The sequence below is a fragment of the Tsuneonella deserti genome, assembly GCF_014644315.1.
Taxonomy (GTDB): domain Bacteria; phylum Pseudomonadota; class Alphaproteobacteria; order Sphingomonadales; family Sphingomonadaceae; genus Tsuneonella; species Tsuneonella deserti.
The window spans coordinates 1,233,878-1,345,936 of sequence record NZ_BMKL01000001.1; the positions used below are offsets into that span (position 1 = coordinate 1,233,878).

At 64.7% G+C, this 112,059-nt stretch carries 111 protein-coding genes, 1 tRNA gene and 1 pseudogene (2 of these 113 only partly in view); 57 read left to right on the forward strand and 56 right to left on the reverse strand.

From position 1 onward, the window contains the following. The 3 genes from IEW58_RS05810 to IEW58_RS05820 all read right to left on the reverse strand — a co-directional run. Window positions 1-265: the start of an XrtA/PEP-CTERM system exopolysaccharide export protein gene (locus tag IEW58_RS05810; protein WP_188644259.1), read on the reverse strand. Its footprint begins 380 nt before the window's first position; only the first 265 of its 645 coding nucleotides appear in the window; the start codon lies at window positions 263-265; its stop codon lies beyond the left edge, outside the window. A gap of 173 nt (window positions 266-438) precedes the next feature. After that, on the reverse strand, window positions 439-1,668 hold the full coding sequence (locus tag IEW58_RS05815; RefSeq protein WP_188644260.1) for a pyridoxal-dependent decarboxylase, exosortase A system-associated: 1,230 nt from the start codon (window positions 1,666-1,668) through the stop codon (window positions 439-441). After that, window positions 1,665-3,179: an acyl-CoA ligase (AMP-forming), exosortase A system-associated gene (locus IEW58_RS05820; protein WP_188644261.1), complete on the reverse strand. Its 1,515-nt coding sequence runs from the start codon at window positions 3,177-3,179 to the stop codon at window positions 1,665-1,667. The genes IEW58_RS05815 and IEW58_RS05820 overlap by 4 nt, the downstream gene beginning before the upstream one ends. 27 nt (window positions 3,180-3,206) lie before the next feature. On the opposite strand from IEW58_RS05820, the gene IEW58_RS05825 reads away from it, so the two are divergent. The 4 genes from IEW58_RS05825 to IEW58_RS05840 are packed head-to-tail and all read left to right on the forward strand — an operon-like array spanning window position 3,207 to window position 5,954. Next, the gene (locus IEW58_RS05825) at window positions 3,207-4,175 is read left to right on the forward strand and encodes a GNAT family N-acetyltransferase (protein ID WP_229658454.1); all 969 of its coding nucleotides are present in this window, start codon (window positions 3,207-3,209) and stop codon (window positions 4,173-4,175) included. Window positions 4,176-4,210: 35 nt separating this feature from the next. Continuing rightward, a complete protein-coding gene (locus IEW58_RS05830; RefSeq protein ID WP_188644263.1) occupies window positions 4,211-4,501 on the forward strand; it encodes an acyl carrier protein in 291 nt (96 codons plus the stop codon). Next, window positions 4,498-5,184, forward strand: a complete 687-nt coding sequence (locus IEW58_RS05835) for a hypothetical protein (RefSeq protein ID WP_229658455.1) — start codon at window positions 4,498-4,500, stop codon at window positions 5,182-5,184. Before IEW58_RS05830 ends, IEW58_RS05835 begins: the two co-directional genes overlap by 4 nt. Beyond that, a complete protein-coding gene (locus tag IEW58_RS05840) occupies window positions 5,181-5,954 on the forward strand; it encodes a hydrolase 1, exosortase A system-associated (protein ID WP_188644264.1) in 774 nt (257 codons plus the stop codon). The genes IEW58_RS05835 and IEW58_RS05840 overlap by 4 nt, the downstream gene beginning before the upstream one ends. On the opposite strand, the gene IEW58_RS13995 is transcribed toward IEW58_RS05840, so the two are convergent. Beyond that, on the reverse strand, window positions 5,951-6,601 hold the full coding sequence (locus IEW58_RS13995; protein WP_308419256.1) for a class I SAM-dependent RNA methyltransferase: 651 nt from the start codon (window positions 6,599-6,601) through the stop codon (window positions 5,951-5,953). The two genes, IEW58_RS05840 and IEW58_RS13995, sit on opposite strands and share 4 nt — an antisense overlap. 75 nt (window positions 6,602-6,676) lie before the next feature. Between IEW58_RS13995 and IEW58_RS14000 the strand changes: the two genes are divergently transcribed. Continuing rightward, window positions 6,677-7,174, forward strand: coding sequence for a hypothetical protein (locus tag IEW58_RS14000; RefSeq protein WP_308419257.1), 498 nt, complete (start codon window positions 6,677-6,679; stop codon window positions 7,172-7,174). Here the strand turns inward: IEW58_RS14000 and IEW58_RS05850 are convergent. From IEW58_RS05850 to IEW58_RS05875, 6 genes are all read right to left on the reverse strand, one after another. Beyond that, the gene (locus IEW58_RS05850; RefSeq protein WP_188644266.1) at window positions 7,138-8,529 is read right to left on the reverse strand and encodes an NAD(P)H-hydrate epimerase; all 1,392 of its coding nucleotides are present in this window, start codon (window positions 8,527-8,529) and stop codon (window positions 7,138-7,140) included. The genes IEW58_RS14000 and IEW58_RS05850 overlap by 37 nt on opposite strands. After that, on the reverse strand, window positions 8,516-8,872 hold the full coding sequence (locus tag IEW58_RS05855; protein WP_188644267.1) for a hypothetical protein: 357 nt from the start codon (window positions 8,870-8,872) through the stop codon (window positions 8,516-8,518). Before IEW58_RS05855 ends, IEW58_RS05850 begins: the two co-directional genes overlap by 14 nt. Then, a complete protein-coding gene (gene ilvD, locus IEW58_RS05860; protein ID WP_188644268.1) occupies window positions 8,872-10,719 on the reverse strand; it encodes a dihydroxy-acid dehydratase in 1,848 nt (615 codons plus the stop codon). Before ilvD ends, IEW58_RS05855 begins: the two co-directional genes overlap by 1 nt. A 67-nt stretch (window positions 10,720-10,786) precedes the next feature. Further along, window positions 10,787-11,512, reverse strand: coding sequence for an N-formylglutamate amidohydrolase (locus IEW58_RS05865; RefSeq protein WP_188644269.1), 726 nt, complete (start codon window positions 11,510-11,512; stop codon window positions 10,787-10,789). Further along, window positions 11,509-12,318, reverse strand: coding sequence for a 4-(cytidine 5'-diphospho)-2-C-methyl-D-erythritol kinase (locus IEW58_RS05870; protein ID WP_229658457.1), 810 nt, complete (start codon window positions 12,316-12,318; stop codon window positions 11,509-11,511). Before IEW58_RS05870 ends, IEW58_RS05865 begins: the two co-directional genes overlap by 4 nt. An 8-nt stretch (window positions 12,319-12,326) precedes the next feature. After that, a complete protein-coding gene (locus IEW58_RS05875; protein WP_188644270.1) occupies window positions 12,327-13,973 on the reverse strand; it encodes an electron transfer flavoprotein-ubiquinone oxidoreductase in 1,647 nt (548 codons plus the stop codon). Between the two features lie 328 nt (window positions 13,974-14,301). Here IEW58_RS05875 and IEW58_RS05880 point away from each other — a divergent pair, with 328 nt between their 5' ends. The 5 genes from IEW58_RS05880 (at window position 14,302) to IEW58_RS05900 (ending at window position 19,284) form a co-directional block, all read left to right on the forward strand. Next, window positions 14,302-14,796 carry a uracil-DNA glycosylase family protein gene (locus IEW58_RS05880; RefSeq protein WP_188644271.1) on the forward strand — a complete coding sequence of 165 codons (495 nt, stop codon included), beginning with the start codon at window positions 14,302-14,304 and terminating at the stop codon, window positions 14,794-14,796. 7 nt (window positions 14,797-14,803) lie between these two features. Continuing rightward, window positions 14,804-16,573, forward strand: a complete 1,770-nt coding sequence (locus IEW58_RS05885; protein ID WP_188644272.1) for a lytic transglycosylase domain-containing protein — start codon at window positions 14,804-14,806, stop codon at window positions 16,571-16,573. A 65-nt stretch (window positions 16,574-16,638) separates the two neighbouring features. Beyond that, the gene (locus IEW58_RS05890) at window positions 16,639-17,724 is read left to right on the forward strand and encodes a PA0069 family radical SAM protein (protein ID WP_188644273.1); all 1,086 of its coding nucleotides are present in this window, start codon (window positions 16,639-16,641) and stop codon (window positions 17,722-17,724) included. A gap of 126 nt (window positions 17,725-17,850) precedes the next feature. Continuing rightward, entirely contained in the window at window positions 17,851-18,924 is a 1,074-nt protein-coding gene (locus IEW58_RS05895; protein ID WP_188644274.1) for a PAS domain-containing protein, read from the forward strand. 15 nt (window positions 18,925-18,939) lie between these two features. Beyond that, window positions 18,940-19,284 (forward strand): response regulator, encoded by a 345-nt coding sequence (locus IEW58_RS05900; protein WP_188644275.1) that lies wholly within the window; start codon window positions 18,940-18,942, stop codon window positions 19,282-19,284. A 37-nt stretch (window positions 19,285-19,321) separates the two neighbouring features. On the opposite strand, the gene IEW58_RS05905 is transcribed toward IEW58_RS05900, so the two are convergent. From IEW58_RS05905 to IEW58_RS14005, 5 genes and pseudogenes are all read right to left on the reverse strand, one after another. Continuing rightward, the gene (locus IEW58_RS05905; RefSeq protein ID WP_188644276.1) at window positions 19,322-21,127 is read right to left on the reverse strand and encodes an acyl-CoA dehydrogenase C-terminal domain-containing protein; all 1,806 of its coding nucleotides are present in this window, start codon (window positions 21,125-21,127) and stop codon (window positions 19,322-19,324) included. Between the two features lie 13 nt (window positions 21,128-21,140). Then, the gene (locus IEW58_RS05910) at window positions 21,141-21,584 is read right to left on the reverse strand and encodes a MerR family transcriptional regulator (RefSeq protein WP_188644277.1); all 444 of its coding nucleotides are present in this window, start codon (window positions 21,582-21,584) and stop codon (window positions 21,141-21,143) included. Window positions 21,585-21,616: 32 nt separating this feature from the next. Then, entirely contained in the window at window positions 21,617-21,976 is a 360-nt protein-coding gene (gene hisI / locus IEW58_RS05915; RefSeq protein WP_188644278.1) for a phosphoribosyl-AMP cyclohydrolase, read from the reverse strand. Window positions 21,977-22,281: 305 nt separating this feature from the next. Beyond that, a complete protein-coding gene (locus IEW58_RS05920) occupies window positions 22,282-22,860 on the reverse strand; it encodes a ComF family protein (protein ID WP_308419276.1) in 579 nt (192 codons plus the stop codon). A 9-nt stretch (window positions 22,861-22,869) separates the two neighbouring features. Next, window positions 22,870-23,079 (reverse strand): annotated as a pseudogene (locus IEW58_RS14005) (double zinc ribbon domain-containing protein); the annotation flags it as partial. A gap of 47 nt (window positions 23,080-23,126) precedes the next feature. On the opposite strand from IEW58_RS14005, the gene IEW58_RS05925 reads away from it, so the two are divergent. Beyond that, window positions 23,127-23,885: a methyltransferase domain-containing protein gene (locus IEW58_RS05925; protein WP_188644280.1), complete on the forward strand. Its 759-nt coding sequence runs from the start codon at window positions 23,127-23,129 to the stop codon at window positions 23,883-23,885. Here IEW58_RS05925 and ppdK read toward each other — a convergent pair. The 3 genes from ppdK to IEW58_RS05940 all read right to left on the reverse strand — a co-directional run bounded on the left by ppdK (window position 23,882) and on the right by IEW58_RS05940 (window position 29,767). Then, on the reverse strand, window positions 23,882-26,545 hold the full coding sequence (gene ppdK, locus IEW58_RS05930; RefSeq protein WP_373284720.1) for a pyruvate, phosphate dikinase: 2,664 nt from the start codon (window positions 26,543-26,545) through the stop codon (window positions 23,882-23,884). The genes IEW58_RS05925 and ppdK overlap by 4 nt on opposite strands. Before the next feature lie 121 nt (window positions 26,546-26,666). Next, entirely contained in the window at window positions 26,667-28,889 is a 2,223-nt protein-coding gene (glyS, locus tag IEW58_RS05935; RefSeq protein ID WP_229658460.1) for a glycine--tRNA ligase subunit beta, read from the reverse strand. Next, on the reverse strand, window positions 28,856-29,767 hold the full coding sequence (locus IEW58_RS05940) for a glycine--tRNA ligase subunit alpha (protein ID WP_188644281.1): 912 nt from the start codon (window positions 29,765-29,767) through the stop codon (window positions 28,856-28,858). The genes glyS and IEW58_RS05940 overlap by 34 nt, the downstream gene beginning before the upstream one ends. A 179-nt stretch (window positions 29,768-29,946) precedes the next feature. Here IEW58_RS05940 and IEW58_RS05945 point away from each other — a divergent pair, with 179 nt between their 5' ends. From IEW58_RS05945 to pth, 6 genes are all read left to right on the forward strand, one after another. Next, complete coding sequence (locus tag IEW58_RS05945) at window positions 29,947-30,309, forward strand: hypothetical protein (RefSeq protein WP_229658461.1); 363 nt, start codon at window positions 29,947-29,949, stop codon at window positions 30,307-30,309. Continuing rightward, the gene (locus IEW58_RS05950; RefSeq protein ID WP_188644283.1) at window positions 30,306-30,503 is read left to right on the forward strand and encodes a helix-turn-helix transcriptional regulator; all 198 of its coding nucleotides are present in this window, start codon (window positions 30,306-30,308) and stop codon (window positions 30,501-30,503) included. The genes IEW58_RS05945 and IEW58_RS05950 overlap by 4 nt, the downstream gene beginning before the upstream one ends. Window positions 30,504-30,732: 229 nt before the next feature. After that, window positions 30,733-31,515, forward strand: a complete 783-nt coding sequence (locus tag IEW58_RS05955) for a TraB/GumN family protein (RefSeq protein ID WP_229658462.1) — start codon at window positions 30,733-30,735, stop codon at window positions 31,513-31,515. Window positions 31,516-31,544: 29 nt separating this feature from the next. Continuing rightward, a complete protein-coding gene (locus tag IEW58_RS05960) occupies window positions 31,545-32,387 on the forward strand; it encodes a TraB/GumN family protein (RefSeq protein WP_229658463.1) in 843 nt (280 codons plus the stop codon). Window positions 32,388-32,493: 106 nt separating this feature from the next. Beyond that, window positions 32,494-33,132, forward strand: coding sequence for a 50S ribosomal protein L25/general stress protein Ctc (locus tag IEW58_RS05965; RefSeq protein WP_188644285.1), 639 nt, complete (start codon window positions 32,494-32,496; stop codon window positions 33,130-33,132). Between the two features lie 92 nt (window positions 33,133-33,224). Beyond that, window positions 33,225-33,794, forward strand: coding sequence for an aminoacyl-tRNA hydrolase (gene pth / locus IEW58_RS05970; RefSeq protein ID WP_188644286.1), 570 nt, complete (start codon window positions 33,225-33,227; stop codon window positions 33,792-33,794). Between the two features lie 4 nt (window positions 33,795-33,798). On the opposite strand, the gene IEW58_RS05975 is transcribed toward pth, so the two are convergent. Further along, window positions 33,799-34,026, reverse strand: coding sequence for a hypothetical protein (locus IEW58_RS05975; RefSeq protein WP_188644287.1), 228 nt, complete (start codon window positions 34,024-34,026; stop codon window positions 33,799-33,801). 3 nt (window positions 34,027-34,029) lie between these two features. Beyond that, window positions 34,030-35,079, reverse strand: a complete 1,050-nt coding sequence (locus IEW58_RS05980; protein ID WP_188644288.1) for a magnesium transporter — start codon at window positions 35,077-35,079, stop codon at window positions 34,030-34,032. Between the two features lie 576 nt (window positions 35,080-35,655). Between IEW58_RS05980 and ychF the strand changes: the two genes are divergently transcribed. From ychF to IEW58_RS05995, 3 genes are all read left to right on the forward strand, one after another. Beyond that, window positions 35,656-36,756 (forward strand): redox-regulated ATPase YchF, encoded by a 1,101-nt coding sequence (gene ychF, locus IEW58_RS05985; RefSeq protein WP_188644289.1) that lies wholly within the window; start codon window positions 35,656-35,658, stop codon window positions 36,754-36,756. A 37-nt stretch (window positions 36,757-36,793) separates the two neighbouring features. Continuing rightward, window positions 36,794-37,591 (forward strand): DUF1206 domain-containing protein, encoded by a 798-nt coding sequence (locus tag IEW58_RS05990; RefSeq protein ID WP_188644290.1) that lies wholly within the window; start codon window positions 36,794-36,796, stop codon window positions 37,589-37,591. Between the two features lie 81 nt (window positions 37,592-37,672). Beyond that, the gene (locus IEW58_RS05995) at window positions 37,673-38,137 is read left to right on the forward strand and encodes a MaoC family dehydratase (protein WP_188644291.1); all 465 of its coding nucleotides are present in this window, start codon (window positions 37,673-37,675) and stop codon (window positions 38,135-38,137) included. 7 nt (window positions 38,138-38,144) lie between these two features. Here the strand turns inward: IEW58_RS05995 and IEW58_RS06000 are convergent, their stop codons facing one another. Then, a complete protein-coding gene (locus IEW58_RS06000) occupies window positions 38,145-38,660 on the reverse strand; it encodes a hypothetical protein (RefSeq protein WP_188644292.1) in 516 nt (171 codons plus the stop codon). A 175-nt stretch (window positions 38,661-38,835) separates the two neighbouring features. Between IEW58_RS06000 and IEW58_RS06005 the strand changes: the two genes are divergently transcribed. Together IEW58_RS06005 and IEW58_RS14010 are read left to right on the forward strand one after the other, a co-directional pair. Next, window positions 38,836-39,189 (forward strand): hypothetical protein, encoded by a 354-nt coding sequence (locus IEW58_RS06005; protein WP_188644293.1) that lies wholly within the window; start codon window positions 38,836-38,838, stop codon window positions 39,187-39,189. Next, the gene (locus tag IEW58_RS14010; protein WP_308419258.1) at window positions 39,186-39,407 is read left to right on the forward strand and encodes a GDCCVxC domain-containing (seleno)protein; all 222 of its coding nucleotides are present in this window, start codon (window positions 39,186-39,188) and stop codon (window positions 39,405-39,407) included. The genes IEW58_RS06005 and IEW58_RS14010 overlap by 4 nt, the downstream gene beginning before the upstream one ends. Window positions 39,408-39,429: 22 nt before the next feature. Here IEW58_RS14010 and mutL read toward each other — a convergent pair whose 3' ends face one another. Beyond that, on the reverse strand, window positions 39,430-41,217 hold the full coding sequence (mutL, locus tag IEW58_RS06010) for a DNA mismatch repair endonuclease MutL (protein ID WP_188644294.1): 1,788 nt from the start codon (window positions 41,215-41,217) through the stop codon (window positions 39,430-39,432). A 192-nt stretch (window positions 41,218-41,409) separates the two neighbouring features. On the opposite strand from mutL, the gene IEW58_RS06015 reads away from it, so the two are divergent. From IEW58_RS06015 to IEW58_RS06050, 8 genes are all read left to right on the forward strand, one after another. Next, on the forward strand, window positions 41,410-42,453 hold the full coding sequence (locus tag IEW58_RS06015; protein WP_188644295.1) for a rod shape-determining protein: 1,044 nt from the start codon (window positions 41,410-41,412) through the stop codon (window positions 42,451-42,453). 13 nt (window positions 42,454-42,466) lie between these two features. Continuing rightward, the gene (mreC, locus tag IEW58_RS06020; RefSeq protein ID WP_188644296.1) at window positions 42,467-43,357 is read left to right on the forward strand and encodes a rod shape-determining protein MreC; all 891 of its coding nucleotides are present in this window, start codon (window positions 42,467-42,469) and stop codon (window positions 43,355-43,357) included. After that, window positions 43,354-43,911 (forward strand): rod shape-determining protein MreD, encoded by a 558-nt coding sequence (gene mreD / locus IEW58_RS06025; RefSeq protein WP_188644297.1) that lies wholly within the window; start codon window positions 43,354-43,356, stop codon window positions 43,909-43,911. Before mreC ends, mreD begins: the two co-directional genes overlap by 4 nt. Further along, a complete protein-coding gene (gene mrdA, locus IEW58_RS06030; protein WP_188644298.1) occupies window positions 43,908-45,986 on the forward strand; it encodes a penicillin-binding protein 2 in 2,079 nt (692 codons plus the stop codon). Before mreD ends, mrdA begins: the two co-directional genes overlap by 4 nt. Further along, window positions 45,983-47,098, forward strand: coding sequence for a rod shape-determining protein RodA (rodA, locus tag IEW58_RS06035; protein WP_188644299.1), 1,116 nt, complete (start codon window positions 45,983-45,985; stop codon window positions 47,096-47,098). The genes mrdA and rodA overlap by 4 nt, the downstream gene beginning before the upstream one ends. Window positions 47,099-47,204: 106 nt before the next feature. Further along, a tRNA-Lys gene (locus tag IEW58_RS06040) sits at window positions 47,205-47,280 on the forward strand. Window positions 47,281-47,505: 225 nt separating this feature from the next. Next, window positions 47,506-48,183, forward strand: coding sequence for an iron-sulfur cluster repair di-iron protein (gene ric, locus IEW58_RS06045; protein WP_188644300.1), 678 nt, complete (start codon window positions 47,506-47,508; stop codon window positions 48,181-48,183). Window positions 48,184-48,269: 86 nt separating this feature from the next. Next, entirely contained in the window at window positions 48,270-48,890 is a 621-nt protein-coding gene (locus IEW58_RS06050; RefSeq protein WP_188644301.1) for a NifU family protein, read from the forward strand. On the opposite strand, the gene IEW58_RS06055 is transcribed toward IEW58_RS06050, so the two are convergent. From IEW58_RS06055 to IEW58_RS06080, 6 genes are all read right to left on the reverse strand, one after another. After that, window positions 48,887-49,780, reverse strand: coding sequence for an NAD(P)H-hydrate dehydratase (locus IEW58_RS06055; protein ID WP_188644302.1), 894 nt, complete (start codon window positions 49,778-49,780; stop codon window positions 48,887-48,889). The two genes, IEW58_RS06050 and IEW58_RS06055, sit on opposite strands and share 4 nt — an antisense overlap. Continuing rightward, window positions 49,780-50,532, reverse strand: a complete 753-nt coding sequence (locus IEW58_RS06060) for a histidine phosphatase family protein (protein WP_188644303.1) — start codon at window positions 50,530-50,532, stop codon at window positions 49,780-49,782. The genes IEW58_RS06055 and IEW58_RS06060 overlap by 1 nt, the downstream gene beginning before the upstream one ends. Before the next feature lie 22 nt (window positions 50,533-50,554). After that, window positions 50,555-50,716: a hypothetical protein gene (locus IEW58_RS06065; protein WP_188644304.1), complete on the reverse strand. Its 162-nt coding sequence runs from the start codon at window positions 50,714-50,716 to the stop codon at window positions 50,555-50,557. Between the two features lie 81 nt (window positions 50,717-50,797). Next, a complete protein-coding gene (lpdA, locus tag IEW58_RS06070; protein WP_188644305.1) occupies window positions 50,798-52,213 on the reverse strand; it encodes a dihydrolipoyl dehydrogenase in 1,416 nt (471 codons plus the stop codon). A gap of 164 nt (window positions 52,214-52,377) precedes the next feature. Further along, window positions 52,378-52,734, reverse strand: a complete 357-nt coding sequence (locus IEW58_RS06075; protein ID WP_188645691.1) for an acyl-CoA thioesterase — start codon at window positions 52,732-52,734, stop codon at window positions 52,378-52,380. Window positions 52,735-52,780: 46 nt separating this feature from the next. Further along, window positions 52,781-54,082, reverse strand: a complete 1,302-nt coding sequence (locus tag IEW58_RS06080; RefSeq protein ID WP_188644306.1) for a pyruvate dehydrogenase complex dihydrolipoamide acetyltransferase — start codon at window positions 54,080-54,082, stop codon at window positions 52,781-52,783. A gap of 123 nt (window positions 54,083-54,205) precedes the next feature. On the opposite strand from IEW58_RS06080, the gene IEW58_RS06085 reads away from it, so the two are divergent. Then, on the forward strand, window positions 54,206-54,658 hold the full coding sequence (locus IEW58_RS06085) for a universal stress protein (protein ID WP_188644307.1): 453 nt from the start codon (window positions 54,206-54,208) through the stop codon (window positions 54,656-54,658). On the opposite strand, the gene IEW58_RS06090 is transcribed toward IEW58_RS06085, so the two are convergent. The 9 genes from IEW58_RS06090 to radA all read right to left on the reverse strand — a co-directional run bounded on the left by IEW58_RS06090 (window position 54,655) and on the right by radA (window position 65,725). Continuing rightward, window positions 54,655-56,946, reverse strand: a complete 2,292-nt coding sequence (locus tag IEW58_RS06090) for a ribonuclease R family protein (RefSeq protein WP_188644308.1) — start codon at window positions 56,944-56,946, stop codon at window positions 54,655-54,657. The two genes, IEW58_RS06085 and IEW58_RS06090, sit on opposite strands and share 4 nt — an antisense overlap. A 22-nt stretch (window positions 56,947-56,968) precedes the next feature. After that, a complete protein-coding gene (locus tag IEW58_RS06095) occupies window positions 56,969-58,309 on the reverse strand; it encodes a M28 family peptidase (RefSeq protein WP_188644309.1) in 1,341 nt (446 codons plus the stop codon). Between the two features lie 53 nt (window positions 58,310-58,362). Further along, the gene (proS, locus tag IEW58_RS06100) at window positions 58,363-59,904 is read right to left on the reverse strand and encodes a proline--tRNA ligase (RefSeq protein ID WP_188644310.1); all 1,542 of its coding nucleotides are present in this window, start codon (window positions 59,902-59,904) and stop codon (window positions 58,363-58,365) included. A 56-nt stretch (window positions 59,905-59,960) separates the two neighbouring features. After that, window positions 59,961-60,527, reverse strand: coding sequence for a polyhydroxyalkanoate synthesis repressor PhaR (phaR, locus tag IEW58_RS06105; protein WP_188644311.1), 567 nt, complete (start codon window positions 60,525-60,527; stop codon window positions 59,961-59,963). An 88-nt stretch (window positions 60,528-60,615) separates the two neighbouring features. Continuing rightward, the gene (locus IEW58_RS06110) at window positions 60,616-61,659 is read right to left on the reverse strand and encodes an alanine racemase (protein WP_188644312.1); all 1,044 of its coding nucleotides are present in this window, start codon (window positions 61,657-61,659) and stop codon (window positions 60,616-60,618) included. After that, window positions 61,656-63,311, reverse strand: coding sequence for an MFS transporter (locus IEW58_RS06115; RefSeq protein ID WP_188644313.1), 1,656 nt, complete (start codon window positions 63,309-63,311; stop codon window positions 61,656-61,658). Before IEW58_RS06115 ends, IEW58_RS06110 begins: the two co-directional genes overlap by 4 nt. 53 nt (window positions 63,312-63,364) lie before the next feature. Next, window positions 63,365-63,607 (reverse strand): hypothetical protein, encoded by a 243-nt coding sequence (locus IEW58_RS13815; protein ID WP_229658465.1) that lies wholly within the window; start codon window positions 63,605-63,607, stop codon window positions 63,365-63,367. A gap of 200 nt (window positions 63,608-63,807) precedes the next feature. Continuing rightward, a complete protein-coding gene (locus IEW58_RS06125) occupies window positions 63,808-64,341 on the reverse strand; it encodes a CvpA family protein (RefSeq protein WP_188644315.1) in 534 nt (177 codons plus the stop codon). A 16-nt stretch (window positions 64,342-64,357) separates the two neighbouring features. Beyond that, window positions 64,358-65,725 carry a DNA repair protein RadA gene (gene radA, locus IEW58_RS06130; RefSeq protein ID WP_188644316.1) on the reverse strand — a complete coding sequence of 456 codons (1,368 nt, stop codon included), beginning with the start codon at window positions 65,723-65,725 and terminating at the stop codon, window positions 64,358-64,360. A 72-nt stretch (window positions 65,726-65,797) separates the two neighbouring features. Between radA and IEW58_RS06135 the strand changes: the two genes are divergently transcribed. Next, on the forward strand, window positions 65,798-68,116 hold the full coding sequence (locus IEW58_RS06135) for a patatin-like protein (protein WP_188644317.1): 2,319 nt from the start codon (window positions 65,798-65,800) through the stop codon (window positions 68,114-68,116). A 3-nt stretch (window positions 68,117-68,119) separates the two neighbouring features. Here IEW58_RS06135 and dnaJ read toward each other — a convergent pair whose 3' ends face one another. Both dnaJ and dnaK read right to left on the reverse strand, forming a co-directional pair. After that, window positions 68,120-69,235, reverse strand: coding sequence for a molecular chaperone DnaJ (gene dnaJ, locus IEW58_RS06140; protein WP_188644318.1), 1,116 nt, complete (start codon window positions 69,233-69,235; stop codon window positions 68,120-68,122). 76 nt (window positions 69,236-69,311) lie between these two features. Beyond that, window positions 69,312-71,243 (reverse strand): molecular chaperone DnaK, encoded by a 1,932-nt coding sequence (dnaK, locus tag IEW58_RS06145; RefSeq protein WP_188644319.1) that lies wholly within the window; start codon window positions 71,241-71,243, stop codon window positions 69,312-69,314. 172 nt (window positions 71,244-71,415) lie between these two features. On the opposite strand from dnaK, the gene IEW58_RS06150 reads away from it, so the two are divergent. From IEW58_RS06150 to IEW58_RS06170, 5 genes are all read left to right on the forward strand, one after another. Continuing rightward, window positions 71,416-71,895 (forward strand): copper chaperone PCu(A)C, encoded by a 480-nt coding sequence (locus IEW58_RS06150; RefSeq protein ID WP_188644320.1) that lies wholly within the window; start codon window positions 71,416-71,418, stop codon window positions 71,893-71,895. 62 nt (window positions 71,896-71,957) lie between these two features. Continuing rightward, window positions 71,958-72,428 (forward strand): vgr related protein, encoded by a 471-nt coding sequence (locus IEW58_RS06155; RefSeq protein ID WP_188645692.1) that lies wholly within the window; start codon window positions 71,958-71,960, stop codon window positions 72,426-72,428. Between the two features lie 88 nt (window positions 72,429-72,516). Then, window positions 72,517-73,677, forward strand: coding sequence for a PrnB family protein (locus IEW58_RS06160; protein ID WP_188644321.1), 1,161 nt, complete (start codon window positions 72,517-72,519; stop codon window positions 73,675-73,677). A 38-nt stretch (window positions 73,678-73,715) separates the two neighbouring features. Beyond that, on the forward strand, window positions 73,716-74,183 hold the full coding sequence (locus IEW58_RS06165; protein WP_188644322.1) for a hypothetical protein: 468 nt from the start codon (window positions 73,716-73,718) through the stop codon (window positions 74,181-74,183). A gap of 41 nt (window positions 74,184-74,224) precedes the next feature. Continuing rightward, on the forward strand, window positions 74,225-75,187 hold the full coding sequence (locus tag IEW58_RS06170; RefSeq protein WP_188644323.1) for a cation diffusion facilitator family transporter: 963 nt from the start codon (window positions 74,225-74,227) through the stop codon (window positions 75,185-75,187). A 7-nt stretch (window positions 75,188-75,194) separates the two neighbouring features. Here the strand turns inward: IEW58_RS06170 and IEW58_RS06175 are convergent, their stop codons facing one another. Beyond that, window positions 75,195-75,779: a nucleotide exchange factor GrpE gene (locus tag IEW58_RS06175; protein ID WP_188644324.1), complete on the reverse strand. Its 585-nt coding sequence runs from the start codon at window positions 75,777-75,779 to the stop codon at window positions 75,195-75,197. A 13-nt stretch (window positions 75,780-75,792) separates the two neighbouring features. Continuing rightward, window positions 75,793-76,854, reverse strand: a complete 1,062-nt coding sequence (hrcA, locus tag IEW58_RS06180; protein ID WP_188644325.1) for a heat-inducible transcriptional repressor HrcA — start codon at window positions 76,852-76,854, stop codon at window positions 75,793-75,795. A 97-nt stretch (window positions 76,855-76,951) separates the two neighbouring features. Between hrcA and rph the strand changes: the two genes are divergently transcribed. The 4 genes from rph to IEW58_RS06200 are packed head-to-tail and all read left to right on the forward strand — an operon-like array spanning window position 76,952 to window position 80,385. Then, entirely contained in the window at window positions 76,952-77,668 is a 717-nt protein-coding gene (rph, locus tag IEW58_RS06185; protein WP_188644326.1) for a ribonuclease PH, read from the forward strand. Next, on the forward strand, window positions 77,665-78,291 hold the full coding sequence (gene rdgB, locus IEW58_RS06190) for an RdgB/HAM1 family non-canonical purine NTP pyrophosphatase (protein WP_188644327.1): 627 nt from the start codon (window positions 77,665-77,667) through the stop codon (window positions 78,289-78,291). The genes rph and rdgB overlap by 4 nt, the downstream gene beginning before the upstream one ends. A 55-nt stretch (window positions 78,292-78,346) precedes the next feature. Continuing rightward, entirely contained in the window at window positions 78,347-79,498 is a 1,152-nt protein-coding gene (gene hemW / locus IEW58_RS06195) for a radical SAM family heme chaperone HemW (RefSeq protein ID WP_188644328.1), read from the forward strand. Then, window positions 79,495-80,385, forward strand: a complete 891-nt coding sequence (locus IEW58_RS06200) for a tyrosine recombinase XerC (RefSeq protein WP_188644329.1) — start codon at window positions 79,495-79,497, stop codon at window positions 80,383-80,385. The genes hemW and IEW58_RS06200 overlap by 4 nt, the downstream gene beginning before the upstream one ends. Here the strand turns inward: IEW58_RS06200 and IEW58_RS06205 are convergent. From IEW58_RS06205 to rsmI, 4 genes are read right to left on the reverse strand one after another with little or no spacing between them, the layout of a single operon-like run. Then, window positions 80,382-80,987 carry a DedA family protein gene (locus tag IEW58_RS06205; protein ID WP_188644330.1) on the reverse strand — a complete coding sequence of 202 codons (606 nt, stop codon included), beginning with the start codon at window positions 80,985-80,987 and terminating at the stop codon, window positions 80,382-80,384. The two genes, IEW58_RS06200 and IEW58_RS06205, sit on opposite strands and share 4 nt — an antisense overlap. Window positions 80,988-81,018: 31 nt before the next feature. After that, window positions 81,019-81,972, reverse strand: a complete 954-nt coding sequence (gshB, locus tag IEW58_RS06210; protein ID WP_188644331.1) for a glutathione synthase — start codon at window positions 81,970-81,972, stop codon at window positions 81,019-81,021. A 10-nt stretch (window positions 81,973-81,982) separates the two neighbouring features. Further along, window positions 81,983-82,333, reverse strand: coding sequence for a YraN family protein (locus IEW58_RS06215; protein ID WP_188644332.1), 351 nt, complete (start codon window positions 82,331-82,333; stop codon window positions 81,983-81,985). Beyond that, window positions 82,330-83,187 (reverse strand): 16S rRNA (cytidine(1402)-2'-O)-methyltransferase, encoded by an 858-nt coding sequence (gene rsmI / locus IEW58_RS06220; protein ID WP_373284723.1) that lies wholly within the window; start codon window positions 83,185-83,187, stop codon window positions 82,330-82,332. The genes IEW58_RS06215 and rsmI overlap by 4 nt, the downstream gene beginning before the upstream one ends. Before the next feature lie 39 nt (window positions 83,188-83,226). Here rsmI and IEW58_RS06225 point away from each other — a divergent pair, with 39 nt between their 5' ends. The 8 genes from IEW58_RS06225 (at window position 83,227) to IEW58_RS06260 (ending at window position 91,495) form a co-directional block, all read left to right on the forward strand. After that, window positions 83,227-84,399 carry a penicillin-binding protein activator gene (locus IEW58_RS06225; protein ID WP_188644334.1) on the forward strand — a complete coding sequence of 391 codons (1,173 nt, stop codon included), beginning with the start codon at window positions 83,227-83,229 and terminating at the stop codon, window positions 84,397-84,399. A 71-nt stretch (window positions 84,400-84,470) separates the two neighbouring features. Further along, the gene (gene parE / locus IEW58_RS06230) at window positions 84,471-86,447 is read left to right on the forward strand and encodes a DNA topoisomerase IV subunit B (protein WP_188644335.1); all 1,977 of its coding nucleotides are present in this window, start codon (window positions 84,471-84,473) and stop codon (window positions 86,445-86,447) included. Beyond that, a complete protein-coding gene (locus IEW58_RS06235) occupies window positions 86,440-87,945 on the forward strand; it encodes a sensor histidine kinase (RefSeq protein ID WP_188644336.1) in 1,506 nt (501 codons plus the stop codon). The genes parE and IEW58_RS06235 overlap by 8 nt, the downstream gene beginning before the upstream one ends. Beyond that, window positions 87,942-88,379 (forward strand): response regulator, encoded by a 438-nt coding sequence (locus IEW58_RS06240; protein ID WP_188644337.1) that lies wholly within the window; start codon window positions 87,942-87,944, stop codon window positions 88,377-88,379. Before IEW58_RS06235 ends, IEW58_RS06240 begins: the two co-directional genes overlap by 4 nt. A 17-nt stretch (window positions 88,380-88,396) precedes the next feature. Then, entirely contained in the window at window positions 88,397-89,419 is a 1,023-nt protein-coding gene (locus tag IEW58_RS06245; RefSeq protein ID WP_268237122.1) for a response regulator, read from the forward strand. 122 nt (window positions 89,420-89,541) lie between these two features. Beyond that, window positions 89,542-90,393 carry an AAA family ATPase gene (locus IEW58_RS06250; RefSeq protein ID WP_188644338.1) on the forward strand — a complete coding sequence of 284 codons (852 nt, stop codon included), beginning with the start codon at window positions 89,542-89,544 and terminating at the stop codon, window positions 90,391-90,393. Window positions 90,394-90,446: 53 nt separating this feature from the next. Continuing rightward, a complete protein-coding gene (locus IEW58_RS06255) occupies window positions 90,447-91,103 on the forward strand; it encodes a hypothetical protein (RefSeq protein WP_188644339.1) in 657 nt (218 codons plus the stop codon). Between the two features lie 98 nt (window positions 91,104-91,201). Then, window positions 91,202-91,495 carry a PilZ domain-containing protein gene (locus tag IEW58_RS06260; protein ID WP_188644340.1) on the forward strand — a complete coding sequence of 98 codons (294 nt, stop codon included), beginning with the start codon at window positions 91,202-91,204 and terminating at the stop codon, window positions 91,493-91,495. A gap of 12 nt (window positions 91,496-91,507) precedes the next feature. Here IEW58_RS06260 and IEW58_RS06265 read toward each other — a convergent pair whose 3' ends face one another. Next, window positions 91,508-92,905, reverse strand: coding sequence for a methyl-accepting chemotaxis protein (locus IEW58_RS06265; RefSeq protein ID WP_188644341.1), 1,398 nt, complete (start codon window positions 92,903-92,905; stop codon window positions 91,508-91,510). 135 nt (window positions 92,906-93,040) lie between these two features. Here IEW58_RS06265 and IEW58_RS06270 point away from each other — a divergent pair, with 135 nt between their 5' ends. The 3 genes from IEW58_RS06270 to IEW58_RS06280 are packed head-to-tail and all read left to right on the forward strand — an operon-like array spanning window position 93,041 to window position 95,453. Beyond that, on the forward strand, window positions 93,041-94,222 hold the full coding sequence (locus IEW58_RS06270) for a vWA domain-containing protein (RefSeq protein ID WP_188644342.1): 1,182 nt from the start codon (window positions 93,041-93,043) through the stop codon (window positions 94,220-94,222). Between the two features lie 28 nt (window positions 94,223-94,250). Beyond that, window positions 94,251-94,598: a hypothetical protein gene (locus IEW58_RS06275; protein WP_188644343.1), complete on the forward strand. Its 348-nt coding sequence runs from the start codon at window positions 94,251-94,253 to the stop codon at window positions 94,596-94,598. 51 nt (window positions 94,599-94,649) lie between these two features. Beyond that, window positions 94,650-95,453, forward strand: a complete 804-nt coding sequence (locus IEW58_RS06280; protein ID WP_188644344.1) for a lipid II flippase Amj family protein — start codon at window positions 94,650-94,652, stop codon at window positions 95,451-95,453. 4 nt (window positions 95,454-95,457) lie between these two features. Here the strand turns inward: IEW58_RS06280 and IEW58_RS06285 are convergent, their stop codons facing one another. From IEW58_RS06285 to IEW58_RS06295, 3 genes are all read right to left on the reverse strand, one after another. Continuing rightward, a complete protein-coding gene (locus IEW58_RS06285; RefSeq protein WP_188644345.1) occupies window positions 95,458-96,741 on the reverse strand; it encodes a spinster family MFS transporter in 1,284 nt (427 codons plus the stop codon). Window positions 96,742-96,835: 94 nt separating this feature from the next. Then, the gene (locus IEW58_RS06290) at window positions 96,836-98,035 is read right to left on the reverse strand and encodes an exo-beta-N-acetylmuramidase NamZ family protein (RefSeq protein ID WP_188644346.1); all 1,200 of its coding nucleotides are present in this window, start codon (window positions 98,033-98,035) and stop codon (window positions 96,836-96,838) included. Then, a complete protein-coding gene (locus IEW58_RS06295; RefSeq protein ID WP_308419259.1) occupies window positions 98,032-98,559 on the reverse strand; it encodes a DOMON-like domain-containing protein in 528 nt (175 codons plus the stop codon). The genes IEW58_RS06290 and IEW58_RS06295 overlap by 4 nt, the downstream gene beginning before the upstream one ends. A 47-nt stretch (window positions 98,560-98,606) precedes the next feature. Here IEW58_RS06295 and tyrS point away from each other — a divergent pair, with 47 nt between their 5' ends. The 4 genes from tyrS to cysK all read left to right on the forward strand — a co-directional run bounded on the left by tyrS (window position 98,607) and on the right by cysK (window position 102,501). Beyond that, the gene (gene tyrS, locus IEW58_RS06300) at window positions 98,607-99,815 is read left to right on the forward strand and encodes a tyrosine--tRNA ligase (protein ID WP_188644348.1); all 1,209 of its coding nucleotides are present in this window, start codon (window positions 98,607-98,609) and stop codon (window positions 99,813-99,815) included. Window positions 99,816-99,897: 82 nt separating this feature from the next. Next, a complete protein-coding gene (locus tag IEW58_RS06305) occupies window positions 99,898-100,236 on the forward strand; it encodes a PilZ domain-containing protein (protein ID WP_188644349.1) in 339 nt (112 codons plus the stop codon). Between the two features lie 62 nt (window positions 100,237-100,298). After that, the gene (locus IEW58_RS06310) at window positions 100,299-101,564 is read left to right on the forward strand and encodes an MFS transporter (protein ID WP_188644350.1); all 1,266 of its coding nucleotides are present in this window, start codon (window positions 100,299-100,301) and stop codon (window positions 101,562-101,564) included. 16 nt (window positions 101,565-101,580) lie between these two features. Then, window positions 101,581-102,501 (forward strand): cysteine synthase A, encoded by a 921-nt coding sequence (gene cysK / locus IEW58_RS06315; RefSeq protein WP_188644351.1) that lies wholly within the window; start codon window positions 101,581-101,583, stop codon window positions 102,499-102,501. Between the two features lie 9 nt (window positions 102,502-102,510). On the opposite strand, the gene IEW58_RS06320 is transcribed toward cysK, so the two are convergent. The 7 genes from IEW58_RS06320 to IEW58_RS06350 form a co-directional block, all read right to left on the reverse strand. After that, window positions 102,511-102,939: a DUF1330 domain-containing protein gene (locus tag IEW58_RS06320; RefSeq protein ID WP_229658466.1), complete on the reverse strand. Its 429-nt coding sequence runs from the start codon at window positions 102,937-102,939 to the stop codon at window positions 102,511-102,513. Beyond that, window positions 102,936-103,160, reverse strand: coding sequence for a hypothetical protein (locus IEW58_RS06325; RefSeq protein ID WP_188644352.1), 225 nt, complete (start codon window positions 103,158-103,160; stop codon window positions 102,936-102,938). The genes IEW58_RS06320 and IEW58_RS06325 overlap by 4 nt, the downstream gene beginning before the upstream one ends. Then, window positions 103,157-104,776 carry a long-chain fatty acid--CoA ligase gene (locus IEW58_RS06330; protein WP_188644353.1) on the reverse strand — a complete coding sequence of 540 codons (1,620 nt, stop codon included), beginning with the start codon at window positions 104,774-104,776 and terminating at the stop codon, window positions 103,157-103,159. The genes IEW58_RS06325 and IEW58_RS06330 overlap by 4 nt, the downstream gene beginning before the upstream one ends. Before the next feature lie 40 nt (window positions 104,777-104,816). After that, complete coding sequence (gene dnaE / locus IEW58_RS06335; protein WP_188644354.1) at window positions 104,817-108,287, reverse strand: DNA polymerase III subunit alpha; 3,471 nt, start codon at window positions 108,285-108,287, stop codon at window positions 104,817-104,819. A gap of 75 nt (window positions 108,288-108,362) precedes the next feature. Beyond that, the gene (locus tag IEW58_RS06340; RefSeq protein ID WP_188644355.1) at window positions 108,363-108,842 is read right to left on the reverse strand and encodes a glutathione peroxidase; all 480 of its coding nucleotides are present in this window, start codon (window positions 108,840-108,842) and stop codon (window positions 108,363-108,365) included. Beyond that, the gene (locus IEW58_RS06345) at window positions 108,839-109,519 is read right to left on the reverse strand and encodes an ABC transporter ATP-binding protein (RefSeq protein ID WP_188644356.1); all 681 of its coding nucleotides are present in this window, start codon (window positions 109,517-109,519) and stop codon (window positions 108,839-108,841) included. The genes IEW58_RS06340 and IEW58_RS06345 overlap by 4 nt, the downstream gene beginning before the upstream one ends. Continuing rightward, complete coding sequence (locus IEW58_RS06350; RefSeq protein WP_188644357.1) at window positions 109,512-110,753, reverse strand: lipoprotein-releasing ABC transporter permease subunit; 1,242 nt, start codon at window positions 110,751-110,753, stop codon at window positions 109,512-109,514. The genes IEW58_RS06345 and IEW58_RS06350 overlap by 8 nt, the downstream gene beginning before the upstream one ends. 147 nt (window positions 110,754-110,900) lie before the next feature. Between IEW58_RS06350 and purF the strand changes: the two genes are divergently transcribed. After that, window positions 110,901-112,059, forward strand: partial view of an amidophosphoribosyltransferase gene (gene purF, locus IEW58_RS06355; RefSeq protein ID WP_188644358.1) — the 5' portion only. It continues 314 nt past the right edge of the window; only the first 1,159 of its 1,473 coding nucleotides appear in the window; the start codon lies at window positions 110,901-110,903; its stop codon lies off the right edge, out of view.

Genomic DNA, 112,059 nt, shown 5'->3' on the forward strand with positions numbered 1-112,059 from the left:
CCGCGGGCATGTCGTTGACGAGCGGCGTGGTAATGCGTCCGTCCGGCCGCACCTGGATCTTTTCCGCGCTCAGTTCGGGATTGCGCCAGACATTGACGGTCAGTTCGTCGAGCGGACCAATCACGTAGTCTTCGCCGGGCCCCTCCTGCATCGCCACGAAGGACGCGGGCGGCAATTGGCTGCCGCTGGAAGTGGCACAGCTGCTCAGCGCCAGCGCCGCTACAGCCAAGCTGGCGAAAAGATGGGCGGGACGGGAAAAGTGCATCGATGGATCCTTGCCTCAAGGCGGGCCCATCCGATGATGACCGCCGGGAGCGACCCGGCGCACCGAACAGGCGCGTATACGGGTCCGCTCTCGCCGAAATTGGTGAAGATACTGTTAGGCTTGAAGCGCCTTGACCCGACCGGTCCCGTGGCGGGACAGCGTTAGGAGAAACGTTAAACCAGCAACTCGCGCGCCGGCCCTTGTCCCAGAAACATCGCCGGAGAGGCGCTTGCGCCATAGGCTCCCGCACAGAACACGGCCACGAGGTCATTCACGTCCGCCCTTGGCAGGAATGCCTTGTCCGCAAGCCGATCGAGAGGGGTGCAAAGGCAGCCCACCACGTTTACCTCTTCCGCTGGCTCGGCAGCAAAACGCGAAGCGATGGCAACCGGATAATTCCGCCGGACGACCGTGCCGAAATTGCCCGATGCGGCGAGTTGGTGATGCAGCCCCCCGTCTGTGATGATGTAGGTCTCGCCATGGCTTACCTTCCGGTCGATCACCGTGCACAGATACACGCCGGCCTCGCCGACGAGATAGCGGCCCAGCTCGATGCATAGCTGCGTGTCGGAGAGAGTGTCCGGAAGCCGGCTGAATCGCTCGGCGAGCCGCTCCCCCACAAGTCTGAGGTTCAGGGCTTGGTCTCCGGCGAAATACGGGATGCCCAGTCCTCCTCCCATGTTGAGCTTGGGCAACGGACCGGCACCGATCTCTCGCGTCAGGCGGTCCGCCAGGTCGAGTACGTTGCCCTGTGTCTCTGCAATGGCCTCGGCGTCGAGTGCCTGGCTGCCAGTGAAGATGTGCAGTCCCCGCCATTCGGCACCGGAGGCGATAATCTCCTTGGCAAGCGGAGCAACGCGCTCGGCATCGAGTCCGAAGGGTTTGGCGCCGCCGCCCATTTTCATGCCGGAGCCGCGCAATTCGAAGTCGGGGTTCACCCGAACGGCGAGGCGCGGCGTAGCCGAGAAACGATTTCCAATGGCAAGCGCGCGTCGGGCTTCGTTCTCGCTCTCGCAGTTCAATGTCACGCCCGCGGCGATCGCCGCTTCCAGCTCGGGATCGCGCTTGCCGGGGCCGGCGAAGCTGACGAGGGTCGGGTCGATGCCTGCTTCCGCGACCATCGCCAGTTCGCCGCCCGAAGCGATGTCAAACCCATCGACCAGGCCCGCCATATGCTGCAGCACCGGCTGCCACGGGTTTGCCTTGACCGCGTAATGGATCGCCAGGCGGTGCGGCAGGGACTCTCGCAATTCCGCCATGCGGTCGTCGAGATGCTTGCGCGAATAGACGAACAGCGGAGTGCCGCCGGCCTCGGCCACCAGTTCGCTGGCGGTTCGTCCACCGATGGCCAGTTCACCATCGACGGTGTCATATCCGGCTGGAATTGGACCGAGAGGCTTCACGCGGCGAAATCCTGCGCAATCGCGTTCCGGTCGAGTTTGCCGTTCGGATTGCGCGGGATGATCTCGTAGCTGCGGATCAGTCGTGGGTGCATGAAGTTCGGCAGCGTCGCGGTCAGAGCCTTCCTGAGGTTTTGTTCGTCGAAGTTGCGCCCGGCCCGCACGGCCAGGCACACCGCCTGTCCGAGCTTGGCGTCGGGAACCCCGACGGCGACCGCCTCCAATACCAGCCCTGTGGCGGTGGCTGCGTCCTCGATCTCCTGCGGGCTGATGCGGTTGCCGGCGCTCTTGATCATCGCATCTCGCCGGCCGACGAAGTAAAGCAGGCCATCAACATCACGGCGTACCCTGTCCCCGGACCATACCGCTGTCCCGCCGTAACTGGATCCGCGCGGTGCGGGTCGGAAGCGCTCAGCCGTGCGCTGCGCATCCTGCCAATATCCTTGCGCGACAAGCGGGCCGGCGTGGACAAGTTCGCCCTCCTCGCCATCCGCAGCGAGTTCGCCGTCGTCCGCAACCACCAGGATCTCAGCTAAGGGTATCGCCTTGCCCATCGAAGTCGGATGACTGTCGACCAGTGCTGGATCGAGGTAGGTTGAGCGAAACGCCTCGGTCAGTCCGTACATCGGAAACAGGCGCGCGGCGGGGAAGATGCGGCGCAGGTCACGCACGAGAGGTTCGGTCAGTGCACCCCCGCTGTTGGTCAACCGGCGCATCGTTCGGGTGGCTTCCTCCGGCCAGTCGACCTCGGACAACTGCAGCCATAGCGGAGGAACGGCGGCGAGCGTCGTGACACCGTGGCGGGCACAGGCCTTCACGACGTCGCGCGGAACCAGGAAATCGAGAGGCACGACCGCTCCGCCCGCATACCACGTGGAGAGCAACTGGTTCTGCCCGTAATCGAAGCTGAGTGGCAATACGGACAGAGTTACATCGTCGGGACCCATATCCAGGTAATGCGCCACGCTTACCGCACCTAGCCACATGTTTGCGTGGCTGAGCATTACGCCCTTGGGTTTGCCGGTAGAGCCGCTGGTGTAGAGGATCGCCGCAAGTGCCTGCGGGTCGTTTGCCGACGGGCCCATTGGATCGCAGGCGAGAGCAGCATCCCAAAGGTCCTCCTCGGCGACAAGTTGCGCGCCCGAGGGGACGTCGCCTGCCTCCAGTGTCGCCAGCCTCGCGCGGTTTCCAATCAGCAGGACAGACCCGCTGTCACCCAGAATGTGGGCTGCCTGCGCCCGCTTGAGCAGCGGGTTGACAGGAACATGGACCACGCCTGCCCGCGCGCAGGCAAGCGGCAGGAGGCAGGTCGCCTCACCCTTGGCTGCCCAGCTTGCCACGCGGTCGCCCTTGGCGGTCCGCCCGGCCAGCCACGCTGCAAGCCGGCCGACACGGTTCCTTAAATCATCGTGGTTAAGCGGTCCGGAGCGCAGGATCAGCGCCGTCGCCCGTCCCTCGCCGCGTTCGGCGAGATGATCGAGCGGTCGAGGCCGGGAATCGAGCGCAAGAGGCATGGGTACTCCGAAGGGACAAGAAGCGCGTTGATCGCCTCCAGCTATCACCACACGGTTAACGTCTTGCAAGCTGCGGCTCACTCGGCGCGAGGTCCGTTCGATCGACCTGAATGGTTCGATCTGCTTGCACGCAGCGAGGCGCCGCCGCTGTTCGCACTGACGAGCGACGGCGAAAACGCGGTTGCCCTGCCCCTTGCGCGCGCCAACGGTCGCCTGGAAGCGCTGCAGAACTGGTATACCTTTTCCTGGCGTCCGATCGGGAGCGATTGTCCAGCCTTGCTGGAAGCAGCGGCCAGGGACCTGCGCAATCACAGCCACCGGGTCACGATGTGGCCCGTGCCCGGCGAAGACAAGTCCGCCGACCGGGTGACCGCGGCCTTTCGCGAAGCAGGCTGGTCGGTTCACTGCGAGGAGTGCGATCACAATCACGTCCTGGAGGTGGACGGACGAAGCTTTGCGCAGTATTGGCAAGAGCGCCCGGGTCCGATGCGCACCACCTTGAAGCGAAAGGCCAAGAAGGTCTCGGTTACCATCCTTGACCGGTTCGATGCTGCCTCCTGGGAGGCATACGAGGCTATCTACAACGAAAGCTGGAAGCCGACCGAAGGCGCGCCCAACCTGCTGCGCCGTTTTGCGGAGGCCGAGGGCGCCGCAGGAAGGATTCGGCTCGGCATCGCCCGGGCCGAAGACGTACCGGTCGCCGCGCAGTTCTGGACCGTCGAGAATGGGACCGCCTACATCCACAAGCTGGCACACCGGGAGAGCGCCAAGCCATTGTCCGCGGGAGCGACCCTTAGCGCGGCGATGTTCAGGCAGGTCATCGACGAGGACAAGGTCCAGTGGATCGATTTCGGGACCGGGAACGATCCGTACAAGCGCGATTGGATGGAGATCGACCGGCCCCGCTATCGGATCGATTGCCTCGATCCGGCGCAACCTCGCGCATGGCCGGCGCTCGCCAAGCGCGCGCTTGCGCCGTTCCTGCCCGCCCGCTAGGTGGCGGCGCGCCTTTTCGCGTCAGGTATTCCAAGATGGTTGATCATCACCACATCGCAGCAAGCCGCGGCGAAATCGACACGCAGCTTCGCGGCATTCTCGCAGATGTACTGGGCCTCGAGCCTGGGCGTGTCGCAGAGTTCGTCAACGAGACCGGCTTGTTCGGCCAATTGCCTGAACTCGATTCCATGGCAGTAGCGGGCCTTCTCACCGAGATGGAAGACCGGCTCGGCATCATCATCGAGGACGACGATGTCGATGGCGAAATGCTGGAAACCTACGGCGGCCTGCTCGCTTTCGCCGAGGCAAAAGCCGCTTCGGCGTGATCCCTTTCCAGCTCATCGACTGGCCGTGCCCCGCCAATTCCGGCGAGCCGCACGAGGAAATGGCGCTCGTCTTCGACCAGGGGCGGCAGCACCGGCTTCTCGTCTTGCCCGCGTGGTTCGATGAAGCGAACAAGCTGCGCCGCCAGACCGTCGAAATAATGCGCCGCCTCAATCTAGCCGGCGTCGACAGCATGCTGCCAGACTTGCCCGGTATGAACGAGAGCGAGTTGCCGATCGAACTGCAGACGCTCGAATCCTGGCGCACAGCGGCGGCCGCCGCAGCAGGACACTTCGGCGCCAGTCATGTGCTTGCGATACGCGCCGGGGCTATGGTGGCTCCCAAGGAACTGGCGGGGTGGAGCTACGCACCGATCGAAGGCAAGCGTGTGCTTCGCTCCCTGCTGCGCGCGCGGGCCATTGCCTCGCGCGAAGCCGGTATATCCGAGCGCGGGGACGAGATGCTGGCAACGGCACGCCGCGATGGCATCGAACTGGCGGGCTGGTGGATCGGCCCGGGGATGTTCAAGGCGCTCGAAACAGCCACTCACGCGGCTTCGCTCGCGATGATTGAACAGGCGGACATAGGTGGTGCCGGTCTATGGCTGAGGGCGGAGCCTGACGAAGATCCTGAACAGGCGGACAAGCTGGCATCCATCCTGGCGATGGGCATAACCGGAGCGTGAGCCGCCTTCATCTGACGTTCGAGTGCGCTGGCGCCACACTCGCGGGGACCCTGGACACCGCGCCGGGCACCAGCGGTCTTCTCCTGGTCACGGGGGGCAATGAAATCCGCTCGGGTGCCTTTTCGGGTCAGGCGGCACTGGCCGCACGCCTTGCAGCCCACGGTTACCCGGTTTTCCGGTTCGATCGCCGAGGGGTTGGCGACAGCGGAGGCGAGAACAAGGGTTTCAGAAAGAGTCGCAAGGATATCGAAAGTGCCCTTGCCGCCTTTCGGGTCATCGCGCCTCGGGTCGAGCGCGTCGTCGCCTTCGGCAACTGCGACGCGGCCAGCGCGTTGATGCTGGCGGGGGGTGCCGGTTGCGATGCCCTCGTCCTGTCAAACCCCTGGACGATCGAGGGCGACGACAAAACGCCGCCACCGGCCGCAGTACGTGCCCGGTACGCGGAGAAACTTAGGAACCCGCGCGAGGTCGCGCGGCTGCTTACCGGCGGGGTGGACCTGGGCAAGCTGGCCCGTGGCCTGATCCACGCCGGTCGCAGAAGTGCGCCGCCCGCCAATCTTGCCGGGGAAATTGCGGCCGGGCTTGCGGCCTTCGACGGGCCGGTCCGCATTATCCTGGCGGGCGCTGACCGCACCGCGCAAGTCTTCCAGTCAAACTGGGACGCAAACGATCCGCGGGTTGTCCAGTGCAAAGACGCCGGTCATGCATGGGCCGAGCCCCAGGCCCGAGAGTTCCTCGATCGTCACCTTATCGAGATGCTTCGCCGCTAGCGCAGGAACAGGCTCGCGAGTTCGACATGAGTTGACCAGCGGAACTGTCCCACTGGCCGCAGCTCCGCCAAGCGGAAGCCCCCATCCACAAGGGTTCTTGCGTCCTTGGCCCAGCTTGCCGGGTTGCAGCTGATGTAAACCACTCGGTCGACGGCACTGCGAGCCAGATGTGCAACCTGTTCGCGTGCCCCGGCGCGGGGCGGGTCGAGAAGAACCCCGTCGAAACGAGAAAGCTCTTCGGGCTGCAGAGGGTTGCGAAACAGGTCGCGGTGGTGGCTCTCAAGGGACGGGAGTGACCGCGCCGCGGCGAGACGGCAGACCAGGTGCGCATCGCGCGACGCCTCATATGCGGCGACCTTCCCAGCCAGCGAGAATGCGAAAGTGCCGAGGCCCGCGAACAGGTCGGCCACGATCTCCGACGCAGCGAGCCACTCGCGCGCAGCTGCCACCAGCGCAGCCTCTCCGTCCAGGGTCGCCTGAAGAAACGCGCCCGGAGGCAGCGATACCGCCACGCCGCCCAAAGTGACGGTGACGGGCTCCGGCTCCCAAACTGTCTCGCTCCCATACCCAAGGTCCACCGTGACCCGCGCGAGAGAGTGCGCCTGTGCGAACTCCAGGACCGCCTCGGTCGCTTCGAGGCCGTCCATAGCGAAATTTCGCAAACCGCAATCGATCCCCTGGTCGCCCTGAGTGAGCTCGATGTCGACGGCCCACCTGCCCGATTGGCTTCGCAGCAGGCGCCGAAGGGGTGCGAGCAGGCTGAACAACTCGGGCGTGATGACATGACATTCCGCCAGATCGACAATTCGATGCGAACCACTTTGCCGGAAGCCCAGCGCCACTTTCCCGCTCTGCATCGCTGCGTGCAACGTCGCGCGTCTGCGGGATCGCGGCGGCGACAGGTGCGCGCGCGCAAGCTCCGCGGGCTGTATGCCTTGTCCTTGGGCGGCGTGAAGAACGCGATCGCGCACGAAATCCGCAAGCGTGTCTTCGTCGAGATGCTGCAACTGGCAGCTGCCGCAATGGCCGAAATGACGGCACGGAGGCACGGCGTGGTGCGGTCCCGGCTCAAGGCTGCCATCCGCGCGGAGGACATCTCCCGGCGCGGCGAAGCTGACATGCCGACCGCTTTCGGTGACGCCGTCACCCTTGGCGGCGACCCGCAAAACTTGTTCACTATCCATTACAAGAATCGTCGGTATCCCGCAGAAACAGCATGACAAAGATCGTCCGCGGTCAATGCCGGGCCAGCAACACGCGCAGCCTCCGCATGGAGCCAGACCGCCTCCCCCGCGGCAGTGAATGCATCGCTGCCCGCGGCCATCCTGCTCGCCGCCATGCCTGCCAGCACATCGCCGGAGCCGGCGACCGACAGCCAGCTAGGACCCGGCGGGAAGAATGCAAGCTTTCCTGTGCGATCGACCGCGACGGTGTCGGCCCCCTTCGCCAGGACCGTCACGCCGGTAGCTTCCGCGACTGCAGAGGCGCGCGACACCTTGTCGGACTCGTCGACAGCGAAGGTCTCGCTTAACGCCGCCAACTCGCCTTCATGCGGAGTGAACAGCAGAAGCGAGGTGTCGATCCCTTCGAGCAGGTCGTCATCGATGATGTGAAGCGCGTCGGCGTCGATCACGGTGAGCACCCTGCGTTCGAGCACTGTCGCCAGGCGATCCCGGGCGGTAGCATCGCGGCCAAGGCCCGGCCCGACAAGAAAAGCCGACCAGCGCTTGTCGTTCACGACCTCGTCAAGAGGGGAGTTGTCGATGACGAGGCCGGCCGGCGCTCCTGCGGGAATGTCTTGGGACAAGAGCTTCACATATCCCGCGCCGGAGCGCATCGCCGCTTGAGCCGCGAGCAGCGCCGCGCCAGGCATCGATCCGGAGACCACCCCCACGAGCCCCCTGCTGTATTTGTGAGCGTCCATTGACGGGGCGGTCAACGTTGGGCGCGAAAAGACCGACCCCGCGTGGCAGGAGGTCGCGATTCCGATATCCACCACCCGACGCTCGCCCATGAAGGCCATGGCGGGCATGAGGAAGTGCGACGGCTTCCACGCTCCCAGCGCCAGAGTCGCGTCAAAGCGCGGTACGGCCCCAAGCACGGCCCCGTTGTCAGTGGCGATCCCGCTGGGCAAATCTATCGCTACGCATTGGTCGTGGGTTGCTGCGAGCGTGTTCAGCAGCGACGCGTGTTCGGTGGAGAGCGGCCGCGTCAAGCCCGAGCCGAAGAGGCAATCGACGAATACGCCGCCATGCGCGTTACGATCGGTACTCTCGCCTTGCCAACGGTTCCTTGCGGAAATGGCCGCATCTGTTGTCGGCAGTTCGGGCGCCACGAGGTTCACGGCGAGCCCCCGCCGGCGCAACGTCTCCGCAATCACGTAGCCGTCACCGCCATTGTTTCCCGGTCCGCAAAGGATCGTCACCGAGCGGCCGGCGGCTATCCGCCATATCCAGTCGGCGGCACCCTTGCCGGCGCGCTGCATCAGAACGTCGACCGACGTTCCGCCCTCGATGAGGGCAAGCTCGGCCTGGCGCATCTGCGCAGCCGTCAGAACTTGCTCAGGGGAGCGCATCGAGATCCGCCGGGAAGCGATACCGATCGACGCCTACCGCCACCTCCATGACCGGCGGCTCGCCGCTGAGCGCACTCACAGCTTCATCGGCGCCGTCGATTGCGATCATGCCTTTGCGATCCTTGGCGATCCTGAATCGCCTGAACGCGCCGCCCGGGTGTCGAACCACGAATTCAGGTCCCTCTTCTCCGGACACTCTCTCGACCAGACAGTCGGGCGCGAAACGACTGCCCTCGCCCTGTGCACATTCGATCCGCCTTGCATCCTCCCCCGCCTGCGGCTGTGCTTCGCCCGAAGAGCATGAGGCCAGATAAAGCGCCACCGGCAGCACGAGCCAGCGCATCAGTTCCGGCTCAGCCCGCGAAGGTCGCGCACCGCTCCGCGGGCCGCGCTGGTCGTCATTGCGGCATAAGCCTGCAGCGCGGTAGAAACCACACGTCGACGGGGTTTGGCCGGACGAAATCCGCGTTCCGAAATGGCCGCGCTTCTGCGCGCGAGCTCCTCTGCGGGGACGGCAAGGTTTATCGTACGCCTAGGTATGTCGATCTCAATGCGGTCGCCATCTTGGACGAGCGCGATTACGCCCCCTTCAGCCGCTTCCGGGCTGACGTGGCCGATCGACAGGCCCGAAGTGCCGCCCGAAAAGCGTCCGTCCGTAATCAGCGCGCAGTCTGCTCCGAGACCCTTCGATTTGAGGTAGCTCGTGGGGTAGAGCATTTCCTGCATGCCCGGACCTCCGCGGGGCCCTTCGTACCGGATCACAACGACATCGCCGGCAGCTACCTGGTCGGTGAGGATCGCAGCGACCGCCGCATCCTGGCTTTCGAACACCCTGGCCGGGCCTGCAAAGGTCAGGATATGTTCGTCGACTCCGGCAGTCTTTACGATGCACCCGTCCTTTGCGAGGTTGCCAAAGAGGACCGCCAGACCGCCATCCTGGCTGAAAGCGTGGTCCCGGGAACGGATCACTCCTTCCCTGCGGTCGGTATCCAGCGCGTCCCAGCGCCTGCTTTGGCTGAAGGCAGTCTGCGTGGGCACACCGCCCGGCGCGGCGCGGTAGAAATCCTGTATCGCCGGGTTGTTGGTAAGCCTCACGTCCCAATCGGCGAGCGCATCGCCAAGCGTCGGACTGTGAACGGTCGGCAAGGCTGTATGGAGCAGCCCCGCGCGATCGAGCTCGCCGAGGATGCCCATGATGCCCCCGGCGCGGTGGACATCCTCCATGTGGACATCGCTTTTGGCCGGCGCCACCTTGCACAGGCAGGGAACGTTCCGGCTGAGCCGGTCGATATCCGCCATCGTGAAATCCACTCCGGCCTCGTGTGCGGCGGCGAGCAGGTGAAGCACGGTGTTCGTTGAACCACCCATCGCGATGTCGAGGCTCATTGCATTCTCGAACGCTTCGAAGCTCGCGATGCTTCGTGGCAAGGCGCTTTCGTCCCCCTCGCGGTAATACCGCTCGCAGAGAGCCACCGCGAGGCGGCCAGCCCGTTCGAACAGGCCCTGACGGTCGGAATGGGTCGCGAGGACCGAGCCGTTCCCCGGTAGCGAAAGGCCGAGCGCCTCAGTCAGACAGTTCATCGAATTGGCGGTGAACATCCCCGAACACGAGCCGCACGTGGGGCATGCCGCGCGTTCGATATCGGCCACTTCCTCGTCCGTGTAGCTCTCGTCGCCTGCGGCCACCATTGCGTCGACGAGGTCGAGGGCGACCTCCCTTCCCTTCAGGATTACCTTGCCGGCTTCCATCGGCCCGCCCGAGACGAACACTGCGGGAATGTTGATCCGCAGAGCCGCCATCAACATCCCTGGCGTGATCTTGTCGCAATTGGAGATGCATACCATTGCGTCTGCGCAATGCGCGTTGACCATGAACTCGACGCTGTCGGCGATCAATTCGCGACTGGGCAGAGAGTAAAGCATGCCATCATGCCCCATCGCTATGCCATCATCGACCGCTATCGTGTTGAATTCCTTGGCCACCCCGCCGGCTGCCTCGATCTCGCGCGCGACAAGTTGCCCGAGGTCCTTGAGATGAACATGTCCGGGTACGAACTGTGTGAAGGAATTCACCACGGCGATGATGGGCTTGCCGAAATCGGCGTCCTTCATGCCGGTGGCACGCCACAGCCCGCGTGCGCCCGCCATGTTGCGGCCGTGGGTTGATGTGCGGGAGCGAAGTTCGGGCATCGATGCAGTCCTTGGCCTATAGCACCAGCACTAAGGCAAGAGCGTCGACGCGCGAAGGCGGTTTTGCTTAGGCCGCCTCAAGGAGCGATGCCACCTGCCGGGCCACTTGGGCAATCATCTTCGCCCAGATTGCTTGACCGTTCCCCTCGGCGATGAGGTCCTGCCGCACCTCGATTGCCAGGTAAGGTCGACCTCGCGCTTCGGCGTGGCGGTTCATCGTCGCGTTGAGCTGGCGGCCCGAATAAGGCTCGTTATCGCCAACCATGAGACCGTATTGCTCAAACAATCGGATGCCATGAAGTGCGGCGCGATCATCCTGATTGTAGAGGATCCCGACTTGCCATGGGCGGGACGCCGGCGCGCTGCGAAGTGACGGCGTGAAGCTGTGAAGTGAAACGATCAGCGCAGGCTCGGCGTCATCGAGCCAGCTAGCAAGGGCGCCATGATAGGGCCGGTGGAACCGCTGGAGGCGCTTCTCCCGGTCGATCCCGATGTTTCCGGGGATCACATGGCCATCGCTCGTTTCGGGAATGACGGCCGGATTGTCCTCTTCGCGGTGCAGGTCGCACACGAGCCGGCTTATCGTGGCGAGGTGCGCGGGGATGCCCGGCTCGGCGGCCAGACGCTCGGCGACCGCCTCGACCCCGATATCGACGGCAATGTGCTCCCGAAGGAGTGCTGGATCGATACCCAGGTCAATGTCGGCGGGAACGTGATTTGAGGCGTGGTCGGCAACCAGTACGATCCCGCCCCTCCGCATATTGCCGATGTGACGCCATGACTGCTCGCTCATGGGCGCAGTTTGCCGCTGAGTTGCCACCAGTCCGGGTGCTCCGCGGCAATCTTCCGTGCCGCGGCCTCGCGTGCCTCCTCGGTCGCGTACAGGGCAAAGCAGGTCGCTCCGGATCCGGACATTCGCGTCAACATCGCGTCAGTTGCGTTCAGTGACGCAAGCAATTGCCCGATCTGCGGGACGATGGTGATTGCGGATGGCTGGAGATCATTGCGTCCGGCTCGCAGGATGGCGGAGGCCGGACCATCCGGCAGAGGTCCGCGATCGATACCGTCCCATCCAGCGAATACCGGTCCCGTAGCGAGCGGGATGCGGGGGTTCACGAGAAGCACAGGAGTCGCGGCCAAATCATTGTTAATAGGCGTTAATTCGGTCCCCGTCGCGCTCCCCACACACATGTAGCTTTCGACACAGGCGGGCACGTCCGCACCGAGCTTTGCGGCGCGGGTGCGCCAATCATCGGGCAGCCCGTGAAGTTGATCGACGATCCGGAAGACCGCACCGGCGTCGGCCGATCCGCCGCCAAGTCCGGCGGCGACGGGCAAGTTCTTTTCGAGCGTCAATCGCAAGCCTTCCGACCGTGAAAGATGCCCGAGAGCCTTCGTGACGAGATTATTAAAAGGATCAGTCAGTTGTGACGCGAACTCACCAACGATTGTCAGCTGATCGCTCGGCGCTGGAGTGGCTTCGAGTACGTCACCGACATCGACGAAGGCAAACAGGGTCTCGATGTCGTGATAGCCATCCTCGCGCCGACGGCGGACGTGCAGCGCGAGATTGATCTTGGCGTAAGCGATTTCGCGCAAGGCGCGGATCACATGTTCGGGTAGTTTGGACCGCCACCGCCTTCGGGAGCAACCCAGGTGATGTTCTGGTTCGGATCCTTGATGTCGCATGTCTTGCAGTGGACGCAATTCTGCGAATTGATCTGGTATTTCGGTTCCCCGGTCGTCTCGTCGACCAGCCATTCATAGACGCCCGCCGGGCAGTAGAACTGCGATGGGCCACCGTAGACGCCCAGCTCGCTCCGCTTCTGCAGATCCATGTCTTTTACGACCAGGTGCACCGGCTGATTTTCGGCATGGTTGGTATAGCTGTACGCGACACTGGTAAGCCGGTCGAAGCTGATCACGCCATCTGGCTTCGGATAAACGATCTTCGGAAACAGGTCAGCGCGCCCGGTCAGTTCATAGTCGGGCTCATGCTTCATCGCAGGGATGATCGGCATCTTGAGATAGCGAAGCCACATGTCGAGGCCGGCCACGATCGTGCCGAAGTCCCCGCCGAACTTGGCGACGGCCGGCTGTGCGTTCTGCACCAGCTTGAGCTCATCGGCGATCCAGCTCGACCGTACGGCTGCGTCATAGTCCATGAGGGCGGTCTTTTCCTCGCCGCGGCCGATCGCGGCGGCCGCTGCCTCGGCAGCTAGCATGCCGCTTTTCATGGCGGTGTGGCTGCCCTTGATGCGAGGGACGTTCACGAAGCCCGCCGCGCAGCCAATCAGCGCACCGCCCGGAAAAGCCAGCCTGGGTACGCTTTGCCAGCCGCCCTCGTTGATGGCGCGAGCGCCATAGGCGACGCGCTTCCCGCCTTCGAGGTATTCGCGGATCGCGGGATGCTGCTTCCAGCGCTGGAATTCCTGGAACGGGCTGACCCAGGGATTGCGGTAATCGAGCGCCGTGACGAAGCCGAGCGCGACTTGGCCATTGGCCTGGTGGTAAAGGAAGCCACCGCCCCAGCTTTCGCTTTCCGAAAGCGGCCAGCCCTGCGTGTGTATGACACGGCCCGGAACGTGCTTGTCCGGCGCAATGTCCCATATTTCCTTGATGCCGAGGCCATAAACCTGGGGCTGGCAATCAGCCTCGAGATCGAACCTCGCCTTCATTCGCTTGGTCAGGTGGCCGCGCGCCCCTTCGGCGAACAGCGTGTACTTGGCGTGGATCTCCATGCCGGGCTGGTAATCACCCTTGTGCGAACCGTCGGCCGCGACACCCATGTCCTGGGTTATGACACCCGCCACGGCGCCGTCCTCGCCGACGATCACCTCGGCGGCGGGGAAGCCCGGAAACACCATCACGCCGAGCCCCTCGGCCTGCTCCCCGAGCCACCGGCACATATTGCCCAGCGAGCCCGTGTAGCAGCCGTCATTCGACATGAACGGGGGCATCATCAGGTGCGGCAGGCTGGTCTTGCCCGACTTGCTGAGTACCCAGTGCCAATTGTCGGTGACGGGGACTTCAGCCATCGGACAGCTCTCGCGCCAATCGGGCAGCAGCTCATCGAGCGCCTTCGGATCGACCACGGCGCCCGAGAGGATGTGCGCGCCAATCTCGCTGCCCTTTTCAAGAACAACGACTTCCAGTTCGGAGTTCAGCTGCTTCAGCCTGATCGCGGCCGCGAGGCCGGCAGGGCCGCCACCGACGATCAGCACGTCGCACGGCATCGATTCTCGTTCGCTCATCGCTCGGCAGGCTCCGGTTTCATTCGCCGAAACGCTTGATTGCAGCGACGTGGCAGGTCAAGACCTGAGCTTCTCCGCAATGCCCCGCCAAGCCCCCTCCCCGCTCGAAAGCGATATCGCCGCGGCGCTCCAATGGTGGCGTGAAGCAGGCGTCGATTCGGACTTCGCCGACGAACCGCGGGCGTGGCTGCAACCGGCGGAGGCATCGCCGCCTGTACCAACAGCCTCCAAACCGCTCCCTCCGGTTCCACCCCCAGCCCCAGCTCGCAAACTTGGCGGAGCGCACGAAACCTGGCCCGGCGAACTGCCTGCCTTCCGCCAATGGTGGTTGAGCGAACCGAGCCTCGATCAAGGAGGGCTGTCGCCGCGCGTCGCGCCTCGGGGCGAAGCGGGGGCCGATCTGATGGTGCTTGTAGCGATGCCCGAAGAACAGGATCGGGACGGGTTGCTCTCCGGACCGCATGGGCGTCTTCTCGCCGGTTTCCTGCGGGCGGCCGGATTGCCCGGGAATCGAGTCTACCTCGCAAGCGCCCTGGCGCGCCATACGCTGCTGCCGGATTGGAACGAGTTGGCGTCCGAGGGACTTGCCAAACTGATCTCGCATCACGTCGGCCTCGCGATGCCGAAACGGCTTCTGATCTTCGGACGCAACATCCTGCCGCTTTGCGGGCACGATCCGGCGCAACCTCCTGCCGCGTTAACGTTTTTCAACCATGATGGAGGCAGGGTTGATGCGCTTGCTGAAGCGGGTCTTGAACGGCTGCTGGGCAATCCGCAGTTGCGCGCCGGCTTTTGGAAGCGCTGGCTGAACTGGACGGGGTAAAGGATCGATGATCGCGGCACGGCGGCTCACAATCGCATTGGCGACGGCGGGAGCGATCGCATGCGTCGCGCCCACGCCTGCGATGGCCAGCAGTTCCGCAGCGGAATACTTCCGCGCGCGCGCTACCTCGAGCAACGTCCCCGAGCTTCTGAGCAAATCCGACCGCGAATGGTACAAGTCACTCTTTGCGGCCATCGACACGCAGGATTGGGCACGGGTCGATGCGATGTTCGCCGAGAAGCCCGAGGGGCCACTCCATCAGATCGCCCGCGCAGAGTACTTTTTGCACCCCGCAAGCCCGAAGATTGAGCTGCCCGCGATCGAAAGCTGGCTCGCGCAGGGTACGAGCCTGCCGCAGGCCACCCAGATCGCAGCCCTCGGCCTGAAGCGCGGACTGGCGTCCATGCCGATCCTGCCCGCCGAGCAGCAGCTTGTCCCCCAGGGCTACGCTCCGCGCAGGGTGCTACCCGGCAGCGTCAACGACGGTACGATGCCGGCGACCGTCAAGGACGCGATCCTCGAACGTATCAAGGCGGACGACCCTCAGGGCGCCCGGGTACTGCTGGATGGGGTGGATGCCAGCTTGTCTGGCGAAGCGCGCGCCGAGTGGCGTCAGCGCGTCGCTTGGAGCTACTATATCGAAAACCAGGACGCTGCCGCGCTCGCGATGGCCAACACGGTCCGCGACGGGGGTTCGGGCGCGTGGGTAGGAGAAGGCGATTGGGCGGCCGGCCTCGCAGCCTGGCGGTTGGGAGACTGCGCACAGGCAGCAGAGGGTTTTTCGCGTGCTGCACGCTCCGCGCAGAACCTGGAGCTGATAGCAGGTGCCTACTACTGGTCGAGTCGCGCTTTGGTCCGGTGCCGCCAGCCTGAAAAGGCGGCCGAACAGCTGCGCGGCGCGGCCCGGCTCGACGAGACGCTCTACGGGATGCTCGCCCGCGAAGCGCTGGGCCAGGAGCTGCCTGCCGGTCACCGCTCGGCGGATTTTGACCTTGCCGATTGGCAACGCCTGCGTGACGCGCCCAACGTCCGGACCGCCGTCGCCCTTGCAGAGATTGGCCGCGATGGGCTCGCGGACGAAGTTCTCCGTCATGAAGCCAAGATCGGCCCGGCTAACGAATACGATGCGTTGAGTCGTCTCGCCCGCGACCTCGGGCTGCCGTCGACCCAGCTTTGGATGGCTGCCAACGCCCCGAAGGGCGCTCACGCTGAGCCCACCCTGCGCTATCCCGCTCCGCGCTGGCAACCGGCGACGGGTTGGAAAGTGGATCCCGCGCTTGCGTTCGCCCACACGCTCCAGGAGTCGCGCTTCCAGGTGAACGCCGTCAGCCCTGCGCAAGCCAAAGGCCTGATGCAGATCACCCCGATCACGGTGCGTCAGCATGCGCCTCGGCTGAACATGAGCGCAAGCTACGTCAACCTTGCAGACCCGGCCACCAACCTCGCCTTTGGTCAGGAGAATCTCGAAATGCTTCGAGACAGCGCGGCGACCGGCGGTTTGCTGCCGAAGATCATGGCGGCCTACAATGCGGGCCTTTCTCCTGTGACGCGGTGGAATTCCGAAGTGCGCGATCAGGGCGATCCGCTGCTCTACATGGAAAGCATCCCGTATTGGGAAACACGCGGCTACGTGGCGATCGTCATGCGGAATTACTGGATGTATGAGCGTCAGGCAGGTGGCGCGAGCGATAGCCGGAAGGCGCTCGCGCAAGGCATGTGGCCAACGTTCCCCGAGCTGGCCGGCGGCGGCGCGGTTCGACTGACAAGGGCTGACTGAACGCTCGATCAGCGCCTTGGTTATAGCACTGGCGCGGTGCGCTTGTTCTATATATGTTCTGGCACATGGAACGGCGCCCCGAATCCGAAGTCAGCGGCAGAGGAGCACAATCGGGTGCAGTTCCACAGCGCTTCGGACTTGCTGCGCGTGAAGTCGATCGGGACTGGCGCCATCATATGGAGTCGCTCGACGGGCCGCCGGTAAAGTTGCGGACGACGGTCATCGAAGAGCGCCCACGCTCAATCCTCACATTCAACACCTCGCCCGATATTGGCTTCGATCGCTCAATCAACGCGTACCGGGGGTGCGAGCACGGCTGCATATATTGCTTCGCACGGCCGACTCATGCCTATCACGATCTGTCGCCGGGACTTGACTTCGAAACCCGGCTGTTCGCGAAGCCTGAGGCCGCGCGCCTCTTGCGAGAGACGCTCGCCAAACCCGCGTACCGGCCTCGTCCGATCGCCATGGGCACCAACACCGATCCATACCAGCCGATCGAGCGGCGCTATCGGATCACCCGGCAAATCCTGGAAGTGTGTCTCGATACGCGCCATCCGGTGACGATAACCACGAAGTCGGATCGCGTATGCGATGACATGGATCTGCTTGTAGAACTTGCTGCGCTGGACCTGGTGGCGGTGGGCATCTCGGTCACGACATTGGATGCAGGTCTGTCGGCGAAGCTGGAGCCTCGCGCGGCGTCGCCGGCCAAGCGGCTTGCCGCGCTTGGCAAGTTGGTGGAGGCGGGTGTGCCGGCCCACTGCGCCGTCGCGCCCGTCATTCCTGCGATCACCGATAGCTTCATGGAAGAAATCGTAGCCCAGGCAGCCGGCTTGGGGGTACGCTCGGTGGGCTGGATACCGCTGCGATTGCCGAATGAAGTGGCGCCCCTGTTTCGCGAATGGTTGTCTGTTCACTTTCCCGAACGCGGCGACAAGGTGATGTCGATAGTCCGCTCGATCCGCGGAGGGCGCGACAACGATCCGCGCTTTTTCACACGCATGAAACCGAGCGGAGTGTGGGCCGATCTTTTCAGGGCGCGATTTCGCGTCGCGGCGGCACGGGCGGGAATCGGGAAGCAGCGCTTCGCGCTTGATTCCTCACGCTTTCGTCCGCCGACAGCCAACGGCCAACTGAGATTGCTCTAAATTTTTCTTGCTTCGCCGGGCACTGAATGGGTTTCTGAGCATTAAGTGTCTTAAGCGACCTGGTATGGCATTGCCGCGCCGTTGCGTCGGATCATACAAAGCACTGCCGCGAGGTCGATAATCCCAATGAAGGACGATAAGAGGATCGCGCAGGATCCGATCGACTTCGGCCATCCCCAATCCAGGCAAAAGTCCGCCAAGCCCTACGAAAGCTTCGAGGGAGCGTCCGGCCTTCTGTTCGAACAGGCGATGGCGCAGACGCGGATGGCGGTGTGCCTTACCGATCCGAACCAGCCCGACGACCCAATCGTCTTCTGCAACGATGCCTTCGAACGCTTGACCGGCTATACCGCCGCCGAAATTATTGGTCGCAACTGCCGCTTTCTTCAGGGCGCCCAGTCCGATCCACGCCAGGTCGCCAAGATGCGACGCGCGATCGAGCAGGAAGATGTCGCGATCTTTGAAATCCTCAATTACCGAAAAGACGGGACGCCGTTCTGGAATGCGCTCCATCTCGGACCGATCTACGATAGCGATGGGCGTCTCAAGTACTTCTTCGGCAGCCAGTGGGACGTGACTGATATTCATCTTGCGCGCGCGGAAGAGCGCCACGCCAAGGAAATGGCGCGGGAGGTGTCACACCGCCTGAAAAACGTCTTCGCCGTGATTGCCGGGATCGTGAACATTACTGGCCGGTCGATGCAGGCAAAACAGGTTTCAAAGAAGATCAACGAACGGATTCATGCCCTCGGGCGCTCGTACGAGCCCACGCTCGACGAAGCATTCCTCGGCACGACCGAGGTGGGTCAGTCGATCCGCGCCGTGCTGAGGCCGTACGATCCCGAGGGCGACCGGATCATCTGTGAGGGTGAGCATGTGCGTAGCGAGCCGAACGCGATCTCCGCAGTCGGCCTCACACTTCACGAACTCGCCGCCAACGCATCGAAGTATGGCGCACTGTCGAACGAAACCGGCACGATCGACGTCACGTGGAAGCACGTGTCTGACAAACACGGCCGCCAAGCGTTGGTGGTCAGTTGGAAAGAACGCGGCGGGCCTCCGATTTCCGGTGAACCGGAGATGACGGGTACCGGATTTAACATCAGCAGTGCCCTATTGAGTCACTCTCGCGGGGTCATCGAACCGGTTTGGGAGGCCGACGGACTGCGGGTCGAAATCTCCCTCCCCCTTTCGCATTAGCCAGGAAGACAAAACATGAAACGCTTCCTGGTACTCGAGGACGAGCCACTGATCGCGATGGATCTCAAGCATGCGTTCGAGGACGTTGGAGCGAGCGCGGTGATGGCAGCCACGAGCGAGCAGGCGATGGAAGCCATCGACGAGAACCGGTTCTCAGGAGCGATCCTGGACGTCAATCTTGGGCGCGGAGAGACTTGCGCGCGCGCTGCGGGCAGGCTGAAGAAACTCGGTATCCCGTTCGTCCTTCACACAGGGGACCTGGACCGCTCTGGAGAGTTCCTGCGTGATCTGGAAGCGCCGGTGCTTGCAAAGCCGCAAGCCGCGGATGACGTGGTGAGCTACCTGATGGGATTACTTTAGCCCGAACTCGCGCACGTCTTCCGCTGCATCACTTCGCTCAAACCGCGGTGGCGAAGGCATCTTCCTCGAGCGCCATCACGGCCTCGGCGCCAGTCTCGATTTTCCGGCGCAGCGAGCCCGCGTCGGGCACGAAACGATCCATGAAATATCGCGCAGTGGTGAGCTTGGCCTGATAAAATGTGTCATCCCCGTCGCCGGCTGACAGTGCCGACGAGGCCACCTTGGCCATCCTGAGCCACATCAGACCCAGCGAAACGATCCCCATGATGTGCATGTAGTGGTGCGCGCCGGCGCCCAGATTGTTGGGATTGGCCATGGCGTTCTGCATGAACCACATCGTCGCCGCTTTCTGTTCGCCAAGGGCACGGTCGAGTGCATCGGCCAGGGGAGCAAGTGGGTCCTGCGCCCGGGCGGAAGCGATCTCTTCGTCACAAAGGGCGAAGAAGCGCTGAATACCCGCCCCGCCCTTCATGGCCAGCTTGCGGCCGCACAAGTCCATCGCCTGGATGCCGTTCGTGCCTTCGTAGATCATCGCGATACGGCTATCGCGCACGAACTGCTCCATCCCCCATTCCGCGATGTAGCCGTGTCCGCCGAACACCTGCTGCATATTGACGGCGACATCGAAGCCCTTGTCGGTGCCGTAACCCTTCAAGACGGGCGTCAGCAGGCCGAGCAACATGTCAGCCTCCTCCCGTTCCTCGGGAGTCGCGGCCTTGTGCGAGAGGTCGACCAGCAAAGCTGCCCAGAGGTAGAGAGCACGCATGCCTTCGGTGTAGGCCTTGGCGTCCATCAGCATCCGGCGAACGTCCGGGTGCACCAAGATCGGATCGGCCTTCGCGGATGGGTCGGCCGGTCCGGTGAGCGCCCGACCCTGCCGCCGGTCGCGCGCGTAGGCGACGGCGTTCTGGTAGGCGATCTCGGCCTGCGCGAGCCCCTGGATGCCTACGCCGAGGCGGGCGGCGTTCATCATGATGAACATGGCGGAGAGTCCCTTCATCTCCTCGCCAACCAGCCAGCCCTTTGCGCCATCGTAATTCATCACGCAGGTGGCGTTGCCGTGAATACCCATCTTGTGTTCGAGCGAGCCACACTGAACCGCGTTGCGTTCGCCGAGCGATCCGTCGGGATTGACGAGGATCTTCGGCACAATGAACAGGCTGATGCCCTTGCTGCTGTCCGGCGCACCCGGGGTTTTTGCCAGGACGAGATGGACGATGTTGTCGGTCAGGTCGTGCTCGCCCGCCGAAATGAAGATCTTGGTCCCCGTGACGGCGTAGCTGCCGTCAGCCTGCGGTTCGGCGCGCGTGCGGATCAGCCCCAGGTCGGTTCCGCACTGGGGCTCGGTCAGGTTCATGGTGCCGAGCCACTCGCTGGCGATCATCCTCGGAGCATAAAGTGCCTTCTGCTCGTCGCTTCCGGTTGCCAGGATCGCGCTCACCGCACCGTTCGTCAGCCCGGGATACATGCCGAAGGAATGGTTGGCGGTGGAGACGAATTCCTCGAGCACGAAACCGAGCACGTGCGGCATTCCCTGGCCGCCGAACTCCGTCGGCTGAGACAGCGTGCTCCAACCTGCCTCGACGTACTGGTCGAACGCAGCCTTGAAGCCGGTCGGCGTGGTCACCGAGCCATCGGGGTGGCGCGTGCAGCCCTCGCGATCTCCCACCTGGTTCAGCGGATGAAGAACTTCGGATGCGAAGCGTCCACACCCGTCGATAACGGAATCGATCAGATCTGGAGTTGCACTCTCGAACCCGGGCAAGTTGCCATAGCCAGGCAGGTCGAGGACTTCCTTGACGATGAACTTCGCGTCGCGCGTGGGGGCGGTGTAACTGGGCATCGGTCAGTCCTTGTTAGCCTTCGTCTGCGACGCGTTCGACGTGGGCGATGAATGCGGTGAGCTCGGCAATGGCGGAATCGATATCGGCCCGTTGCCGCTTGAGCTGTGCCACGTGCGTGCGGCACTTCTCGATCGTGACGCGGCGCTGCTCAACGCGGCCGTCGCCCAGATCGTAGAGGTCGATCATCTCGCGTATTTCGCCAAGGCTGAACCCAACGTTCTTGGCGCGCATGATCCAGGCAAGGCGGGCACGGTCGCGCTTAGAGTAGATGCGGGCCAGTCCAACGCGGCGCGGCGCGATCAGCCCTTCGTCCTCATAAAACCGCAAGGCGCGTGCGGTGCAGCCGAATTCTTCCGTCAGGTCGGAGATGGAGAACTGTTCGCGTTCCAGGTGGTCGGGGCGATCGATGTGAGCACTGTGACCGGAAGATTGAGGTGTGCGCACTGGCTCGTCCATTGCCCGCCAATAGTCGTTGGTTTACGTTTCCGTCAAGTTGTGACGGAACGGAGAGCATCGTTATCGAGTTCTCTGAAGAAGCACGAGACGGCTCCGGTGTGGCAAGTGGGACCGTCCGGGCGGCATTCCAGCACCAGCGCATCCTGGTCACAATCGACGAGAATCTTCTCGACGTGGAGCACGTGACCGGAGCTCTCGCCCTTCTTCCAAAGCCGACCGCGAGAGCGCGAGCGGAAGTGTGCGAAGCCTGTTCTCCGCGTTTCCGCGAGCGCCTCGGCATCCATGAAGGCGACCATCAGGACAGCCCGCGTTGTCACGTCCACGACTACCGCGCTGAGAAGCCCCTGGCCGTCGAACTTCGGAGCGAAGAGGTCATCACTCTGCACGTTCATCACTTCCCAGACTTACGTCCTTCAAGAGCGGCCTTGTTGCAGGATAACCACAGATCTCGGGCAAAAACAGTGACCTTACAAGTTGGTGCTTTGTCGAACAGATGTTCAATGAGACACCTGTAGGGCAGTCCGAGGGGGTTGCGAACTGGAATTCCGGTGCCGACAGAGCGCCAGGTTCAGGGACGACCGATACCAGTCGCAGGCGCGATCGGGTCGGCAGACGATTGAGGGATCGGATCCAGGTGGCCGAAGGGGGAGGCCACCGCAGCCTGAGGAGCAATCCACGGCGGATCCAGCGTATTTCGTCACGGCACGCCCGGGGTTAACGCCCCGGGCGTTTCGTTTAGGGCTTTATCACCCTCCGCTTCATCGAGCACGCGGGCGAAGCAGGCAATGATGACTTTGGCGGCGCCGGCTGCCTTCAGCGCCTTCACGCAAGCCTCTGTCGTGGCCCCGCTGGTCAGCACGTCGTCTACCAGGATTATCTGCGCGGCCTTTATCTCGCCGAGGAGCCGCGGCCCCACTTCGAGTGCCCCCGCCAGTGCGCGAGCGCGCGCGGTGCGTCCCAGCCCGCCCAGCATTGGCGTTCGCTTGCGCCGGACCAGGCCGTCCACGACGAGCCTGGCGCCGCTGCGGCGAGCTACCTCCCTCGCCAGGAGCGCGGCCTGGTTGAAGCCGCGGGACCAGAGCCGCCATCGATGGAGGGGGACCGGCACCGCCAGCCATTCGCCCTCGAGCGCGGGAAGCCGAGCAACAATCAGCCGGGCCAGCATCGGCGCCATCGCGATCCGGCCGCCGTGCTTGAAGGCTAACACCAGCTTGCGCGAGCCCTCGCCATAGAGCGTGCCGGCGGCGATGCCGTCGTGACGGGGAGGATGACCCATGCAAGGTGCGCAGATTGCTCCGCCCTGCACTGCGAATTCTTCAAACGGGCGCTGGCACAAGCGACAGGATGGATCGCCCGGGATGCGTAGCTCGCTCCAGCAGGGACCGCACAGGCCACCCTGCGCGCCGATCGCCGAACCACAAAGCGGACATCGCGGAGGATAGACGAGGTCCACGAGGGGCGCGAGGCTGGCCTTCAGAGTTGTGGCGAACGTCATCTAGATGCCACTTGCAACGCGGCGCGGGATGGTGCGTTGCTCGACCAATGGCCCAGCCCGCTCCCCCGCTCATTTTCAGTTCTTCCCGGAAGGCCGCTCGTGCGGCGCGGGCCATGGCCCTCGGGCAACGCAAGGGTGCGGCGGACTGGCTGGCGGCGGCACTGATCGACGACGCTTTCGATCGGATCGAGTTCATGCGAGTGCAACCGGGCCGCGCGCTGGTTCTCGGCAGTGGCGCGGGAGAACTCGGACGATTGCTCGAGCGCAAGGAATTCACGGTAACGGTCCTCGCACCCGATGAAATCGATCTCGAGCAGCCCATTCCGTCGGACGGATTCGCCCTCATCGCGAGCCTCGCGGCGCTCGATACCGTCAACGACCTGCCCGGGGCGCTTATCCATCATCACGCAGCGCTGGCGCCCGGGGGCGTGATGCTGGCGAGCCTGGTGGGCGCCGGGAGTCTTCCGCGCCTGCGTTCGGCGCTTCTTGCGGCCGATGGAGAGCGGCCGGCTGCGCGGCTTCACCCAGCAGTCGATGCCCGGTCGGGCGCGGGCCTGCTTCAGCGCACAGGTTTCGCCCGTCAGGTTGCTGACGCCTGGACGCTCCGGTTGCGCTACCGCTCGTTCGACACGCTCATCACAGACCTGCGCGATCAGGGGCTCACCAGCGTGCTGGCAGACGCGCCGCCGCCTCTCACGCGCGAAGGCCTCGACCGAGCGCGATCCGACTTCCTCGCGCAGGCCGACGAGACTGGAAAGGTCGTCGAGACGATCGAGGTGCTGACCCTGACGGGCTGGCACGGCTAGTCCCTGAGCACCGCCTGCGCCGCAGCGAGGCGGGCGATTGGAACGCGATAAGGACTGGCGCTGACGTAATCGAGGCCGACCTTCTCGCAGAAGGCGATCGAGGCCGGATCACCGCCGTGTTCTCCGCAAATGCCCAGCTTGATGTCAGGCCGCGCGTTGCGGCCGCGCTCCGCTGCGATGCGGACGAGCTCGCCCACTCCATCGACGTCGAGACTGACGAAAGGGTCGCGCGCGAAAATTCCACGCTCGACGTAGCTACCGAGGAACCGGCCCGCATCGTCACGACTGAGTCCCAGGGTCGTCTGCGTAAGGTCGTTGGTGCCGAACGAGAAGAAGCGGGCTTCGGCCGCGATATCGCCTGCCATCAGGGCCGCGCGCGGCAATTCGATCATCGTGCCCACGAGATAGTCGATCGTCCGCCCCTTCGCGGCAAAGACCTCGGCGGCGACGCGGTCGATCAGGGCACGCAGGATTTCCAGCTCGCGCCTGGTGGCGACCAGCGGAACCATCACTTCGGGCACGGGGGCGGCGCCGCTCTCTTCCGCGACCTCGCAAGCCGCTTCGAATATCGCGCGGGCCTGCATCTCGTAGATTTCGGGGTATGTGATGCCGAGACGGCACCCGCGGTGGCCCAGCATCGGGTTGAATTCGTGCAGCTCGGCCGCGCGGCGCTTCAGGTGGTCGACGCCGAACCCGGTCGCATCGGCAAGTTCTTCGAAATCCGAGTCTTCCTGCGGCAGGAATTCGTGCAGCGGCGGGTCCAGCAGGCGAATGGTGCACGGCAGGCCTGCCATGACCTCGAAGATCTTTGCGAAGTCGCCGCGCTGTTCGGGCAGCAGGAGGTCGAGCGCCTTGCGCCGGCCGGCCTCGTCCTCCGCCAGGATCATCTGGCGCACCGCGCTGATCCGGTTGGCATCGAAGAACATGTGCTCGGTGCGGCACAAGCCGATTCCCTCCGCCCCGAACTGGCGAGCCATCGTGCAGTCGGCGGGGGTCTCCGCGTTCGCGCGAACCCTCATGCGGCGGTGACGGTCGGCCCATTCCATCAGTGTTCCGAAATCGCCTGCGAGGACGGGCTCGATCGTCTGGACCTCCCCGGCCATGACCTGTCCCGTTCCGCCATCCAGCGTCAGGGTATCGCCTTCGGCCAGCTCGCGTCCCCCGATCCGCAAAGTGCGCGACTTGAGATCGATCGACACGCCGGCAGCGCCCGATACGCAGCACCGGCCCATCCCGCGCGCGACCACGGCAGCGTGACTGGTCATGCCGCCGCGAGCGGTGAGAATGCCTTGGGCAGCGTGCATCCCGTGGATATCCTCGGGGCTGGTTTCAACCCGCACCAGAATGACTCTCTCGCCCCGCCCGGCCCACGTCTCCGCGGTATCGGCGTCGAGCACGATCTTGCCTGAAGCCGCACCGGGCGAGGCGGGGAGCCCCGTGGTCAGCACGTCGCGCGGTGCATCCGGGTCGAGCGTGGGATGAAGCAACTGGTCGAGCGCCATCGGATCGACGCGAAGGATTGCCGTCTTCTCGTCGATCAGCCCTTCTCCCGCCATATCGACCGCCATCTTGAGGGCGGCCTTGGCGGTGCGCTTGCCGGTGCGGGTCTGGAGCATCCAGAGCTTGCCGCGTTCCACGGTAAACTCGATGTCCTGCATGTCCTTGTAATGCAGCTCGAGCAGGTCGAACACGCGGGCAAGCTCGCCGTACGCCTCGGGCATCGCCTCTTCCATGCTGAGCGGCTTGGCACCCGCCGCCTCGCGGGCCTTTTTCGTCAGGTACTGCGGGGTGCGAATGCCGGCGACGACGTCTTCGCCCTGGGCGTTGATCAGCCATTCGCCATAGTAGGCGCGCTCGCCGGTGGCGGGGTCGCGGGTAAAGGCAACTCCGGTGGCGCTGGTATCGCCCATGTTGCCGAACACCATCGCCTGGACGTTGACCGCGGTGCCCCAGTCGCCCGGGATGTCGTTCAAGCGGCGGTAGACCTTGGCCCGGTCGCTGTCCCAACTGTCGAACACCGCACGGATGGCGCCCCAGAGCTGCTCGTTCACGTCTTGCGGGAATGGCTTGCCAAGCTGCTCCTCCACGATGACGCGATACTGCCCCACCAGCGTCTGCCAGTCTTCAGCGCCCATCTCGGTATCGGCGTAAAAGCCCTTGTCTTCCTTGGCGATTTCGAGCGCTTCCTCGAATGCGCCATGGTCGAGGCCGAGGACGACGTCCGAGTACATATGGATGAACCGGCGATAGCTGTCCCAGGCGAAACGGGCATCGCCGCTTGCCGAAGCGAGCCCTCGAACGGTTTCGTCGTTGAGTCCGAGGTTGAGGACGGTATCCATCATGCCCGGCATAGATGCGCGGGCGCCGGAGCGGACGGACACGAGCAGGGGATCGGCCGGGTCTCCGAGCCTCTTTCCGACCGATTTTTCGATGTGCTGCAAAGCATTGGCAACCGCAGCTCGCAACTCCTCGGAGAAGTCGCCCCCTTCCGACAGGTAGCGAACGCACTCTTCGGTGGTGATGGTGAAGCCGGGAGGAACGGGCAGGCCGATCGCGGCCATTTCGGCAAGGTTGGCGCCCTTGCCGCCGGTAACGGCCTTGTCCTTCTGGCGCGGGTCCGAATGGGGTGCGCCACCGCCGAATGGATAGACCGTCTGCATCAGTTTTCCCTTTCGCGTGGACCGCCGACCGGGGTCTCAATAAAAACTTCGGGCCTGCCTCAAGCGACTGTTTTCAGGACCGATATCGTCAATTCCCGGCGTCCCGGTCGTCACCTTCCGCTCAGCCCTCGATCCGAGAGAAATCGGCGACCCGGTGAACCGCGTCGCGCAGGCGCGCGAGCAGGTCGAGGCGCGCGGCGCGCTTGCCGGCGTCGGGATCGTTCACGGTCACGCTGTCAAAGAACGCATCGATCGGCGCGCGCAGAGAAGCGAGCGCCGACATCGCGGCGCCGAAATCCTCCGCCTCGACCGCCGCGCTGGCAGTCGGCTCGGCGGCATCGAGCGCCTCGATGAGCGCCTTTTCCGCAGGTTCGGGCGTGTAGGAAAGCGCGTTCTCGCGCCGCTGCGCCATCTTGGCGGCGATCACCGGGGCGAGGTCGGGGTCGTCCACCAGCGCGAGCGGATCTTCCTCGCCCGTGCGCGCGATCTCGCCCTCATGCCCGCGCCAGTCTTCCTTCTTGAGGATGTTCGCCGCGCGCTTGTAGCCGGCGAGGAGGTTCGCGCCGTCCTCGGTCGCCACGAACGCCTGCAGCGCCTTTACGCGGGCGAGCAAGCGGACGAGATCGTCCTCGAATCCAAGCGCGAACACCGCGTCGATCAGGTCGTGACGGACGCCCGCCTCGCGCTGCTGGACCTTGAGTCGGTCGGCGAAAAAATCGAGGAGCTCGCCTTGGGCGATCGGGAAACGGAGTCCATTTTCCTGGACGATCCGGATGATGCCCAATGCCGCGCGCCGCAGGGCAAAAGGATCTTTCGAGCCTGTGGGTTTCTCGTCAATTTCAAAGAAGCCGCGAAGTGTATCAAGCTTGTCGGCCAGGCTCACCGCCACCGTGACCGGCGCGGTCGGCACGTCGTCGCCCTGCCCTACCGGCTTGTAGTGATCGCGAATGGCGTCAGCCACAGCATCGGGCAGCCCCTCGGCGCGGGCGTAATAACCGCCCATAAACCCCTGAAGTTCGGGAAATTCCCCGACCATCTCGGTAACGAGATCGGCCTTGGCGAGACGCGCGGCCTGTTCGGCCTGGTCGGCTAGGGCGGCAACCTCTTCGTCATTCCCGCGAAGGCGGGAATCCAGTCCGGCGTCGGCGGCTCCGATCTGGGCCCCCGCCTTCGCGGGGGTGACGGTGTATGGAGAAACGATCCCTTCCTCGACCAGCCAGCGCGCCAGCTTGGCGACCCGTTCCACCTTGTCGGCGACAGTGCCGAGCTTTTCGTGGAAGGTAATTCGCTCCAGCTTTTTCGCGTGTTCGGCGAGCGGGGTCTTGCGATCCTGCTCCCAGAAGAAGCGCGCGTCGGAAAGCCGGGCGGCGAGAACCTTGCGGTTGCCGTCGACGATCGCCGTGCCGCCATCCTCGGCATCGATGTTCGCGGTGCAGACGAACGCGTTGGCGAGCTTGCCCGCCCCATCGTTCGCCACGAAGTATTTCTGGTTGGTCCGCGCGGTAAGCTGGATCACCTCGGGCGGCACGTCGAGGAACGCCTCGTCGAACCGGCCGAGCAGCGGCACGGGCCACTCGGTGAGGCCGGCGTTCTCGATCACGAGCCCCTCATCCTCGACGAGCGAGAGCCCCGCATCGGCAGCGGCTTTCGCAGCGCCCGAGCGGATGAGATCCTGCCGCTCGGCGTGATCGACGATCACATGGCAGGCGCGCAGCTTCTCCTGGTAGTCGTACGCGCCGCCGATGGTGATCGGCCCGGCACCATGAAAGCGGTGGCCCAACGTCATGAACCCGCTGGCTACCCCGCCCACCTCGCACTCGACGAGCGCTTCGCCGAAGATGGCGACGATGCCGCTTAGCGGACGAACCCAACGAAGGCTCTCGGTGCTGAGAGAGGCGGCGCCCCAGCGCATCGACTTGGGCCAGGGGAACGCGCGGATGGTCGCCGGGATCGCCTCGGCCAAGACGTCGCGAGTGGCACGTCCCTGTTTTTCGACCACGGCGTAAAACACGCCGTCTCGATCCTCGAGCTGGTCCTTCGTGAGGCCGGTCTTGCGCAGGAAGCCTTCGAGCGCTTGATCGGGCGCGCTGGTGCGGGGGCCCCTGGTCTCTTCGCGCACGGCCTCGGTGGCGTCCGGCAGGTCGCGCGCGATCATGGCGAGGCGGCGCGGCGTCGACCATACGGTGACGTCACCAAGTGAAACCCCGGCGGCGTCCATTTCCTTGCGGAACAGTTTTTCGAGGTCGGCCCGCGCGCCCGCCTGCATCCGTGCGGGGATTTCCTCGCACCGGAGTTCGAGCAGGAAATCGGTCACAGCGTCCACCCCGGGAATTTCGCCTGCCATTCCGGCGTCATCTTGGCGGCATAGGCCTCGCAAGCCGAGCGCGCGAGATCGCGCACGCGGCCCATGTAGCTGGCGCGTTCCTGCACGCTGATGATGCCGCGCGCCTGCAGCAGATTGAACACGTGGCTCGCCTCGACCGCCTGCTCGTAGGCTGCGATCGGGACGTCGGCGGAGAGTGCATTGCGGCACTCTGCCTCGGCCTTGGTGAAGAGGTCGAACAGGGCGTCGGTGTCCGCGACCTCGAAGTTCCACTTCGACATCTGCTTCTCGTTCTCGAGAAACACCTGGCCGTAGCTCACTCCGCGTCCGTCGAAGTCGAGATCATACACGTTGTCGACCCCCTGCAGGTACATCGCGAGGCGTTCGAGGCCGTAAGTGAGTTCGCCCGCGACCGGCTTGCAGTCGAACCCGCCCATCTGCTGGAAATAGGTGAACTGGGTCACTTCCATCCCGTCGCACCAGACTTCCCAGCCCAGCCCCCAGGCTCCAAGAGTGGGGCTTTCCCAATCGTCTTCGACGAAGCGGATATCGTGCTTGAGCGGGTCGATGCCGATCGCCGTCAGGCTCTGCAGGTAAAGCTCCTGCAGGTCCGGCGGGCTCGGCTTCAGGATCACCTGGTACTGGTAGTAGTGCTGCAGCCGGTTGGGGTTTTCGCCATAGCGTCCGTCGGTCGGGCGGCGGCACGGCTGCACGAAGGCGGCGTTCCACGGCTCCGGACCCAGTGCGCGCAGGGTGGTGGCGGTGTGAAAGGTGCCCGCGCCCATGCGCATGTCGTAAGGCTGCAGTATCAGGCAGCCGTGCTCGCTCCAGAAATCGTGGAGCGTCAGGATCATGTCCTGAAAACTGCGCTTCGGGTCGCGGGAAGGTGCGGCTGTCATCGGCACGGCAAATGGCCGAGCGGCCATCAACCGTCAATGCTGCGGGAGCGAACGCCCGCGATGACAGGTTAGCCCAACAATATGTCAAGCATCGTTGACACCGTCGTACTCTCACGACATATAGTCATGTATACATGACATGGAGACAATACCACATGACACCTGAAACTCGAGCCCACATGGTTATGATGGCGGCCTACATGGGCGCGTTCGGCACCGCGCTGATGGCGCTCTCCCTGCTTCTCCATTGGGACGATATCACTCGCGGCGTGGGCGCAGGCATCATGATGGCCTGCCTCGTGATCCTGCTGGTCCGCAAGTTGCGTGACGAATACCTGCAGGAACTATGGTCTGCAGGAGCCTCGTGGGCGCTTCTTGCAACGATTGCGTGGAGCATCCTTGTCCCGCTTTACCAGGGGACATTCGAAGGCCGGGCCGGGGTTACGTGGTTGCCCGATCTATCCGGCAACTGGACGATGATCGTCGCCATGGGCGCGTTCTTTGCCGGTTTTCACTTCCGCCGGCTGCGGGGTGCCGCATGAAGAACCAGCTCAAGGTACTGCGCGCGATGCGCAACTGGAGCCAGGCCGAACTCGCGGAGCGGCTTCAGGTCTCGCGACAGGCGGTCAACGCGATCGAGACAGGAAAGCATGATCCTTCCTTGCCGCTCGCCTTCCGGCTCGCCAGGTTGTTCGAACTGTCCATCGAAGAGATTTTCGATGATGGGGCGTCATAGGCGGGCCCACCAAGGCGGCATTCTTCAGCCGTTCTATTGCCTGAAGGGCACCGCGCCCCCAGTAACCGCTTTCCTCCAATGATCTTTTCGAGACTCCCTGATCATGTCATTTCTTCGCAAGTTTACCCGGGGCCTTAGTGTCGCGGCTGCCTTATCCCTGTCGGGCGCCTGCGCTACTACTCCAGTAGACCCTGTCGCTCCCAAGGTCGCCGGGCCGGCCTTGTGGAAAGTGGCTGACGAGGACACGACGATATACTTGTTCGGCACGGTGCATGCGCTGCCCAAGGACGTGCCATGGATGCGCGGCGCGATTGGCCCGGCGCTTGCTGCTTCGGACACGCTGGTCACGGAAGTCGACCTCGGGTCGCAGAATTCGGCGGAGATGCAGAAGTTGATCCTCCAGAAGGGTATCCTCCCGCCTGAGGAGAACCTGCGGGGATTGCTAACGTCCGAACAGAAGGCGCAATACGAAGCCGGACTGAGCAAGCTCGGGATGCCGGTTGAATCGTTCGACCGGTTCGAACCATGGTACGCCTCGCTTATGTTCGCGCTGATCCCGCTCGCCAAGGCGGGGATCGTGGGTGACAACGGGGTCGAGAAGGGACTCGGTTCCGCTGCTGGCGCAGACAAGCGGCGCGCGGCGCTGGAGACTGCCGAATACCAGCTCTCCATCTTCGACAGCCTGCCCCGGGAAGCGCAGATCGACTACCTGATGAAGACAATCGAGGGGAACGAGGACATCAAGGCCCTGCTCGAGGCGATGATGGCCGAATGGCTCGAGGGCGATGCCGATGCGCTTGCCCGGTTGATGAACGAGGACATGATGGGCGAGGAAGCGCTGATGGAGCGGCTCCTCTGGCAGCGCAACCGCGCCTGGGCCGATTGGGTGGTGAAGCGGCTCGACACTCCCGGCACGGTGTTCGTTGCGGTGGGCGCGGGTCATCTCGCAGGGGAGAAGAGCGTCCAGCAAGACCTCGCGGCCAAGGGCGTCAAAGTGATCCGCGTCCAGTGATCCGGTCTGCTCTTGCGCTCCTGGCGGCTATGGCGCTTGCTTCGTGCGGCAAGGACGGACGCGCAGATATTCCTCCGCCCTCGCCCGCCCTGTGGCATGTGACCGCACCGGACGGGCGCTCGGCCGGATGGCTGTTCGGCACCATCCATGCTCTGCCCGAAGACGCCAGATGGCGCACGCCGGCGATCGAGAAGGCGATCGTCGATGCGGACCTGCTCGTGGTCGAGGCGAAGGACCTCGAGGACACCGGCAAGCTTGCCGCCACCTTCACCCGTCTTTCGCATACGCCCGAGCAGCCCGCCCTGTCGGAGCGCGTGCCTGCTTCGTTGCAGGACCGGCTGCGCAGGCTTCTCGCCAAGGGAGGCTACCGCGAAGCCGACTTCAAGGCGATCGAGACTTGGGCCGCCGCAATCATGCTGGCGCAGCTGGCAGACGATTCGATCGGCGAGAACGGTGTGGATCGGGCGCTGCTAAAAGACTTCAAGGCTCGCCCGGTCGAGGAGCTTGAAGGGGTCGAGGGGCAGTTTCGGATCTTCGACACGCTTCCCGAAGCCGACCAGCGCGACCTTCTCGGGGCGGTGGTCGAGGAAGACACGATGGACGCAAGCGACAGCGCGCGGCTGGCGAAGCTGTGGCTCAAGGGCGATATGGACGCCATCGCGCGCGAGGGCGACGAGGGAATGCTTGCCGATCCCGAGCTCAAGCAGGCTCTGCTGATAAATCGCAACCGCCTGTGGGCGGACAAGCTGCTCGCGCTCTATGCGGCGGGCAAGCGCCCGCTGGTGGCAGTGGGTGCGGCGCATCTTGCTCCGCCTGAAGGGCTGCCGGAGCTGCTCGCGGCAAAGGGATATAGGGTCAGCCGCGTGCGCTGAGCTTGCCTTTTGGCTGGCCAGCGGCTAACGGCCCGCGCACCGGCGTCATGGTCATCCCTGGAGGCGTGGCGGACCGGTTACTCTACCGCATTCGAAAGGCAATACGATGAGCGACGCTCTGACCCTGCCGGCCGAGGCGCGCGAGCGGGCTGGCAAGGGAGCCTCCCGTGTATTGCGCCGTGAAGGCCGTGTTCCCGCCGTGATCTACGGCGGCAAGGAAGAACCCACCCCGATCCACGTCGAGGCGAAGGAACTGGTCCGCCAGCTCGGCACCGGCCACTTCATGAACTCGATCGTGATGATCGAAGTCGGCGGCAAGACCGTGCGCGCCCTGCCCAAGGACGTGGCGTTCGATCCCGTGAGCGATCGCCCGATCCACGTGGATTTCCTGCGTCTCGCCAAGGATTCCAAGATCCAGGTCGCCGTGCCGGTCGTGTTCGTCAACGAGGACGACAGCCCCGGCCTGAAGCGTGGCGGCGTGCTCAACGTCGTGCGTCACGAGCTGGAACTGGTCTGCGAATCGGACAAGATCCCCGATGACATCACCATCGACGTCACTGGCAAGGATATCGGCGATTCGATCCACATCAGCGAAGTGACCCTCCCCGCCGGTGCGGAGAGCGCCATCACTGACCGCGATTTCACCATCGCGACACTGGTCGCCCCGTCGGCGCTCAAGCGCGCCGAAGGCGAAGCCGGCGAAGGCGAGGCTGAAGCGGCCGAAGGCGAGGAAGCCGGAGAGTAATCTTCCGCTCTTTCGTGATGAGACAAGCAAGCGCCGGTCCAGCAATGGGCCGGCGTTTTGCGTTGGGCGGCCTGTTCGCCTAAGCGCGCGCCATGCAAATCTGGACAGGTCTCGGCAATCCCAGGCCGCAATACGCGATGCACCGGCATAACGTGGGCTTCATGGCGATCGACGTGATTGCGGAGATGCACGGCTTCGGCCCTGTGCAGAAGAAATTTTCCGGATGGGTCCAGGAAGGCCGCATCGGTAGCCACAAGGTGCTGCTTTTGAAGCCAGCCACTTACATGAACGAGAGCGGCCGCGCGGTCGGGGAGGCGCTGCGCTTCTACAAGCTCGGCACCGAGGCCTTGACCGTATTTCATGACGAGCTCGATCTCGCCCCGTTCAAGGTGAAGGTCCGCACGGGTGGCGGACTAGCAGGGCACAACGGGTTGCGGTCGATAGACCAGCACCTCGGTCCCGACTTTCGCCGCGTGCGCATCGGCATCGGACACCCGGGGCATAAGGACCGGGTGACCGGTCACGTGCTAGGCAATTACGCCAAGGCCGAGATGGACGACCTGGCCGACATGCTGGCGGCGATCGGAGCGGAGGCTGGCTGGCTGGCGGACGGGAACGACGCCCGCTTCATGAGCGACGTCGCGCTGCGTCAGCAGGGTTGAAGGATCAGAGGTCGATCGAAGCGCCGGGCTTGGGGGTCCAGCCGAGCGCCCGCATGCACCCCACGAAGAAGTCCCGCCGGTCCTCCTCCTTGGACACACTGCCAAGCAGGTCCTGGCAGGACCGCTCCGCCTGCTTGAACGGCGTGCCGGGGCCGCCGCTCCAGTCTGACGAATTGGTCGTCTCGCAGGCGGCCAACATGCAGAGGAGAATTAGCGGCGCGGCCCTGTTCATGCGCTAGAGCATTAGAGTGGCGAGGGTCAGGAAGATACCCATGCTGGCGACATCGCTCGCCGTGGTGAGGAAAATGCTCGAAGCGGTCGCCGGGTCCGCGCCGAGGCGCTTGAGGATCATCGGGATCATCGCCCCGGCTATCCCCGACACCGTGCAAGCGATCAGCATCGCCAGGAACACCACTCCTGCCATCGTCAGAGGCGAGGCTTCCCCCTGCATCCGGGCGTAAATGAACATGCCCGCCCCGGCTGTCACGCCGACGAGCCCGCCGTTGAGGAAGCCGAGCATGCCTTCCTTGCGGACCATTCCCGGCTCCGCACCCGGCTTCACGTCGCCCAGGGTCATGCCCCGAAGGGTGACCGCCAGCGCCTGGCAGCCGGTATTGCCGGTCTGCCCGGCCATCACCGGCAGGAAGACGGCGAGAATCACCAGGCGGCTCAGCGTATCCTCGAACACGCCGACGACCGCGGCGGCGACGAAGGCGGTCAGGAGGTTCACTTGCAGCCATGGGTGGCGCAGCTTGAGGCTTCGAGTCAGCGAGGTGCCGAGACGCTCTTCCTTGTCGACACCGACCATGCTGCCCGACTGGCCCGAGATCTCGATCGCCCGGTTGGCAAAGAGGTCCGATCCACGGACGAGGCCGACGAGCCGGTCCTGCGCATCGACAATGGGATATACGGGGAAATGCTTGTGCAACGCTTGCTTGAGGGCTTCACCCAAGGGCAGGTCCGCCTTGAGCGCAAACGGATCGCGCAGCATGACGCTTTCGAGCGTGGCGTCAGGCTGTGCCAGAAGCATTTCGCGCATCACGACGAGGCCGAGCAGCCTGTTGGCCGGATCGACCACGTAGAGATACGTGATGAAGGCGGTCTTGACCTGTTCGCGCAGTGCCTCGGTGGTTTCCCGCACCGTGGCCTGGGGGCCGAACACCCCCACCGGCGGAGTCATCAGGTCGGCGATCGTTTCCGCCCTGGCGGCGCCAACGGTAGTCTCTGCTCCCTGCGGAGGCTCATAGAGACCGTCCGGATTAGCGATGGCAACGGCAGTAGACATCGAGGATTCCCCCAACAGATCTTCGACTCGCGCGCACCCGGGCTGTTTTCTCGAAGGCTAGACTACCGGGCGCAGCGGATAAACTAATTCCGTTGGCCCACCGCTAGGTTCTGCCATCTTGTTGAAATGTCGAAACCTTTCGATCTTGCGAGCAAGCGTCTCTTTAGCTAGGCGCCCCTCTGTTCTCCCCAGTTACGGGTAGGCATGTCGAAATCTTGATCTCCCGATGGTCGCTTCCGAGGATACGAGTGCCGGGATTATCGACATCGTGAACCAACAAGCTGCTGACGGATAAAGCCGTCGGAAAACAGGGTCGATAATAATGCTCTCGAAATTGATGTGTGCGCTCGATCGCCACAAACCCCGCCGTTCGCGGGCAGCGTGGGACGGGTCTCATTTCCGGACGAGCTGCAAATCCTCCGGCGCCCAGGTGATCCGGATCGCGCGCAAGCGGTGGCGCCAGGCCGAACCTGAAGCCTGACCGGATTCGGCCACTCGCTCCTGCGCTGCCACCTTCCTTTCGCGCATGGGACCCGCTAAGGGGCGCGGCTTCATCCCCACCATCCGGAGTTACCGATGGGTTTCCGCTGCGGAATCGTCGGCCTGCCCAACGTCGGCAAGTCGACGCTGTTCAACGCCCTTACCGAAACGCAGGCCGCCCAGGCCGCGAACTATCCCTTCTGCACGATCGAACCGAATGTCGGACAGGTTTCGGTGCCTGACGAGCGGTTGGAGAAGATCGCCTCGATCGCGAAGTCGGCCAAGATCATCCCGACCCAACTCGCGTTCGTGGACATTGCCGGACTCGTCAAAGGCGCCAGCAAGGGCGAAGGGCTCGGCAACCAGTTCCTTGGCAACATTCGCGAGGTGGACGCGATCGTCCACGTTCTGCGGTGCTTCGAAGACGATGACATCCAGCACGTGGCCAACAAGGTCGATCCGATCGCGGACGCCGAGGTGGTCGAGACCGAACTGATGCTGTCCGACCTCGAAAGCCTCGAAAAGCGGGTGCCCGCTGCCGCCAAGAAAGCCGCCGCCGGCGACAAGGAATCGAAGGTCATGGCGAGCGTGCTCGGCCAGGCGCTCGAATTGCTGCGCGAAGGCAAGCCGGCACGGCTCACGGAGCCGCGGGACGAAGAGGAGGCGCGCGTGTTCGCCCAGGCACAGCTGCTCACCGCCAAGCCGGTGCTCTACGTCTGCAACGTGGGCGAAGAGGATGCCGCGGAAGGCAACGCGCTTTCCGCCACGGTATTCGAAAAGGCCAAGACGGAAGGCGCCGAGGCCGTAGTGGTGTCGGCCGCCATCGAGAGCGAGCTGGTGTCGATGCCGCCCGAGGAGCGCGGCGAATATCTCGACGCGCTTGGCCTCACCGAAAGCGGTCTCAGCCGCGTTATCCGTGCGGGCTACAAGCTCCTCGGCCTCAAGACGTTCTTCACCGCCGGCCCCAAGGAAGCACGTGCCTGGACCTGTCCGGCGGCGGCCAAGGCTCCGCAGGCGGCGGGCGAGATCCACTCCGACTTCGAACGCGGTTTCATTCGCGCCGAAACGATCGCGTTCGACGATTACGTAGCGCTGGGCGGCGAAGCGGGCGCCCGTGAGGCCGGAAAGCTGCGGCAGGAGGGCAAGGAGTACCTCGTGCAGGATGGCGACGTAATGCTGTTCAAGTTCAACGTCTAGCGCTGGCACCAATCGGCGCGCCGTCCGTTGGCCGCGGATGACAGTCGATAAATCGCAAGGGTTCATCACCCTCGTTCGCCTCGGCTACGCTGCGCGTGGGCTCGTTTACATCCTTCTCGGTTACATCGCGGTGAGCACGGCCGGCGAGGCTCGTGCCGGAGCTTCATCGGCCTTCGATTACCTCCAGGAAGTGCCCCTCGGTTCAGTCCTGCTGTGGGTAGTCGCTGTCGGACTGCTCGCCTACGCGCTGTTCAAGTTCATATCGGCGCTTGGCGACATCCAGCATCGCGGCAGCGAGCCCAAGGGCGTGGTCAAACGAGTGGGGGACTTCGCCAGCGGGGTGGCGCACCTTTTTCTCGCTTATGCGGCCTGGCAATTTGCCAGCGGCGCCACGCATTCCGCCGACGGCGGGCAGAGCCAGGAGATGGCCGGGTCGCTGCTTGACTGGCAGATTGGCGCACTGGCGCTTGGGCTGGTGGGCGTCGGCTTCCTGGTTGGAGCCTTCATGCAAGCCAAGAGCGCCATAACCGCGAGCTTCATGAACCATATCGATGGTCGCGCCCCGACTGGTGTCGAAGCAGTCGGCCGGGCCGGCAGTGCCGCGCGGGCGATCGTGTTTGCGTTGATCGGATTGTCGCTCGTCCAGTCGGCGTGGCTGTCGCAATCGGGCAAAGTGAAGGGACTGGGCGAAGCGATAATGGCCTTGCGGGACAACGGCCCGCTCTACACGCTCGTGGCCATCGGGCTGATGTTGTTCGGCGCATTCAGCCTGGTCACCGCGCGATACCGGATCATTCCCGATTTCAGTCGCAAGGACCTCAAGCCCAAGCTCTGACTGACCGCGAGCACCTCCCCCTTACCTCTGGCGCACGATGCGCTACAGGCACTGGCGCACGATTCACCGCCGGAGAGGGTCATGGATTATTTCGAAGACATCGAAGTTGGCCGCAAGGCAAGCTTCGGGAACTATCACGTCACCCGCGAGGAAGTGATCGAGTTCGCCTCGAAGTACGATCCCCAGCCCTTCCACCTCGATGACGAAGCCGCCGCGCAAACGCACTTCGGACGTCTTTCGGCCAGCGGTTGGCACACCTGCGCGATGATGATGTCGATGCTGGTCGAAAACATGAAGTCACACCGGCAGGCGGGCCTCGGTTCACCGGGAATGGACAACCTTCGCTGGACCAAGCCGGTCTATCCCGGCGATACGCTGAGGGTCGAGAGCGAGGTCATCTCCAAGCGGCGCAGCGCGTCGCGGCCCGAAATGGGCTTGTTCAAATCCTACGTGAAGGTGTTCAACCAGGACGACGAAACCGTGCTGGAGATGACCTCCAACGGCCTTATCCGCGTGCGCAATCCGGAAGCTCCGATAGAGGCCTAGCTCACCGTCAGCTCCCGCATTGGGCGGTGCCGTCCTCCTGGTAGACGATCTGGTCATGATCGTTGCGCAGGACGAGCCGTGCCGGATAGTTGACGGTTTCGATCCCCGACTGCTTGCCCTCCTCGCTCGCAAGATCGAGGATGAAGGACCACGCTCCGCCGGTATACTTGCCCTTGGCGCCGAGCGGCAGGTCGCCGCTGCCGGCGTCCGGGGCGAACACGACGATCTTGTTGTCGATCTTCATGAAACCCCGTTCCGCCTGGAGCAGGGCGACCGTCGCGATCCCCTTGCCCGGGGCGAAGCTGCAGCCGGCGCCGAACATGTCAAATTTTTCGATATCGGGCATCCCGATCGTGCCAGGTTGTACCGGCGTCGGTGGCGGGACCTGCGCGGCTTCGACCGCGGCCACGTCCGCCTCATCCATCCGCGCCCGCTCGGAAGGAGAAAGTTCTTCGTTCCCGCATGAGGCGACAAGGAGAGCCAGACAGGAAATCGAGGGCAGGCGCATGAAGGACAGGTGCATCAATGTCTCCCGAACAGTTTTTCGACGTCTTCCATGCGCAGCTTAACCGATGTCCACGCCAATAACCGCGTTCCGCTTCGGTCGTTTCTGGCAAGGCGTCAACATCTGGCAATGAGTGGAGAACGGACGGATGATGCTCTGGTATCCCACCTCCGATTAGGGCAGTAGCGATGCTATGAAAAATGATGAGAAGATCGCGCCGGTGGCCGCTGTAGCAGGCTTTGGCGGACTATTTGCGGCAGCCGCCTGTTGCGTCCTTCCCCTCGCGCTTGCTGGCGTCGGGGTTGGTGCAAGCTCGCTTGCATCGCTTAGCCCGCTCCATGCCCCTCTTTCGGCCATTGCCCTGCTCGCGGTCATCGCTGGTTGGTATTTTTACGCGAAGAGAAGGCGGGCCTGTGCTGCCGACTCCAGTTGCGAGCAACCATCGCGAGCGACCGTCCCGCTCTTGGTTCTCGCAACCGTGCTCGTGACGATTTCAGGTATCTGGCCTTTCATCGAAGCGCCGTTAATGCGGGTGTTCCAACCGTGATCGAACTGACCTCCACCCTCACTTGTCCTACCTGCGGAGGAGTTTCCTCCGAGGAAATGCCAACTAACGCGTGCTGGTTCTTCTACGACTGCGCGCATTGCTCTGCAAAGCTTCGCCCATTGGCTGGCGACTGCTGCGTTTTCTGTTCTTATGGTGATGTTCCGTGCCCTCCCATCCAAGAGGCGCGGGCGACAGGAACTTCTGCGAGTTGCTGCTGAAGGCTCTCAAGAACTAAGCGCTTCATTTCCTTCCAAAAAGCTTCTCAACATCCTCCAAGGGCAACTTAACCCACGTGGGGCGCCCGTGGTTGCACTGGCCCGATCGGGGCGTTCGCTCCATCTGACGGAGAAGGGCGTTCATTTCGGCGACCGACAAGGTCCGCCCCGCCCTGACAGAGCCGTGGCAAGCCATCGTAGCCAGTACCAGGTCGAGCTTTTCGCCTAACAACAGCGCCTCGCCATGCTGGGCGATGTCGTCGGCCAGATCCTGGAGCAGTTTCGCGGGATCGGCTTTCGCAAGCGCGTGGGGCAGGCTGCGAACCAGCATGGCTGCGGGACCGAACCGCTCCATGGCGAGGCCCATGGCAGCGAGCTTGCCGGCGGCAGCTTCGAGGCGGTCGCAATCGGTCTCGTCCAGTTCGACGACCTCCGGGATGAGCATGGCTTGTGCGCGGGCGGTGGCCTCCCCTGCCCCGGCGGCTCGCAGGCCTTCGAGAACGAGCCGCTCGTGCGCCGCGTGCTGGTCCACCAGAACCAGGCCGTCCGCGGCCTCGGCCACGATGTAGGTATTGGCGACTTGGCCACGGGCGATCCCGAGGGGGTAATGAGCAGCCTCCTCCCCGACGGGTGAGGCGGGCTCGGCCCGGCCCGCCGGGGCCGCCAGGCTTTCTTCGTAAGGAGCGCGCCAGGGCATTGCGGACTCCCGTACCGACATGGGCGCTTCGGACCATTCACGCTCGCCGAAAATCGAGCTGGTCGCGGGCGCGGGCTCGACCGTCCACCGCCCCATCGCTGACGCGTCCGGCGCCTGGGCACTTCGCCGGTCGCCGCTGCCGAGCGCCTGCCGCAGGCCGGACACGATGAAGCCACGCACTGCTTGTGGATCGCGAAACCGCACTTCTGTCTTTGCGGGATGTACGTTCACGTCCACATCCTCGGGCGGCAAGTCGAGGAACAGCGCCAGTACGGCGTGACGGTCCCGCGCCAGCATATCGGCATAGGCACCGCGCACGGCGCCTACCAGCAGCCGGTCCTTCACAGGCCGCCGGTTGACGAACAGGTACTGGTGATCGGCTACGCCCCTGTTGTACGTGGGCAACCCGGCGATACCGCTCAGGCGCATCGTGCCACGCTGGACATCGATCCCGACCCCATTGTCCTTAAGCTCGCGCGCGACGATCTGAGCGACCCGGTCGACCGAATCCTGTCCGGCCTGGAGCGCAAGTATGCGACGCTCGCCGTGACCCAGCGTAAAGCCGATGTCCGGCCGGGCCAGCGCAAGGCGGCGAACGATATCGAGGCAGGCCGCGTACTCGCTGCGTGCGGAGCGCAGGAACTTGCGCCGCGCCGGGACTTTGCCGAACAACTGTTCGATGCGAACCCGCGTGCCAGGCGGCAATGCAGCCGGGCCCTGACCGATCGTTTCCCCATGATCGAGGGTCACGCGCCAACCTTCGGCCGCCCCCCGCGAACGGCTTTCGAGGGTGAAGCGAGAGACGCTGGCGATGGAGGGCAACGCTTCGCCCCTGAAGCCAAGCGTCGCGACCAGTTCGATGCTTTCGTCAGGCAGTTTGGATGTGGCATGCCGTTCCAGCGCGAGAGCCATTTCGGCCGGCGTCATTCCGCAGCCGTCGTCGGTTACCTCGACCACTGAAAGGCCTCCATCCGCGAGCAGGATGGAGATCCGGCTGGCGCCAGCGTCGATGGCGTTTTCGACGAGCTCCTTGAGAGCAGCCGCCGGACGTTCCACCACTTCGCCGGCGGCGATGCGGTTGACGAGACTTTCGGGAAGGCGGCGAATTTCAGCCATCAGCCCGGCCTAGCGACCAACGGTCGGAATTTCGAGCCGACCCGTTCACTTTGCGGGGGAAGCGGGCACAATTTTTTGGCTTTCTAAAGCATGATTATCTAAGGGTCGCGCTCTCACCGCCATCCCGGGTCGCCGTGGCTGCGCCAAGTTGCCGCTAGAAGGCCTGAATTTCCTACGGAACACGACACAGCTATGGGTTTCTTCTCGAATCTCCTGAAATTCGGCTCGCAAAATATGGCCATCGACCTCGGCACGGCAAACACGCTGGTCTACGTCGAAGGTCGCGGCATCATCCTCAACGAGCCTTCGGTCGTGGCGATCGAGACGATCAACGGTATCAAGCGCGTCAAGGCAGTTGGCGAAGACGCGAAGATGATGATGGGCAAGACCCCCGACAGCATCGAGGCGATCCGGCCGCTGCGCGATGGCGTCATCGCCGACATCGAGATCGCCGAGGAGATGATCAAGCACTTCATCCGCAAGGTGCATGGGAAGAAGAGCCTGCTTCGCTACCCGGAAATCGTCATCTGCGTCCCTTCGGGCTCGACGAGCGTAGAGCGCCGCGCGATCCGTGACGCGGCCTCGAACGCGGGCGCCAGCCAAGTGTATCTGATTCTCGAGCCCATGGCCGCGGCGATCGGCGCCGACATGCCGGTGACCGAACCCGTTGGCTCGATGGTCGTCGACATCGGTGGCGGCACGACCGAGGTCGCGGTCCTCAGCCTTCGCGGCCTTGCCTACACCACTTCGGTCCGCACCGGCGGCGACAAGATGGACGAGGCGATCGTCAGCTACGTGCGTCGGCACCACAACCTGCTGATCGGCGAAGCGACCGCCGAACGAATCAAGAAGGACTACGGCATCGCCCGCCCGCCCGAAGACGGCATTGGCGAGACGATCAACATCAAGGGCCGCGACCTCGTGAACGGGGTGCCCAAGGAAATCACGATCAACCAGGGGCACATTGCCGAATCGCTCAGCGAACCCATCGGCGCCATCGTCGAAGGCGTCCGCATCGCGCTTGAGAACACGGCACCCGAACTGGCAGCGGACATCGTCGATCAGGGCATCGTGCTGACCGGCGGCGGCGCCCTGATCAAGGGGCTCGACGACCACCTGCGCGAAGAAACCGGCCTGCCTGTTTCGATCGCCGAAGACCCACTGAGCTGCGTCGCGCTGGGCACGGGTCGGGCGATGGAAGATCCGATCTATCGCGGCGTGTTGATGACGGCCTGAGGGAAGAGTTGAGATGGCGCCGACTTCGGCACGGCGCTCCGGGCATTCGCGCAGGGCGCAATATGGTTTGTTCACGGGCTACGTCCTCGCCGCTATCGGAGCGGCGGTGGGCGCGGTGCTGCTCGGCATTTCGCTGTGGCGGCCAAGCTCGTTCAACGGCTTTCGCAGCGCGGCGGCGGACACCGTCGTGCCCATCGGACAGGCAAGCGCGGCGACCCGCGCCGAAGGTCAGGGGCTGTTCGACAGCATTGCCGGCTACCTCGCCGCGGGCAGCCAGAACGCGGCCCTGAAAAAGGAAGTCGAACTCGCCCGCATCCGGCTCAAGGAAGCCGAGGCGGTCAAGCAGGAAAACGCCCGCCTGAAGGCGCTCCTCGGCTTCCGGGAGGGTGCAGTCAAACCCGTCGCTGTCGCGAGGCTCGTGGGCTCCAGCGCGGCAAGCACGCGGCGTTTCGCCTATCTTGGCGCCGGCCGAAACCAGGGCGTGGCTGTCGGCATGCCGGTGCGCTCGCCGCGCGGGATCGTCGGCCGCGTTCTCGAAGTCGGCGCCGACAGTTCGCGGGTGCTCCTACTGGCCGATAGCGAAAGCGTGATCCCGGTCCGCCGGTCGAGGGACGAGGTGGTCGCATTCGCCGAAGGACGGGGTGACGGGCGTCTGCGCATCCGCCTCATCAATCTCGGCATCAACCCGCTCAAGAAGGGCGACGTGTTCGTCACCAGCGGCGCGGGTGGCTACTATCATCCCGGCACCGCCGTCGCGATCCTGCAGGAAGTGACGGAGGACGGCGGCGTCGCTGCGGTAATCAGCGATCCCGCGGCAACCGACTTCGTGGCAGTGGAGCCGATCTGGCAGCCCGACGCGGTCAAGGCTGCCCAAACCCCCGTGGCCGAGCAGGTTACCCAATGATCGGCGAGCTTTCGTCCCGGGCGCGGCGCGATCGATATGGCAGCAAGATCAATCGCACGCATTCACCGGTGCTGGCCCATGCCGTGCCGTGGGTCACCGTGATGCTCGCATCGCTCATCCCGCAGATCCCGATCGCGAGCGCCGTCCCGTTGATCCCGCCGCTCGGCTTCATGACGCTGCTCTCCTGGCGCCTCGTCCGCCCCGGCCTTCTGCCCGTGTGGGCCGGATTTCCACTCGGCGCATTCGATGACCTGTTCAGCGGGCAGCCGTTCGGCTGCGCGATTGTCCTCTGGTCGGTCACGATGATCGGCATCGAACTTGTCGAGGCGCGCTTTCCATGGCGCGGCTTCTTCCAGGACTGGGTCGTCGCCGCGGTTCTGGTTGCATGGTATCTCGTCATCGCGGCGCTCTTCTCCGGCGGCAGGTTCGGCGGGACGGCGCTGCTCATCCTCGTGCCGCAATTCCTTCTGGCGGTTGTCCTGATTCCCATCATGTCCCGGTTGGTGGCCGGCCTTGATCGTTTCCGCCTGAGCCGCGTGAAGGTGATCCTGTGAAGATTCGGCGCCGGCGCCGCAGGGCTCCTCGCGCGATCGTCAGTCCGGCGACACTTGCCAATACGTTCGAGCGGCGCAGCTTCGTGATCGGCGCCGTGCAAGGCGGACTGGGCCTGATCCTGGCTTCGCGCATGGCGTACCTGTCCATCTTCGAGAACGAGAAGTACCGGACCGAGGCCGAGAGCAATCGCGTCAACCTCTCGCTCATACCACCGCGACGCGGGTGGATACTCGATCGCAACGGGGCGCCGCTGGCGTCGAACAAGGCGGACTTCCGCGTCGACATCATCCCCGAACGCCTGCGCGATCCCAAAGCGGAACTGGCCACCCTTGCCCCGATCCTCGGGCTCGATGCTGAAAAGATCCGCGACCTCCACGACAAGATCGACGATTCGAAGGGATTCCAGCCCATCGAGGTGGCCAGCGGGCTGGATTACGAGCAGTTCGCGGCGGTCAGCGTGCGCCTGCCCGATCTGAACGGAGTCGTGCCGCAGCGCGGCTTCTCGCGCTTTTACCCTACCGGTCCCTCCGTCGGTCATCTCGTCGGCTATGTCGGTCCGGCAAGCGCCGAGGAATACGAGAAGGACCGCAACCCGATCCTGATCACGCCCGGCTACAAGATCGGCAAGGACGGGATCGAGAAGCAGTTCGAAAAGCGCCTGCGGGGTGTGCCGGGCGCTCGCAGGGTGGAGGTGACCGCTTCTGGCCGCCTAGTGCGCGACCTCGAGACGCGCGAGGACATTCAGGGCAAGCCCGTACAACTGACCATCGACGGCCCCTTGCAGGACTATGCCGCTCGACGGATCGGGCCGGAGTCCGGATCCGTGGTGGTGATCGACTGCCTGACCGGCGACTTGCTGTGCATGGCCTCGATGCCCAGCTTCGACCCCAACAGCTTTTCCGATGGCATCGGCCGCGTCGAATACGCGATGCTCAGCCAGGACGAGCGTGTTCCACTTCGCAACAAGATCCTCAAGGGTCTCTACCCCCCGGGCTCGACGGTGAAGCCGATGGTGGCGATGAGCTTCCTGGAGGCCGGCCTCGATCCCAATGCCGCAACCAACTGCGCCGGTGGCCTGCGCGTCGGCAACCGGGTGTTCCACTGCTGGCAGCGCCGCGGACACGGGCATGTCGACATGGCCAAGGGCATCTACCAGTCGTGCGATGTCTATTTCTACCACTTCGCCCAGCAACTCGGCATGGATGTGATCGCGCCGATGGCCAAGCGCTTGGGAATGGGGCAGGAATTCCCACTTCCCGTCGCCAGCCAGTTCTATGGCACGGTGCCGGACCCGGCGTGGAAGATGAAGAAATACGGCCAGCCCTGGCAGCCCTATGACACGGTCAATGCCACCATCGGCCAGGGATACATGCTCGCCAACCCGCTGCAGCTGGCGGTGATGGCGAGCCGCATCGCGACCGGCAAGAAGCTGATGCCGCGGATGATCCTCGACCGCTCTCCGCCAAAGCCGGAATCGATGAACTTCCACGGCGATCACGTGCAGATCATCCAGAACGCGATGAGCGAGGTGGTCAATGGCCGGGGCACCGCGGGGCGCGCCAGGCTGCCGATCGATGACGTCCTCATGGCTGGGAAGACCGGCACCGCGCAGGTCGTCGGCCTCAACATCGGCAGCGGCAAGGGCGGCATCTGGAAGCACCGCGACCACGGGCATTTCATCTTCTTCGCGCCGTTCGACAATCCGCGTTATGCGGGAGCAGTCACCATCGAGCACGGCGGTGGTTCCGGCGCGGCCTATCCGATCGCGCGCGACGTGATGACCTTCCTGTTTGATCCGACCAAGGCCATGGACGCGCTTCATGCCCTCGAGAAACAATGGGGCGGGACCGCGCAGCAGCGGCTGGAGGCGAAGTACAACGCCTATGCCGCCGCCGCCGGGGAAGGCGTCGGCCGCGTACCCCGGCGCGATGAGGACATATTTGCGCGCGTCGATGCCGAAGCGCGCGCCGAGGCAAGCAAGCCGCAGCCGCTCGAAACCGGCGCCGTTACTCCGCCACCCGAACCGGTCGGCACATCGCCTTCTGGTCCTACCGATGGGCTCGAGCCGCGATGAGCGCGATCGTCCCGGCACCGATTGCGCGGCAGCCGTGGCAGATGATCCTGCCGCTGACCCTGCTCGTGATATTCGGTTCGGCCGTCCTCTATTCGGCGGCCGGCGGCCACCTGCAGCCGTTTGCGCTGTCACACGTCATTCGCTTCGCCATTTTCCTTGTGATGGCATGGGTCATGAGCCTGTTCGGCAAGGATCTGGTCCGGTTCGTGGCTTATCCGGCCTATGCCCTGATCCTGCTGCTCCTGCTGGCGGTGGAGTTGCTGGGCTTTGTCGGCGGCGGCAGCCAGCGGTGGATCGATCTCGGGTTTATCGTGCTGCAACCATCGGAATTGATGAAACCCGCCATCGTGCTCGTCCTGGCGCGGTTCTATGCCGATCTCCCCTCGGGCATGGTTCACACCTGGCGTTCGATCGTCCCGGCCGGAATCCTCATCGGGATGCCGGTCCTGCTGGTGCTGCTTCAGCCGGACCTCGGCACTGCTCTGGCAATCGCGTTCGGCGGGGTCGTGGTCATGTTCCTCGCCGGACTGCCGCTGCGCTGGTTCATGATGGGCGCAGGCGCGGGCGCGATAGCAGCGCCACTGGCGTTCTTCTTCCTGCTACACGATTACCAGAGGAACCGGGTGTTCACCTTCCTCGATCCCGAGAGCGACCCGCTGGGGACCGGCTATCACATCACCCAGTCGAAGATCGCGATCGGTTCGGGCGGCATTACCGGCAAGGGGTTCGGTGAAGGATCCCAGAGCCATCTCAACTATCTGCCCGAGCCGCATACCGATTTCGTCTTTGCGACGATGGCCGAGGAATGGGGACTGATCGGCGGACTTTTCGTCCTCCTCGTGTTCTTCCTTGTCCTGCGATGGGGCTGGCGGGTGGCGCTGGCATCGGACGACCGGTTCGCACGGCTGCTGTCGGGCGGTATGGTCGCGACGGTGTTCTTCTACGTGGCGATCAACCTGTTGATGGTCATGGGGCTGGCGCCGGTGGTCGGAATCCCCCTCCCGTTCATGAGCCACGGTGGCAGTTCGATGATGACCAACATGATCTGCCTGGGCACGCTGATGATGGTCAACCGCTGGAACCGCCGCAGCGGCCGGCGTGGCCTGGCATAGCTTTGCGACAAAACCGCCCCGCCCCCTTGGCATCCGCGCGCGGGCCGCTATATGCGGCGCTCCCGACGATTCGGGGCCGTCTCTAACGGCCAGCGGAACTCGGTGTGGACGCTTAGCTCAGTTGGTAGAGCAGCTGACTCTTAATCAGCGGGTCGTAGGTTCGAACCCTACAGCGTCCACCATCATCTTCCACCGCCAGGACCTCATTCGTGCTCCGCGAATGCTCGTGCACGCGAGGGCCCGCGACGATCGATGATCCATGTCATCCGGGTTTCCGGACTCCTTGTTTAGGACTGACTCGGGCGACACCCTTGCAATTCAGGGTGCCCCCCGCGGGCGACCGGCGCATCCGGTCGTCGATCACTGGAGGTCGCCCAGGATCTCCGTCAGTAATTGAAGGATCCCACATGACCGATATCGCCACTCTCGAGCCGCTTTTCGCACGCAAGGTCGGTGAGATCGCCGCTACCGTACCGGGAGCAACCAGCGTGTTTCGGCGCTTCGGGATCGATTTCTGTTGCCACGGGGATGTCCGGCTGGACGAGGCTGCGCGTGGGCGCTCCGTCGATCTCGCCAGTCTCGAACACGCCCTCGGCGCTCTCGACGCCGATGAGACGCTGCCACCCGAGCAGGACAGCGCCGCGATGATCGACCATGTCCTTTCGCGCTACCACGAAGTCCACCGCAGCCAACTGCCCGAACTCATCCTTCTGGCGCGCAAGGTCGAGCAGGTTCATGCGGGCAAGCCCGGCGTCCCCGCGGGACTCGCGGACACCCTGCAAGCGGCGCTGGGCGAGCTGGAGGTGCACATGAAGAAGGAAGAGCTGATCCTCTTTCCCGCCATGCGCCGGAAGGGCGCGGGAGCGCTCGATGGACCGATCACCCAGCTTCGCCACGAGCATGTCGATCATGGCGAATTGGTCGAGCGGATCACCGAACTGACCGGCGATTTTACCGTCCCCGAAGGCGGCTGCGGAACCTGGCGTGCGCTTTACGCCGGTGCGGCCCAGTTCAAGGATGACCTGATCGAGCACATCCACCTCGAAAACAACATCCTGTTTCCGCGCTTCGAAAGCTCACATTGATCGCCGCTGGAGGCGTGGCACCAGGACCGGTGTGTGCATCACGTGCGCTCCCGGTCCGCGGGTGCGTTTGATAGCCAGGCAAGCCGATGGCGTTCATCGAATTCGAACAAACCCCAAATCCCGACGCTCTGCGCGTGCAGACCGGACAGGTGTTCACCACGGGTGCGGCGCTCGATTTCGACCGGTCGAGCGCCGCTGCCCCGCCCCTCGCCGCTGACTTGTTGGCCATCGGCGGCATTGAGCGAGTGATGATCGGACGCGATTTCGTATCGGTCATTCGTGCAGGGCCCACGGTGCCGTGGGATCTCTTGCGCCCGGACATCGCGCTGGTGCTGATGGAGCATGCAGACGCCGCCGCCATCCAGGGCCCGTCCCGGCCCGATACCCATCTTGGCGAAGTCGAGAGGCACATCGAGGAGGTTCTGGATCGATACGTTCGCCATCTCCTCGCGAAAGACGGGGGCGAAGCGACCCTGATCCGTTTCGACGCCGGCGACGGGACCGCGTGGGTGAGGATGGGCGGAGCCTGCGGAGGCTGTCCTTCCGGCATCACGACGCTCAAGCGGACGATCGAGCAGACTATCATGCACTGGGTCCCGGAGGTGAAACGTGTCCACGCCGAGGGCACGGCGCCGGGATCAGGAGAGGATCCCAAAGCCCGCTTTCGTCGGTGGGTCCAGGAAAAGTGGGGCAAGTCCGGTCGTTAGGCCGATACTCCCTGGCTAAACTCGGCCAGCAGTTTCGGTATAAACGGAACGAGATCGCGCGCGAGGTAGCCTATCTCGGCGATACGTTCCGCCGCACGCTCACCGGCAGTGCCGTGGATGAACACGCCCCATCCGGCGGCCGTCAGGCAGTTCGCTCCCCGCGCCGCCAGTCCGCCGACGATGCCGGCAAGAACGTCGCCCGAGCCGCTGGTCGCAAGGCCTGCGTTGCCGCCTTCGAACCGTGCGCACTGGCCGTCCGGCGAGGCGAGCACGGTGCTTCTGCTCTTGAGCGCTACCACGGCGTTGAATTGGCTCGCGATGCGCAGCGCGATCGCCTCCGGATCCCCGGCGATCGCCTCGACCGGCATCACCGCGAGGCTGCTCATCTCGCCGAAATGCGGGGTCATGATCACCCTGCCGCTTCGCCGGGCGACCGCCTCGCGCAAGCCCTTTGCCGAAGTGAGCGCGGCGGCGTCGAGCACGATGGTGAGTTCAGCCGGCGCTTCGTCGAGTACCGCCGCCACCAGCTTGTCGGTCCTCTCTCCGCGCGACATGCCCGGGCCGAAAACAAGTGCGTCGCTTCTCCCGAGACGATCACGCAACTTGGCGGCCGCCTCGGGCGCGATCTCGCCCTGATCGTCTGCCGGCAGCGCGAACATCGAGGCTTCGGGGACGAGCACCGCGAGCGACATCGCCGCCGCCCGCACCGTGGCGAGCTGGAGCTTGCCTGCCCCGGCTCGCAGGGCTGCTTCTCCAGTCAGCCGGAGCGCGCCGGGGACGAGCTCCGCTCCCCCCACGACCAGCACCCGGCCGCGCGCGTTCTTGTCTCCTTCCGCTGACACCGGCGGGAGGGGATGGCTGCGGAGCCAGGCAGCATCGAGGCGGTCCATCAGCCGCGCCGGCCCGCGATGGCGTCCGGCTCGCGGGTTACAGGCGTCTCCGCCTGTTCCATCGGCGCGGTGACGTTATACCGAGTGAGAGCAAGCTTCCCGCCATCACCAGGTTCCAAGCGAAATTCGGTGATCGAGCAATTCGCCACGTCCGCTTCGCGGTCGATCGCCAGGATGGCCGCCTCGTCCAGAGTCTCGATAATGTAGCGCAAGCACAGAACCACGACCTGGTGAGTGAAGATCATCACCCGCTGGTTGCAGTGATGGAGCGAGATTGTATCGAGCACGGAGCGCAGCCGGAGGATGACGTCGCACCAGCTCTCTCCGCCGGGGGGCCGGTGGTAGAACTTTCCGAGCAGGCGCCGGAATTCTGCCTGGTCGGGAAAGACATTGGCGACGCCGGTGGTCGTCAGTCCGTCGAGGATGCCGAACTCCTTCTCGCGCAGGCGCTCGTCGAAGCAGATCGGCACGTCGCCGCCCGTTCCGCCCGCCGCGCGAAAGGTCTCGGCTGTCTGGAGCGCCCGGCGGTAGGGGGAGGACAGCAGCACTTCGGGCCGCTCGTGCTCCGGCATACCTGCAAACCACCGGCCGAGGGCCTTCGCCTGCTGGTATCCGAGCTCGCTAAGGGGAACGTCAGCATCGCGGTTATTAAGGGCAATGCGATCGGCGAGAGTTTCGTGCGCCTCGTCGCGGGCCACGTTTCCCGCGCTCTGACCGTGGCGCACGATGATGAGTTGGGAAGGCCAGTTCAACAACTGGATTTCCTCGTGCAGGTCAGGATCCTGCTTCCTGCTCGGGGATCGGCACGGCCTGGTCGGGCAGCCTGCCGCGCGGAGCGGCCGGCGGCGGCATCGGATTGCCCGAATGGCGGGCCTGAAACAGCTCGTAGCCGTCGTCTTCGCCAAGCTGCGGCCCGTCGGCGATCTCGTATTCCATCACAGCGATCCTCTCGCTGCGACAACGGGTAGACGGGCGGGATGTTCCTGCCGATTTCGCGCCGGTTTGCAGGCACTTACGCTAGATGTGAAGCGCGCGCCCGTAAGCCGCGAGAACGCTTTCGTGCATCATCTCGGACAGAGTGGGATGCGGGAAGATCGAGTTCATCAGTTCGACCTCGGTCGTCTCCAGCGTCTTGCCCACGACATACCCCTGGATCAGTTCGGTTACTTCCGCGCCGATCATGTGGGCGCCGAGCAGTTCGCCGGTCTTCGCATCGAACACCGTCTTGACGAAGCCTTCCGCCTCTCCAAGCGCAATGGCCTTGCCGTTGCCGATGAAGGGGAACGTGCCCACCCTTACCTCGTGCCCGGCTTCCTTCGCCGTGGCTTCGGTCAAGCCGACGCTGGCGACCTGCGGATGGCAGTAGGTACAGCCCGGAATGTTGTTGCGGTCGAGCGGGTGCGGATGCGCGTCCTTGTTGCCGAGTTCCTGCGCGATCGCCTCGGCGGCGGTGACGCCTTCGTGGCTCGCCTTGTGGGCCAGCCACGGGCCGGGCGTGCAGTCCCCGATCGCCCACAGCCCCTTCGATTTCGTGCGGCCGTAGGGATCGATCTGGATGAAGCCGCGGTCGAGATCGGCCAGCTTCTCGATGCCAATGTTTTCCGTGTTCGGAACGATGCCCACGGCGACGATGACGTGGCTGAACTCGCTTTCCGCGACCTTGCCGTCCTTGCCCTTGATCTTCGCCTTCACGCCTGCACCGGTAACGTCGAGCGCCTCGACCCCCGCCCCGGTCAGGATCGTCATGCCCTGCTTCTTCAGGCTCTTCTCGAGGAACGCCGACACATCCGCATCCTCCACCGGGACGATCCGGTCGAGCATTTCGACGATGGTAACTTCGGCTCCCATGTCGTTGTAGAAGCTTGCGAATTCGATCCCGATTGCACCCGATCCGATGACCAGCAGCTTGCTCGGCATCTCGGCCGGGGTCATCGCATGGCGATAAGTCCACACGCGCTTGCCGTCGGACTTGGCGAAGGGGAGCTCGCGCGCGCGTGCGCCGGTGGCGACGATCACGTGCCGGGCGGTGAGTTTCTCCTCGCCCTTCTCACCCTTCACGGTGATCGAGGTCGGACCGGTCAGCGTGCCCTCCCCCATGTGCACCGCGATCTTGTTCTTCTTCATCAGGTGCGTGACGCCCTGGTTGAGCTGCTTCGCAACACCGCGGCTGCGCTTCACGACCGCCGCAAGATCGGCCTCGATCGCGCCTGCGACCTTCAGGCCATAGTCGGCGGCGTGATCCATGTAGTGCTTGATCTCTGCCGAGCGCAGCAGCGCCTTGGTCGGGATGCAGCCCCAGTTGAGGCAGATACCGCCGAGCAGCTCACGCTCGACGATCGCGGTCTTGAAGCCGAGCTGCGCGCAGCGGATCGCCGCGACATAGCCACCCGGGCCGCTGCCGAGCACGATGACGTCGTATTGAGTGTCAGCCATGAGCTAGATCCTGAGCCGATTTGTTGGAAGCGTGGACCGCATGGACCACTGTCCTGGAGAAGGAAAACCAGGGCCCGCAAAGGTGCTGCGGAACAAGGAATATGAAAGGGAACGCGCTGGTCACGGCGCGATCTTGGCACGAGCGCAGGCGTGTAGGACAGTGCTCACTGGCCGTGCGCTCTCAGCGCTTCTTCGCCCACCGGGCGGGGACGGTTGTCCTCGTCGAGCAGCACGAACTTGAACGTGCCGCTGCAGACCCTGATGGTCGCCTCGCCATTACGCTCGCGCGCGATGCCTTCCGCGACGATGGTCAGCGAGGTGGTGCCGGTCGCCGCGACCTCGCAGTACACGCTGAGTTCGTCCCCTACTGCCATCGCGCCCGGAAAGGCGAAGTCGGTGGCGGAAACGACCACCGCCTTGCCCTGTCCAACGCGGCTCGCCAGCGCGCCCGCGCCGAGCGCCATCTGACTCATCAGCCACCCGCCGAACACGCCGCCATAAGGGTTCGTGTCCGCCGGCATCGCGGTGACGCGGATGAGGGGATCGCGGCTGCTCAACACTGGTGCCTCAAGCCACAAGCCCCAGCGGCGCCTCCACCAGCGCCTTGAACGCCTGCATCAGCTCGGCACCATCCGCTCCGTCGATGGCGCGGTGGTCGAAGCTGCCGGTGGCGCTCATCACCGTGGCTATCGCGAGCGCGTCGTCCACCACGTGGGGACGCTTGTCGCCCGCGCCGACGGCCATGATCATGCCTTGAGGCGGGTTAATGACCGCTTCGAACTGCTTGATCCCGTACATGCCGAGGTTCGACAGGCTGGCCGTGCCGCCCTGGTATTCGTGCGGCTGCAGCTTGCCCTCGCGTGCCTTGCCGGCAAGCTCCTTCATCTCGGTGGCGATGGTGCTGATCGATTTCGACCCGGCATCGACGATGATCGGGGTGATCAGGCCGCTCGGGGCCGCCACCGCGACGGAAATGTCGGCCCGAGAGAACGAGCGCAGCACGTCGCCGCCGAAGCTGACATTGCACCTGGGCACCTGGATCAGCGCCTTGGCCAGCGCCTTGATGAGCAGGTCGTTGACCGACAGCTTCACTCCTTGCGCTTCGAGTGCGGCATTGAGTTCCGCGCGTAGCTTGAGCAGCGGATCGAGGCGCACGTCGATGGTGAGGTAATAATGCGGAACGGTCTGCTTGGATTCGGTCAGGCGCCGCGCGATGACCTTGCGCACGTTCGAGAGCTTCTCGTCCTCGTGCGGGATGCCGAAGTCTGGCAGCGTGGCCGGACCGGCAGGCGCGGCGGCGGCCTGGCCGGTAGCGGGTCCGGCCGCTTCCCGGCGCGGGACTGCCGATCCGGACTGCGCGCCTTCTACATCGGCCTTGACGATGCGCCCGTTCGGGCCGCTGCCCTTCACGCTCGCGAGATCGACGCCCTTCTTCTCGGCGATCCGCCGGGCGAGCGGTGAAGCGATCGTGCGCGTCCCGGCAGAGGAAGCGGCCTTGGCCGGCGCGACGGTCGGCGCTGATGCTGGTGTCGGTTCGGGCGGTTCGCTGGCCGCCGGTTGAGCGCTTTCACTGCTTTCGGGTGCGGCGGCGGCAGCCGGCGCGGCGTCAACGGTCCCCGCATCCTCGCCCTCGGCGCCCAGCAGCGCGATCACGGTGCCGACTTTCACGCCCTCGGTGCCGTCGGGCACCTCGATCTTCAGGACCGTGCCCTCGTCGACCGCCTCGAACTCCATCGTCGCCTTGTCGGTCTCGATCTCGGCCATGATGTCGCCGGAAGAGACCGTGTCGCCTTCCTTGATCAACCAGCGCGCGAGCGTGCCTTCCTCCATCGTCGGGGAAAGCGCGGGCATCTTGATCGGGGTCGGCATAGCGGTCCTTCACTGGGGAGTGATCGGCGCCCGCTTTGGCAAAGCCGTAGCGTCCGGGCAAGCCGCTTGCCCTGATTGCCGAATAAGCCGATATTCCCGCGCCTTCGCGAAGGGTGGGGAACGATGCGCGTCTATCTGGTGATTATCGACGAGACGGAGGAAGCCGCGCGCGCGCTGCGCTTCGCCTCGCGCCGTGCGATGAAGACGGGCGGCGCGGTCCACATCCTCGCGCTGGTGCCGCGCGAAAGCTTCAACGCATTCGGAGCGGTGCAGGCAACGATCGAGCAGGAGGCGCTCGATCGGGCCGAGATGGTCGCCAGCAGCGCGGCCGGTTCGATATTCGCCGAAAGCGGCAAGATGCCGGTCATCACGGTTCGCGCAGGCGACGCGCAGGGCGTGATCAGGGACTACCTCGCCGAGCATCCGGAAGTCGGCGCGCTGGTGCTGGGCGCCGCGGGCGAAGGTTCCCCCGGTCCGCTGGTGACGCACTTCTCCTCGCACGTGGGCGCCTTGCCCTGCCCTCTGTTCATCGTGCCGGGCGGCCTCAGCGACGAGGATATCGACCGGGTCAGCTAACGCTTGCGGCCCTGGTGCCGGATGTTGCCCGGCCGGCCCCGCTTGCCTTGCATGTGCTTGCCGCCATCGGGGCGCGGTCGCTTGCGACGGGAATCGGGCCGGTTGCCGCGCGGTTCGATGCGTCCGCCGCCCTCCGGCAGTTCGAATTTGAGCGCGCCGGTGAGCGGATTGGCTTCGGCGAGGCGCAGTTCGAGCCGGTCGCCGGGCGCGTAGGTCGTCCCGCTGTCGTCTCCCACCAGTCGCTGCGCGGCCTCCTCCCAGCGAAAATGCTCGCGGCCCAGCGTCGAGACCGGGACCAGGCCATCGCCGCCGACCCCCAGGATGGTGGCGAAGAACCCGAAGCTCTGAACCCCCGTGATGCGGGTTTCGAACACCTCGCCGACCCGGCTCGCGAGCCAGGCAGCGACGTAGCGGTCTATCGTGTCGCGCTCGGCCTCCATTGCGCGGCGCTCGGTCTTGCTGATGGCTTCGGAGATTTTCGACAGGTCGTCACGATCGCGATCGCTCAGGCCGCTGTGCGCTGGCAGACCCTTGGGCTCGGGCTGCTCGAGCTTGTAGGCATCGACCAGCGCGCGGTGGACCAGCAGGTCTGAGTAGCGCCGGATGGGCGAGGTGAAGTGCGCGTAGGAACCGAGCGCGAGGCCGAAGTGCCCGGCGTTCTCGGGCCCGTAGTAGGCCTGCGTCTGACTGCGCAGGACCGCTTCCATGACCTGCGCCTTCTCGCTCTCGTCGACGATATCCTTGATCATGCGGTTGAACAGGCCCGGCGTGATCACCTGGCCGAGCGCGAGGCTGTGGCCGAAGGTCTTCATGTAGTCCCTGAGCGCGACGAGCTTCTCGCGCCCCGGCGCTTCGTGGACGCGGTAGACCACCGGCGCGGTGCGCGCCTCCAGCGCCTTGGCTGCAGCGACGTTGGCGGCGATCATGAAGTCTTCCACCACCCGGTGCGCATCGAGCCGTTCGCGCACGGCGATCTCGGTGATCCTGCCTTCCGCATCGAGGCGGACCTGCCGTTCGGGCAATTCCAGTTCGAGCGGATCGCGCGCCGCGCGTGCAGCGGCGAGCAGCTTCCACGCGCCCCAGAGGTGCTGGAGGTGCTCGGGCGCGCGCTCCTCGTCGATGGCGGCCTGCGCGTCTTCGTAGGCGATGTTGTGCGCGATACGAACGAGCGCGCGAGTAAAGCGCCACTTGGTAACTTTACCGTCTGGCGAGATACGCAGGTGGCACGCCATCGCGGCGCGGTCCTCGCCTTCCTTCAGGCTGCAGACGTCGGCGCTCAGCACCTCGGGCAGCATCGGCACGACGCGGTCCGGGAAATACACGGAGTTACCGCGCTTCCTCGCCTCGCGGTCCACTTCGCTCGTCGGACGGACGTAGAAGCTGACATCCGCAATCGCGACGAGCGCACGGTAGCCGCCCTCCCCGTCGGGCTCGGCCCATATGGCGTCATCGTGGTCGCGGGCGTCGGCCGGGTCGATGGCGACAATGGGCAAGTCGCGCAGGTCTTCGCGGTGCTCGTGCGACAGCGGGATCCTCGCCGCGCGCTGCGCCTCTTCCAGGGCTGCCTCGGGGAAGACGTGGGGGATGCCGTGCTTGGCGATGGCGATGAGGCTGAAGCTGCGCGGCTCGAGCGGATCGCCGATCACCTCCGTGACCTTCACGCCCGAGCGTGGCGACTTGCCCGCCGGTTCCGCGACGACGAGCTGGCCCGCCTCCGCCCCGCCAAGGTCGGCAATGGGGGAGGACGAGCGAACCCGCTTGTCCACCGGGGCGAGCCAGCCCTTGCCGCTGGCATCGATCTCCACCACGCCCATCAGGCCTTCGGTACGCGCCGGCAGCTTCTTCATCGGATAGGCGAGCCAGCCCCGCCCGGATTCCTCGGTACGGGCGAGCACCCGGTCCCCGACCTTCAGCGCCGGCTGCTTGCTGTTACGCGCCTTCTTGCCCTCGACGATCCGCAGGCGCGGGGGCGGTGTCGCGTCGTCCGGGCTCCAGGCGTCGGGGATGGCGTAAGGCTCGCCGTCGTCTATCTCCAGAACGCGCAGCACGGTGACCTTGGGAACCCCGCCCATCCGGTGATAGGCGGTCTTCTTGCCGTCGATCAGGCCTTCCTCGGCCATGTCCTTGAGCAAGGCCTTGAGGGCGATCTTCTCTTGCCCCTTGAGCCCGAACGCCTTGGCGATCTCGCGCTTGCCGGCGATCTGGTCGCTGGTCTGGAGAAATTCGAGAATCTGCGCCCGCGAGGGCATTCCGGGCTGTTTGCTGGCGGGCGGTTTTCTGGCGGGCATGGCGCGCGATATGGGGCCGCGCCTAGTTCTTGTCACCCTGCTGCTGTGCGAGCGGCGCGAACCCGCCACCCGGCACCGCGCTCGCCACCGGGCTGCACGCCCCATCCGCGGCGCAGGCGCTGACGCCGAATACCCAGTCGTCGCCCCGCACGCCTTCCAGCTTGGCGCTGGTGGCGACGACGTTGGCGATCACCGGCTTTTCCCACCAGTCCGCCTCGTTGGTGGCGCGCTGCCACAGCGTGTATCCGACCGCGCCCGGCACCTCGTCCCACTTGACGGTGGTGAACGTCTGGACCGCAGCCTCGGCGGTGGGCACGGGCGGCATGGGGGCCCGGGCGAGGCGGTCGAGCATCCGCACATTGAGGGCGGTCACCCGGGCGAGGTAGGGAAAGTCCATCGCCTCGACCGTGTCGCCGTAATGCACGCCGTTCTCGGTGCGCAGGTCCTGGTGCTGCTTGTCGTAATTCTCGACCCCGACGGAGAAGCGGATCGCCGGATAGCCTTTCTCCAGATAAGGGAGATGGTCCCCGCCCCGCCCCATCCGGTCGGCGCGCCAGATGGGCCGCACCTGCAGCGACGCGTCATCGAGATCTGCCACGAAGCGCGAGAGATTCCGGCTGGGACTGTCGTTCTCACCCCCGTCTCGGCGCTGCGCGGCGCGAGCCTTCTCGTCCAGGTCCGCGCGCGGCCCTTCCGAGAACACCCGCACGTGATCGGGAACGCAATAGCCGTCCGAGCTGCAGGAGTTGCCCACGATGTCGTTGTTCAGCACCGCCTTGACCTGCCAGCCCTGCCCGGCCGCGTAATCGGCCAGCAACTGCCCGCCAAACAGGCCCTGCTCCTCTCCCGAGAGAAGAGCGTACACGATCGTCGTCGGGTACGTGTGCTGCGAGAGCACGCGCGCGGCTTCGAGCACAAGGGCGGTGCCGCTGCCGTCGTCATTCGCGCCGGGCGCGTCGGAGGTTGCGTCCATCACGTCGGTCACGCGGCTGTCGATGTGACCCTGCACGATCACCACCTCGTTGGGCCGCTCGGTCCCGCGCTGGATGGCGACCACGTCCACGAGACGCGTGGGCCTGGGGATGCGCGCACCTTGCACCATGCGTTCGGGCAGCACGATGGTGAGGCATCCGCCGCATGCCTTTCCGGTCTTGCGGAACTCCGCCTCGCCCCACCGCCGCGCGGCGCCGATGCCACGCTTTTTGCTAACCTGATCGGACAGCGTATGCCGCGTACCGAACGAGACGAGCTTTTCGACATCGGCACGGAGCCGCTGCTGCGACACATCGGCCGATGGATCGTCCCCGGCCGTGAGCGGAGCGGCAGATAGAAGGGCGGCGGCAAAAAGGGGAAGCTTGCGCATAACACCCTTTCGGACAGCGACTTGCGCTTGGCAAGCGCCCTCCGATCGGGTGCTCAATAGGCGCGTGCGACCAGCACGCGTTCGACCGCCGCCTCACCGGTGAAGATGCAAACGCCGTCCGCTGGCTCCGCATCGATGGGGACGTTGCGCAAGGTGAGCTTGAGCGCCTTGAGTTGGTCCACGACCTGTTCGAGCGCCTGGCCGGTCGGCTTGGCCCACTGCACTTCCAGCCAGCCCGGATTGTCCACGCCATCGGCAAACGCGGCTTGAAGCTCCGGCAATGCCGTCACGCCGCGCGAGATCCGTGCATCGCGAACATCCCGCGCCGATGCCAGCATGGAAGCCTGGATCGTTTCGAGCATGCCGGGAATCGCTTGCGCCGCCTCGTCAAGCGAAGGCGCCTGGAACGCGGGCTTGCCGTTTTCCGCCCACAGTGCATCGCGCCGCAGAAGGCTGACCTTGCCCTCGGCCATGTCGCGCTGGCCAACCTCGACGATGAGCGGGGCGCCCTTGCGCACCCAGTCCCAACGCTTTGCGGCAGCCTTGCCCGGCTTGGTATCGAGCAGCACGCGGACCGGTTCCCGCAGCGCATCTTCGGATGCGAGCGAGGCGCGCAGCCGCTCGCAGTATTCGACAAGCGCCGCGTCGCCTTCGTCCTCGCGGAGCATCGGCACGATCACGACCTGCCACGGCGCGATGGCCGGGGGAACCTTGAGCCCGTCGTCATCGCCATGGACCATGATCACGCCGCCGATCATGCGGGTCGAGACGCCCCAGCTCGTGGTGTGCGCGAGCTGCTGCCCCCCTTCACGATCCTGGAAGCGGATGCCGCTCGCCTGCGCGAAATTGGTGCCAAGGTAATGGCTGGTGCCTGCCTGGAGCGCCTTGCCATCCTGCATCATCGCCTCGATCGACCAGGTTTCGACCGCGCCGGGGAAGCGTTCGTTCTCGGGCTTTTCGCCGGCGATCACCGGCAGCGCGAGATCCTCCTCCGCGCAGGCGCGATAGACTTCGAGCATGCGGAGCGTGTGCTCTTTCGCTTCGCCCGCGGTCTCGTGGGCGGTGTGTCCTTCCTGCCAGAGGAACTCACTGGTGCGCAGGAACATGCGCGTGCGCATTTCCCAGCGCATGACGTTGGCCCACTGGTTGAGCTTGAGCGGCAGGTCGCGCCATGATTGGACCCAGCGCGCCATCGCGTCCCCGATGATGGTTTCGGACGTGGGGCGGATAACCAGCGGTTCTTCCAGCTTCGCTTCGGGATCGGGGATCAGGCCGCCCTTTCCGTCAGCGATCAGGCGGTGGTGCGTGACGACCGCCATTTCCTTGGCGAAGCCTTCGACGTGCTCGGCCTCGCGCTCGAAGTTGCGCAGGGGGATGAGCAACGGGAAATACGCGTTATCGTGCCCCGTCGCCTTGATCCGGTTATCGAGCAGGCGCTGGATACGCTCCCAGATGCCGTAGCCCCATGGCTTGATCACCATGCAGCCGCGCACGCCGGATTCCTCGGCCATGTCGGCGGCCGAGATGACCTCCTGGTACCACTGGGCGAAATCGTCGGCGCGCTTGACCGAGAGGGCGTGGCGTATCTGGGACACTGATGGGGTGCTTTCGCAGGAATTGGAACAGTGCGCGCCCCTAGCGGCGGGGGCGGCTACTTGCCAAGCTCGTCGAGCTTCTTCTGCATCGCGGCCATCTGCGCGCGCAGCTCGGCGAAGTCGTCGGCCTTGTTCGGCGCCGGTTGATCGGCCGCCCGCGGCGGGTCGGCACGCTGCGGCATGAGCGCATCGGCAGCGGCGCGCATCATGGCGAGGTTCGTCTCGGCCATCTTCGCGAACGGATTGGCACCGGCGCGGGCATGCAGCGCCTCGGCGACCTTGGCCTGGTTGTCGCGAAAGTTTTCCATCATCGCGTCGAGGTAGGCGGGCATCATCGCCTGCATCGAATTGCCGTACATACCGATGAGCTGGCGCAGGAAGCTGATTGGGAGCATCTGCTCCCCCCGGCTCGATTCCGCGTCCATGATGATCTGGGTCAGGATCGTGTGAGTGATGTCCTCGCCCGACTTGGCGTCGATGACCTTGAAGTCGACCCCCTCCCGGGTCATCCGCGCGAGGTCGTCCAGCGTGATGTAGCTGGAAGACGCGGTATTGTAGAGGCGCCGGTTGGCGTACTTCTTGATGATGGTGGCACCATCGCCGCTGTCGTTTCGCCTCGTCATGTATGCGCCCTCGCGTTCGGTTGCCTACGCTTAGCACTTGCAGCATTTGCGGTGCAATAAATGCTGCGTTTTTTTGTGCGCAGCAAATTCAGCGGCGGAAGCGTCGTCCGAGAACTGTCAGCAGCTCGTACTGCGTCAGCCCGGTGAGGGCCGAAGCCTCAGGCAGCGCGTACGGCACATCGAGCCAGTCCCCTTCACGCAACCCGGGACACTGCCTCGCGTCCACGACCACCATGTCCATCGACACTTTGCCGAGCAAGGGAACTTCCGCTCCGTCATGGTGCAGCGAACCGGCACCCTCCCCCCAGCAGCGCAGGAAGCCATCGGCATAACCCAGCGAGGCGACTGCCACGCGCATCGGGGCGGGCGCGACGAAGCTGGCGTTATAGCCGATGCCTTCGCCCGCCTCGACGTCCCGCACCTGCAGCACGGCTGCGCGCAGATGCGCGACCTGGCGTATGTCGCCCGCCATTTCAGGGCGCGGCACGCCGCCGTAAAGCGCGAGCCCTGGGCGCGTCACATCGAAGGCAAAGCGCGGTCCCAGCGCGATTCCGGCGCTGTTGGCGAGGCTCTGGCGCCGGGCGGGAACCCGGTTGCATGCTTCCCGAAAGCGGGCGAGCTGGAGATCGTTCTGGTCCGTGTCTTCATCCGCCGAGGCCAGGTGCGACAGCAAGGTCTCGACCTTCAGGTCAGCCAGGACGGGATCGCCAAGTGCCGACAGGGGCAATCCCAGGCGATTGATCCCCGTATCGACCATCAAGTCGCAGGAGCCGCCGCCGCTCGCCTGCCAACGCGCTACCTGTCCGAGCGAGTTGAGAACCGGGCGAACCCCGCTTGCCTGGGCAAAAGCGCAGTCTTCATCCGACAGCGGGCCGTGGAGGACAGACACCTGCCCGGCCGGCACATGCGCGATGATGTCCGGCACCTCGCTCCAGTGGGCGACGAAGAAGTCCCGCGCGCCCGCTTTCGCCAGGATCGGGACCACCTTACCCGCGCCCAGGCCGTAGCCGTCGGCCTTGACCGCCGCTCCCGCCCGTGCTGCCCCGGACAGCCGGTCAAGCGCACGCCAGTTGCTCGCGAGCGCTTCCGCATCCAGGTCGAGCCGCAGTGTCGGCGGCGGGAGTCCGCTCATGGGTTGGCCGGCGAAACCGGCAAATCATGTTCCGAAGCTTCGAAATCGCGCGGCGGGCCAGGAGGGATGCCCCACCACGCCACCAACAGCCCGAACGCCACCACCGCCCACGTGTACCACAGGCCGGAATAGGGATTGCCGGTCGTCGCCACGATGTAGCCCGCAATGAGCGGCAGGAACCCGCCGAGATAGCCGGCGCCGATGTGGTAGGGGATCGACATCGAGCTGTAGCGGATCTGCGGCGGGAACATCTCGGCCAGCAGGGCAGCAACCGAGCCATAGGTCAGCGCGGACAGCAGCCCGAGCGCGCACAGCAACCCGACTATGCCGGCAAGGCTCGCGAGCGGCGGTTTCTGCTTGGCGAAGTCGTAGCCTTTCGCTTCGAGCGCGGATTGCAGCGAAGCCTTGCGGCCGGCGTCGTCCGCCGGGTCAATGGCCAGCGGTTCACCCCCGACGCTGACGTGAGGCGCGCCCTCGGGGTCGCCCACGGAATAGCTGACCCCGAGCGAGGTGAGATCGGCCAGCACCCGCCCGCATTCGGTCGCCTGCTTGCTGGCGAAGGCATCGTATTCGCAACCGCTGCCGCTCACGATCACGGGCGCCGCACGCGCGCTGGCGGCGAGGCCGGGGTTGGCCAGTGAGCCCATGCCCCAGAATATCGGGAACAGCAGGACCAGCGTCGCGATCGCCCCGATGATGATCGGACGTTTGCGCCCGACCCGGTCAGACCATTTGCCGACGAGCAGGTAGAACCCCATCGAGATGGCGCCGGACACCAGCATGACGATCTCGACCGTCGCCTCGTCCATCCGCATCGGGCCCCGCAGGAAGCTCATTCCCGAAAAGAACGCGGTGTACCAGATCGTCGTCAACACGCCTGTGATGCCGAACAGCGCGACGAACAGGCGCTTCGGGTTGCCGGGATAAGTCATGCTCTCGACGAAAGGATTCTTCACCATCTCGCCCGCTTGTTTCATCGCCTTGAACACCGGACTTTCGGATAGCTTCAGGCGCATCCACAGGCTGACTGCCAGCAGGATCAGGCTGAGCAGGAAGGGCACCCGCCAGCCCCAGGCCTCGAAAGCATCGGCCGGTATGAACGCACGACAGCCGATCACCACGATGATCGAGAGAACGAACCCGCCAACCACGCTGGACTGGATGAAGCTGGTATAGAAGCCGCGCTTTTCGGGCGGCGCATGCTCGGCAACATAAACCGCCGCGCCTCCGTACTCACCGCCGAGCGCCAGGCCCTGGAGAATGCGGAGAAGTATCACGATCGCCGGGGCGGCAAGTCCGATCGACACGGCGCCCGGCACCAGTCCGACCCCGGCGGTCGCCACGCCCATGAGAGTGACGGTGACGAGGAAAGTGTATTTTCTCCCCAGCCTGTCGCCCAGATAACCGAACAGGATCGCCCCCAGCGGCCGGAACCCGAACCCGACCGCGAACCCCGCCCACACCAGGAGGAGTTGCAGTGTCTCGTTGTCGGCCGGGAAAAACGCCTTGCCGATCAGCGCGGCGAGCGTGCCGTAAATGAAGAAATCATACCACTCGAACACCGTGCCGACCGAGGAAGCTGCGATGACGAGGCGAATTTCCTTCGCGCTCGGCTCATGGCCCGGCGCTGCGGCGGCGGCGGTTGCGCTCATGACGGCGGCGATGCTCCCCTTCCCTTGCTGCAGCGGCTCTAGCCGCAGCGCATCTACTTGGGAAGCGCGGCCAGCGCGGCATTCCAGGCGAGCAGGACAGCGCCGTGCCGGGCCGGATAAGCGCGCGCTGCTTCGATGTTTTCGAGACCGGGCCATTCCGGTCGCTCGCCCTCACCGGAAAGCCATTCAGCTATCGCGTCCCGCGAAAGTTCGATCGCGCGCCGATCGCGCCCGCCGACAGCATCGAGAAACAGCGCAGCGGCGGCCTGCCCGACCGCGCAGGCCGTTACTCGCATCCCTGGATTCCGGACGCGCCCCTCCGCATCGACATCGCAACCGAAGGCGATGGTGCTGCCGCAAGTTGGCGAGCGAGCTTCCGACAGGAATGGCGAGCGGGGATCAAGTGGCCTGCTCGCAAGCGAAACTGCCAGCCCGAGTAATTCCGGAGTATAAAGCGGCGACCCGCCCCGAGCGCTTTCCCGCCTCGTCACCGGGCCTAGGCCCTGTCGAGCTTGACCGCCCGATCACCCTGTTCGACTTCACTGCTGCGGGTGTTGATGAGATCGACAAGCGCGTCGGCGCTGGCGTTGACGAGCGGATATGTCCGCGCCTGCTTGATCCAGTCGGGCCGGCCCGCCACCCCCCAGGTCGCATCGTAGCCCAGCACGAGTATGGCAAAGGCGCAGACGACAATGATCGCGCCCTTGACCGCTCCGAAACCGAAGCCGAGCACGCGGTCGATCGGCTTCAGCATCGAAGTGCGAGCCTTGCCGCCGAACCGCCCGGCGATCAGCCTCATGGACATGATCGGGACCACCAGCAGCATGGCGAAAGCCAGCGTGGCAGCTCCGGGCCCGTTTCCGATCTTCATCACCAGCCATCCGTATAGCGGGGTGTGAAGTTCGTGAATCACGGCCAGCGTGAAGATCCACCCGATGAGCGAGAGTATCTCCTGCACGAAACCGCGCATGAAGCCGCCGGACGCCGCAACCGCGACGATGAGCAGTACAATGATGTCAAAAACCGTCATGCGATCTAGGAGGCGACTATTCCTCTGCGACAACCCGGTCAACGAGGTTGGCCAGTCTCCTAAGACCGCGATAGTTAAGTCCGGGTGAATCCGGCTCCGCTTCAACCGGCCCGTATCCCATCCCGAAACCGAGCTTGGCCGCTTCGCGAAGGCGCAGGCCCGCGTGTGCGACAGGCCGTATCTCGCCCGCCAGCGACACCTCTCCAAACCATACCGCGTGGGTCGCGAGGGGTTTGTCCGCGAGCGCCGAAACCAGCGCCGCGGCAACCGCCAGATCGGCGGCCGGGTCCGACAGCCGGTAACCTCCAGCGACATTGAGATAGACTTCAGCCGAGCTGAAATTGAGTCCGCAGCGCGATTCGAGGACCGCGAGCAGCATCGCGAGCCGGCCCGAATCCCACCCCACCACCGCCCGCCGGGGCGTGGCGCCCGATTGCAGCTTCACGATCAGGGCCTGGATTTCCACCAGCACCGGCCTCGTGCCCTCCAGCGCGGGAAATACCGCACTACCGGCGAGCGGCTCCTCACGACCCGAAAGGAACAGCAACGACGGGTTGGCGACCTCCTCCAGCCCTGCCCCGGCCATCGCGAACACCCCGATCTCGTCGATCGCGCCGAAGCGGTTTTTCAGCGCGCGCAGGATGCGGTACTGGTGGCTGCGCTCGCCTTCGAAGCTCATTACCACGTCGACCATGTGTTCGAGCACGCGCGGGCCCGCGATCGACCCGTCCTTGGTCACGTGGCCGACAAGAACGAGCGCAACGCCGTTCTCCTTGGCATAGCGGATCAACTCGAATGCACAGCCGCGCACCTGGCTGACGGTGCCGGGCGCGCCTTCTATCGTGTCCGAGTGCATCGTCTGGATCGAATCGATGATCAGCAAGGCGGGCGGCGCGCCCTGCCCCAGCGTGGTCAGGATATCGCGCACCCCGGTGGCGGCCGCGAGCTTGATCGGGGCGTCGGCCAAGCCCAGCCGCCCTGCACGCATCCGCACCTGCCCGGCCGCTTCCTCGCCGCTGACATAGACAACGCTCGCCCCTGCGCGCGCGACCGCGCCGGCGGTTTGCAGCAGCAGGGTGGATTTGCCGATGCCCGGATCGCCGCCCATCAGGATGGCCGACCCTGGCACAAGTCCGCCGCCGAGCGCGCGGTCGAATTCCGCCAGGCCGGAGGGCAGGCGAACCAGCGGATCTGACGGCGCGTCGAGCGCCTCGAAGGTGATCGCCCGCCCGCCGCTCGAAAGATCGTGCTTGAGGGAGAACACGGTCGCGGGAGCGTCTTCGGCAAGGGTGTTCCACTCGGCGCAATCGGGGCATTGTCCCTGCCATCGATGGGTGACCGAGCCGCAGGCCTGGCACACGTAGCGGCGTTTCGTCTTCACCATGACCGGGGACCTAATCGGAACATTGGGAGAACGCAATTGCCAAGCCGCCCCCGCTGCGGTTAGCACCCGGTCATGCGCCAGAAGGAACTTCGCATCGCGCTGGTCTGCTACGGCGGGGTGAGCCTGGCGGTCTACATGCACGGCGTCACCAAGGAAGTGTGGCACCTGGCCCGCGCGAGCCGCGACTTTCACACGGAGGGAGAGCCGGCAAGCGGCGTGGGCGCGGTATACCGCGAACTGCTTGAGCTGGTCGAACGCCAGCACGGACTGCGGTTGCGGGTGTTGCCCGACATCGTCACCGGGGCGAGCGCGGGAGGCATCAACGCGGTGTTCCTCGCCCAGGCAATCCATTCAGGCCACAGCCTCGAGCCGCTGACGGAGCTATGGCTCGCCAACGCCGACGTGGACCGGCTGCTGGATCCCGATGCGCGGCCGTGGTCCCGCGCAGCCAAGCTGTGGGCCATGCCGCTGGTCTGGTGGCTGCTGCGCCGCCCCGGGAATGTGGTGAGCGAGAGCGTCGCTCCGGAAACCCGTTCCGAAGTGCGCCGCAAGGTCTCGCACTTTATCCGGGGCCGCTGGTTTGAGCCGCCGTTCTCCGGGCTCGGGTTTTCCTCGCTGCTGTTCGATGCTCTGAAAGCGATGGGATCGTCCGAGACAAGCGGGCCGCTGCTTCCGCCAGGGCATCCGCTCGACCTGATGGTCACCGCGACAGACTTTCGCGGGTTCCTGTCACTCCTGCGCCTCCACAGTCCGCAGACGGTAGAGGAAAGCGAGCACCGGCTGCCGATCGCCTTTCGCAGCAAGACACCGGGGGTCGGGGGGCAGGGCCTTGCCGAGCCGCTCGAGCTGACCATGGCCGCGCGGGCCACGGCCAGCTTCCCAGGTGCCTTTCCACCCTTGCGGCTGGAGGAAATCGACAAGCTTGCCACCGCGCGCGGCAGGCAATGGAGCGGCCGTAGCGCGTTTCTCGAACGGATCATGCCGGTTCACGTGCGACAGGGGAACGAGGCGCACGTCTCGCTCATCGATGGTTCGGTCCTGATCAACGCGCCCTTCGCCGCTGCGCGCGCCGCCCTGCCATCGCGTCCGGCGCAGCGCGAGGTGGACCGCCGTTTCGTCTATATCGACCCGCGTCCCGACCGGTTTGGCGCCCTGGAACAGTCGATCGACCGCCCGGTGGGCTTTTTCGCCGCGATCCTCGGGTCACTATCCACCATCCCGCGCGAACAGCCGATCCGCGACAACCTCGAGGCGCTCGAGCGGCAATCGCGCGAGGCGGTGCGGCTTGCGCGGATCGCCGCCGCCCTTCGGCCCGAGGTAGAGACGGCTGTTGAAAAGCTGTTCGGCCTCACCCTGTTCCTCGACCGGCCGACGCCCAAGCGCCTGGCGGCATGGCGCAACAAGGCCCAGCAGGCGGCTGCCGAGCGTGCGGGCTATGCTTTCCAGCCTTATGCCCAGGCGAAAGTCGCCGGCATTCTAGAGACCCTTGCCGAAATCGTCATTAAATCCGCGCCTGGCCTGATGTTGCCCGATGCCGAGCCTGTGCTGGAACGCCTGCGGCAGGAACTGGACGAACGCGGGCTGCTTTCGCTCAGCAATGCGGGCGGCGGGATGAGCGACGCGGCAATCTCGTTCCTGCGCGCGCACGACCTTGCTTTCCGCATTCGCCGGCTGCGGCTGATCGCCCGCCGCCTGTCGCGCGAATGGGAAGCCGACGAAACGATTCCCGACGATGCTCTCGATGCCGCGCGCGACGCGATTTATCGCATCCTGGCCCTTTACTTCGCGCAGGAAGGTGGAATCTCACTGGGAGACGATTTTGCCGTGCTGGCGGGCAAGGTCATGGAAGATCCCGGCGCCGTGCTCGACGCGCTCGCCGCGCGCCGCCTGCTGCCCGAAGTGGACGCACAGGCGGAGGAAATGCTTGCAGCCGCGCTCGAGGAAATGCCGAAGGAACTGCGCCGCCGCGTGCTGCTCGCATACCTCGGCTTCCCGTTCTACGATGCGGCCACCTTGCCTCTGCTGCAGAATGAAGGGTTGACGGAGTTCGACGCGGTCAAGGTGGACCGCATCAGCCCGGAAGACGCGCGATCCATCCGGGCCGGCGGCACGCGCGCGACCTTGCGAGGCACCGAGTTCTACAATTTCGGAGCGTTCTTCAGCCGGGGATACCGCGAAAACGATTATCTATGGGGCCGTCTGCACGGCGCGGAACGGATGATCGACCTCGTCGCATCCACGCTGGAGGATTTCGATGAGGGCGATCTGCGAGCGCTCAAGCGCAAGGCTTTCATCGCCGTGCTCGACGAGGAAGAGGGACGTCTAACCGCCGATCGCGAGCTTGTGGCGCAAATCCGCCGCGAGGTTCTGGAAATCCCCGCGCCGGATTAGAACTCAGGTTCCGAAAGCGCTTTTCAGCTTGTCGAAGAAGCCCCGGCTTTCCGGGCATTCCTCGCCCGTTTCCGTTTCGCGGAATTCGCGCAAGAGTTCCTTCTGCCTGGCGCTGAGCCTGGTCGGAGTTTCAACCACGATCTCGACCACGAGGTCGCCCCGCCCGCGGCCCTGAAGAACGGGCATCCCTGCCCCGCGCACGCGCAGTTGCTTGCCGGACTGGATGCCGGCCGGGATCGTCACTTCGTGGCTTTCGCCGCCGAGGTCGGGGATCTTCACGCTGTCACCCAGCGCGGCGATGGTAAAGCTGACGGGCACGCGCGTGAGCAGCGTGGTGCCCTCGCGCTGGAAGACCGGGTGCGGCGCGACGTGCACGAAAATGTACAGGTCGCCCGGAGGCGCCCCGCGCGGCCCCGCCTCGCCCCTTCCGGCCAGGCGGATGCGCGTGCCGGTATCGACGCCCGGCGGGATGTCCACCTCGATCCGCTGGGGACGGTCGCTCCGCCCTTCCCCGCCACAAGAGCGGCAGGGACTCTCGATCACTTCGCCCATGCCATGACAGTTGGGGCACGGCCGTTCGACCACGAAGAACCCCTGCTTGGCGCGCACCTTGCCGTGGCCGGAACACAGATTGCATCGACGCACCCCGGTTCCCGGAGTGGCGCCTGATCCGTGGCAGCTATCGCAGGCCTGGCTGACCTCGATCTCGATCTCGCGGCTCTCGCCGTGAAACGCTTCGTCGAGAGTAATTTCCATGTCGTAGCGCAAGTCGGCCCCGCGGCGCGCCTGCTGGCGCCCTCCTGCACCGAAAGCACTGCCGAAAATTGTTTCGAAGATATCCCCGATGTCACCGAAGTCCGCGCCCGGATGACCGCCGCCCATCCCGTTCTGGAACGCCGCGTGGCCATATCGGTCGTAAGCGGCTCTCTTCTGCGGATCCTTGAGGCAATCGTAGGCGACCGAGATCGCCTTGAACTTCGCTTCGTTCTCCTTGCACCCGCCGTTCCGGTCCGGGTGAAATTCCATCGCGAGCTTGCGATAGGCGGCCTTGATCGTGCGATCGTCGGCCGTCCGCTCGACCCCGAGCAGTTCGTAGTAATCGGTTTCGGTCGTCGACATGTTTACCCCGCCCCTGAAAGCCTAGCCGCCACCGGCGCGGAAAGCACCGGTGGCGGCACAGGTTTTCATCGGCTCATCAGCTCTTGGCGTCTTCGTCGACTTCCGAGAACTCGGCGTCGACCACATCTTCGTTCGGGCCGCTCTCGCCGCCACTGGTCGCGCTTTCGCCCGCGCCGTCGGCGCCCGCGGCCTGTTCCTGGCTGTAGATCGCCTGGCCCATCTTCATCGCGACGTCGGTCAGCGCCTGCGCCTTGGAGTTGATGGCATCCACGTCGTCGCCTTCGAGCGCGGTCTTGGTTTCCGCGATCGCGGCTTCGACCTGGCCCTTGAGATCGGAGTCGATCTTGTCGCCGTGTTCCTGAAGCTGCTTCTCGGTGGCGTGCACCAGGCTATCGGCCTGGTTGCGCGCTTCGGCAGAGGCGCGCCGCTTCTTGTCCTCTTCGGCGAACTTCTCGGCGTCCTGCACCATCTGTTCGATATCGCTGTCGCTGAGACCGCCCGAGGCCTGGATGCGGATCTGCTGCTCCTTGCCGGTGCCCTTGTCCTTGGCCGACACGTTCACGATGCCGTTGGCGTCGATGTCGAACGTCACCTCGATCTGCGGCACGCCGCGTGGCGCGGGCGGGATGCCGACGAGGTCGAACTGGCCGAGCAGCTTGTTGTCCGCCGCCATTTCGCGCTCGCCCTGGAAGACCCGGATCGTCACCGCGTTCTGGTTGTCCTCGGCGGTCGAGTATGTCTGGCTCTTCTTGGTCGGGATCGTCGTGTTGCGGTCGATCATGCGGGTCATGATGCCGCCGAGCGTCTCGATGCCCAGCGACAGCGGCGTCACGTCGAGGAGGAGCACGTCCTTGACGTCGCCCTGCAGCACGCCCGCCTGGATCGCCGCGCCCATGGCGACGACTTCATCCGGGTTCACGCCGGTGTGCGGTTCCTTGCCGAAGAACTCCTTCACGAACTCGCGCACGCGCGGCATGCGGGTCATGCCGCCGACGAGCACGACGTCGTCGATGTCGCTGGCCTTGAGGCCGGCATCGGCGAGCGCCTTCTTCATCGGCTCCTTGGTCCGCTCGATCAGGGGCGCGACCAGCTTTTCGAGGTCGGCGCGGGTGATCGTCTCGACGAGGTGCAGCGGGGTCGTGCTGCCACCCTCCATGCGCGCGGTGATGAAGGGCAGGTTGATCTCGGTGGTCTGGGCGCTCGACAGCTCGATCTTCGCCTTCTCGGCGGCTTCCTTCAGCCGCTGCAGCGCAAGCTTGTCGGTCCGGAGATCCATGTTCTCCTTCTTCTTGAACTGGTCGGCCAGGTACTCGACCACGGCGGTATCGAAGTCTTCACCGCCGAGGAACGTATCGCCGTTGGTGCTCTTCACCTCGAACACGCCGTCGCCGATCTCGAGGATCGAGACGTCGAAGGTGCCGCCGCCAAGGTCGTACACGGCGATGGTCTTGCCGTCGTTCTTCTCGAGGCCGTAGGCGAGCGCGGCGGCGGTCGGCTCGTTGATGATGCGCAGCACTTCAAGACCCGCGATCTGCCCTGCGTCCTTGGTCGCCTGGCGCTGCGCGTCATTGAAGTATGCAGGCACGGTGATGACGGCCTGCGTGACCTTCTCGCCCAGGAAGCTCTCGGCGGTTTCCTTCATCTTCTGAAGGGTGAAGGCGGAAATCTGGCTGGGCGAGTAATCCTCGCCGCCCGCCTGAACCCAGGCGTCGCCGTTCTTTCCCTTGACGATGTGATAGGGGACCAGCTCGGTGTCCTTCTTGGTCACCGGATCGTCGAACCGGCGGCCGATCAGGCGCTTGACCGCGAAGATGGTGTTATCGCCATTGGTGACCGCCTGGCGCTTGGCCGGCTGGCCGATAAGGCGCTCGCCAACCTTGGTGAAGGCGACGATCGAAGGCGTGGTGCGCGCGCCTTCCGAATTCTCGATCACCTTGGGCTTGCCACCCTCCATGACAGCGACGCACGAGTTGGTGGTGCCGAGGTCGATACCGATAACTTTGGCCATGGTTTCCCTATTCGTTTTCTTGCACGTTGGACACCGCCGGTCCGGCCTCCCGCAACTGCGGCAAAGCCATTTCGCGGCTCGATTGATGCGGGCGATATAGGTGCGCTTTTTGTTGGCACAAGAGAACCTCCGCGCTACCCCAAGCGCATCAATTCAAGGGGGAAGACCGCACATGAAACGCCACCTGATCTGCGCTGCGCTGCTGGGCGCCACGCTCATGCTGACCGGATGCGGCGAGAGCCCCGAACAGCCCGCGACCGAAGAGGCGGTTGGCATTCCGGGGATGAAGATCAGCAACGCCCGCATGGTGCTGGCGCCGGTCCCCGGCAATCCCGCAGCCATCTACTTCGATCTGGATTACGAGGGAGACCGCAACGTCGCTCTCAGCCGGGCGGAGGTGAAGGGCGCCAAGAGCGCGATGTTCCACGACTATGGGGACTACAACGGCAAGAAGCAGATGATGGAAATGCTGCCCGTGCCGCTCAAGAAAGGTGACAAGATCCAGTTCGCCCCTGGCGGCAAGCATCTGATGGCCATGGACGTTTCTCCAAATCTCAAGCCGGGCGGCACGACCGAGGCCTCGATAATAGTGTCCGGCGGCAAGAAGCAGGCCTTCGAGGTGCCAATCCGCGCCGCGGGGGATGAGCGCTGAAAGAAGCGACCGACGCGCTCGGAATTGAAAGCCACCAGGAACGGGTCGCTCCCTCCTGCGCAATCGGCGGCGAACGACGTTTGACCGAGGGCGAGACGGCGCTTGCGCGCAGCGTTTTCGGTACTGCCATAGACTATGCGCGGGTGACCATCAGGCGCCGCAAGTTCTTTCCTTTCCAACCGCGACACACGACGATGGCGCCGCGCGGGCACCTGCACTTTCACCCGCGCGGCAAAGCCTACTGCGACGATTTCTCCGCCGCCGGACGGATTGCGCAGGGCCTCTTCATCCACGAGATGACGCATGTGTGGCAGACGCAAGCCCGCGGCGAATGGTACCTGCTGCTCCACCGCCACCCGTTCTGCCGCTACGATTACAGCCTGAAGCCCGGCTGGAGCCTGGAACGCTATGGCATCGAACAGCAGGCGCAGATCGTGAAGCACGCGTTCTGGCTCCGCAATGGCGTGCAGATCGCAGGGGTCGCCGATCCCGGGGCCTACGACTTGTTGGTGCGCTTCCCGGGGACAGGTTGACGCTACGGCTTGAGGCAACCGGTTGCGCTTGATACCACTTCGAGCGTTCCGGGCGGCCCAACCCGCGCCCGGCCGAATGGTCCCACAAATGGAGCTTTCCGATTATGGCATGTCGCGGGAACGCGGCTTCCTTTCGCATTATGAGATCGACGAGATCGCCCTCCCCTCGCTTTTCGCCGAGGTGAAGCAGGCCGCGGGCAATCTTTCCGGCCTGCTGTCCACCGGCCGGGTGCGTCACTGGCTCGATCAGCTCGCCGACCCGGGCCTCGAAGAGTGGGCACGCGAAGCGGCCGAGGAAGAAGTCCGCACCGCGATGGTGCACTACAGCTTCCTGGTCCAGGCCTATGTCTGGGGCGAGCTTGCCCCTCCGGCACGTCTGCCAGCAAATCTGGCCCGGCCGATGGTGGCGATCGCCGACCGGCTGGGCCAGGCTCCGCTGCTGCCATACTCCGCCTATGTGCTCGACAACTGGTCGCGGCTCGACAAGTCGGGGCCCATCACCCTCGACAACATCTACATGGTGCAGAACTTTCTCGGCGGCGACGACGAGAACTGGTTCGTGATGATCCACGTCGCGATCGAGGCAGAGGCCGGCGTACTGCTCGACAATGCGGCCCGACTGATCACGGTCGCGAAACAGGGTGACGAAGTCGAAGCCGAGCGCCTGCTCATCGAGATGCACGAGGCATGGGAACGGATCTACGCGCACTTTGCCCGCATGGGCGAACGCTGCGATCCCTACATCTACTTCAATCGGGTGCGGCCCTATATCCACGGCTGGGCGAACAATCCCGCTCTGGGCGAAGGACTGGTCTACGATGGCATCGATCGTTTCGAGGGCCGTCCGCAGGCTTATCGTGGACAGACCGGTTCGCAATCCAGCATCGTCCCTACGATGGACGCGCTGTTTCAGGTCGGCCACTCTGACGATCCGCTGAAGTCCTTCCTCGACGAGCTCCACCATTATCGCCCGGTGCCGCATCGCCGCTTCATCGAGGATGTCGGCGCGCAATCGACGCTGCGCGAGTTCGTGAGCCAGTCGGGTGTGCAATCGCTGAAAGACGCATTCAACGCCTGCCTCGAACAGACTGCGCGCTTCCGTACCCGCCACCTCGAGTACGCGGCGAGCTACATCAACAAACAGGCTGGCAAGATCCCGGGCAATGACCCCGATGTTGGCACCGGCGGCACGCCGTTCATGAAGTACCTCAAGAAGCACCGCGACGAGAACCGGGCGCAGTTGGTCTGATTTAGTATTCGGCAGGGATTTTCGCCTAGCGATATCGCATGAGCGCGATCGTCCCTGCCGTTGTATTCGAACTGCACATTGCCCGTAGCAAGTTCGTCGATGCCTACAATGCGGCCGACTCGGCAGTCCGCGCCCGCCTCCAGGCATTCTCCCTTCCTGAGAAGACGACGATGGGAGACAATCTCGCGTCACTCCTAAAGGTCGCTGCAGGTCCGCAATATGCGAAGAGCGCGAAAAAGCGGATCGATGCGCTCGTGCTGGAAATCCGCGATTTCCAGCCGCTTCGGTGCGATGTCGTCCATGGCAGGATGTCCGTCATGTCCATCGACGGCGTCGTTACGGCGATGTTCGCCAACGTCCAGAAAAGCTCGAAAATAGGGCGCTATGGCCTGATGCTCACACTTGATGAGATCCAGCGCAGCACCGACCGGATGAATGCCATCGCAGACGAGCTTAAGAAGATTAAGATATCCGTCAGCATCGAGCCGCCTGCAACGCAGGGATAGGCGACCCGGACCCACTACAGGCCTTCGCGCATTGGGAGGCCATGGCATCCGGCAGCAAGCTCGTTCTCTACGCCGCGCTCGCGGGTAATCTCGCGATCGCGGTAACCAAGTTCGCCGCAGCGGCGATCGCCGGCAGTTCCGCAATGCTGACCGAAGGCATCCACTCGCTGGTCGATACCTGCAACCAGGGTCTCTTGCTTTACGGACGCAACCGGTCGGAGATGCCGCCGGACGAAAAGCACCCGCTCGGACACGGACGAGAGCTCTATTTCTGGGCTTTCGTGGTGGCGTTGCTCATCTTCACCACCGGCGCAGGCGCTTCCGTTTACGAAGGCATTGTCCACATCCAGTCTCCCGAGCAGATCGAGAAACCGTGGATCAACTTCGTCGTGCTCGGCCTGGCGTTCGTCTTCGAAGGATCCTCGCTCTACATCGCTGTGCGCGAGTTCAGGCAGACGAAGGACCCCGCCGTGGGTTATTGGCGGGCCCTGCGCGACAGCAAGGACCCGGCAATCTTCGTCGTCCTGATGGAGGACAGCGCCGCGCTGGCGGGCCTGGTCGTCGCAGCCGTCTTCATCGGATTGGCAGTTTGGACCGGAAACCCGGTGTGGGACGGGATTGGGTCGATCGTGATCGGCATTCTGCTGATCGGGGTGGCAATCATGCTCGCGAGCGAATCCAAGAAGCTCTTAATTGGCGAGCGCGCGCGGCCTGAGGTGCAGCGCTACCTGGCCGAGGTCGCGAAAGGCACGATGGGCGTGTGCCTCGTCAACGAAGTGATCACGGTGCACATGTCGCCCGAGGATGTCATCGCGACGATCAGCCTCGATTTCCAGGATGACCTGCCGCTGAGCGAGGTCGAGAAGGCGGCCGACTCGATCGAGGCGAAAGTGAAGGCACGCTATCCCGAGGTGCGCCGCCTGTTCATCCGGCCCCAGTCGCGCGTCGCGGCAGTGGAGGAGCGCGCTGCGCTCCAGTTCCCTGCCGCGACCGCGGACTTCTAGACTAGCCTTAAGGCTTCTTCGCCACCGCCACCATCGAGGGGCGCAGGAGCCGATCCTTGATCATCCAGCCCGACTGCATCTCCTGCACCACTGTCCCGGGCTCTGCCGTGTCGCTCGGCACTTCCAGCATCGCCTGGTGCTGATTGGGATCGAGCGGAAGGCCCATCGAAGCGATACGGCTGATACCGTGCTGGGCAAAAACCTTTTCCACCTCGCGCTGGGTCGCCTCGATGCCCGTGACGAGCGCCTTCATGCGGGGATCATCGTGCAGGTCGGCGGGGATCGCCTCGATTGCGCGGACGAGGTTGTCATAGACCGACAGGATGTCACGGGCGAAAGCGGTGGCTGCATAAGCGCGCGCGTCGGCGACGTCCTTTTCCATCCGCCGGCGCACGTTCTGCGTTTCGGCCTTGGCGTAGAGGGTTTCCTGTTTCGCCGATTCGAGATCGTTCTTCAGCGCCGCTAGCGCTTCGGAGAAATCCCCGCTCTCGTTCACAGCGGCGTCCTGCGCCTCGTCGATCATGTCGGCCGGCACGCCGTCGAGTTCCTTCGCCACGGCCTCGTCAGCCGCCTGCTTTCCGTCTTCGATCATTGGTTTTTGTCGCTCATCCGATGCGTTTGCCCAGCGCCCCCAGTCTAGAGAGCGTCTGCGCGGTGAAATCCACCATGGGGACAACACGCGCGTAATTCAACCGCGTGGGACCGATGACCCCGACCACGCCGACCACCCTGCCCTCGCGATCGCGATACGGCGAGGCGATGACCGAGGAACCCGACAGCGCGAACAGGCGGTTCTCGCTGCCGATGAATATGCGGGTGGCCTGTGCCTCGCGGGCGGCATCGAGCAGTCCGGTAACTTCCTGCTTGCTCTCCAGCTCGTCCAGTAGTTGGCGAACGCGGTCGATATCTGCCAGCGCCGCCTCGTCGAGCAGGTTGGCTGCCCCGCGGACGATCAGCACGGGCCGGCGGGCCGCATCCTCGCTCCAGACTGCAAGCCCGCGCTCCACGAGATCGCGACTGGCCTGATCGAGCTGCGAGCGGCCTTGCGCAAGGTCCGCGCGCATCGCGGCGGCTGCCTCGGCAAGCGTTCGGCCTGCCAGACGGGCGGTGATGAAGTTCCCCGCCTGTTCGAGCGCGGCGGCACTTGCTGGCGCGTCAAGTTCGATCACCCGGTTCTCGACGCCCCCGTCCTCTCCCACCAGCACAGCGAGCGCGCGGGGGCCACCAAGAGGGACGAGGGTAAGCTGCGCAAGGCGCGGCTCGCGCGGAGGCACCATGACCATCCCCGCCGCACCTGAAATGTCGGACAGCAGCGCGCTGGTCGCCTCGAGCGCTGCCTCGATGGGGCCCGGGGCTGCGAGCCTCTTCTCGATCGCGCGGCGCTCCTGCGCGCTCGGCTCAGCCACCTGCATCATGCCATCCACGAACAGCCGCAGGCCGGTTTCGGTGGGCATCCTCCCCGCGCTGGTATGCGGGGCGGCGAGCAGGCCAAGCCCCTCCAGCTCCGCCAGCACCGAGCGAATCGACGCTGGCGAAAGGTTCAGCCCGCGCTCACTCGCGAGTGTCTTCGATCCGACGGGCTGGCCGCTGGCAAGGTAGCCCTCCACCACCAGACGAAAGATGTCACGCGCTCTCGAAGTCAATTCTGAAACGGGAGGACTGGACATCGTGGCTGCAATCTAGGGCATGAGCCCGTTCCCACAAGCCTTGCAGGCACGGGCGCGGAGGGACTAACGCGCTCGCCTACCCAGCAAAGGAATCAGAATGCGACCTTCAGGCCGCGCGCCGGACGAAATGCGCGCCATCACCATCGACACCGGGTTCACGATGCATGCCGAAGGTTCGTGCCTCGTCAGCTTTGGCGATACCAAGGTGATCTGCACCGCCAGCGTCGAGGAACGGGTGCCGCCCTTTCTGCGTGGCAAGGGCCAGGGTTGGGTCACGGCCGAATATTCGATGCTTCCGCGCGCCACGCACACCCGCGGCCAGCGTGAAGCGGCCAAGGGCAAGCAGAGCGGGCGCACGCAGGAAATCCAGCGCCTGATCGGCCGCTCGCTTCGTTCCGTAGTCAACCTGAACAAGCTCGGCGAACGGCAGATCGTGCTCGATTGCGATGTGATCCAGGCCGATGGCGGCACGCGCACGGCATCGATCAGCGGCGCCTGGGTCGCGCTGCGGCTGGCGGTCGATACCCTCATGAAGAAGGGCGCGCTCACCGAAGACCCGATCGACGCGAAGATCGCGGCGATCAGTTGCGGCATTCACCAGGGCACCCCGGTGCTCGACCTGGATTACGTGGAAGACAGCTCCGCCGATGCCGATGCAAATTTTGTGCTGATCGAAGGTGGCCGCATTGCCGAGGTGCAGGCGACCGCCGAAGGCGCGACATACGACGAGGAAGGTCTTCTGCGCCTCCTCCGGCTCGCACAGATCGGCTGCGCCCGGATCTTCAAGGCGCAGGAAGAAGCGACTCGCAGATGATCCGCCGCATCGGCTCGGGCACGCTGGTGATCGCGACGCACAATGCCGGCAAGCTGAAGGAAATCGGCGCGCTTCTCGCTCCCTACGGCGTGAAGTGCATTTCCGCCGGCTCGCTGGGCCTCCCCGAGCCGGCGGAAACCGGGACGACTTTTGCCCAGAACGCGATGATAAAGGCGCGCGCGGCGGCCGAGGCATCGGGCCTCACCGCCCTGGCGGATGATAGCGGCCTGTCGGTCACGGCGCTCGACGGACGGCCCGGCGTGTATACCGCCGACTGGGCGGAGCGTCAGTGGTTCGAGGGCGATCCGGGGCGCGACTGGTACATGGCGATGGGCAAGGTCGAAGGAATGCTGCAGGCCCAGGGATCCGACGCGCCGCGCGATGCGTGGTTCACTTGCGTCCTCGCCATCGCCTGGCCGGATGGCGAGAGCGCCTTGTACGAAGGACGCGTGGATGGCACGCTCACTTGGCCGCCGCGCGGCACACTGGGGTTCGGCTACGACCCGGTATTCGTCCCGGAGGGGCGCGATGTGACTTTCGCCGAGCTCGACCCAGAAGAGAAACACCGCATCAGCCACCGCGCGGATGCCTTCGCCAGGCTCGTCGCCGAACAGTTCGGCTAGGGATCCCTGCCGACAGGGGGTATGGCGGACGCCCGCGAGCCGCTAAGGAACACCGATGGCGCGCGCACTCTACATCCACTGGCCCTTCTGCGCGCGCAAATGTCCTTATTGCGACTTCAACAGTCACGTGCGCGCCAGCGTCGATCACGCTGCCTGGCAGGAAGCGCTAATCGCCGACATGCGGCACGAAGCCAGGCTGGCAGGCGGAGAGCCTTTAGCCTCGATCTTCTTCGGCGGTGGAACCCCGAGCCTGATGCCACCCGCCCTGGTGGCGGTGCTGCTGGCCGAGGCGGAACGGCTATGGGGCTTCGCGCCCGGCATCGAGATCACGCTCGAGGCCAACCCGTCCTCGGTCGAGGCGGAGCGCTTCGCGGGCCTCGCCGCGGCCGGGGTCAACCGCGTCTCGCTTGGGCTGCAGTCGCTTGACGACGAGGCGCTCAAGTTTCTTGGCCGGCTCCACGATGTCGCCGAGGGACTGGAGGCTTTCAGGACCGCTACTCGCGTATTCGAGAGGGTCAACGCGGACCTGATATATGCTCGTCCCGGACAGACCATGGCGGGCTGGCGAGAGGAACTGTCGCGGGCGATAGACCTGGGGGCCGGACACCTGTCGCTGTACCAGCTCACCATCGAGGCGGGCACACGCTTTGCAACCGACGTGCGAACCGGCGCTTTCACCCCGCTCGACGATGATCCGGCAGCGGACCTTTTCGCGCTCACTCGCGAACTGACCGCTGACGCGGGGCTTCCCGCCTACGAGATATCCAACCATGCCCGCCCGGGCGATGAGAGCCGCCACAACCTGACCTACTGGCGCTATCAGGATTACGCCGGGATCGGACCAGGCGCTCACGGCCGGCGCGGCGGCAGGGCCACCGTCCGTCACCGCAAACCCGAGAACTGGCTCGCCGCGGTGGCAGGGCACGGGAATGGAATCGCCGAGGAGCGAGCACTCGCCGTGAGCGAACAGGCTGCCGAGGCATTGCTGATGGGTCTGCGGCTCGCCGAAGGCGTCGATCTTGCGGCGTTATCGGAACGCTTCCATATCCCTGCCAACCAGTTGATCGACCGCGAAAGGCTGCGCTTCCACCAATCGCTTGGGCTCGTGCGGTTCGAGGGCGCTCGCATCACCGTCACACACTCGGGGATGCCGCTGCTCGATGCACTTCTGGGTGAGCTCGTACCCGGGGAGCTCGTTGCCGCGTGACCAGCGCCGATCTGCTGGAGGCGTGGGGCAATCACTTGCGCGATGGCCGAAGGCGTTCTCATCATACGGTCCGGGCCTATCTGGCGGCAGCCGATCGGCTGCTATCCGCCGTCCGGATCGAGGGTTGGGAGCAAGCCGCCGACATCGACGGACAGACGATACGCCGGCAACTGGCGCTGCGGAGGTCCCAAGGACTTTCCAACGCGTCGGCGGCGCGAGAGCTGTCCGCGCTCAAAGGGTTTGTCGCATTCGCTCGCAGTCAGACGGGGCGCGATGCCGTAGCTCCCCGTCTCCGCGGTCCGCGTATCAAGAAAGGGCTCCCCCGCCCCGTCACGCCCGACGAAGCGGTCAACCTCGCTGAAATGGTCGGTGGCAGCGCCAGCGACGACTGGATCGGCGCGCGCGACCGGGCCGTGCTGATCCTGATGTACGGCGCGGGCCTGCGGATTGCCGAAGCCCTGTCGCTGACAGGTGCCGACCTGCCGCTTGGCGAAACGCTGCGAGTGACCGGCAAGGGCGGCAAGCAACGCGTCGTCCCGCTGATCCCGATCGTGCGCGCCTCGGTCGAGGATTATCTCTCGCGCTGCCCATGGCCGGTAACGAAGACGGTGCCAGTCTTTCGCGGCGCCAAGGGGGGGCCGCTAGGCCAGGGCATGGTTCAGAAGGCGATGGCGCGGGCGCGCATCGCGCTTGGCTTGCCAGCCACAGCCACGCCGCATGCTCTTCGGCACAGCTTTGCAACGCACCTTCTGGGCGCGGGGGCCGACCTCCGATCGCTTCAGGAACTTCTCGGTCATGCCAGCCTCGGCTCGACCCAGATTTATACGAGAGTCGATGCGGCTACTTTGCTCGATACCTATCGCAGCGCGCATCCCCGGGGCCGCTAGTCGGCTTGGCGGGGCTTCCACGTGACCACGCGATAGATGTATCCCGCTATCGCCAGGGCGATCAGGCCTGCGATGGCCCAGCCCATGATCGTCTCATACTCTGCGAGATAACGCGCCAGCACGGTGCCGCCGTAAATCAGCAGCGCATTCCAGATCGCGGATCCGGCAGTGGTGAAGAGCAGGAAACGCCAAAGCTTCATGTGCGCAAGACCCGCGGGCAGCGAGATCAGGGTTCGCATGAACGGGCTGAAACGGAGGAAGAAGACCACCCACTGGCCATGGCTCTGGAAGAAGCGTGAGGCGGCCTCCATGTGTTCGAAGTCGATCGTCAGCCAGCGGCCCCAGCGGTCGATGAAAGGTCGAGTGCGCTCATAACCCCAGCGGTCGCCCACCCAGTACCAGGCATAATTGCCCGTCACGGTGCCGAGTGTGCCCCAGATCATCAGCGGCCAGAACGCCATTTCGCCGCGTGCGACCAGCACCCCGCCGATGCCCATGATCACTTCGGACGGGATCGGGGGGAAGATGTTTTCAAGCGCCATCAGCACGAAGATGCCGAAGTACCCTCCGCGCGCGATCGCTTCGATGATGAGGCTGTGCATGGGCGCTTAAACGGCTTGTGTCGCGGTTGGTTCAGCTCGCGTGCCGCGTCTCTATCGCATCCCAGATGCGGCCCGCCGTGTCGGTGCCGTTGAAGCGGTCGATTGCCACGATGCCCGTCGGGCTGGTCACGTTGATCTCCGTCAGCCACTGGCCGCCGATCACGTCGATGCCGACGAAAATCAGGCCGAGTTCTTTCAGGCGAGGGCCCATCGCCGCGCAGATTTCCTCCTCGCGGTCAGTAAGCCCGGTCGCTTCCGCGCTACCGCCGACAGCGAGATTGGAGCGGAACTCGCCCTCACCCGGCTTGCGGTTGATCGCCCCCGCCACTTCGCCGTCCACCAGCACGATGCGCTTGTCCCCGGTGGCGACTTCCGGGAGGAAAGGCTGGACCATGTGCGGTTCCGGCCAGGTCTGGTTGAACACCTCGAACAGAGCCGACAGGTTGTCGCCTTCGGCGGGCACGCGGAAGATCGCCTTGCCGCCGTTTCCATGGATCGGCTTGATTACGACTGCGCCGTGTTGCTTCTGGAACGCGCGCACCTCGTCGACCGAGCGGGTGACCAGGGTGGGCGGCATGAACTCGCGGTAATCGAGCACCATGACCTTTTCAGGCGCATTGCGGACGCTGCGCGGATTGTTGACCACCAGTGTCTCGCGCTCGATCCGTTCGAGCAGGTGAGTGGCGGTGATATACCCCATGTCGAACGGGGGGTCCTGGCGCATCAGCACCACGTCGATATCGAGTCCAAGGTCGATGCGCCGCGCTTCGCCGGCCTCGAAATGATCGCCTGCCACCGGCTGTACCCGAACCGGACGAGCGCGGGCGATCAGGCGATCGTCGGCATCGAGCGTGAGGCTGCCGACGTCGTAGTGGAACACCCGGTGCCCACGCACCTGCGCGCTCATCATGAGCGCGAAGCTCGAATCGCCGGCGATGTTGATCGATTCAAGCGGATCCATCTGGACCGCGACGCGCAAGCTCATCCGTTTTCCTTCAAGGCTGCCAGGCGTTGACGATGTGATGCGGGAGCCGTCCCGGCGCAAGGAGGATGACGTCGATGCGCATGTCCTCCCCCTCGTCCGCATACTCGTGAGCAACCGCCTCCACCGCCGCGGCCACGCGGCGCAGTCGGTATTCGTCGATTGCGAGAGCCAGGTCTTCGGCGTTTCTGCGCCACTTCACCTCGATGAAGGCGATCGTTCCAGCCCGCCGTGCGATCAGGTCTATCTCGCCGAGCCTGGTCTTGCGGCGGCGGGCCAGGATTGACCAGCCCTTGGCGCGCAGGAACAGCTCGGCGGCAAGCTCGCCCTTTCGGCCCTCGCGCTCTGCCCGCTGCCGCTTCACTCGGCGCGCAGTTCAAGCGCGCGGGCATATAGCTTCTTGCGATCGAGTCCGGTCGCCCTCGCCACCTGGCCAGCTGCCTGGGACGGTTTCAATGTCTCCAGCGCCTCGACCAGCAGTGCTTCGGCATCCGCCGCGTCGCTCGGCCGCTCAAGCGGCGGACCGATCAACAGGACGATCTCGCCCTTCGGCGGATGAGCGGCATAATGCTCGATCAGTTCTTCGGGAGTGCCCGCGCGGCATTCCTCGTGCAATTTGGTAAGCTCACGGGCCACCGAGACCTCCCGGCCAGGCAGCGAGCTCGAGATAGCAGCGAGCGACCTGGCGAGCCGGGGCGCGGTCTCGTAAAAGATCAACGTCGCGGGCACGCCCGCCAATTCAGTCAGCGCATCCGCACGGGCCTTGTCCTTGGTCGGCAGGAAGCCGGCAAACAGGAAACGGTCGTTCGGCAGGCCCGATACCGTCAGGCCCGCGATGGCGGCGCATGGGCCCGGGATCGTGACCACCGCGATGCCGGCAGCGCGCGCATCCCTGACCAAGCGGTACCCCGGGTCGGACACCAACGGCGTGCCGGCGTCGCTCACCAAAGCCACGGCGCGCGTGTGAAGCGCTTCAAGGAGACGGGCGCGGTCGCCCTCCCCCGCGTGATCGTCATAGCGCCACAGCGGCTTGGAGGCGCCGATATGTCTCATCAGCTTGCCCGTGACGCGCGTATCCTCGCACGCAACCGCGTCGCAGTTGCGCAGGACCTCGGCCGCCCGAAGGGTGATGTCGCCGAGATTGCCAATCGGCGTCGCCACGATGTAGAGGCCGGGAGGCAACGATTTTACCAGGGACGCGGATGTTTGGTGGGACACGGCGGGCCTCATGAACCAGTGATGCGGGGAGCGGCAAGCATGAACGTGGGTACCTTCGACCGGCGCAAGCTCATGGTGGTAGGCGGGGCGATGCTGCTTGCCGGATGCAAACTCATCCCCGGTATGGGTCCGGGCACGAGCGGACCTGCACCGGTTCCCACGCCTGCTCCGGCTCCAGCGCCGACCGGTCTTCCCACCGACAGCGCCCGCCACCGCGTCGCGCTGCTCGTGCCCATGTCGGGACCCAACGGCGCGGTCGGCCAATCGATCGCCAACGCCACGACAATGGCCCTATTGGATACCAACGCCGACAACCTGCGGATTACCACCTACGATACCGCCGGCGGCGCGCGCAGCGCGGCGCAGCGTGCGGTCACTGAAGGCAACCAGGTCATTCTCGGGCCCCTGTTGTCACAGGATGTTTCCCAGGTGCTTGCCGAAGCGCGCCCCGCCAAGGTTCCCCTGATCACTTTCTCCAACGACACATCAGTGGCAGGCCCGGACGTCTTCGTGATGGGCCAGGCGCCCGAGCAATCGATCCAGCGCACGGTCGATTATGCCCGGGCGCGCGGATCCTCGCGTTTCGCCGCTATCGTTCCCGAAGGCGAGTATGGTCAGAGAGCAGCGGCAGCCTTCCGCGCCTCGGTCGTCACAAACGGCGGTGCCGTCGCGGGGATCGAGACCTATGCGCGCGGCAACACCTCCATCGTGAGCGCGGCGACCCGGCTTGCCCAGCACGGCGGCTACGATACCGTACTGATAGCGGACGGTTCGCGACTGGCAGCACAGGCCGCCGGAGTGCTGCGTCCCCGCGGGGCCGGTTCGGTCCAACTGCTCGGCACCGAATTGTGGAGCGGCGAGAGCGACGTGACCCGAACCGCGGCACTCAGGGGCGCATGGTTCTCGGCCGTTTCGGACGCGCGGTTCAAGCGCTTTTCGGATAGCTACAAGACGCGGTTCGGCGCGCAGCCGTACCGCCTGTCGACGCTCGGCTACGATGCTGTCCTGCTGACGCTGCGGATCGCGCGGGACTGGAAACCGGGCAAGAGCTTCCCCGTTTCCCGCCTGCGCGACGAAGGCGGATTTCTCGGGCTGGACGGAGCGTTCCGCTTCGGCCGCAACGGCATCGTCGAGCGGGCGATGGAAGTGCGCGAGGTGCGCAACGGCCAGGTCGTGATCGTCGAGCCGGCACCCGCGCAGTTCGTGAAGTAACCAGCGGCTGACGATAACTCGCGCGCCTGCTTGAAGCGCGGCGAGCCCGCCGCCTATAGCCGCCCTTGCCCATGTCAGATGATCTCTTCGCCAACACCCCTGCTTCGAGCGGCGACTACGACGCGTCCTCGATCGAAGTTCTCGAGGGGCTGGAGCCGGTTCGCCGCCGACCCGGCATGTATATCGGCGGAACGGACGACCGCGCGCTGCATCACCTTGCCGCAGAAGTGCTCGACAATGCGATGGACGAAGCCGTCGCCGGACACGCGACGCGGATCGAGGTGAGCCTCGAAGAAGGGAACCGCCTGGCCATCGCGGACAATGGCCGAGGCATGCCCGTGGCCGAACACCCCAAGTTTCCCGGCAAGTCCACGCTCGAGGTCATACTTTCGATGCTGCACTCGGGCGGCAAGTTTTCGGGCAAGGCATACGCGACTTCCGGCGGGCTTCACGGCGTCGGCGTGAGCGTCGTGAACGCGCTCTCCAGTCACACCCGGGTGGAAGTCGCGCGCGACCGCCAGCTCTATGCTCAGGAATTTGCGCGCGGGGCGACCCTGGGTCCGCTGCAAAAGCTTGGGTCGACACCGAACCGCCGCGGCACTACCGTCAGCTTCACCCCCGACGCCGAAATCTTCGGTGCTCGCGAGTTCAGTCCGAAGCGGCTGTTCAAGCTCGCACGATCGAAGGCATATCTTTACGCTGGGGTGGAGATTCGCTGGAAATGCGCGCCTTCGCTTTCGACCGAGGAAGTGCCCGCGGAAGCGGTCTTCAAATTCCCTGGGGGCCTCTCGGATCACCTCGCGGAGCAGATCGGCGGGCGCGAGTGCGTCACCGCCCAGCCCTTTGCGGGCACCCAGGATTTTCCCGATGAGCAAGGCCGCGTGGAGTGGGCCATCGCGTGGCCGCTGTGGTCCGACGGATCGTATTCCTGGTACTGCAACACCGTGCCGACGCCCGATGGCGGAACGCACGAGCAGGGTCTTCGCGCCGCTCTGACGAAGGGCTTGCGCGCCTTTGCCGATTTGATCGGGCAGAAGAAGGCCAAGGATCTCTCTGCCGACGATGTGATCACCGGCTCGGAGATCATGCTGAGCGTATTCATCCGCGACCCTCAGTTCCAGAGCCAGACGAAGGACCGGCTTACGTCGCCCGAGGCTGCACGGCTGGTCGAGAACGCGGTGCGAGATCACTTCGACCATTTCCTGACCGACAACATGGAGCGCGGGCGTGCGCTCCTGGGCTCGGTCATGGAAAGGATGGACGAGCGGCTGAAGCGCAAGGCCGAGCGCGAGATCAAGCGCAAGACAGCCACCAACTCGAGGAAGGTCCGCCTCCCGGGCAAGCTGACCGACTGTACCGGCGAGGGCGACGGCGAGACAGAGCTGTTCATCGTGGAAGGCGACAGCGCAGGGGGCAGCGCCAAGCAGGCTCGCGACCGCAAGACGCAGGCGATCCTGCCGATCCGCGGCAAGATCCTGAACGTTGCGTCTGCCAGCGCCGACAAGATCCGCGCCAACAGCGAAATCGCCGACCTGACGCTCGCGATGGGGTGCGGGACGCGCAAGGAATGCAATCCCGATGCGCTGCGCTACGACCGCATCGTGATCATGACCGATGCCGATGTCGATGGAGCGCACATCGCGACGCTGCTGATGACTTTCTTCTTCCAGGAGATGCCGGAAGTGGTGCGTCGCGGGCACCTGTTCCTGGCTCAGCCCCCGCTGTACCGCCTCACTGCGGGCAAGGAGAGCGCATACGCCCGCGACGATGCGCATCGCGCCGAGCTCGAGGCTACGCTTTTCAAGGGCAAGAAGGTCGAAGTTTCCCGCTTCAAAGGCCTGGGAGAAATGAACCCCCAGCAGCTGCGCGAGACGACCATGAACCCGGCGACCCGCAGCCTCATCCGCATCACCCTTCCGCCCGAGCACGAGCAGCGCCACGCGATCAAGGAGCTGGTCGATCAGCTGATGGGCCGCAACCCCGAGCACCGCTTCAATTTCATCCAGAACAATGCCGCCGAGTTCGATCGCGACCTGATCGATGCCTGAGCGCAAACTCGCTGTCGGCGCCAACCTCCACAACCTGGTGCACAACCGGCCGATCGTGGTGCTGCTGTCGCTCAGCGCCGGCCTGCTCATCATCGCTATTTCGGCAGTCTTTCTGGCGACGAGCGCATTGTCGCGCAGCAATCGGCGGGTCGAGCAATCGCTCCAGACCGAGACGGTGGTAAATCACGTGACGGCGCTCAACGAGCGGATCGAAACGGCGCGCCGGGGTTACCTCCTCGCTCCCAACTCCGCTTTCGTGCAGATCGTCGAAAAAGCGCAGAAAGACTTTGCCAACCAGCTCAACGAGGCTGAGCGATTGTTGTCCGACGACTCTGCCCAGATGGCGAGAATCCAGACTATCAGGGCCCTGGAATCGCGGCGGGCGGGCATCATGAGCGACACCATTCTCACCCCGCGCACGATCTCCAGTCAGGCGGAAGCGATCGCCCAAGGCAAGGAGCCGGGGACGATGGTCGCACGCCGCATCCGGGCGATAGGGGACCAGATCCTCGAGGCGGAGCAAGACCGCCTGTTCGCTCGCAACCGCGCCCAGATTACTTCGCAGCGCAATTTCTACCTCCTCGGCGGACTCGCGACGTTGCTGCTGTTCGTCACGCTGGCGGCGGTCGTCCTTCTCCTGCTGCGCTACAATCGGCAACTGGCGGGCGCGCAGCAGCGATTGCGGGAGGTGAACGAGGGCCTGGAACAGGCGGTGTCGGACCGCACGGCCGACCTCACCAGAGCCAACGCCGAAATCCAGCGTTTCGCCTACATCGTCAGCCACGATTTGAGGTCTCCCCTCGTCAATGTCCTCGGGTTCACCTCCGAGCTGGACCTCGCCCGCCGGACGATCCGCGACTTCCTCGAGCGGACATTCGAGGGTCATCCCGAATTGCGGGACCAGGAGGCATGGCTTGCGGTGGATGAGGATTTGCCCGAAGCGCTCGACTTCATCCGCAAGTCGACGGAAAAGATGGATCGGCTCATCAATTCGATCCTCGAACTGTCGCGGCAGGGCCGCCGGCCGCTCGTCATCGAGCGTCTCGACATGAACGTGCTGGTGGACGGGGTAGTCGCCTCCCTTCACCAGCGCGCACAGGACGCAGGGGCCGAGGTTGTGGTCGAGGCAATCCCGGACGTCGAAAGCGACCGGGTGGCAGTCGAGCAGATTATCTCCAACCTTGCCGAGAACGCGATCAAGTATCTCGCGCCAGGCCGGCCGGGCGAGGTCACGGTTTCCGGCAAGAAAGTGGGGAAGACCGTTCAGATCGCCGTGCGCGACAACGGCCGCGGCATCGATCGGGCCGACCACGAGCGGGTGTTCGACCTTTTCCGTCGGGCCGGGACCCAGGACAAGCCTGGCGAAGGCATCGGTTTGGCCAATGTGCGGGCGCTCGCCTATAGGCTGGGGGGCACGATCACGCTTGAATCCGCGCTTGACGAAGGCGCCGTGTTCACGCTTTCCCTGCCGGAACGATTTGTGGAAACCACTCAATGAATGCGCATCAGGCAGTCGGCATCGTGATGATCGAGGACGACGAAGGCCACGCCCGGCTGATCGAAAAGAATATCCGACGCGCCGGCATATCGAACGACATCCGTCACTTCGTTGATGGCACCAGCGCGCTCGAATATCTGCACAACGATCCGGCCGGCCCGTCCAGCGGCGCGCCAGTGATGGTTCTTCTGGATCTCAACCTGCCGGACATGAGCGGCACCGCCATCCTCGAGAAGATCAAGAACGACCCCAGGCTGCGGCGCACTCCCGTGGTCGTCCTGACTACGACCGATGACAAGGTGGAGATCCAGCGCTGCTATGACCTCGGCTGTAACGTCTACATCACCAAGCCGGTCAACTATGAAAGCTTTGCTGACGCGATCCGCCAGCTGGGCCTCTTCCTGGCGGTGATCCAGGTCCCCGAGGTTGAGTAGCAATAGCCGGCCCGCGGATCCTCTACGTTGACGACGACGACGGCCTGCGCCGTCTGACGCAGCGCGCCCTTATCAGGCGTGGTTTCGTGGTCGAAGTGGCGGAAAATGCCGAGACGGGGATGGCACGCCTTCGTGAGGAGGAGTTCGACCTTGTCGCGATAGATCACTCCATGCCGGGCCGAAGCGGGCTCGAGATGCTGTCAGACATCGTGGCGCTGGAAGAGCACCCGCCGGTGGTGTTCGTCACTGGCAACGATGACACCGCTGTTGCGGTGAAGGCGCTCCACGCCGGCGCGCTGGACTTCGTGGTGAAGACCGTTGGCGACAGCTTCTTCGACATGCTCGACGGGCGGTTCCGCCAGGCATTGTCCCGCGACAGGCTCGAGCAGGAAAAGCGACTGGCGGAAAGCAACCTTCGCGAGGCAAACGAGCGGCTCGAAATGATGGTCCGCGAGGTCCACCACCGCGTCTCGAACAGCTTGCAGATGGTGCTCAGTTTCGTTTCGATGCAGGGCAAGCAGTCGAAGGAGCCCGCCGTCCGCTCCGCCCTTGAGGACATCCAGAACCGGATCAAGGCGATCAGCAAAGTTCACCAGCGGCTTTACACTCGCGGCGATCTCAACACGATCGATCTCGACGCTTACCTGGCCACGCTCGTGGAAGACCTGCGGCAGAGCCTGCCCGCACCGATCGAGATATCGCTGACGGCCGATCCGGTGACCGTGACACCCGATACCGCCGTATCGATCGGCGTGATCGTCAACGAACTCGTGAGCAATGCGGCCAAATACGCTTTCGAGCCAGGTCAGCGAGGCCGGGTTTCGATCACGTTGAAGGCCGTAGCGGATGGGGAGTTTACCCTCTCCGTGGAGGACGATGGCCAAGGCATTCGCAAGGGAAGCGAGCCGGCTGGCACTGGCTTCGGCACCCGCATCGTGGATGCCATCGCGCGAAGCCTCCGCACAAAGGTGGTGATGCTGGACGGAAGCCGCGGCACTGCGATGCAGATCACCGTGAAGAAGGCCTCCGAACGGGACTGAGGCCTGGCCCGGCAAGGTGCCCGATCCCTTTCCCCACGAACCCTACTGGTGGAGCAACCCGCGCTTGCAGTTGCGCGGTTTGCCGCTTACCGCTTACGTAAAGCGGGAAAGGAAAACCGGGTATGGTCGAGCGTTTCGAGGGAACCAGCAGCTACATTGCGACCGAGGACCTGAAGGTCGCCGTCAACGCCGCGGTGACCTTGCGCCGCCCGCTGCTCGTCAAGGGCGAGCCAGGCACCGGAAAGACGGTTCTTGCCTACGAGATCGCCAAGGCGATCGACGCCCCGCTCATCGAATGGAACGTCAAGTCGACAACCAAGGCTCACCAGGGGCTGTACGAATACGACGCCGTGGCCCGCCTGCGCGATGGCCAACTGGGTGACGAGCGCGTTCACGACATCAGAAACTACATCAAGCGCGGCAAGCTGTGGGACGCCTTCACCTCGCCCCAGCTCCCGGTATTGCTGATCGATGAGATCGACAAGGCCGACATCGAGTTTCCGAACGACCTGCTGCAGGAACTCGATCGCATGCGCTTCGACGTTTATGAAACGCAGGAGACTATCGCGGCCAAGGAACGGCCCATCGTGGTCATCACCTCGAACAATGAAAAGGAACTGCCGGACGCGTTCCTGCGCCGCTGCTTCTTCCACTACATCAAGTTCCCCGACCGTGACACCATGCGCGAGATCATCGAGGTCCATTACCCCGGCATCCAGAAGATCCTCGTCTCGAAGGCGATGGACGTGTTCTACGAAATCCGCGACGTGCCCGGTCTCAAGAAAAAACCTTCGACCAGCGAGCTGCTCGATTGGCTCAAGCTGCTGCTGAACGAGGACATGCCGCTCGAAGTGTTGCAGGACCGCGACCCAACGAAGGCGATTCCGCCGCTGCATGGCGCGCTGCTCAAGAACGAGCAGGACGTTATGCTGTTCGAGCGGCTTGCCTTCATGGCGCGGCGCCAGGGCGCCTGAGGCGAGTGCTTCGCGCTGGCTGGGGGAGCTGGCGCGCCTGTCTTTGCTGGGGCGTGGCGACGCTGATCGTATCGCAATGCCTTTCACTGATCCTGCCCCAGGGGCTGGCGCATCCGATACCGGGTGCGCCGATCTCCAGTCCGGTGCTGGCCTTCGAGTTCGCTCGCACCCCTGCGGACCTTGAAGGCATCTTTGGTGGACCCGGCGATCCCTCGCGAGGGCTGCGCATCACCTCGATGGATCGCGGCAACCTCTTCGATTACGTATTCATGATCGCATACGGCTCGTTCGTACTGGCGTTCTTCGCTTCCACGGCCCGCTCCACCGGCACAACGGGTTGGTGGCTCGCCGGCGCTCTTGGCCCACTCGCAGCTCTTGCCGACGCGGTGGAAAACGCGCTGCTCCTGTCCATGACCCGGAAACTCGCGTCCCCTGAAAGCGAGCTGGGTTTTCTGCCGTATCCCGTGTGGACCAAGTTCGGTTTGCTGGCACTTGCGAGCGGTTTTGCCGCGGCGGCATTGATGCGCCAGCGTGCCTGGTTGCTCGGACTCTTCTGCGTTTCGCCGCTCCTCGCAGTTCCTGTCGGTCTCACCGCGCCATTCCACTGGGGCGAGGCGGCGGTAGGGACGATCGCGGTCGCGTGGATCGCGATGCTGCTCTGGTCAGCTTGGCAGGTCTGGTCTTCCCGCGCCGCGAGCGCCGCGACTTAGGTATTCACCGCGCCTGAAATGCGTTGCGGTTCGTCATCCAAGCTGGGTAGATCACCTGCAAGCTAAATAGATGCAGCGGGCGCAGGCGAGGTGACGGTATGGGCGAGGGGCGGAAAGACGGCCGGCACCCGGTGGAAGTATGGGGCCACTATCGCACCCCCGCGGGAATCAAGCGCGACGTTCCGATCAAGGATTTGTCGGAAACGGGATGCCGCTTCTTCGACAAGTTCTCCAGCCTTCTGCCAGGCTCGGAAATCACCCTTCGCATCGAAACGCTTGGTCCCTTCCCCGCCACGGTTCGCTGGCAGGAAGGGGGATATGTCGGCGCCGAATTCCAGAACCGCCTTTACGGCCCCACCTTCGACCATATTCGCCTGCGGTTGACGCGCTAGGCGCCCGCTCTTTTAAAGGACGTAGGCAAGCTCGAAGTCGCCCCAGCGCCGGCCGTCGATGACGAGAGGCACGTACACGTTGCGCACGATCTCGTAAGTCATGCCGTCGCCTTCCTGGCGATAGACCGCCATCATGTAGGGCGCGGTGCTGCTCTTTGCCTTCCGATCGATCGCGTCGAGCAGGATGCGGCCGTTCCGGCAGTACTTGGTGTCGTGCGCCAGGTCGCCGGTGGGCGCGCGCGACCGGTCGGTGATGTGCGTCGGCAGGAACCCGTTCATGTCGGCCTGGCTGCACATCTTGACCGCCCCGCCTTCAGCCACGACGCGATCGTTTACCGGGCGCCAGTTGGCGTCGGCCCAATCGCTGAGTGCTGTCCGGAACCGCTTCGGATTGCTGCCGGGAACCTCGCGGTAGGAATGATCGAACAGTGCATCCACTGTTAGCCGGCGTTCCGAGAGGGCGGCTTCGGCACGCTCGACAATCTCGCGGGCGAAGCCCTGGGCCTTGTCGACCATCGCGCTGTCCGCGGGCGAAAGGCCGGCCTTGACGATCTCGTCGAACATGGCGCTGGCGGTCAGCTCGAGGTTTTCGATCCGCGTATGAGCCGCGGAAAGCTTGGTTTCGTTGTCCACTGCCGCGCGGTCGAACGAATCTAGCACCGTCTGGACCGCATGAACATGATTGCTGATGGTGGCGGTCGCGCGGGTGATCTGGTCGTTCTGGCCATCGACCTCGACGATCAATTCGTTCACCGACCGCATCGTGTGATGGATCTGGCCCACCGAGGCCTTGGCGGCCCCGCTCTCGCGCGCGCCGCGCTCGATCTTCGCGATCACTTCATCGGCTTCCTGGCCCAGAGTATCGATAGTCCGGCCAATCTCCTCGGTCGCCCGCCGGGTGTCGTTGGCAAGGCTTTTCACCTCGCTGGCCACGACGGCGAAAGTGCGGCCCGAATCCCCGGCCCGCATCGCTTCGATGGTCGCGTTGAGGGCCAGGATGTTGGTGGTCTCGGCGATCTGCTCGATCTCCTGGGCGCTGCGGCGGACCTGCGCCATCGCCGCGGCGAAACCGGTGACGTGCTGGGTAAGGGTCTCGACCAGTTCGAGCAGACCGGTAATCTGGTCGAGCGACGACTGGATGAGCGAGGAGCCTTCGGAAAGCCGCTCGATCGCGCGTTCGGAAAGCAATCGTGCTTCGTCGCTCGCTTGAGCAACCTTCATCTGGTCCGTTTCGAGGCCCGCCACCGTTTCCTGCAGGGCGGAGTGTTCGTCTCGCAGTTTCTCTGACGAGACCATGACTGCATGAATGATGCCGGCAACATCGGTACAACCGACCGTCACCTCGCCACAGCTGGCGGAAATGCGCTCGATTCCGTGTCCTGCGGCAACGTTGATTTGCTGGTGTTCCATTCGGCCTGCGTGCGCCCCTTCGCGTGGTGTTGCGCATGGCTTAGGGCCCCATGGTTAGCGAAGCTTTAAGCGGTCACACGGAAGGGTCCGGCTTTACGCTGGCGTAAACCGACCGCGCGCGATATGCTTTCTCTCATGTTCTTCAACTTCGTCGACGAGCTACGCGCCGCCGGGATCCCGGCCAGCTTCAAGGAGCACCTTACGCTGCTCGAGGCGCTGGAAAAGGATGTCATCGAGCAGACGCCGGAGGCCTTTTACTACCTCTCGCGCGCCACTTTCGTGAAGGACGAGGGACTGATCGACCGGTTCGACCAGGTTTTCCAGAAGGTGTTCAAGGGAATCCTGACTGATTACGGCCAGCAGAAAGTCGATATCCCGGAAGAGTGGCTGAAGGCCGTCGCCGAAAAGTTTCTCACCCCGGAAGAGATGGAGGCGATCAAGTCGCTCGGCTCGTGGGACGAGATCATGGAGACGCTCAAACAGCGGATCGAGGAGCAACAGAAGCGCCACCAGGGGGGCAACAAGTGGGTCGGAACGGGCGGGACGAGCCCGTTCGGCAACGGCGGCTACAATCCCGAAGGTGTTCGTATCGGCGGTGAGAGCCAGCACAAGCGCGCTCTCAAGGTATGGGAGAAGCGCGAGTTCAAGAACCTCGACAATACCCGCGAGCTTGGCACGCGTAACATCAAGATGGCCCTACGCCGCCTGCGCCGCTTCGCGCGGGAGGGCGCCGCCGACGAACTCGATCTCGAGGCCACGATCGAAGGCACTGCCAAGCAGGGCTGGCTCGACATCCACATGCGGCCCGAGCGGCACAATGCGGTGAAGCTGCTGCTGTTTCTCGACGTAGGCGGATCGATGGACCCGTTCATCAAGCTGGTGGAAGAGCTGTTCAGCGCCGCCACCGCCGAATTCAAGAACCTGGAATTCTTCTACTTCCACAACTGTCTTTACGAAGGCGTGTGGAAGGATAACCGACGCCGCTGGGCCGAGCGAACGAAAACCTGGGACGTGCTCCACAAGTTCGGGCACGACTACAAGATCGTGTTCGTGGGTGACGCGGCGATGAGCCCGTACGAGATCACTCATCCCGGTGGCAGCGTCGAACACATGAACGAGGAAGCCGGCGCAACCTGGCTGCACCGTGTCACCAGCACTTACCCCGCGACCGTCTGGTTAAATCCGGTGCCCGAGCAGCAGTGGGGCTATTCGCAGTCGACCAAGCTCATCAAGCAGTTGCTGAGCGACCGGATGTATCCCCTTACCCTCGACGGGTTGGACGAAGCGATGCGGGAGTTGAGCCGCAAGCAGGGCTGAGACAGGATCGCCCCGAGGAGTGCCGCTCATGCGACTGATGTTACTTCCCTTGTGTTCGGCTGCGGCTATTGCGGCCCCCACGGTCGAGCCGGATACCATGCTGCCTGGCTACCGGGAGCAGGCTCAGCGATGGAGCAGCCTCGAGACCGCCGTGGCCAAGAAGGAATGCGCCGATCGCATCGAACAGGTCCGCAGCGCCGCCGGGCAACCCAGACTGGACCACGTTCCGGCCAGCGCCGAACGCCCGCTCCTGATTGCCGCGGTCGACAAGCGCATCGATGACTGCCCCGTCATGGTGATGAGGTACGATATCAACGATTTGCGCCCCCTTCCCGCCCCGGCGGAAGGTCCGGTTCGCCTCGAACCCGCTCGCTGAGGAGGAACAGGCGTAGCGCGCGGCTCTCTTGCCGCCTAAGGGGCGCGCAAGATGGATACTCAGCTTCTCGTCATTTGCATACTGACCTTCGGGATCAACCTGATCGGCACGCTCGCCTATGCCGCGCGGATCGCGGGTGTGCGGACCCGCAGGATCGCCATGAGCTTTGCCCTCTTCAACGTGCTCGTACTTGTCTCGCGCACGGCCAACGGCTTCCTCGGGCCTTTCCTTGCCAAACGTATCGAGCGCCGCCTGCTGGAAGGCGGAGGCGAGGCCCTGGCGGGCGATTTCAGGCTGGTGCTGCTCAGCGCTTCGCTGGCGGTATTCATCGGCATCGTGCTAGTGCCTACGGGACAGCGGCTGTTCGCCCGCGCGATCGGCCATTTCCAGCGACACCGGTCGACCGGTAAGCTCATTCTGCGCTCGATCACGCCAGCGGGCTTGCACACGGTGCGCGAGGAAATCGCCCTGCCGGCGCGAGGCCAGATCTCTGCCTTGCGCAAACCGCTCGGGGTATCGTGGTCGGTGCTTGTCGCGAATGCGTTGGCACAGGCGCTCCTCACCGTTGGCGTCGTCGCGTCGCTTTACGCCGGCTACCTCGCGCCGGAGTTCCGGGTGACCGCGAGCCAGCTTTCCGCCGTGATCAACGGGTTTGCAACTATCCTCCTGTTCGCGCTGATCGATCCGCAACTCTCCGTGATGACCGATGACGTGGTCGAGGGACGGATTGATGAGCCACTGTTCCGCCGCACGATCGTATGGATCTCGTTCAGCCGGCTCGTCGGCACCGTCGTGGCACAGGCGCTGTTTCTGCCGGCGGCTACCCTCGTCGCATGGGTAGCCATCTACGCTTGATCGCTCAGCCTTCCCGGTCGAGTTCTTCGTTCAATCGCAAGCTGCAACGCCAGAAGAAGAACGCGGGAATCAGGCTCATCAAACTGCCGAGGTAGAGCACCCAGCGAACGCTGTCGGCGCCGAATGTCGGCTTGATCGCATCCGACAGCATGCCAAACAAGAGCGGGCCGAGACCGAGGCCAATGAGGTTCTGGAAGAAAAGCAGCACCGCTGCCGCCATCGCTCGCGCGCTAGGGGTGATGAGGCCTTGCACGCTCGAATAAGTGGGACCGTAATAGAGCGAGCCAAGGAATGTCGGCACGAACAGCACGGCCAGCGCCACGCGCCAGTCGGCCATTGCGTAGCCGAGTATCGCGAGCGGCGCGACAAGCGCCATTCCGACTGCAGGCGCGGTCAGCACATGGCGACGATTGGTGGCTCCGAAGTGGTCCGCGATCTTGCCACCCGCCCAGGTGCCGAGGATTCCTGCCGCGCCATTGACGAAGCCGAAGTAGAGCCCGACCTGCCCCGGTGAGAGACCATACGTCCGCTGGAAGTATATCGTCGCCCAGGTCGCCTTCCCGTAGCTGAGGAACGCCGCGAACGAGGCTGCAGTGAGCAGCAGGACCATCGCACGGCTACCGAAAATAGCCTTAAACGCCTGGCGGCTGTCGATGGATGGCGGCGGGACCGTTCCGCGGCTGTGCATGTGATGGCGCGGCTCCTTCAGGAACACCAACACCACAAGTGCCATGAGGACTCCCGGCAACCCGACGATCATGAACGCATGCCGCCAGCCCAGCGCATCGACCAGCAGCCCGCCGATTATCATGCCGAGCACCGAGCCGATGGGGATCCCAAGCGCGTAGAAGCCAAGCGCGGAGGCGCGTCGCTCCTTGGGCACGATGTCGCTGATCAGCGAATGCGCCGCCGGGGTGCAGCCCGCCTCGCCCACCCCCACGCCGACGCGCGCGAGGAGCAAGTGGAGGAAGCTGCTGGCGAGCCCGCAGAGCGCGGTCATCCCCGACCAGATGGTCAGCGCAAGTGCGATCAGCCGCGGCCGGTTGGTGGTCGGTCTGTCCGCGTAACGGGCGATCGGGAGCCCGAGGACGGTGTAAAACAGGGCAAACGCGATCCCGGTCAGCAGTCCGATCTGCGTGTCGCTGAGCCCCAGGTCCTTGGCGATCGGCTCCGCCAGGATATTGACGATCTGCCGATCGATGAAATTGAAGATATAGACGATCAGCAGGATCCACAGCGTCGCCGTGACCCCGCGCCGCCCGGCCTCGGTTGCCGGAGCGCTTGCCATTCGATTTCCTCTCTCTCGCGACGCTCTGGCGCCGTCACGGAGCAAGGTTCGGGGACCAGCGCGACGCGGTCAAGCGCAAACCGCTGACCTGTCTTCAATAAAGCAGTATGTCGGCGACCTGATCCCGCCAGCGAGCCTCGTCGGACGCGGCCGCGGTATCGAGGTCGAGCGGTTCCGCGCACTCGTCATCGACCCATTCGCGCAAGCCCGGACCTCCGTTGATGACGTCGATTGCGAGGCGCTCTGTTTCGTACTCGTAGGGGAAGTCACGCCACAGATCGTATTCCGGGTATGTCCGTCGAATAGCCTTGAAGGCGAGTGCCTGGAGCCGCCAGGGACGAAACGCCTCATGCTCGTAGAACGGGCGCTCGGCATGGACCATGAGCCCATTGCACAGGCGTCCGGCGTGCTTGTGGAAGGTCGGCTCGAACCAGCAAGGCCTGATGGCGCAGCCTTCCAGCCAGTTCGGCGCGATCCGCTGCATTTCCGCCAGCACCGCGCCGGCGTCCACGTCGGGCGCGCCGAAGAGGACCTCCAAAGGGCGGGTCGTCCCGCGCCCTTCCGAAAGGGTGGTTCCCTCCAGCATTACGGTGCCCGCATATGCGCGGGCCATGTTGATGCTCGCGGCGTTGGGACTGGGATTGATCCACACCCTGTCCTCCGGCCAGCCGAAGCCCGGGCCTGCCTCGGGCAGCCAGTGGTGCATGTCGATCACCCGGTAATCCACATCGAGCTTGAACTGACGGATGAACCGGTGGCCCATCTCGCCCATCGTCAGTCCGTGCCGCATCGGCATCGGCGCGGCACCGACGAAACTTTCCTGGCCCGGCTGCAGCAAGGTGCCCTCTACCGGCCGCCCCGCAGGGTTGGGCCGGTCAAGGACCCAGACCGCCTTGCCGCCCTTTGCGGCGGCTTCAAGGAGGTAAAGCAGCGTTGTGACGAAGGTATAGATGCGACAGCCCAGGTCCTGCAGGTCGAACAGGAACACATCGGCGGTGCTCATCATCTGCCCGGTGGGGCGGCGGACTTCGCCATAGAGGCTGAATACCGGGATGCCGTACTTCGGATCGAGTTCGTCCGCGGTCTCCACCATGTTGTCCTGCTTATCGCCCTTCAGGCCGTGCTGTGGACCAAAGGCGCTCGTTACGTTGACCCCGGCACCGATCAAAGCATCGAGGCTATGCGTCAGGTCCGCCGTGACAGAAGCGGGATGGGCCACCAGCGCGACCCGGCGGCCGGACAGTTGCTGCAGGAGATCGGGCTCGCTCAAGAGCCGGTCGATGCCGAATTTCATGCGCGCCGCGGTGGCGCAAGCTCGGCGACGAAGCAAGACTGGTCGTGGAAATCGGGCTTGGCCTCGGGGTGCGTGATGGCCCAGTAGCTCACTACCCCGCCGTGCTCCTCGATCACGGCGGTGAAGTTGGCGGACGCCGGGAGAGCGGGCAGCACGTCGCGCGGGATTGCCGCATCGAAAATGGCGAAGCTGCTGCCTTGTCGCATGGTGCAATCCGGTTCGCGCGAGGCCGGGCGATCGCTCATGCCGTCGCGATATCCCGTGAATTCGTACGCGGCCCAGCGCTCGGATGGCGACAGGTTCAGCTCGACGTAGGCTTCGCCGCCAACAGGCCGCAGGAACAGCTCAAAACATGTCGCGCGCCACAACTCATCGGCGCGGCCACGGCCGGCGAAGGCGGGCACCACCAGCGAGTGCGCGTCTTCGATACGCCAGCGTACGCGCAACCAATCCGCATCGAAACCTATCACGCGAGCTTCGATCGCCGATACGCGCGCCGGCGGATGCGCCGGGTGCGCCTTCAACCGATGCGTTTGCATGTTCCCGCCCTCGTGCTAACCGCCCGCCCGCGATGAGCGAGTACAAATCCGATCTCCTGCGCGTGCTGGAAAGCCGCGGATATGTCCACCAGACGACCGACGCCGCGGGGCTGGACGCCCTCGCAGCGCGCCAGATCGTGCCGGGCTACATCGGCTTCGACGCGACCGCGCCTTCGCTCCACGTCGGCAGCCTCGTGCAGATCATGATGCTGCGGCGCCTGCAGCAGGCTGGTCACAAGCCGGTGGTCGTCATGGGAGGCGGCACCACCCGGATCGGCGACCCCACCGGACGCGACGAGAGCCGCAAGATGCTCACCGACGAAGCGATCGAGGCGAACATCGCCGGCATCCGCACCGCATTCGAGAACCTGCTGGTGTTCGGCGACGGCCCCACCGACGCGGTGATGGTCAACAACCACGATTGGCTCGGCAAACTGGGCTATATAGAGCTGCTACAGACGGTCGGCACGCATTTCACGATCAACCGCATGCTCACCTTCGATTCGGTCCGCCTGCGCCTGGAGCGTGAGCAGCCGATGACCTTCCTCGAATTCAACTACATGATCCTGCAGGGGTACGACTTCCGCCATCTCAGCAAGGAGATGGGCGTACGGCTCCAGATGGGCGGAAGCGATCAATGGGGCAACATCATCAACGGGGTCGAGCTCGGTCGCCGTATGGATGGGACGGAACTGTTCGGCCTGACCACTCCGCTGCTTACCACGGCGGACGGGGCGAAGATGGGCAAGACCGCCGCGGGCGCCGTCTGGCTCAATGAGGAGCAACTGCCGGCGTACGATTTCTGGCAGTTCTGGCGCAACGCCGACGACCGTGACGTTGGTCGATTCCTCCGCCTGTTCACCGACCTGCCATTGGACGAAGTCGCACGTCTGGAAGCGCTCCAGGGCGCCGAAATCAACGCCGCCAAGGTCGTGCTGGCCAACGAAGTGACCCGGCTGGTGCGCGGGGACCAGGCGGCGAAGTCCGCCGAATCAACCGCGTCCACCACATTCGCCGGAGGCGGAGCGGGGGAAGACCTGCCCACCATCGAGCTGGAGCCCGGCATGACCATCGCCGCCGCGCTGACCGCGCTCGGCTTCACCGCCTCCAATGGAGAGGCCAAACGCAAGGTGGCCGAAGGAGCCGTCAAGCTGGACGGGGAAACCATCGTCGATCCTGCCGCTCCCGCGCACGACGGCCGCATCAGCCTGGGCAAGAAACGGCACGGAATCCTGCGCTGAGGCAGGAGCAATTTAACGCAAAATCAGCGATTGAAGCCTACCGGACTTCTCGGACAACGGGATAATCGGAGGGTGTGGTACTGTGACTGTTGGAGCTCAGCTGTCTGTCACCGACCTGCGCCGCGCGGCGCGGCACCCGGTCGATTTTCCGGTTATCGCCGAACATCACGAACGCGGCGACGTGAACCTGCATATCGCCAATCTCTCGGCGCATGGTTTCATGGTCGATAACTCGCCCCAGGTATCGCGCGGGGACCGCGTTATCGTACGCCTGCCCGAGATCGGCCGCATCGAGGCTTATGTCATCTGGACCCGCGACGAGCGCGCGGGCTTCCAGTTCGAACGGATCATCCGGCTCGACGATTTCATGCGCATCATAGAGGCGCTCCAGCCCAATCCCCGTCTGCGCCGGGCGCGCTAGGACAAGATTTCCTGCGCGGCTGAAACGCAAACCCTCGCTTGGCAAGGGCGTTGCCGCCTGCCATGGGCCTGCCGGTGAGCGATGCCCCTCACCCTCTGACGATCGCATATTTCCGCGCTTATTTCGTGTCCCGCCTTTTGGCGACAATCGCGATCAGCGCGCAGGCGATCATCATCGGCTGGCAGGTTTACGGGATCGCCCGCGAAACCATGGACATCAGGGAGGCCGCGTTCCTCCTGGGCATGATCGGCCTGGTACAGTTCGTGCCGCTGTTCCTGCTGACCCCGGTCGTAGGCCTCGTGGCGGATACTTTCGACCGGCGCGTAATCGTCCGGGCGACGACGGCACTGCTCACGATCAACGCCGCGGTGCTCGGCGTGCTGACATGGGCTGGTGATCTCACCCTGCCGTTCCTGTTCGGGGCGGCGGTGTTCGTCGGCATCGCCCGGGCGTTTTCAGGTCCGGCATTCTCTGCCCTCGCCCCCAATCTTGTCCCGCGAGAAAGCTTGCCGACCGCAATCGCGGTGAGCTCGATCGCATGGCAGACCGGCACCATCGTCGGTCCGAGCATCGGCGGCGTGCTCTACGCCATTCATCCGGACGTCGCCTACGTGACCATTTCGGGCATGTTCCTGGCGGCGTTGCTGGCGATATTCATGATCGGCCGGGTGCCCCAGCCTCCCGTGCAGAAGGATCGGCGGCCGATCCACCGGGTGATCGACGGCTTCAATTACGTGCGCAACAACCGCCTGGTGCTGGCCGCTATCACGCTCGACCTGTTCGTCGTCCTTCTCGCCGGGGCGACCGCACTGCTGCCGGTTTTCGCCCGCGACATCCTGCACGTGGGGGCCGATGGATTCGGCCTGCTCGCGGCAGGCATGGGGATCGGGGCAACCGCGGGCTCGCTGTGGTTCTCCATTCGTCCGATGAAGCGAAACGTGGGAACCAAGATGCTCGGAGCGGTCGTGATCTTCGCTCTCGCGATCCTCACTTTCGGGCTGTCGAAATGGTTCTGGCTGAGCTTTGGCGCCCTGATCGTTGCGGGCGCGGCCGACATGGTATCCGTCTATGTCCGGCAATCGTTGATCCAGCTTCATACGCCTGACGAGATGCGCGGGCGCGTGGGAGCGGTATCGGCGCTGACCATTTCCGCTTCAAACGAGCTTGGGGAAGCGGAATCGGGGCTGATGGCGTCGCTGCTCGGCCCCGTGGGTGCGGTCGTTCTCGGGGGCGTCGCCGCCATTGCCATCACGCTCGCCTGGTCCCGGCTGTTCCCGGAACTGCGGCGGGCCAAGACCTTTGACCCTCCATCCCCCAGCACCGCATGAAACCCAGGAGAGCATGATGAAAGCCGACAGCGTCCTCGCCACGATCGGAAATAGCGCTCACATCCGTCTGAGCCGCCTGTTTCCGGATCACGAGGTGTGGGTAAAGAACGAACGGGGCAACCCGGGAGGGTCGATCAAGGACCGGATCGCGCTCGCGATGATCGAAGATGCGGAGCGTTCCGGAGCGCTCGCCGCGGGCGGCACCATCATTGAACCGACCAGCGGCAACACGGGCATCGGCCTTGCGATGGTCGCCGCCGTGAAGGGTTACAAGCTCATCCTCGTGATGCCCGAAAGCATGAGCGTCGAGCGCCGGCGCCTGATGCTGGCCTACGGCGCGAAGTTCGATCTCACGCCCAAGGAAGGCGGCATGAAGGCGGCCATCGCGCGCGCGCAGGAACTCGTCGCGCAAACACCGGGCGGCTGGATGCCGCAGCAGTTCGACAACCCCGCGAACGTCGCAGTCCACGCGCGCACCACCGCGCAGGAAATCCTCGCGGACTTCGCGGACTCCCCCATCGATGCGCTGATAACCGGTGTCGGCACCGGTGGACACCTTACCGGCTGCGCCGAAGTGCTGAAGCGCGAATGGCCGCACCTCAAGGCCTACGCGGTCGAGCCGTCGCTTTCGCCCGTGATCAGCGGAGGACAGCCTGGACCGCATCCGATCCAGGGCCTGGGCGCGGGCTTCATTCCGGGCAATCTCCACACCCAGGCGATCGACGGTGCGATCCAGGTGGATGCGGCCGATGCGAAGGAAATGGCGCGCCGCTGTGCGAGCGAGGAAGGACTGCTGGTCGGCATTTCGAGCGGGGCGGCGCTCGCCGCGATCGCGCAAAAGCTTCCCGAACTGGACGCCGGAGCGCGGATACTGGGTTTCAACTACGATACCGGTGAACGGTACCTGTCCGTGCCCGATTTCCTGCCCGAGGCCTGATCTGGGCGGTTAGAACCCGCTGCCCGCGGCCTGCGGCTCGAACCGGACCAGCCTGCTGTCTACCAGCGCGGCGGTCCGGTTCACGACCGCTCGCTGGTAGTCAGGGTCTTTGATCATTTCGAGAAATGCGGCCGCGCTGGGATATTGCGCGATAAAGCCGTCATCCCAGCGCTCCTCATCCGGACCGGTGACCATCGTCTGGAACAGTCCGCGCCAGACCATCGCGCCGCCAACCCGGCGAAAGATGGGGCCACTGGTCTTCCCGTATTCCTCGTATGCGCGCCGCCCAGTCCATCCCTTGGCGGCGTTCTCGTGCCCTTCGGGATAGTCCGCTTGATCCCGATAGCGGAGCAGGTTCAGCATATGGATCGGCTCGTCGCGAGGCAGCGCCTTGAAAGCGTCGAAGTTGGCGCGCGAGGGATCGATGAATACGGTCACAGCATCCTCCGGCGGCGCTTCGGGGCCAGCGCGATCCCGCCCGCGACCGCAATTCCTGCGGCCACGGCCACTGCGAACTTGATCGCGTTAAACAACGGATCGTCGAACGTCGCTGTGCCGCCCGTCATCCACCACGCCGAGTTCTCGATTGTGAGCTGGCCGAACAGGACCGTCGCCAGCCCCAGGACCATGCCCAGGAACGCCCTGAAGGCCTGCTTCACGCCGCATCCTCAAGGCGGTAGTCGCGGAACCGCTCGCGCAGGTCCTTCTTGCTGATCTTGCCTGTGCCCGTGTGCGGGATTTCATCGACGAATTCGATCGCGTCGGGCAGCCACCACTTGGCGACCTTGTCGCTCAGGTGCGCCAGCACGTCGGCCGCGCTGACTTCGCAGCCTTCCTTGGTCACGCACACGAGTATCGGTCGCTCGTCCCACCGCGGATGTGCGATGCCGATCGCCGCCGCTTCGGCAATGGCGGGGTGGCCTACGGCTGCGTTCTCCAGCTCGACCGAGCTGATCCATTCGCCGCCCGACTTGATCACGTCCTTGGTGCGGTCGGTCAACTGGAGGGTGCCATCGGGATGGATGACGGCGACATCGCCGGTGTCGAACCACTGGTCGAGAGAGACGGCATCCTCCTCGGCCCTGAAATACCGCTTGATGACCCACGGACCACGAACCTGCAGCGCGCCGGAGGTCTTGCCATCGCGGGGTAACACCATGTCGGGATCGCCAAGATCGACGCACCGCAGTTCCACCCCGAACGCGGGACGCCCCTGCTTCTGGACCAGGTCCACCTTGTCCTCGAAGCTCATGCCGTCCCAGCTCGCGGGATAGGCGCCCGTCGTCCCGATCGGCGAGGTTTCGGTCATTCCCCATGCATGGGCCACGCGCACGCCGTTCTTCATCAGGCGTTCGATCATGAAGCGGGGAGCGGCGGAGCCGCCGATGACGGCCGTCTTGAGCGTGGGAATGTCGCGCACATCGCGGCCCTGCGCATCGAGGTACTGGAACATTCCCAGCCAGACAGTCGGGACCCCTGCGGAATGAGTCACGCCTTCGGCCTCGAACAGGTCGCACAGCACCGCCGCGTCATTGACCGCCGAATAAACGAACTTGACGCCGGGGATTGCTCCAGACCACGGCAGGCCCCAGCTTGCCGCATGGAACATCGGCACGATCGGCATCATGACCGCGCGCGAATCGAGGTCGAAGATGTTCGGTTGCACCCCCGCCATCGCGTGAAGCATGGTCGAGCGGTGTTCGTAGAGCACGCCTTTGGGGTGCCCGGTGGTGCCGCTGGTGTAGCATAACATGCACGGATCGCGCTCATCGACCCTGGTCCATACGGTGTCGCCGTCATGCGCGCCGATCCAGTCCTCGAAGGCGAGAGCAGCGGACCCTGCCGGCGGATCGAAGCAGACGTAGGTTTCGATCGTCGGCCACCGGTCGCGCATCCGGTCGACGATCGGCTGAAAGGCGGCGTCATATAGCAGGACACGGTCTTCGGCATGATTGACGATATATTCCAGCTGCTCGTCGAACAGCCTGGGGTTGACCGTGTGAAGCACCCCGCCAACGCCCACCGCGCCATACCAGGAAACCAGGTGACGGGCGTGGTTCATCGCCAGGGTGGCGACCCGATCGCCCTTGCCGATCCCCGCCGCCGCAAGGGCCTGCGTCATCTTCAAGGCATCGCGCCGCACGTTTGCCCAGGTCGTCCGGGTACGCGTCCCGTCGGCCCAATGGGTCACATGCTCGCGCTGGCCGTATTCTCGCGCGGCGTGGTCAATCAGGTGGGTCACCACGAGGTCCCAGTCCTGCATCCCTCCTAGCATCGCGCAACTCTCCCTTTTGCGCGCCCCGATCCGCGGGGCTTCAGGCCACCAGGCGCAAGCTCGGCGCGCGCTGGGTGGACAGCTGCACATTGGCAAGTCCGGGAACGCTTGCCAAGCGTTCGGCAAGCTCGCCATCGAGCTGATAATTGCGCCCCAGGATCAACTGCGGCTCATGCTCGCTTCCCGTACGCAGGCGCACCCTGACCTCGCCGCGTCCGTCCGCACCAGTTTCGAGCAGGCCGTGCAGCGCCTGGACCGCGTCCGCCGAGGTTATGTCGACCGTCAGCATCATGCGCGCACCGGCCTTCACGTCACGCAACGGCCTGGCGCCGCGAACGGTGATGCGGGGAGGCTCGTCGGGGCTGGGACTGTCGAGTTCGACATTTAGCAAAACGCTGGTTCCGTCTTCGGCCCACTTCACGAAATTGGAGACCAGCGATTCCTCGAAGCAGGCGGCTGAGAACTGGCCGCTGCTGTCGGAGAAATCGGCGCGCACGAAGTCCTTGCCCCGCCGCGTGCGCCCGCGATTCACCTTTTCGACCATCGCCGCCATGACCGCCTGGGCCCGCCCGCCGGCCGGTCCCCCGCCAGTCATGAGCGAGGCATAGCTGCGCGCACCGTTGGCCGATGCGATGGCGCGGTACTGTTCGACCGGGTGGGCAGAGAAGTAGAAACCGAAATTGTCCCGTTCGCGCGCCATGCGTTCGGAGCGGGACCACTCTTCGGCGTCTTTCAGGCGCAGCGCACTGTCGGCTTGCGCCTCGCCGCCGAAGAGGCCGCCCTGCCCGCTTTCGCGCTCACGATTGGCCGCCTCTGTCACTGCCAGCAGCAAGTCCACGTTGGCGAACAGCCGGGCCCGGTTGGGCTCGAGCGTGTCGAGCGCGCCGGCCGCGACCAGTCCTTCAAGCTGGCGCGAGTTCATCGTCCCTTTCGGCAATCGCCCGAACAGGTCCTCGACGGACTCGTACCACCCGTGGGCCTCGCGCTCCGCCACCAGGGCCTCCATCGCCTTTTCACCGACGTTGCGGATGCCCGCGAGCGCGTAGCGGACCGCATACCCGTCGTCCGTGCGCTCGACCGTGAACTCGGCTTCGGACCGGTTCACATCCGGCGGCGCGATGACGATGCCGGAGCGGCGCGCATCGTCGACGAACACCGCCAGCTTTTCAGACTGGTGCATGTCGAAGCACATCGAAGCGGCATAGAATTCTTCCGGGTAATGCGCCTTGAGCCACCCGGTCTGGTAAGCCAGCAGGGCATAAGCGGCTGCGTGGCTCTTGTTGAAGCCGTAGCCGGCGAACTTGTCGATCAAGTCGAACAGTTCGTTGGCGCGGCGCGCATCGATCTGCGACACGCTGGCGCAGCCATCGACGAAGCGCTGGCGCTGCGCGTCCATCTCGGCCTGGACCTTCTTGCCCATCGCCCGCCGCAGCAGGTCCGCTTCCCCGAGCGAGTAGCCGGCGAGGATCTGCGCCGCCTGCATCACCTGTTCCTGGTAAACGAAGATTCCGTAGGTCTCGCCGAGGATGCCGGCCAGTTTCTCGTGCGGGTACTCGATCGGCACCTCACCGCTCTTGCGCTTGCCGAACAGCGGGATGTTGTCCATCGGACCGGGGCGGTAGAGTGAGACGAGCGCGATGATGTCGCCGAAATTGGTCGGCTTCACCGCCGTCAGCGTGCGCCGCATGCCTTCGGATTCCAGCTGGAACACGCCAACGGTGTTGCCGCTCTTGAGCAGGTCGTAGACCGCCGGATCGTCCAGCGCGAGCGCGCTGAGGTCTATCTCGATCCCCCGCATGGCGAGCAGCTCGACCGCTTTTTGCAGCACCGACAAGGTCTTCAGGCCCAGGAAGTCGAATTTTACCAGCCCCGCGCCTTCGACGTGCTTCATGTCAAACTGCGTCACCGGCATGTCGGACCGCGGATCGCGATACAGGGGGACGAGTTGCGCCAGCGGCCGGTCGCCGATCACCACGCCCGCCGCGTGGGTCGAGCTGTTGCGCGGCAAGCCTTCCAATTGCATCGCGAGGTCGAGCAGGCGGCGCACTTCGTGGTTATTGTCGTATTCCTGCTTGAACTCGCTGACACCGTTGAGCGCCCGGGGCAGGGTCCAGGGGTCGGTCGGATGGTTGGGCACCATCTTGCAGAGCCGGTCGACGTGTCCGTAGCTCATCTGCAGGATGCGTCCGCAATCGCGCAGCACCGCGCGGGCCTTGAGCTTGCCGAAGGTGATGATCTGCGCGACGTGGTCGTGGCCGTATTTCGACTGGACGTAGCGGATGACCTCGCCGCGGCGGGTTTCGCAGAAGTCGATGTCGAAGTCGGGCATCGAAACGCGTTCGGGGTTGAGGAAGCGTTCGAACAGCAGGCCGAGCCGGATCGGATCGAGATCCGTGATCGTCAGCGACCACGCCACCAGCGACCCGGCGCCCGATCCGCGCCCCGGACCGACCGGAATACCCTGTTCCTTGGCCCATTTGATGAAATCGGCGACGATCAGGAAGTAGCCCGGGAAGCCCATCTGATTGATGACGCCGATCTCGAATTCGAGCCGGTCGGCATAGACCTTCAGTTCCTCGTCGGACAGTTCGCCGTATTTCTCGAGCCGGGCGGCAAGCCCCTTGCGCGAATCCTCCGCCAGCAGGCGCGCCTCTCCTTCAAGATCACCGGCGAGGCTGGGCAGGATCGGATCGCGCCTGGGCGGCGCATAGGCGCAGCGCTGCGCGATCACCAACGTGTTGGCGAGCGCCTCGGGCAGGTCCGGGAACAGCTCCTGCATCATCGGCGCGGACTTGATGAACGCTTCGGGATTCGACCGCGGGCGTTCGGCAGCATCGATGTGGGTCGAGCCCGCGATGCACAGCATCGCGTCGTGCGCGCCATGGAAATGGGGATCGCCGAACTGCGCGGGGTTGGTCGCAACCAATGGCAGGTCACGCGCGTAGGCCAGGCCGATCAGGGCGTCTTCTGCTGCATCGCAAGTCGCGCTGCTTCTGCGCGCCAGCTCGATGTAGAGGCGGCCGGGGAAGAACGCCTCGAGGCGATCGCACAGCGCTTCAGCCGCTTCCTGCCTTCCATCGGCCAGGAGACGGGTGAGCGCCCCCTCCCCCGCGCCGGTCAGCGCGATCAGCCCATCGGTGTGGCCCTCGAGGTCTGCCAGGTGAACGTGCGCGTCGAGCTCCAGCGGACGTTCCAGATGCGCCTTGCTGACGAGGTGGCAAAGGTTTTGATACCCGGCCTCATCCTGAGCGAACAGCGGCAGATGGTCGATTACCTCGCCACTCGAGTCCCGTGCCAGGCCCAGCAGCGCGCCGACGACGGGCTGGATGCCTTTCTCGAAGCACGCAGCTGCGAAGGGCACCGCACCGTACAGGCCGTTGCGGTCGCAGATTCCGGTTGCCGGAAAGCCGCGTTGCTTCGCGATAAGCGCGATTTCCTTGGGATCGACGGCACCCTCGAGCAGGGAGTAGCTCGACATGACACGAAGGGGAACGAAGGGGGCGTAGGCCATCGTGCTGGAGATTAGGGAAGCAGGCGCGATTCGGAAGGGCGACGGGCGGCGTTTTTCTCCACAGCGCCCGCCCGATCAGAGCAGCTTCGCGATAGCCTTCTCGATGCTTGCCGGGGCGTCGGTCGGAGCATAGCGGCGGACGACGTTCCCCTCACGATCGATCAGAAACTTGGTGAAGTTCCACTTCACAGCCTTGGAACCAAGCAAGCCGGGCGCTGCCGACTTCATCCAGTCGTAGAGCGGGCTGGCACCCTCCCCGTTGACCTCGATTTTCTTCAGTACCGGGAAAGTCACGTCGTAAGTCAGCTTGCAGAAGCTGGCGATTTCCTCGGCGTTGCCCGGCTCCTGCGCGCCGAACTGGTTGCAGGGGAAGCCGAGCACTTCGAAACCCCGTTCGGCGTATTTCCGCTGGAGCTCCTCCAGCCCTTCATACTGGGGAGTGAACCCGCAGCGCGAGGCCACGTTCACCACCAACAGGACCTTGCCCAGCTTCTCGCTCAAATCGAGCGGCGTTCCGTCGGGTTTCTCGACCGTGAAGTCGGCGATCGTGGTCATTCCAGCACCCCTTCGTGCAAGCGTACCACGCGGTCCATCCTTGCCGCCAGCCGTTCGTTGTGGGTCGCCACGAGCGCGGCGCTGCCCTCGCCCCGGACGAGTTCGAGGAATTCGGCAAAGACCTTGTCGGCGGTATGCTCGTCGAGGTTGCCGGTCGGCTCGTCGGCCAGGACAAGATGCGGCCGGTTGGCGAGCGCCCGGGCGACCGCGACGCGCTGCTGCTCGCCGCCGGAAAGCTGGCTCGGCCGATGGGTCAGGCGGTGCGCCAGCCCGAGCGCCGAGAGGATTTCGCGCGCGCGTTCCTCAGCTGCCCCTCGCTCCTTGCCGGCGACGAGCTGCGGCATGACGACGTTCTCGATCGCGTTGAAATCCGGCAGCAGGTGATGGAACTGGTAAACGAAACCCAGATGCTCGCGGCGCAGCTTGGTGCGACCGTCCGTCGCCAACGCGCTGGCGTCGGTACCGACGATCTCGATCTTTCCGCCGAAGCCGCCTTCGAGCAAGCCGACAGCCTGCAGCATGGTCGACTTGCCCGAGCCCGATGGGCCGAGAAGCGCGACGATTTCGCCCGGCCCGATCGACAGGTTCACTCCGCGGAGCACGTCGATGCGCTCCCCGCCCTGCTCGAAGGAGCGGGTGAGATTGGTCAGGCGGACGACCGGCTGGGCGCTATTCATAACGCAGCACCTGCACCGGGTCGGTGCTGCTCGCCTTGAAGGACGGGTAGAGCGTGGCGAGAAAGCTGAGCACCAGCGCCAGAAGCGCGATACCGACGATCTCGAACGGATCGGCTCGCGCGGGCAGCGTGGAAAGGAAGCGCACGGAAGGGTCCCAAAGGTTCTGGCCCGTCACGACCTGGATTGCCTCGACGATGCCCTGGCGAAAATAGAGGATCAGGAATCCGAGCAGCAACCCCGCCCCGGTGCCGATCGCGCCGATGGTGAAGCCGGTGGTGACGAAGATCTTGAGCAGCGACCGCCGGGTCGCCCCCATCGTCCGCATGATGGCGATATCCCGCGTCTTGGCGCGGACCAGCATGACGAGGCTGGAAAGAATGTTGAACGCGGCGACGAGCACGATCATCGACAGCGCGAAGAACATCGCCACCCGCTCGACCTCCAGCGCTTCGAACAGCGAGGCGTTGATCTGCTTCCAGTCGGATACGACCGCCCTCCCGGCCAGCTTGCGGGCGAGCGGCGCGAGGTACTCGCTCGCCTTGTCGGCATCGTCCGTCTTCACTTCGATCATGCCGATCGTGTCGCCGGTCAGCATGAGCGTCTGCGCATCGGCGATCGGCATGACGACGAATTTCTCGTCATAATCATAGACCCCGATCTCGAAGATCGCCGCGACCCTGTAACCGACCTGGCGCGGGACGGTGCCGAACGGGGTCGAGCGGCCAGCCGGATTGATAACCGTGATCGTGTCGCCAACCTGCGCCCCGAGATTCTCGGCCAGCCGCGCGCCGATGGCTACCTGGCTGGCATCAGGCTTGAGCGGGGCGAGGGACCCGGCCACGACATTGGGCTGCAGGCGCCCGATGTCCTGTGCCGTGTTGCCGCGCACCAGTACGCCTTCCACCCGACCGTTGAACGTCACCAGCAAAGGCTGCTCGATAAGCGGGCTCGCGCGCGTGACGCCGGGGGTCTTGCGGACTTCCTGCAAGACGTCCTGCCAATTATCCAGCCGCCCGCCGTAAGCCTGTATGATCGCGTGACCGTTCAGACCGACGATCTTGTCCAGGAGTTCGGCGCGAAAGCCGTTCATCACGCTCATCACCACGACCAGCAGCGCGACGGAGAGCATGACCACGCCGACGCTGATGCCCGCGACGAGGGCGATGAAGCCTTCGCCCTTGCCAGGCAGCATGTAGCGCTTGGCCACGGTCCATTCGAATGGGGAGAGGATCAAGGTGCCCGGTTTCGTTCAGGAGGGGTTACGCCGCGCGGTGTAGGGGCGCAGGGCGCGACGTGCAACGGGTGATGCTCGGCACCCCGCCCTTGTCATCGGGCCTCGCAGTCGCCATTGAGCCCCCCGAGCAACAAGGCCGCCCAGCCGATGATCTTTCCTCATCCGTTTCCGCCCGCCGACGACGACAAGCTGCGCGAGGAGTGCGGCGTGTTCGGAGCGATCGGCACGGCCGATGCCTCCGCCGTCACCGCGCTCGGCTTGCATGCACTCCAGCACCGCGGACAGGAAGCGGTCGGGATCACCAGTTTCGACGGACAGGAATTCTATTCCCGTCGCGGAACCGGTCACGTGGCGGAAAACTTTTCCACCCAGGATGCGATCGCCGGGCTGCCCGGGTTCATGGCGGCAGGCCACGTGCGCTATTCTACCACCGGCGGCGCCGGTCTGCGCAACGTGCAGCCGCTCTACGCCGACCTTGCGGCCGGCGGATTCGCGGTGGCGCACAACGGCAACATCTCCAACGCGCGGACCTTGCGCGATGAACTCGTCCGCAAGGGCGCGATCTTCCAGTCCACTTCGGACACCGAGGTCATCATCCACCTCGTGGCGACCAGCCGCTATCCTACCACCATCGACCGACTGATCGATGCCCTGCGCCTCGTCGAAGGCGCGTATTCGCTGATCGTGATGACCCCCGAAGGCATGATCGCCTGCCGCGATCCGCTGGGCATCCGTCCACTCGTCATGGGCAAGCTGGGCGATGCAACGGTGTTCGCCAGCGAGACGGTCGCCCTCGACGTGATCGGCGCCGACTTCGTCCGGCAGGTCGATCCGGGGGAGATCGTCCGCGTCGATTTCGACGGCAAGCTCACCTCGCTCCGCCCGTTCGGCCAGAACCGCCCGCGGCCGTGCATCTTCGAGCATGTCTATTTCAGCCGGCCCGATTCGATCTTCGATGGCCGCAGCGTCTACGAAGCGCGCAAGGCCATCGGACGCGAGCTCGCGATCGAGGCTCCGGTCGAGGCCGATCTCGTGGTGCCGGTACCGGACAGCGGCGTGCCGGCGGCGATCGGCTACGCGCAGCAGTCCGGCGTGCCGTTCGAACTGGGCATCATCCGCTCGCACTACGTGGGACGAACCTTCATCCAGCCGAGCGATAGCGCACGGCACGATGGCGTCCGGCGGAAGCACAACGCCAATCGCGGCCTGATCGAAGGCAAGCGCATCGTCCTGATCGACGATTCGATCGTGCGCGGAACGACTTCGATGAAGATCGTCGAGATGATGCGCGCCGCCGGGGCGACGG

Excerpts from the sequence above, each read along its gene's own strand:
- IEW58_RS06345 (WP_188644356.1), bottom strand. The coding sequence starts at position 109,519 with ATGAATAGCGCCCAGCCGGTCGTCCGCCTGACCAATCTCACCCGCTCC.
- radA (WP_188644316.1), bottom strand. The coding sequence starts at position 65,725 with ATGGTGAAGACGAAACGCCGCTACGTGTGCCAGGCCTGCGGCTCGGTC.
- IEW58_RS06175 (WP_188644324.1), bottom strand. The coding sequence starts at position 75,779 with ATGATCGAAGACGGAAAGCAGGCGGCTGACGAGGCCGTGGCGAAGGAA.
- ychF (WP_188644289.1), top strand. The coding sequence starts at position 35,656 with ATGGGTTTCCGCTGCGGAATCGTCGGCCTGCCCAACGTCGGCAAGTCG.
- rph (WP_188644326.1), top strand. The coding sequence starts at position 76,952 with ATGCGACCTTCAGGCCGCGCGCCGGACGAAATGCGCGCCATCACCATC.
- IEW58_RS06075 (WP_188645691.1), bottom strand. The coding sequence starts at position 52,734 with ATGCCGGCGGACACGAACCCTTATGGCGGCGTGTTCGGCGGGTGGCTG.
- IEW58_RS06115 (WP_188644313.1), bottom strand. The coding sequence starts at position 63,311 with ATGAGCGCAACCGCCGCCGCCGCAGCGCCGGGCCATGAGCCGAGCGCG.
- rdgB (WP_188644327.1), top strand. The coding sequence starts at position 77,665 with ATGATCCGCCGCATCGGCTCGGGCACGCTGGTGATCGCGACGCACAAT.
- IEW58_RS06165 (WP_188644322.1), top strand. The coding sequence starts at position 73,716 with ATGAGCGCGATCGTCCCTGCCGTTGTATTCGAACTGCACATTGCCCGT.
- IEW58_RS06080 (WP_188644306.1), bottom strand. The coding sequence starts at position 54,082 with ATGCCGACCCCGATCAAGATGCCCGCGCTTTCCCCGACGATGGAGGAA.
- IEW58_RS06235 (WP_188644336.1), top strand. The coding sequence starts at position 86,440 with ATGCCTGAGCGCAAACTCGCTGTCGGCGCCAACCTCCACAACCTGGTG.
- IEW58_RS05820 (WP_188644261.1), bottom strand. The coding sequence starts at position 3,179 with ATGCCTCTTGCGCTCGATTCCCGGCCTCGACCGCTCGATCATCTCGCC.
- ilvD (WP_188644268.1), bottom strand. The coding sequence starts at position 10,719 with ATGCCCGAACTTCGCTCCCGCACATCAACCCACGGCCGCAACATGGCG.
- IEW58_RS05980 (WP_188644288.1), bottom strand. The coding sequence starts at position 35,079 with ATGTCTACTGCCGTTGCCATCGCTAATCCGGACGGTCTCTATGAGCCT.
- IEW58_RS05910 (WP_188644277.1), bottom strand. The coding sequence starts at position 21,584 with ATGGACGAGCCAGTGCGCACACCTCAATCTTCCGGTCACAGTGCTCAC.
- IEW58_RS06150 (WP_188644320.1), top strand. The coding sequence starts at position 71,416 with ATGAAACGCCACCTGATCTGCGCTGCGCTGCTGGGCGCCACGCTCATG.
- IEW58_RS05905 (WP_188644276.1), bottom strand. The coding sequence starts at position 21,127 with ATGCCCAGTTACACCGCCCCCACGCGCGACGCGAAGTTCATCGTCAAG.
- IEW58_RS06005 (WP_188644293.1), top strand. The coding sequence starts at position 38,836 with ATGAAAAATGATGAGAAGATCGCGCCGGTGGCCGCTGTAGCAGGCTTT.
- IEW58_RS05900 (WP_188644275.1), top strand. The coding sequence starts at position 18,940 with ATGAAACGCTTCCTGGTACTCGAGGACGAGCCACTGATCGCGATGGAT.
- IEW58_RS05885 (WP_188644272.1), top strand. The coding sequence starts at position 14,804 with ATGATCGCGGCACGGCGGCTCACAATCGCATTGGCGACGGCGGGAGCG.
- IEW58_RS05925 (WP_188644280.1), top strand. The coding sequence starts at position 23,127 with ATGGCCCAGCCCGCTCCCCCGCTCATTTTCAGTTCTTCCCGGAAGGCC.
- IEW58_RS05975 (WP_188644287.1), bottom strand. The coding sequence starts at position 34,026 with ATGAACAGGGCCGCGCCGCTAATTCTCCTCTGCATGTTGGCCGCCTGC.
- IEW58_RS06095 (WP_188644309.1), bottom strand. The coding sequence starts at position 58,309 with ATGCGCAAGCTTCCCCTTTTTGCCGCCGCCCTTCTATCTGCCGCTCCG.
- dnaE (WP_188644354.1), bottom strand. The coding sequence starts at position 108,287 with ATGGCCTACGCCCCCTTCGTTCCCCTTCGTGTCATGTCGAGCTACTCC.
- pth (WP_188644286.1), top strand. The coding sequence starts at position 33,225 with ATGCAAATCTGGACAGGTCTCGGCAATCCCAGGCCGCAATACGCGATG.
- IEW58_RS05850 (WP_188644266.1), bottom strand. The coding sequence starts at position 8,529 with ATGCGCTCCCCTGAGCAAGTTCTGACGGCTGCGCAGATGCGCCAGGCC.
- phaR (WP_188644311.1), bottom strand. The coding sequence starts at position 60,527 with ATGACGAGGCGAAACGACAGCGGCGATGGTGCCACCATCATCAAGAAG.
- hisI (WP_188644278.1), bottom strand. The coding sequence starts at position 21,976 with ATGAACGTGCAGAGTGATGACCTCTTCGCTCCGAAGTTCGACGGCCAG.
- hemW (WP_188644328.1), top strand. The coding sequence starts at position 78,347 with ATGGCGCGCGCACTCTACATCCACTGGCCCTTCTGCGCGCGCAAATGT.
- IEW58_RS06280 (WP_188644344.1), top strand. The coding sequence starts at position 94,650 with ATGGATACTCAGCTTCTCGTCATTTGCATACTGACCTTCGGGATCAAC.
- IEW58_RS06090 (WP_188644308.1), bottom strand. The coding sequence starts at position 56,946 with ATGCCCGCCAGAAAACCGCCCGCCAGCAAACAGCCCGGAATGCCCTCG.
- IEW58_RS05830 (WP_188644263.1), top strand. The coding sequence starts at position 4,211 with ATGGTTGATCATCACCACATCGCAGCAAGCCGCGGCGAAATCGACACG.
- IEW58_RS06240 (WP_188644337.1), top strand. The coding sequence starts at position 87,942 with ATGAATGCGCATCAGGCAGTCGGCATCGTGATGATCGAGGACGACGAA.
- IEW58_RS06050 (WP_188644301.1), top strand. The coding sequence starts at position 48,270 with ATGGCGTTCATCGAATTCGAACAAACCCCAAATCCCGACGCTCTGCGC.
- ric (WP_188644300.1), top strand. The coding sequence starts at position 47,506 with ATGACCGATATCGCCACTCTCGAGCCGCTTTTCGCACGCAAGGTCGGT.
- IEW58_RS05965 (WP_188644285.1), top strand. The coding sequence starts at position 32,494 with ATGAGCGACGCTCTGACCCTGCCGGCCGAGGCGCGCGAGCGGGCTGGC.
- ppdK (WP_373284720.1), bottom strand. The coding sequence starts at position 26,545 with ATGCAGACGGTCTATCCATTCGGCGGTGGCGCACCCCATTCGGACCCG.
- IEW58_RS06110 (WP_188644312.1), bottom strand. The coding sequence starts at position 61,659 with ATGAGCGGACTCCCGCCGCCGACACTGCGGCTCGACCTGGATGCGGAA.
- dnaJ (WP_188644318.1), bottom strand. The coding sequence starts at position 69,235 with ATGTCGACGACCGAAACCGATTACTACGAACTGCTCGGGGTCGAGCGG.
- IEW58_RS06330 (WP_188644353.1), bottom strand. The coding sequence starts at position 104,776 with ATGCTAGGAGGGATGCAGGACTGGGACCTCGTGGTGACCCACCTGATT.
- IEW58_RS06015 (WP_188644295.1), top strand. The coding sequence starts at position 41,410 with ATGGGTTTCTTCTCGAATCTCCTGAAATTCGGCTCGCAAAATATGGCC.
- IEW58_RS06265 (WP_188644341.1), bottom strand. The coding sequence starts at position 92,905 with ATGGAACACCAGCAAATCAACGTTGCCGCAGGACACGGAATCGAGCGC.
- IEW58_RS05945 (WP_229658461.1), top strand. The coding sequence starts at position 29,947 with ATGGTTATGATGGCGGCCTACATGGGCGCGTTCGGCACCGCGCTGATG.
- cysK (WP_188644351.1), top strand. The coding sequence starts at position 101,581 with ATGAAAGCCGACAGCGTCCTCGCCACGATCGGAAATAGCGCTCACATC.
- IEW58_RS05920 (WP_308419276.1), bottom strand. The coding sequence starts at position 22,860 with ATGGGTCATCCTCCCCGTCACGACGGCATCGCCGCCGGCACGCTCTAT.
- IEW58_RS06270 (WP_188644342.1), top strand. The coding sequence starts at position 93,041 with ATGTTCTTCAACTTCGTCGACGAGCTACGCGCCGCCGGGATCCCGGCC.
- lpdA (WP_188644305.1), bottom strand. The coding sequence starts at position 52,213 with ATGGCTGACACTCAATACGACGTCATCGTGCTCGGCAGCGGCCCGGGT.
- mutL (WP_188644294.1), bottom strand. The coding sequence starts at position 41,217 with ATGGCTGAAATTCGCCGCCTTCCCGAAAGTCTCGTCAACCGCATCGCC.
- mreD (WP_188644297.1), top strand. The coding sequence starts at position 43,354 with ATGATCGGCGAGCTTTCGTCCCGGGCGCGGCGCGATCGATATGGCAGC.
- IEW58_RS06275 (WP_188644343.1), top strand. The coding sequence starts at position 94,251 with ATGCGACTGATGTTACTTCCCTTGTGTTCGGCTGCGGCTATTGCGGCC.
- IEW58_RS06250 (WP_188644338.1), top strand. The coding sequence starts at position 89,542 with ATGGTCGAGCGTTTCGAGGGAACCAGCAGCTACATTGCGACCGAGGAC.
- IEW58_RS06310 (WP_188644350.1), top strand. The coding sequence starts at position 100,299 with ATGGGCCTGCCGGTGAGCGATGCCCCTCACCCTCTGACGATCGCATAT.
- IEW58_RS06290 (WP_188644346.1), bottom strand. The coding sequence starts at position 98,035 with ATGAAATTCGGCATCGACCGGCTCTTGAGCGAGCCCGATCTCCTGCAG.
- mreC (WP_188644296.1), top strand. The coding sequence starts at position 42,467 with ATGGCGCCGACTTCGGCACGGCGCTCCGGGCATTCGCGCAGGGCGCAA.
- hrcA (WP_188644325.1), bottom strand. The coding sequence starts at position 76,854 with ATGTCCAGTCCTCCCGTTTCAGAATTGACTTCGAGAGCGCGTGACATC.
- IEW58_RS06065 (WP_188644304.1), bottom strand. The coding sequence starts at position 50,716 with ATGGAATACGAGATCGCCGACGGGCCGCAGCTTGGCGAAGACGACGGC.
- IEW58_RS06205 (WP_188644330.1), bottom strand. The coding sequence starts at position 80,987 with ATGCACAGCCTCATCATCGAAGCGATCGCGCGCGGAGGGTACTTCGGC.
- IEW58_RS06135 (WP_188644317.1), top strand. The coding sequence starts at position 65,798 with ATGCGCCAGAAGGAACTTCGCATCGCGCTGGTCTGCTACGGCGGGGTG.
- IEW58_RS05890 (WP_188644273.1), top strand. The coding sequence starts at position 16,639 with ATGGAACGGCGCCCCGAATCCGAAGTCAGCGGCAGAGGAGCACAATCG.
- IEW58_RS05875 (WP_188644270.1), bottom strand. The coding sequence starts at position 13,973 with ATGAGCGAACGAGAATCGATGCCGTGCGACGTGCTGATCGTCGGTGGC.
- IEW58_RS06285 (WP_188644345.1), bottom strand. The coding sequence starts at position 96,741 with ATGGCAAGCGCTCCGGCAACCGAGGCCGGGCGGCGCGGGGTCACGGCG.
- IEW58_RS05990 (WP_188644290.1), top strand. The coding sequence starts at position 36,794 with ATGACAGTCGATAAATCGCAAGGGTTCATCACCCTCGTTCGCCTCGGC.
- dnaK (WP_188644319.1), bottom strand. The coding sequence starts at position 71,243 with ATGGCCAAAGTTATCGGTATCGACCTCGGCACCACCAACTCGTGCGTC.
- IEW58_RS06000 (WP_188644292.1), bottom strand. The coding sequence starts at position 38,660 with ATGCACCTGTCCTTCATGCGCCTGCCCTCGATTTCCTGTCTGGCTCTC.
- IEW58_RS05865 (WP_188644269.1), bottom strand. The coding sequence starts at position 11,512 with ATGAGCGAGCAGTCATGGCGTCACATCGGCAATATGCGGAGGGGCGGG.
- IEW58_RS06340 (WP_188644355.1), bottom strand. The coding sequence starts at position 108,842 with ATGACCACGATCGCCGACTTCACGGTCGAGAAACCCGACGGAACGCCG.
- IEW58_RS13995 (WP_308419256.1), bottom strand. The coding sequence starts at position 6,601 with ATGGACGGCCTCGAAGCGACCGAGGCGGTCCTGGAGTTCGCACAGGCG.
- parE (WP_188644335.1), top strand. The coding sequence starts at position 84,471 with ATGTCAGATGATCTCTTCGCCAACACCCCTGCTTCGAGCGGCGACTAC.
- IEW58_RS05895 (WP_188644274.1), top strand. The coding sequence starts at position 17,851 with ATGAAGGACGATAAGAGGATCGCGCAGGATCCGATCGACTTCGGCCAT.
- rodA (WP_188644299.1), top strand. The coding sequence starts at position 45,983 with ATGAGCGCGATCGTCCCGGCACCGATTGCGCGGCAGCCGTGGCAGATG.
- IEW58_RS06170 (WP_188644323.1), top strand. The coding sequence starts at position 74,225 with ATGGCATCCGGCAGCAAGCTCGTTCTCTACGCCGCGCTCGCGGGTAAT.
- gshB (WP_188644331.1), bottom strand. The coding sequence starts at position 81,972 with ATGAGCTTGCGCGTCGCGGTCCAGATGGATCCGCTTGAATCGATCAAC.
- IEW58_RS05950 (WP_188644283.1), top strand. The coding sequence starts at position 30,306 with ATGAAGAACCAGCTCAAGGTACTGCGCGCGATGCGCAACTGGAGCCAG.
- IEW58_RS05855 (WP_188644267.1), bottom strand. The coding sequence starts at position 8,872 with ATGCGCTGGCTCGTGCTGCCGGTGGCGCTTTATCTGGCCTCATGCTCT.
- glyS (WP_229658460.1), bottom strand. The coding sequence starts at position 28,889 with ATGGCAGGCGAAATTCCCGGGGTGGACGCTGTGACCGATTTCCTGCTC.
- IEW58_RS05940 (WP_188644281.1), bottom strand. The coding sequence starts at position 29,767 with ATGACAGCCGCACCTTCCCGCGACCCGAAGCGCAGTTTTCAGGACATG.
- IEW58_RS06085 (WP_188644307.1), top strand. The coding sequence starts at position 54,206 with ATGCGCGTCTATCTGGTGATTATCGACGAGACGGAGGAAGCCGCGCGC.
- IEW58_RS06160 (WP_188644321.1), top strand. The coding sequence starts at position 72,517 with ATGGAGCTTTCCGATTATGGCATGTCGCGGGAACGCGGCTTCCTTTCG.
- IEW58_RS05995 (WP_188644291.1), top strand. The coding sequence starts at position 37,673 with ATGGATTATTTCGAAGACATCGAAGTTGGCCGCAAGGCAAGCTTCGGG.
- IEW58_RS13815 (WP_229658465.1), bottom strand. The coding sequence starts at position 63,607 with ATGCGAGTAACGGCCTGCGCGGTCGGGCAGGCCGCCGCTGCGCTGTTT.
- IEW58_RS06125 (WP_188644315.1), bottom strand. The coding sequence starts at position 64,341 with ATGACGGTTTTTGACATCATTGTACTGCTCATCGTCGCGGTTGCGGCG.
- tyrS (WP_188644348.1), top strand. The coding sequence starts at position 98,607 with ATGAGCGAGTACAAATCCGATCTCCTGCGCGTGCTGGAAAGCCGCGGA.
- IEW58_RS06260 (WP_188644340.1), top strand. The coding sequence starts at position 91,202 with ATGGGCGAGGGGCGGAAAGACGGCCGGCACCCGGTGGAAGTATGGGGC.
- IEW58_RS06225 (WP_188644334.1), top strand. The coding sequence starts at position 83,227 with ATGAACGTGGGTACCTTCGACCGGCGCAAGCTCATGGTGGTAGGCGGG.
- IEW58_RS05960 (WP_229658463.1), top strand. The coding sequence starts at position 31,545 with ATGGCGCTTGCTTCGTGCGGCAAGGACGGACGCGCAGATATTCCTCCG.
- IEW58_RS06055 (WP_188644302.1), bottom strand. The coding sequence starts at position 49,780 with ATGGACCGCCTCGATGCTGCCTGGCTCCGCAGCCATCCCCTCCCGCCG.